General features: G+C 71.3%; 105 protein-coding genes, 1 tRNA gene, 3 rRNA genes, 2 pseudogenes and 1 riboswitch (2 of these 112 cut by a window edge). Of the genes and pseudogenes, 44 read left to right on the top strand and 67 right to left on the bottom strand.

The annotated features are described in order from the left end of the window. On the bottom strand, window positions 1–271 hold the 5' portion of the coding sequence (gene arfB / locus P3T34_RS22455) for an alternative ribosome rescue aminoacyl-tRNA hydrolase ArfB (RefSeq protein WP_280667832.1). It extends 161 nt beyond the left edge of the window; only the first 271 of its 432 coding nucleotides appear in the window; the start codon lies at window positions 269–271; the stop codon falls past the left edge of the window. 112 nt (window positions 272–383) lie between these two features. On the opposite strand from arfB, the gene P3T34_RS22450 reads away from it, so the two are divergent. Then, complete coding sequence (locus P3T34_RS22450; protein ID WP_280667831.1) at window positions 384–869, top strand: hypothetical protein; 486 nt, start codon at window positions 384–386, stop codon at window positions 867–869. 7 nt (window positions 870–876) lie between these two features. Here P3T34_RS22450 and P3T34_RS22445 read toward each other — a convergent pair whose 3' ends face one another. From P3T34_RS22445 to P3T34_RS22415, 7 genes are all read right to left on the bottom strand, one after another. Continuing rightward, window positions 877–1980 (bottom strand): hypothetical protein, encoded by a 1104-nt coding sequence (locus P3T34_RS22445; RefSeq protein ID WP_280667830.1) that lies wholly within the window; start codon window positions 1978–1980, stop codon window positions 877–879. 105 nt (window positions 1981–2085) lie between these two features. After that, complete coding sequence (locus P3T34_RS22440; RefSeq protein ID WP_280667829.1) at window positions 2086–2577, bottom strand: DUF3180 domain-containing protein; 492 nt, start codon at window positions 2575–2577, stop codon at window positions 2086–2088. 156 nt (window positions 2578–2733) lie between these two features. Then, window positions 2734–3333: a 2-amino-4-hydroxy-6-hydroxymethyldihydropteridine diphosphokinase gene (folK, locus tag P3T34_RS22435; protein ID WP_280667828.1), complete on the bottom strand. Its 600-nt coding sequence runs from the start codon at window positions 3331–3333 to the stop codon at window positions 2734–2736. Window positions 3334–3382: 49 nt separating this feature from the next. Further along, on the bottom strand, window positions 3383–3742 hold the full coding sequence (gene folB / locus P3T34_RS22430) for a dihydroneopterin aldolase (protein WP_280672291.1): 360 nt from the start codon (window positions 3740–3742) through the stop codon (window positions 3383–3385). 208 nt (window positions 3743–3950) lie between these two features. Then, window positions 3951–4403 carry a nuclear transport factor 2 family protein gene (locus tag P3T34_RS22425; RefSeq protein WP_280672289.1) on the bottom strand — a complete coding sequence of 151 codons (453 nt, stop codon included), beginning with the start codon at window positions 4401–4403 and terminating at the stop codon, window positions 3951–3953. A gap of 65 nt (window positions 4404–4468) precedes the next feature. Then, window positions 4469–5323, bottom strand: coding sequence for a dihydropteroate synthase (gene folP, locus P3T34_RS22420; RefSeq protein ID WP_280667827.1), 855 nt, complete (start codon window positions 5321–5323; stop codon window positions 4469–4471). A gap of 59 nt (window positions 5324–5382) precedes the next feature. Further along, a complete protein-coding gene (locus P3T34_RS22415) occupies window positions 5383–7224 on the bottom strand; it encodes a phosphatidylglycerol lysyltransferase domain-containing protein (protein WP_280667826.1) in 1842 nt (613 codons plus the stop codon). 361 nt (window positions 7225–7585) lie between these two features. On the opposite strand from P3T34_RS22415, the gene P3T34_RS22410 reads away from it, so the two are divergent. After that, entirely contained in the window at window positions 7586–8773 is a 1188-nt protein-coding gene (locus tag P3T34_RS22410; protein WP_280667825.1) for an alpha/beta hydrolase-fold protein, read from the top strand. A 5-nt stretch (window positions 8774–8778) separates the two neighbouring features. Here P3T34_RS22410 and folE read toward each other — a convergent pair whose 3' ends face one another. The 6 genes from folE to dacB form a co-directional block, all read right to left on the bottom strand. Next, window positions 8779–9384 (bottom strand): GTP cyclohydrolase I FolE, encoded by a 606-nt coding sequence (folE, locus tag P3T34_RS22405; protein ID WP_280667824.1) that lies wholly within the window; start codon window positions 9382–9384, stop codon window positions 8779–8781. A gap of 100 nt (window positions 9385–9484) precedes the next feature. Then, window positions 9485–11533 carry an ATP-dependent zinc metalloprotease FtsH gene (gene ftsH, locus P3T34_RS22400; protein ID WP_280667823.1) on the bottom strand — a complete coding sequence of 683 codons (2049 nt, stop codon included), beginning with the start codon at window positions 11531–11533 and terminating at the stop codon, window positions 9485–9487. A gap of 264 nt (window positions 11534–11797) precedes the next feature. After that, on the bottom strand, window positions 11798–12352 hold the full coding sequence (gene hpt / locus P3T34_RS22395) for a hypoxanthine phosphoribosyltransferase (RefSeq protein ID WP_035798821.1): 555 nt from the start codon (window positions 12350–12352) through the stop codon (window positions 11798–11800). A gap of 43 nt (window positions 12353–12395) precedes the next feature. Then, on the bottom strand, window positions 12396–13538 hold the full coding sequence (gene tilS / locus P3T34_RS22390; protein ID WP_280667822.1) for a tRNA lysidine(34) synthetase TilS: 1143 nt from the start codon (window positions 13536–13538) through the stop codon (window positions 12396–12398). 196 nt (window positions 13539–13734) lie between these two features. Then, on the bottom strand, window positions 13735–14898 hold the full coding sequence (locus P3T34_RS22385; protein WP_280667821.1) for a zinc-dependent metalloprotease: 1164 nt from the start codon (window positions 14896–14898) through the stop codon (window positions 13735–13737). A 54-nt stretch (window positions 14899–14952) separates the two neighbouring features. After that, window positions 14953–16317, bottom strand: coding sequence for a D-alanyl-D-alanine carboxypeptidase/D-alanyl-D-alanine-endopeptidase (gene dacB / locus P3T34_RS22380; RefSeq protein WP_280667820.1), 1365 nt, complete (start codon window positions 16315–16317; stop codon window positions 14953–14955). 115 nt (window positions 16318–16432) lie between these two features. Between dacB and P3T34_RS22375 the strand changes: the two genes are divergently transcribed. After that, on the top strand, window positions 16433–16924 hold the full coding sequence (locus P3T34_RS22375; RefSeq protein ID WP_280672287.1) for an inorganic diphosphatase: 492 nt from the start codon (window positions 16433–16435) through the stop codon (window positions 16922–16924). Window positions 16925–17033: 109 nt separating this feature from the next. Here P3T34_RS22375 and P3T34_RS22370 read toward each other — a convergent pair whose 3' ends face one another. Together P3T34_RS22370 and P3T34_RS22365 are read right to left on the bottom strand one after the other, a co-directional pair. Next, window positions 17034–17990, bottom strand: coding sequence for an asparaginase (locus P3T34_RS22370; RefSeq protein ID WP_280667819.1), 957 nt, complete (start codon window positions 17988–17990; stop codon window positions 17034–17036). Window positions 17991–18049: 59 nt separating this feature from the next. After that, on the bottom strand, window positions 18050–18601 hold the full coding sequence (locus tag P3T34_RS22365; protein WP_280667818.1) for an ABC transporter substrate-binding protein: 552 nt from the start codon (window positions 18599–18601) through the stop codon (window positions 18050–18052). A 371-nt stretch (window positions 18602–18972) separates the two neighbouring features. Here P3T34_RS22365 and dtd point away from each other — a divergent pair, with 371 nt between their 5' ends. Next, on the top strand, window positions 18973–19407 hold the full coding sequence (gene dtd / locus P3T34_RS22360) for a D-aminoacyl-tRNA deacylase (RefSeq protein WP_280667817.1): 435 nt from the start codon (window positions 18973–18975) through the stop codon (window positions 19405–19407). Between the two features lie 31 nt (window positions 19408–19438). On the opposite strand, the gene P3T34_RS22355 is transcribed toward dtd, so the two are convergent. The 3 genes from P3T34_RS22355 to P3T34_RS22345 all read right to left on the bottom strand — a co-directional run bounded on the left by P3T34_RS22355 (window position 19439) and on the right by P3T34_RS22345 (window position 21541). Beyond that, the gene (locus tag P3T34_RS22355) at window positions 19439–20404 is read right to left on the bottom strand and encodes a glycine cleavage T C-terminal barrel domain-containing protein (protein ID WP_280667816.1); all 966 of its coding nucleotides are present in this window, start codon (window positions 20402–20404) and stop codon (window positions 19439–19441) included. 16 nt (window positions 20405–20420) lie between these two features. Next, window positions 20421–20870 carry a transcriptional repressor gene (locus tag P3T34_RS22350; RefSeq protein ID WP_280667815.1) on the bottom strand — a complete coding sequence of 150 codons (450 nt, stop codon included), beginning with the start codon at window positions 20868–20870 and terminating at the stop codon, window positions 20421–20423. A gap of 68 nt (window positions 20871–20938) precedes the next feature. Next, a complete protein-coding gene (locus P3T34_RS22345) occupies window positions 20939–21541 on the bottom strand; it encodes an FABP family protein (RefSeq protein WP_280667814.1) in 603 nt (200 codons plus the stop codon). A 311-nt stretch (window positions 21542–21852) separates the two neighbouring features. On the opposite strand from P3T34_RS22345, the gene P3T34_RS22340 reads away from it, so the two are divergent. Continuing rightward, a complete protein-coding gene (locus P3T34_RS22340) occupies window positions 21853–22215 on the top strand; it encodes a DsrE family protein (protein ID WP_280667813.1) in 363 nt (120 codons plus the stop codon). Between the two features lie 9 nt (window positions 22216–22224). Here P3T34_RS22340 and P3T34_RS22335 read toward each other — a convergent pair whose 3' ends face one another. The 5 genes from P3T34_RS22335 to P3T34_RS22315 all read right to left on the bottom strand — a co-directional run bounded on the left by P3T34_RS22335 (window position 22225) and on the right by P3T34_RS22315 (window position 25336). After that, the gene (locus P3T34_RS22335) at window positions 22225–22485 is read right to left on the bottom strand and encodes a DUF3099 domain-containing protein (protein WP_280667812.1); all 261 of its coding nucleotides are present in this window, start codon (window positions 22483–22485) and stop codon (window positions 22225–22227) included. Between the two features lie 83 nt (window positions 22486–22568). Next, window positions 22569–22859 carry a DUF1416 domain-containing protein gene (locus P3T34_RS22330; RefSeq protein WP_280667811.1) on the bottom strand — a complete coding sequence of 97 codons (291 nt, stop codon included), beginning with the start codon at window positions 22857–22859 and terminating at the stop codon, window positions 22569–22571. Between the two features lie 35 nt (window positions 22860–22894). Further along, window positions 22895–23737, bottom strand: a complete 843-nt coding sequence (locus P3T34_RS22325; RefSeq protein ID WP_280667810.1) for a sulfurtransferase — start codon at window positions 23735–23737, stop codon at window positions 22895–22897. Window positions 23738–24287: 550 nt separating this feature from the next. Next, complete coding sequence (locus P3T34_RS22320) at window positions 24288–24977, bottom strand: DUF2993 domain-containing protein (RefSeq protein WP_280667809.1); 690 nt, start codon at window positions 24975–24977, stop codon at window positions 24288–24290. A 71-nt stretch (window positions 24978–25048) separates the two neighbouring features. Continuing rightward, window positions 25049–25336: a MoaD/ThiS family protein gene (locus P3T34_RS22315; protein WP_280667808.1), complete on the bottom strand. Its 288-nt coding sequence runs from the start codon at window positions 25334–25336 to the stop codon at window positions 25049–25051. 424 nt (window positions 25337–25760) lie between these two features. On the opposite strand from P3T34_RS22315, the gene P3T34_RS22310 reads away from it, so the two are divergent. The 5 genes from P3T34_RS22310 to P3T34_RS22290 all read left to right on the top strand — a co-directional run bounded on the left by P3T34_RS22310 (window position 25761) and on the right by P3T34_RS22290 (window position 31245). Beyond that, window positions 25761–26495: a response regulator transcription factor gene (locus P3T34_RS22310; RefSeq protein WP_280667807.1), complete on the top strand. Its 735-nt coding sequence runs from the start codon at window positions 25761–25763 to the stop codon at window positions 26493–26495. A gap of 73 nt (window positions 26496–26568) precedes the next feature. Next, entirely contained in the window at window positions 26569–27612 is a 1044-nt protein-coding gene (locus tag P3T34_RS22305; RefSeq protein ID WP_280667806.1) for a LacI family DNA-binding transcriptional regulator, read from the top strand. Between the two features lie 88 nt (window positions 27613–27700). Then, window positions 27701–28843, top strand: a complete 1143-nt coding sequence (locus P3T34_RS22300) for a trypsin-like peptidase domain-containing protein (protein WP_280667805.1) — start codon at window positions 27701–27703, stop codon at window positions 28841–28843. 73 nt (window positions 28844–28916) lie between these two features. Next, window positions 28917–29690 carry a response regulator transcription factor gene (locus P3T34_RS22295; RefSeq protein ID WP_035798860.1) on the top strand — a complete coding sequence of 258 codons (774 nt, stop codon included), beginning with the start codon at window positions 28917–28919 and terminating at the stop codon, window positions 29688–29690. Between the two features lie 4 nt (window positions 29691–29694). Beyond that, window positions 29695–31245, top strand: a complete 1551-nt coding sequence (locus tag P3T34_RS22290; protein WP_280667804.1) for a HAMP domain-containing sensor histidine kinase — start codon at window positions 29695–29697, stop codon at window positions 31243–31245. A 23-nt stretch (window positions 31246–31268) separates the two neighbouring features. Here the strand turns inward: P3T34_RS22290 and P3T34_RS22285 are convergent, their stop codons facing one another. From P3T34_RS22285 to P3T34_RS22265, 5 genes are all read right to left on the bottom strand, one after another. Beyond that, entirely contained in the window at window positions 31269–32624 is a 1356-nt protein-coding gene (locus P3T34_RS22285) for an ATP-binding protein (RefSeq protein WP_280667803.1), read from the bottom strand. Window positions 32625–32638: 14 nt separating this feature from the next. Beyond that, window positions 32639–34213: an SCO6880 family protein gene (locus P3T34_RS22280; RefSeq protein ID WP_280667802.1), complete on the bottom strand. Its 1575-nt coding sequence runs from the start codon at window positions 34211–34213 to the stop codon at window positions 32639–32641. A gap of 6 nt (window positions 34214–34219) precedes the next feature. Then, window positions 34220–35503 (bottom strand): hypothetical protein, encoded by a 1284-nt coding sequence (locus tag P3T34_RS22275; RefSeq protein ID WP_280667801.1) that lies wholly within the window; start codon window positions 35501–35503, stop codon window positions 34220–34222. After that, the gene (locus tag P3T34_RS22270; RefSeq protein WP_280667800.1) at window positions 35493–36326 is read right to left on the bottom strand and encodes a hypothetical protein; all 834 of its coding nucleotides are present in this window, start codon (window positions 36324–36326) and stop codon (window positions 35493–35495) included. The genes P3T34_RS22275 and P3T34_RS22270 overlap by 11 nt, the downstream gene beginning before the upstream one ends. A gap of 145 nt (window positions 36327–36471) precedes the next feature. Continuing rightward, the gene (locus P3T34_RS22265) at window positions 36472–36810 is read right to left on the bottom strand and encodes a hypothetical protein (protein WP_280672285.1); all 339 of its coding nucleotides are present in this window, start codon (window positions 36808–36810) and stop codon (window positions 36472–36474) included. 371 nt (window positions 36811–37181) lie between these two features. Here P3T34_RS22265 and P3T34_RS22260 point away from each other — a divergent pair, with 371 nt between their 5' ends. Further along, window positions 37182–38228 (top strand): bifunctional lytic transglycosylase/C40 family peptidase, encoded by a 1047-nt coding sequence (locus tag P3T34_RS22260; RefSeq protein ID WP_280667799.1) that lies wholly within the window; start codon window positions 37182–37184, stop codon window positions 38226–38228. A gap of 170 nt (window positions 38229–38398) precedes the next feature. Continuing rightward, window positions 38399–39109 (top strand): phosphatase PAP2 family protein, encoded by a 711-nt coding sequence (locus P3T34_RS22255; RefSeq protein ID WP_280667798.1) that lies wholly within the window; start codon window positions 38399–38401, stop codon window positions 39107–39109. 14 nt (window positions 39110–39123) lie between these two features. Here P3T34_RS22255 and P3T34_RS22250 read toward each other — a convergent pair whose 3' ends face one another. After that, window positions 39124–39312: a hypothetical protein gene (locus P3T34_RS22250; RefSeq protein ID WP_280672677.1), complete on the bottom strand. Its 189-nt coding sequence runs from the start codon at window positions 39310–39312 to the stop codon at window positions 39124–39126. 159 nt (window positions 39313–39471) lie between these two features. On the opposite strand from P3T34_RS22250, the gene P3T34_RS22245 reads away from it, so the two are divergent. Together P3T34_RS22245 and P3T34_RS22240 are read left to right on the top strand one after the other, a co-directional pair. Then, a complete protein-coding gene (locus P3T34_RS22245; protein ID WP_280667797.1) occupies window positions 39472–40356 on the top strand; it encodes a hypothetical protein in 885 nt (294 codons plus the stop codon). A gap of 183 nt (window positions 40357–40539) precedes the next feature. After that, window positions 40540–40725 (top strand): hypothetical protein, encoded by a 186-nt coding sequence (locus P3T34_RS22240; protein WP_280667796.1) that lies wholly within the window; start codon window positions 40540–40542, stop codon window positions 40723–40725. Between the two features lie 48 nt (window positions 40726–40773). On the opposite strand, the gene P3T34_RS22235 is transcribed toward P3T34_RS22240, so the two are convergent. Next, entirely contained in the window at window positions 40774–41124 is a 351-nt protein-coding gene (locus tag P3T34_RS22235; protein WP_280667795.1) for a metal-sensitive transcriptional regulator, read from the bottom strand. Between the two features lie 264 nt (window positions 41125–41388). Between P3T34_RS22235 and P3T34_RS22230 the strand changes: the two genes are divergently transcribed. Together P3T34_RS22230 and P3T34_RS22225 are read left to right on the top strand one after the other, a co-directional pair. After that, a complete protein-coding gene (locus tag P3T34_RS22230) occupies window positions 41389–42009 on the top strand; it encodes a DUF47 family protein (RefSeq protein WP_280667794.1) in 621 nt (206 codons plus the stop codon). A gap of 4 nt (window positions 42010–42013) precedes the next feature. Next, a complete protein-coding gene (locus P3T34_RS22225) occupies window positions 42014–43009 on the top strand; it encodes an inorganic phosphate transporter (protein ID WP_280667793.1) in 996 nt (331 codons plus the stop codon). A 171-nt stretch (window positions 43010–43180) separates the two neighbouring features. On the opposite strand, the gene pstB is transcribed toward P3T34_RS22225, so the two are convergent. From pstB to P3T34_RS22160, 13 genes and pseudogenes are all read right to left on the bottom strand, one after another. Further along, window positions 43181–43957: a phosphate ABC transporter ATP-binding protein PstB gene (gene pstB, locus P3T34_RS22220; RefSeq protein WP_280667792.1), complete on the bottom strand. Its 777-nt coding sequence runs from the start codon at window positions 43955–43957 to the stop codon at window positions 43181–43183. 42 nt (window positions 43958–43999) lie between these two features. Next, window positions 44000–45079: a phosphate ABC transporter permease PstA gene (gene pstA, locus P3T34_RS22215; protein WP_280667791.1), complete on the bottom strand. Its 1080-nt coding sequence runs from the start codon at window positions 45077–45079 to the stop codon at window positions 44000–44002. Continuing rightward, window positions 45076–46077 (bottom strand): phosphate ABC transporter permease subunit PstC, encoded by a 1002-nt coding sequence (gene pstC / locus P3T34_RS22210; protein ID WP_280667790.1) that lies wholly within the window; start codon window positions 46075–46077, stop codon window positions 45076–45078. The genes pstA and pstC overlap by 4 nt, the downstream gene beginning before the upstream one ends. A 144-nt stretch (window positions 46078–46221) precedes the next feature. Then, complete coding sequence (gene pstS, locus P3T34_RS22205; protein WP_280667789.1) at window positions 46222–47364, bottom strand: phosphate ABC transporter substrate-binding protein PstS; 1143 nt, start codon at window positions 47362–47364, stop codon at window positions 46222–46224. Window positions 47365–47640: 276 nt separating this feature from the next. Beyond that, window positions 47641–48048 (bottom strand): NUDIX hydrolase, encoded by a 408-nt coding sequence (locus P3T34_RS22200; protein WP_280672283.1) that lies wholly within the window; start codon window positions 48046–48048, stop codon window positions 47641–47643. A gap of 311 nt (window positions 48049–48359) precedes the next feature. Beyond that, window positions 48360–49454, bottom strand: coding sequence for a CHAD domain-containing protein (locus P3T34_RS22195; protein ID WP_280667788.1), 1095 nt, complete (start codon window positions 49452–49454; stop codon window positions 48360–48362). Between the two features lie 43 nt (window positions 49455–49497). After that, complete coding sequence (locus P3T34_RS22190; RefSeq protein WP_280667787.1) at window positions 49498–51741, bottom strand: RNA degradosome polyphosphate kinase; 2244 nt, start codon at window positions 51739–51741, stop codon at window positions 49498–49500. Between the two features lie 263 nt (window positions 51742–52004). Beyond that, window positions 52005–52976, bottom strand: a complete 972-nt coding sequence (gene mshD, locus P3T34_RS22185) for a mycothiol synthase (protein ID WP_280667786.1) — start codon at window positions 52974–52976, stop codon at window positions 52005–52007. Between the two features lie 99 nt (window positions 52977–53075). Next, a 5S ribosomal RNA gene (gene rrf / locus P3T34_RS22180) occupies window positions 53076–53192 on the bottom strand. Between the two features lie 84 nt (window positions 53193–53276). After that, window positions 53277–56397, bottom strand: a 23S ribosomal RNA gene (locus P3T34_RS22175). 285 nt (window positions 56398–56682) lie between these two features. Continuing rightward, window positions 56683–58204: ribosomal RNA gene (locus P3T34_RS22170) — 16S ribosomal RNA — on the bottom strand. The 16S, 23S and 5S rRNA genes sit together here, the layout of an rRNA operon. A 680-nt stretch (window positions 58205–58884) precedes the next feature. Next, a pseudogene (locus tag P3T34_RS22165) lies at window positions 58885–60162 on the bottom strand (PP2C family protein-serine/threonine phosphatase); the annotation flags it as partial. 162 nt (window positions 60163–60324) lie between these two features. After that, window positions 60325–61683, bottom strand: coding sequence for an FAD-dependent oxidoreductase (locus P3T34_RS22160; RefSeq protein WP_280667785.1), 1359 nt, complete (start codon window positions 61681–61683; stop codon window positions 60325–60327). Window positions 61684–62120: 437 nt separating this feature from the next. Here P3T34_RS22160 and P3T34_RS22155 point away from each other — a divergent pair, with 437 nt between their 5' ends. After that, complete coding sequence (locus P3T34_RS22155) at window positions 62121–62960, top strand: helix-turn-helix domain-containing protein (protein ID WP_280667784.1); 840 nt, start codon at window positions 62121–62123, stop codon at window positions 62958–62960. A 317-nt stretch (window positions 62961–63277) separates the two neighbouring features. Then, complete coding sequence (locus tag P3T34_RS22150) at window positions 63278–65353, top strand: sigma-70 family RNA polymerase sigma factor (RefSeq protein WP_280667783.1); 2076 nt, start codon at window positions 63278–63280, stop codon at window positions 65351–65353. Between the two features lie 34 nt (window positions 65354–65387). On the opposite strand, the gene P3T34_RS22145 is transcribed toward P3T34_RS22150, so the two are convergent. The 3 genes from P3T34_RS22145 to P3T34_RS22135 form a co-directional block, all read right to left on the bottom strand. After that, entirely contained in the window at window positions 65388–66107 is a 720-nt protein-coding gene (locus tag P3T34_RS22145) for a DsbA family oxidoreductase (protein WP_280667782.1), read from the bottom strand. A gap of 116 nt (window positions 66108–66223) precedes the next feature. Further along, window positions 66224–66757 (bottom strand): universal stress protein, encoded by a 534-nt coding sequence (locus P3T34_RS22140; RefSeq protein ID WP_280667781.1) that lies wholly within the window; start codon window positions 66755–66757, stop codon window positions 66224–66226. 103 nt (window positions 66758–66860) lie between these two features. Beyond that, window positions 66861–69188: an asparagine synthase-related protein gene (locus tag P3T34_RS22135; protein WP_280667780.1), complete on the bottom strand. Its 2328-nt coding sequence runs from the start codon at window positions 69186–69188 to the stop codon at window positions 66861–66863. 843 nt (window positions 69189–70031) lie between these two features. On the opposite strand from P3T34_RS22135, the gene P3T34_RS22130 reads away from it, so the two are divergent. From P3T34_RS22130 to P3T34_RS22100, 7 genes are all read left to right on the top strand, one after another. Then, the gene (locus P3T34_RS22130) at window positions 70032–71579 is read left to right on the top strand and encodes an MFS transporter (RefSeq protein ID WP_280667779.1); all 1548 of its coding nucleotides are present in this window, start codon (window positions 70032–70034) and stop codon (window positions 71577–71579) included. 85 nt (window positions 71580–71664) lie between these two features. Then, entirely contained in the window at window positions 71665–72903 is a 1239-nt protein-coding gene (gene lhgO / locus P3T34_RS22125; protein ID WP_280672281.1) for an L-2-hydroxyglutarate oxidase, read from the top strand. A 48-nt stretch (window positions 72904–72951) separates the two neighbouring features. Continuing rightward, the gene (gene trmB / locus P3T34_RS22120; protein ID WP_280667778.1) at window positions 72952–73812 is read left to right on the top strand and encodes a tRNA (guanosine(46)-N7)-methyltransferase TrmB; all 861 of its coding nucleotides are present in this window, start codon (window positions 72952–72954) and stop codon (window positions 73810–73812) included. A 209-nt stretch (window positions 73813–74021) separates the two neighbouring features. Continuing rightward, window positions 74022–75257 carry a transposase gene (locus P3T34_RS22115; protein WP_280667777.1) on the top strand — a complete coding sequence of 412 codons (1236 nt, stop codon included), beginning with the start codon at window positions 74022–74024 and terminating at the stop codon, window positions 75255–75257. Window positions 75258–75327: 70 nt separating this feature from the next. Next, the gene (locus P3T34_RS22110) at window positions 75328–76290 is read left to right on the top strand and encodes a PrsW family intramembrane metalloprotease (RefSeq protein WP_280667776.1); all 963 of its coding nucleotides are present in this window, start codon (window positions 75328–75330) and stop codon (window positions 76288–76290) included. 46 nt (window positions 76291–76336) lie between these two features. Beyond that, window positions 76337–76410: transfer RNA gene (locus tag P3T34_RS22105), tRNA-Met, on the top strand. 363 nt (window positions 76411–76773) lie between these two features. Further along, window positions 76774–77913, top strand: coding sequence for a hypothetical protein (locus P3T34_RS22100; protein WP_280667775.1), 1140 nt, complete (start codon window positions 76774–76776; stop codon window positions 77911–77913). A 169-nt stretch (window positions 77914–78082) separates the two neighbouring features. Here the strand turns inward: P3T34_RS22100 and P3T34_RS22095 are convergent, their stop codons facing one another. The 5 genes from P3T34_RS22095 to P3T34_RS22075 form a co-directional block, all read right to left on the bottom strand. Then, complete coding sequence (locus P3T34_RS22095; protein ID WP_280667774.1) at window positions 78083–78724, bottom strand: TNT domain-containing protein; 642 nt, start codon at window positions 78722–78724, stop codon at window positions 78083–78085. A 28-nt stretch (window positions 78725–78752) separates the two neighbouring features. Further along, complete coding sequence (locus P3T34_RS22090; protein ID WP_280667773.1) at window positions 78753–79454, bottom strand: tyrosine-protein phosphatase; 702 nt, start codon at window positions 79452–79454, stop codon at window positions 78753–78755. After that, a complete protein-coding gene (locus P3T34_RS22085; RefSeq protein WP_280667772.1) occupies window positions 79439–80146 on the bottom strand; it encodes a class I SAM-dependent methyltransferase in 708 nt (235 codons plus the stop codon). Before P3T34_RS22085 ends, P3T34_RS22090 begins: the two co-directional genes overlap by 16 nt. Window positions 80147–80202: 56 nt before the next feature. Further along, the gene (locus P3T34_RS22080; protein ID WP_280667771.1) at window positions 80203–80847 is read right to left on the bottom strand and encodes a sensor domain-containing protein; all 645 of its coding nucleotides are present in this window, start codon (window positions 80845–80847) and stop codon (window positions 80203–80205) included. Between the two features lie 65 nt (window positions 80848–80912). Continuing rightward, on the bottom strand, window positions 80913–81482 hold the full coding sequence (locus P3T34_RS22075; protein WP_280667770.1) for a GNAT family protein: 570 nt from the start codon (window positions 81480–81482) through the stop codon (window positions 80913–80915). 53 nt (window positions 81483–81535) lie between these two features. On the opposite strand from P3T34_RS22075, the gene P3T34_RS22070 reads away from it, so the two are divergent. Then, the gene (locus P3T34_RS22070) at window positions 81536–82435 is read left to right on the top strand and encodes a hypothetical protein (protein WP_280667769.1); all 900 of its coding nucleotides are present in this window, start codon (window positions 81536–81538) and stop codon (window positions 82433–82435) included. Here P3T34_RS22070 and P3T34_RS22065 read toward each other — a convergent pair. After that, window positions 82425–83354: a M23 family metallopeptidase gene (locus tag P3T34_RS22065; protein WP_280667768.1), complete on the bottom strand. Its 930-nt coding sequence runs from the start codon at window positions 83352–83354 to the stop codon at window positions 82425–82427. The genes P3T34_RS22070 and P3T34_RS22065 overlap by 11 nt on opposite strands. 11 nt (window positions 83355–83365) lie before the next feature. After that, window positions 83366–83529, bottom strand: a riboswitch (cyclic di-AMP (ydaO/yuaA leader). A gap of 335 nt (window positions 83530–83864) precedes the next feature. Between P3T34_RS22065 and P3T34_RS22060 the strand changes: the two genes are divergently transcribed. The 6 genes from P3T34_RS22060 to P3T34_RS22035 all read left to right on the top strand — a co-directional run bounded on the left by P3T34_RS22060 (window position 83865) and on the right by P3T34_RS22035 (window position 89381). Further along, window positions 83865–84689, top strand: coding sequence for an alpha/beta hydrolase (locus P3T34_RS22060; protein ID WP_280667767.1), 825 nt, complete (start codon window positions 83865–83867; stop codon window positions 84687–84689). Next, on the top strand, window positions 84689–85261 hold the full coding sequence (locus tag P3T34_RS22055; RefSeq protein WP_280667766.1) for a TetR-like C-terminal domain-containing protein: 573 nt from the start codon (window positions 84689–84691) through the stop codon (window positions 85259–85261). The genes P3T34_RS22060 and P3T34_RS22055 overlap by 1 nt, the downstream gene beginning before the upstream one ends. Window positions 85262–85390: 129 nt before the next feature. Beyond that, window positions 85391–86077, top strand: coding sequence for a hypothetical protein (locus tag P3T34_RS22050; protein ID WP_280667765.1), 687 nt, complete (start codon window positions 85391–85393; stop codon window positions 86075–86077). A gap of 61 nt (window positions 86078–86138) precedes the next feature. After that, window positions 86139–86330, top strand: coding sequence for a hypothetical protein (locus P3T34_RS22045; protein ID WP_280667764.1), 192 nt, complete (start codon window positions 86139–86141; stop codon window positions 86328–86330). A 391-nt stretch (window positions 86331–86721) separates the two neighbouring features. Beyond that, window positions 86722–86937 (top strand): hypothetical protein, encoded by a 216-nt coding sequence (locus tag P3T34_RS22040; protein ID WP_280667763.1) that lies wholly within the window; start codon window positions 86722–86724, stop codon window positions 86935–86937. Window positions 86938–87095: 158 nt separating this feature from the next. Then, window positions 87096–89381, top strand: coding sequence for a SpoIIE family protein phosphatase (locus tag P3T34_RS22035; protein WP_280667762.1), 2286 nt, complete (start codon window positions 87096–87098; stop codon window positions 89379–89381). Between the two features lie 16 nt (window positions 89382–89397). Here P3T34_RS22035 and P3T34_RS22030 read toward each other — a convergent pair whose 3' ends face one another. Then, window positions 89398–90240, bottom strand: coding sequence for an isocitrate lyase/phosphoenolpyruvate mutase family protein (locus P3T34_RS22030; protein WP_280667761.1), 843 nt, complete (start codon window positions 90238–90240; stop codon window positions 89398–89400). Continuing rightward, a complete protein-coding gene (locus tag P3T34_RS22025; RefSeq protein WP_280667760.1) occupies window positions 90237–90722 on the bottom strand; it encodes a carboxymuconolactone decarboxylase family protein in 486 nt (161 codons plus the stop codon). The genes P3T34_RS22030 and P3T34_RS22025 overlap by 4 nt, the downstream gene beginning before the upstream one ends. A gap of 50 nt (window positions 90723–90772) precedes the next feature. Here P3T34_RS22025 and P3T34_RS22020 point away from each other — a divergent pair, with 50 nt between their 5' ends. Then, entirely contained in the window at window positions 90773–92206 is a 1434-nt protein-coding gene (locus P3T34_RS22020; protein ID WP_280667759.1) for a PLP-dependent aminotransferase family protein, read from the top strand. A gap of 25 nt (window positions 92207–92231) precedes the next feature. On the opposite strand, the gene P3T34_RS22015 is transcribed toward P3T34_RS22020, so the two are convergent. Continuing rightward, window positions 92232–92465, bottom strand: a complete 234-nt coding sequence (locus tag P3T34_RS22015) for a DUF6126 family protein (RefSeq protein WP_280667758.1) — start codon at window positions 92463–92465, stop codon at window positions 92232–92234. A 13-nt stretch (window positions 92466–92478) separates the two neighbouring features. Then, a complete protein-coding gene (locus tag P3T34_RS22010; protein WP_280667757.1) occupies window positions 92479–93165 on the bottom strand; it encodes an XRE family transcriptional regulator in 687 nt (228 codons plus the stop codon). Between the two features lie 108 nt (window positions 93166–93273). Between P3T34_RS22010 and P3T34_RS22005 the strand changes: the two genes are divergently transcribed. The 4 genes from P3T34_RS22005 (at window position 93274) to P3T34_RS21990 (ending at window position 96975) form a co-directional block, all read left to right on the top strand. Beyond that, window positions 93274–94047 (top strand): HAD family hydrolase, encoded by a 774-nt coding sequence (locus tag P3T34_RS22005; protein WP_280667756.1) that lies wholly within the window; start codon window positions 93274–93276, stop codon window positions 94045–94047. Between the two features lie 70 nt (window positions 94048–94117). After that, on the top strand, window positions 94118–96250 hold the full coding sequence (locus P3T34_RS22000) for a DEAD/DEAH box helicase (protein WP_280667755.1): 2133 nt from the start codon (window positions 94118–94120) through the stop codon (window positions 96248–96250). Window positions 96251–96379: 129 nt separating this feature from the next. Next, window positions 96380–96829, top strand: a complete 450-nt coding sequence (locus tag P3T34_RS21995; RefSeq protein WP_280667754.1) for a hypothetical protein — start codon at window positions 96380–96382, stop codon at window positions 96827–96829. After that, on the top strand, window positions 96826–96975 hold the full coding sequence (locus tag P3T34_RS21990; RefSeq protein WP_280667753.1) for a hypothetical protein: 150 nt from the start codon (window positions 96826–96828) through the stop codon (window positions 96973–96975). Before P3T34_RS21995 ends, P3T34_RS21990 begins: the two co-directional genes overlap by 4 nt. 8 nt (window positions 96976–96983) lie before the next feature. Here P3T34_RS21990 and P3T34_RS21985 read toward each other — a convergent pair whose 3' ends face one another. Beyond that, entirely contained in the window at window positions 96984–97166 is a 183-nt protein-coding gene (locus tag P3T34_RS21985) for a hypothetical protein (protein WP_280667752.1), read from the bottom strand. A gap of 114 nt (window positions 97167–97280) precedes the next feature. Beyond that, a complete protein-coding gene (locus P3T34_RS21980; protein ID WP_280667751.1) occupies window positions 97281–97541 on the bottom strand; it encodes a hypothetical protein in 261 nt (86 codons plus the stop codon). Window positions 97542–97656: 115 nt separating this feature from the next. Here P3T34_RS21980 and P3T34_RS21975 point away from each other — a divergent pair, with 115 nt between their 5' ends. Genes P3T34_RS21975 through P3T34_RS21965 form a run of 3 tightly spaced genes read left to right on the top strand, consistent with a single transcriptional unit; the run spans window position 97657 to window position 98909 of the window. Continuing rightward, window positions 97657–98493, top strand: coding sequence for a helix-turn-helix transcriptional regulator (locus P3T34_RS21975; protein ID WP_280667750.1), 837 nt, complete (start codon window positions 97657–97659; stop codon window positions 98491–98493). Further along, the gene (locus P3T34_RS21970; RefSeq protein ID WP_280667749.1) at window positions 98480–98689 is read left to right on the top strand and encodes a DUF397 domain-containing protein; all 210 of its coding nucleotides are present in this window, start codon (window positions 98480–98482) and stop codon (window positions 98687–98689) included. Before P3T34_RS21975 ends, P3T34_RS21970 begins: the two co-directional genes overlap by 14 nt. Window positions 98690–98711: 22 nt before the next feature. Continuing rightward, window positions 98712–98909 carry a DUF397 domain-containing protein gene (locus tag P3T34_RS21965; RefSeq protein ID WP_280667748.1) on the top strand — a complete coding sequence of 66 codons (198 nt, stop codon included), beginning with the start codon at window positions 98712–98714 and terminating at the stop codon, window positions 98907–98909. A 77-nt stretch (window positions 98910–98986) separates the two neighbouring features. Here the strand turns inward: P3T34_RS21965 and P3T34_RS21960 are convergent, their stop codons facing one another. Further along, window positions 98987–99448: a prevent-host-death family protein gene (locus P3T34_RS21960; protein WP_280667747.1), complete on the bottom strand. Its 462-nt coding sequence runs from the start codon at window positions 99446–99448 to the stop codon at window positions 98987–98989. A 131-nt stretch (window positions 99449–99579) separates the two neighbouring features. Between P3T34_RS21960 and P3T34_RS21955 the strand changes: the two are divergent. After that, window positions 99580–99738 (top strand): annotated as a pseudogene (locus P3T34_RS21955) (prevent-host-death family protein); the annotation flags it as partial. A gap of 91 nt (window positions 99739–99829) precedes the next feature. On the opposite strand, the gene P3T34_RS21950 reads toward P3T34_RS21955, so the two are convergent. The 4 genes from P3T34_RS21950 to P3T34_RS21935 form a co-directional block, all read right to left on the bottom strand. Next, window positions 99830–101077, bottom strand: a complete 1248-nt coding sequence (locus P3T34_RS21950) for a S53 family peptidase (protein ID WP_280667746.1) — start codon at window positions 101075–101077, stop codon at window positions 99830–99832. Between the two features lie 467 nt (window positions 101078–101544). Further along, on the bottom strand, window positions 101545–102795 hold the full coding sequence (locus P3T34_RS21945; protein ID WP_280667745.1) for a S53 family peptidase: 1251 nt from the start codon (window positions 102793–102795) through the stop codon (window positions 101545–101547). A gap of 334 nt (window positions 102796–103129) precedes the next feature. Beyond that, complete coding sequence (locus tag P3T34_RS21940) at window positions 103130–105538, bottom strand: glycosyl hydrolase family 65 protein (protein ID WP_280667744.1); 2409 nt, start codon at window positions 105536–105538, stop codon at window positions 103130–103132. After that, a complete protein-coding gene (locus tag P3T34_RS21935) occupies window positions 105535–106284 on the bottom strand; it encodes a beta-phosphoglucomutase family hydrolase (RefSeq protein ID WP_280667743.1) in 750 nt (249 codons plus the stop codon). The genes P3T34_RS21940 and P3T34_RS21935 overlap by 4 nt, the downstream gene beginning before the upstream one ends. 162 nt (window positions 106285–106446) lie before the next feature. On the opposite strand from P3T34_RS21935, the gene P3T34_RS21930 reads away from it, so the two are divergent. Further along, on the top strand, window positions 106447–107493 hold the full coding sequence (locus tag P3T34_RS21930) for an enoyl-CoA hydratase/isomerase family protein (protein WP_280667742.1): 1047 nt from the start codon (window positions 106447–106449) through the stop codon (window positions 107491–107493). Window positions 107494–107537: 44 nt separating this feature from the next. On the opposite strand, the gene P3T34_RS21925 is transcribed toward P3T34_RS21930, so the two are convergent. Beyond that, window positions 107538–107975: a helix-turn-helix domain-containing protein gene (locus P3T34_RS21925; protein WP_280667741.1), complete on the bottom strand. Its 438-nt coding sequence runs from the start codon at window positions 107973–107975 to the stop codon at window positions 107538–107540. A 476-nt stretch (window positions 107976–108451) separates the two neighbouring features. Between P3T34_RS21925 and P3T34_RS21920 the strand changes: the two genes are divergently transcribed. Beyond that, window positions 108452–109177, top strand: a complete 726-nt coding sequence (locus tag P3T34_RS21920; RefSeq protein ID WP_280667740.1) for a ScbR family autoregulator-binding transcription factor — start codon at window positions 108452–108454, stop codon at window positions 109175–109177. A 27-nt stretch (window positions 109178–109204) separates the two neighbouring features. Here the strand turns inward: P3T34_RS21920 and P3T34_RS21915 are convergent, their stop codons facing one another. Then, window positions 109205–109708, bottom strand: coding sequence for a flavin reductase family protein (locus P3T34_RS21915; RefSeq protein WP_280667739.1), 504 nt, complete (start codon window positions 109706–109708; stop codon window positions 109205–109207). 120 nt (window positions 109709–109828) lie between these two features. Further along, window positions 109829–110509 (bottom strand): ScbR family autoregulator-binding transcription factor, encoded by a 681-nt coding sequence (locus tag P3T34_RS21910; protein ID WP_280667738.1) that lies wholly within the window; start codon window positions 110507–110509, stop codon window positions 109829–109831. Window positions 110510–110620: 111 nt separating this feature from the next. Here P3T34_RS21910 and P3T34_RS21905 point away from each other — a divergent pair, with 111 nt between their 5' ends. Beyond that, a protein-coding gene (locus P3T34_RS21905; protein ID WP_280667737.1) for a ScbA/BarX family gamma-butyrolactone biosynthesis protein crosses the window boundary here: on the top strand, window positions 110621–111113 show its 5' portion. The gene runs 428 nt beyond the window's last position; the window shows 493 of its 921 coding nt (coding positions 1–493); it begins with the start codon at window positions 110621–110623; its stop codon lies beyond the right edge, outside the window.

The raw sequence follows: 111113 nt of genomic DNA, 5'->3' as shown, positions 1-111113 counted from the left end.
CCACCTCGCGGTTGCGCCACTGCGAGCGGTGCTCGGAGGCCTTGACCACCAGCACCCTGCCGTCCACCAGCCGGGAGGCCAACCGCTCCAGGGCGCGCGCCTTCCACACCTCGGGCAGCGCCTCGGAGGCGGCCAGGTCGTAGCGCAGCTCGACCTGGGTGTCGGAGGTGTTGACGTGCTGGCCACCGGGGCCGGACGATCGCGAGAAGCGCCAGAGGAGCTCGGCGTCGGGGACGACCACCGAACCCCGGACGCGGATGGGCTCAGGCATGGGCCCATCATCCCCGCCCGCCGGCCGTGCCGTCACCCGGTTATGCAGCATCGTCCCCCGGCTGTCGCGGCACCCGGTCATCGGCGGCCGCGGCGTGCCGGACAATGAGCCCGTGATCGAGCTCGGCTACTCCCTCTCCCCCCGCTTCCCCGACCCCCCACAGACCGACTACCGCTCGGCGGCCGTCCGCTCGCTGCGGTACGACCTCTTCTGCGGCGACGTCTTCCTCGAGGCGGACGGGTTGGACATGTCCACGGCCTGGGGATGGGTGCCGGTGCTGGACTTCGCCTGGGCGCTGTGCGACATCGTCGAGCAGCTGGACGAGGATCCGCGCGGCAGCCGGGCCGCCAACGTGCAGACCGCCGACCTGGACTTCACCCAGTCCACCGAGCTGCTGCGGTTCGCCCGCCGGTTCGGTCTGGTGGAGATCTCCGCCACCTGGCTGGACCAGCCGCCGGCCGTGGTCCGCCACCAGGACCTGCGCCGGGAGGCCCGGGACTTCCTCCAGGACGTCCTGGCCGACCTCGCCGACCTGCACCCCGAGCTCGCCGACAACCCGAACATCTGGACCGTCCAGGGCCGCTTCCCCCGGGTCTGAGCCGACCTCAGCGGGTGGCGCGCAGCTCCTTGAGGTCCAGCAGCTCGGTGTCGTCCTCGGGGGTCAGGTCCACCACGGCGGGGCGGGCGGCGGCCTGCTCCTCGGCCACCTCGTCGCCCAGCACGTCGGCCAGGTCCGGACCGACCGTCACCTCCAGCTGGTGCTCGGCCGGCTGCTGGTCCGGCAGCTCGCTGACGCTGCCCACCGACGGCGCCGGGGCGGCCGCCCGCAGGGCCGCCGCGCCCGCGGCCCCACCGCGGCCGAAGAAGCTGAAGTTGCCGGGGCGGCTCTGCCCGGCCGGCTGCGGGCGCGGACGCTGGCGCTCGACCGGGACGACCGCCGTGGCCGGCGCACCGGCCTGCTGCTCCGCCGGCGCCGTCAGCACGGGACGCACCGGGGAGGCCGCCACCGCCGCACGGACCGGCTGCTCGCCGGGCCGCTCGACCGGCTCCAGCCGGCCGATCCGGGCCGTCGAGCCGTGCACCGAGCCGTCCACTGCGGCGGGCTCGCGGCGCTGCGCCGCACGCAGCGCCCGGGCCTCGCGCTGCGCCTCGGCCTCGCGCCGGCTCTCGGCCGCCCGGGCCCGCCGCTCCAGGCCCCGCAGCGCGGACCCCGCCCGCAGGTAGGCCACCGTCGTGACCGGGTTCTTGGGCCGGGCCGCCTCGATCGCCCGCTGGGTCGCCTCGGCCTCCTTGAGCGCCTGCTCGGCGGCCTGCACCGCGCGCTCGCGCAGCAGCCGGGCGATCTCCGTCTCGGCCTTCGCCAGCCGCGACTTCTCCGCCGTCAGCCGCCGGCCGAGCCGGGTGGCCCGCTCCTCGGCGACCTCGGCGGCGTACTCGGCCTCGGCCAGCTGCTCCTCGAAGCGCTCCTCGTCGCGCATCCGGCGCACGGCCGCGAGATCGGCGGCGGCCCGTGCTCCACGGTCGCGCTGACGCAGCACCAGCCCGAGGCCGAGCACCGCGAGCACCGCGGCGAAGCCCACCGAGCGGACCACCTCGGTGTCCCCGCTGGCGACCAGCGCGGCCAGTGCGGCCACCGTGAGGACGACGGCGGCGGCCGGCGGCAGGGCACGGCTCAGAAGGGAGGAATGACGGTGGCGTCCGCGTGGCATGAGCAAGAAACTAGCGTGCGAATAAGGCTGCTGTCAGCCTCGGGTCCAATTCAGGCCTTGACAGGCAGCCGCCGCCACCGAGCGGAGTCGATCACTCACCAAACGCTACCGGGGGCTGGGCGCCGTGCCCTTGCCGCCGCTGCCGTTGTCCTCGGGCAGCTTGCAGACGTGCTGCAGCCAGAGCGCGGCGGCGATCACCCCGAAACCGGCCAGCACCGCGAGCCCGGCGGTGATCGTCGAGCCCTGGTGGGCGCTGAAGTCCGGCAGCGTCCCGAGGAAGATCCCCAGGCCCGCGTAGACGCCCGTCACCACCGCCGAGACCAGCGCGCTGGCCTGCGCCAGCACCACCGCCCGGGCGGCGCCCAGCGGGTCGACGCCCTTGGCCCCGGGCACCCGGTCGCGGGCCGCCTTGAGCCTGGAGCGCAGCGAGAAGGCCGTCGCCAGCAGCACCACCGCGACCGCCGCCAGCACCACCGGCGCCGCGGCCGGCACTCCCGGCAGCGAGTCCAGCGCGTTCCAGAGCTTGGCACCTGCCCAGGCCAGTGCCGTCGAGACCACGACGATGACCAGCAGCAGACGCAGGCGGAGCAGCTTCACTCGGACAGGGTCCTTCCCAGATACGGTCGCGCGGAGCGGCGCCAGGCCACCGTACCGGCCGAGCGGACGCCCCTCTTTCGTACGGCCGGGGAGCCCCCCGGAGTTCCCCGGCCCGGCCACTCGCTGCGGCAACCCTGCGGCAACCGCTGCGGCCGGCTACTCCGGCAGGCGCAGCTGGATGTCCTCGCGCCGGACCACGCCCTGCGCGCCCTCGCCGCCCAGCTCCTTGAGCAGCTCGGATACCAGGCCAAGGCCCGGCAGCTCGCCGGCCGGGTCCGCGTCGGCCCACGGCGCGAGCACGAAGGCCCGCTCCTGGGCGCGCGGGTGCGGCAGCAGCAGCACCGGGTCGTCGCTGGTGACGCCCTCGTAGCTGAGGATGTCGACGTCCAGCGTGCGGGCACCCCAGCGGACCGTGCGGACCCGCCCGAAGGCGTCCTCGATCGCGTTGGCCCGCTCCAGCAGCGAGCGCGGCGGCAGCGTGGTGCGCAGCACGACCACGGCGTTGTAGAAGTTGGGCTGCTCGCCCGGGCCACCCAGGGCAGGCGTCTCGTAGACCGCGGAGACCGCCTTGATCTTCAGCCCGGGGGTGTCGGCCAGGGTGTCGACCGCGCCCTGCAGGGTCTCCAGCCGGTTTCCCAGGTTGCTGCCCAGGGCCACCACGGCGTAGCGCGGGTTGTGCAGGGTGGTGTCGGCCGAGTCCACCCGGCGCTCCAGGTCGAACGTGGTCGGCGAGGCGGTCGGGTCGCTGGTGCTCATCGGATTCCCTCTGCGGCTGAAGCGATCGGACACGGACGCACCGGGGACGTCATGCGCGGCCCCGGTGGATGGTGATGGTCACATCGTCGAACGGCACGGTGATCGGCGCGTCCGGCTTGTGCACGGTGACCTCGACCTCCTCGACCGCCGCGTGCTTGAGGCACTGGTCGGCGATCCGCTGGGCCAAGGTCTCGATCAGGTCCACCGGCTCGCCGGCGATGATCGCGGTGACCTCCTCCGCGACGATCCCGTAGTGGGCCGTACGGGTGAGGTCGTCACCGGACGCGGCCGGACGGGTGTCGAGGTAGAGCACGAGGTCGACCACGAAGGTCTGCCCGTCGAGCCGCTCCCGCTCGAAGACGCCGTGGTGGCCGCGGGCACGCAGGCCCCGCAGGGTGACGCGGTCCAGCAACTGAATCACTGCTCCTGATCTTGGAACGGCAGGCTTCGTCGCCCGCCGTCCATGGAATCTACCCGTGGCACATGACAGCACACCGCCACGGATGGAGCGCTCCTACCCGGCCCGGGCGAGGGCCACGCGCGAGCGGGCGCCGAGCATGGTGAACATCGGGTGTCGGTCGGCCCATTCCCGCAGCCGCCGTTCGCAATCCCGCGACTCAGTCCTCGTCCTCGTCATCGCCGCTGGTCAGCACGGGTGAACCATGGTGCGACCAGAGCCGCCAGCCCGCCCCGGTACGGCGGAACAGGTTGGTCGAGACGACCTTGCCGCCGACCAGCGGGCCCAACTCGCCCTCCTCCTCGGCCTCGCCGCCGGAGAGGATGTTCTCGGTGCAGGTGACAAGGGCCACATCGCCCTGGACCTCGACCTCGACATCGGTCAGGAAGAACTGGATGTACTCCGTGTTCATCATGATCAGCATGTACGAGCGGGTCACCTGCGCCCGGCCCCGCAGCACCGGCCAGCCCGGGTGCACACAGACCACACCTTGCTTGTCGTCGGCGTCCGCGGCGGACAGCCAGACGTCCTCGATCGCCTCCAGGTCACCGTGCTCCAGCGCGTCGTAGAGCCGCTGGTTGGCCGCCAGGACGGCCTCCCGGTCCGCCTCCAGCGATCCCGCCGCCGCTCCGTTGCTCAACGCGCCGTCACCAGCCACGCCACCACCCACTCCCTCGGTCAGCTCGCCCCGGCAGCCTGCCAGGCCGCCACGACCCGAACGGCATCCGCCGTCCCCGCCACATCGTGCACCCGCACGGCCCAGGCCCCGGCACGGGCCGAGAGCACCGAGACGGCCGCCGTGGCGTCGTCGCGCTGCCGGGCCGGCCGCAGCTCCCCGGTTTCCGGGTCGGCCAGCAGCGTACCCAGGAAGCGCTTGCGCGAAGCCGCGACCAGGACCGGTCGCCCCAGCTCGTTGAGCGCGTCCAGGCCCGCCAGCAGCGCCCAGTTGTGCTCGGTGGTCTTGGCGAAACCGAGGCCCGGGTCGAGGATCAGCTGCTCCTGCTTGACCCCCTCCGCCAGCAGCACCCCGGCCCGCTCGCGCAGCTCGGCCACCACCTCGGCCACCACGTCCTGGTAGACCGCCAGCCGGTCCATCTCGGCCGACTGCCCGCGCCAGTGCATCACCACGAACGGCACTCCGGTATCGGCCACCAGCCCCGCCATCGCCGGGTCGGCCAGGCCGCCCGAGACATCGTTGACCAGCTTGGCCCCGGCCGCCACCGCCTGCTCGGCGACGGCGGCCCGCATGGTGTCCACCGAGACCACCACCCCGGCCGCCGCCAGTTCCCGCACCACCGGGACGACCCGGCGCAGCTCCTCCTGCTCGCTGACCCGCTGCGCCCCCGGGCGGGTCGACTCGCCGCCCACGTCCACCAGGTCCGCGCCGCGGGCCACCAGGCCCAGACCGTGTGCGACGGCGGCCTGCGGATCGAGCCACAGGCCGCCGTCCGAGAACGAGTCGGGGGTGACGTTGACGACGCCCATCACGGCGCAGCGGTCGAAGGTGGGAAGGCCGGGCAGCGGGTTGTCCATGGCCCCATTATCCGGCCGCGGCCCGCCCCCGGTCCGGCCGGCCCGCTCCGCCGCCCAGGTCAGGCGGCCGGAGCCACCGACTCCGCCTCCGGCTGGGTCGGCATCAGGCCCTGCCGCTGGCGCTTGCGGCCGAACTTCGGCATGCCGAGCGTGATGAAGGCCTCCGCCTGCATCGCCGCGAAGCCGATCCGCGGCAGGTCCCGGGTGCTCGGGTAGATCAGGAACCGCGGCTCCCACTCCGGCTGGAACTTGGCGTTGAACTTGTACAGCGACTCGATCTGGAACCAGCGCGAGAGGAAGACCAGCAGCCCGCGCCAGGCCCGCAGCACCGGGCCGGCCCCGATCCGCTCACCGCGGGCCAGCGCCGAGCGGAACATCGCGAAGTTCAGCGACACCCGGCGCACCCCCAGCGCGGGGACGGCCTGCAGGGCCGCGACGATCAGCAGCTCGTTCAGCCCCGGGTCGGCCGCGCGGTCGCGGCGCATCAGCTCCAGCGAGATGCCGTCCGGGCCCCAGGGCACGAAGTGCAGCACGGCCTTGAGGTCGTCACCGGTCACCTCGCCCTCCTCGGGCGCCTTGTGCGCGGTGACCACGACGCAGTCGTCGTCGCCCAGGTCGCCGAAGCGGCCCAGCGCCATCGAGAAGCCGCGCTCGGTGTCGGTACCGCGCCAGCGGGCCGCGGCGTCGGCGATCCTGAGCTTCTCCTCGCGGGTCAGCTCACCGACCCGGCGGACCTGGCAGGAGTAGCCGTTGCGCTCGATCCGCTTGACCATCTGGCGGACGTTGCGCATCGCGCGCCCGGCCATCGAGAAGGTGCTCGCGTCCACGATCGCCTCGTCGCCCAGCTCCAGCGCGTCCAGGCCCGCCTCGCGGGTCCAGACCTCGCCACCGACCTCGCTGCAGCCCATCACGGCCGGAACCCAGGCGTGCTCGCGGGCCATCGCCATGAAGACCTTGATCGCACCGGGCCAGGCCTCGACGTCGCCCACCGGGTCGCCGGAGGCCAGCATCACGCCGGAGATCACCCGGTACGAGATCGCGGCCTTGCCGGTCGGCGAGAAGAGCACGCTCTTGTCGCGGCGCAGCGCGAAGTAGCCCAGCGAGTCGCGGTCGCCGTGCCGGGCCAGCAGCGCGCGGACCTTGACCTCCTCCTCGGCGGTCAGCTCCGGCTCCGGCTTCTCGGGCCGCAGCGCCAGGTAGCCGCTGGTGAAGGCGGTCAGCAGACCGAGCGCGGCCAGCGAGTAGCCGACCAGGTCGCGGGTGCGGTCGGTCCGGTAGTCGATCGGGCCGTCCAGGCCGAACAGGCCCCAGACGGTCTCCTTGAGCCGGGCCAGCAGGTCCGGGCTGCCCATCTCGGAGTACGGGTGGGCGCTGACGATCAGCAGGCCGAGCCCCAGGCTGGCGCCGCCCATCACGACCAGGTTGAGCAGCGCGCGCCAGCGGGTGCGCGGGTCGGCCTTGGCGTAGAACTCGCCGCGGTGCACCAGGACCACCGCGAACAGGGTCAGCGAGACCACCGCCGGGCCGACCTGGTGCCAGCGCAGGATGTGCAGCGCGGCACCGACCGGCAGCAGCACGCAGACCATCCGCCAGGCGCGGCGCTTGCGGCGGCGCAGCGCGTGCGCGAGCAGCACCAGCAGGATGCCGACGATCAGCGTGCCGGCCGTGGCCAGCGTGGTGGTGCCCCCGGGCAGCTGGCCGGTCCAGGTGTGCATCCTGGTGCGCCTGAGCTTGGGGAAGATCGCGCTGGCGATGTCCACCAGGCCGATCAACAGACAGGCATACCCGGCCGCCCCTGGGAGCCAGGCTCGTGGGACGGCGGATGCCTGGGTTCGCAGCGTCTGCAGACCTCGGTGGCGGGGCTGCTCGGTCGAGGAGTCAGCGGACACGGGAACGCTCATGGAAACTCAGCGTAGAGGCTGTGGAGGAGCGTCCGGTCACCCTGAGGGATGAGCCGTGATGGACCTTCATGCGTATTCCTTACCTTGACAAAAGGACCGTCAAGAGGGGGTAATCCCTTGGCCGTGTGGTCTTCGCCATACCCGGCAGGCGGCTCGGCCGCGCCCCGCGCAGACCGCAACGCCGAAGTCTAGGCCCTTGGTTCGAGTGGGTGAAGCAACGGCGCAGGCTCCCCCCGCGCCCGTGCCGTACGCCGTTCGCGCCGCGTTGCCCCTAGACGGGACGAGCTCCGGTGGCCGTGCCCCGAGCCCGCTCCGATGATGAAGCGACGACGCCGCCACCACCGCCCGGGGAGACCTACGCATGAATTTGACCAGCAGCGGTCTGGTATATGCCTTGGTCGGATTTGCCGTCCTGGCTCTGCTGGCCACCCTCTGGCTCTGGCCGCGCCTGGCGCCGCAGCGCCCGCTGCCGATGCTGGGCCGGGTCTGCCTGCTGATGGTCACTCAGCTGGCGGTGCTCGCCGTCTGCGGACTGACGGTCAACAACACCTACGGCTTCTACTCGTCCTGGAGCGACCTGCTGCATCCGAGTGACGCCCAACTCGCACTCGGTCCCCCGGTCGGCGGTACCGGCAAGAAAAGTCCGCCGTCGAGCGACGCGCTGGTCCAGCCGACCACCGAGGGCGGCCTGGAGACCGTCACCGACCTCCCGCAGGGCTCGCCGCAGGAGGTCGGGCGGGTGGACTCGATCATGGTGCACGGAAAGGAGACCGGTCTCTCCGACCAGATGTTCATCTATCTGCCGCCTGAGTACTTCAATCCGAAATACGCCCGGGAGCGGTTCCCCGTGCTGCTCAGCCTGGCCGGCACCCCCGGCACCTCGCTGCACCTGGTGAAGGAGCTGGACGAGGCGAAGACCCTCTGGGATCTGCAGAAGAGCGGCCGGATGGCGCCGACCGTGGTGGTGATGGCCCGGCCCAACGTGGCCGCACCGCGGGACACCGAGTGCCTGGACGTCCCGGGCGGGCCGCAGACCGAGACCTGGTTCGCCAAGGACGTCCCGGCCGCGCTGCGCTCGGCCTACCGGGTCAGCCGCTCGGCCGCCTCCTGGGGCGTCCTGGGCTACTCGACCGGCGGCAGCTGCGCGCTGCGGCTGGTGATGCGCGACTCCGAGAGCTACACCTCGGCGGCCGCGCTGCACGCGGACTACCAGGTGACGCCGGACCAGTGGAGCAGCGGTGACCTGTTCGGCGGCAACCCGGGGCTGGCCCAGCAGTACGACCTGGCCTGGCGGCTGCAGAACCAGCCGATCCCCAAGGTCTCGCTGCTGGTGGTCTCCACCCGTACCGAGGACAACTTCCCCGCGACCGAGCAGTTCCTGGCCGCGGCCCAGCCGGTGGCGGCCGCCCACCCGGAGCTCACCGTGGACTCGCTGTTCCTGCCCGACGGCGGCCACAGCTTCGACACCTGGAAACGCGAGCTGCCGGCCTCGCTGGAGTGGATCAGCGACCGGCTCGCGCCGCCCACCGACCGCGAGCCGCGCAGCTGAGCTGCTCAGCGGCCGATGATCAGGCTCATCGCCTCGGCGCGGGTCGCGGGGTCGCGCAGCTGGCCCCGGACGCACGAGGTGATGGTCTTGGCGCCCGGCTTGCGGATGCCGCGCATCGACATGCACATGTGCTCGCACTCGACGACCACGATCGCGCCGCGCGGCTCCAGGATCCGCATCAGCGCGTCGGCCACCTGGCTGGTCAGCCGCTCCTGCACCTGCGGGCGGCGGGCGTAGACGTCGACCAGCCGGGCCAGCTTGGAGAGCCCAGTGATCTTGCCGCTGATCGAGGGGATGTAGCCGACGTGGGCGACCCCGCGGAACGGCACCAGGTGGTGCTCGCAGACCGAGGTCAGCTCGATGTCCTTGACCAGCACCATCTCGTCGTGGCCCAGGTCGAAGGTGGTGGTCAGGACGTCCTCGGGCTCCTGCCAGAGGCCGGAGAATATCTCCTTGTACGCCCGCGCCACCCGCGCCGGCGTCTCCATCAGTCCCTCCCGGTCCGGGTCCTCACCCACGGCCAGCAGTAGCTCGCGGATCGCGTTCTCGGCCCGCTTCTGGTCGAAGGTACCGATGGCGGACTGACCGTCGAGCGTCACCGGGTCGATCATGCGAGCCTCGCAATAGCTGTGGGATGAGTGCTGAGCAGCAGAGATGCCGCGCCTCCAGGGTACAAACCCCGGGGACGCGGCATCCATTCCGTACGGTCGGTCAGCTCTCGCCGGCACTGTCGCCGATGACCGGCGGCAGCTTGACGATGTCGACCGGGGCGCCCTCCAGGGAGGCGGCCGCGCCGTTGGTCAGCGCCAGCTCCTTGGGGGACTGCACCGGCGGCCGGGTGGACGGCGTGCGACGGGAGGAGCCCGTCCAGGCCGGCCGCGCCGGACGGCGGACGATCGACTTGAAGATCTCGGCGATCTGCTCCTTGTTGAGGGTCTCCTTCTCAAGGAGCTCCAGAACGAGGTTGTCGAGCACGTCCCGGTTCTCGACCAGGATCTCCCAGGCCTCGTTGTGGGCGTTCTCGATGAGCTTCTTGACCTCTTCGTCGACCAGCCCGGCGACCTCTTCCGAGTAGTCGCGCTGGTGGCCCATGTCGCGGCCCAGGAACGGCTCGGAGTTGTCCGAACCGAACTTGATCGCGCCGAGCCGCTCGGTCATCCCGTACTGGGTGACCATGGCCCGGGCCGTGGCGGTGGCCTTCTCGATGTCGTTCGAGGCGCCGGTGGTCGGGTCGTGGAAGACCAGCTCCTCCGCCGCGCGCCCGCCCAGCATGTACGCCAGCTGGTCGAGCATCTCGTTGCGCGTGGTCGAGTACTTGTCCTCGTCCGGCAGCACCATGGTGTAGCCGAGCGCCCGACCGCGGGACAGGATGGTGATCTTGTGCACCGGATCGCTGTTCGGAGAAGCCGCCGCGACCAGGGCGTGTCCGCCCTCGTGGTACGCGGTGATCTTCTTCTCCTTCTCCGACATGATCCGGGTCCGCTTCTGCGGGCCGGCCACGACGCGGTCGATCGCCTCGTCCAGCGTGAAGTTGTCGACCAGCTTCTTGTCGGAGCGGGCAGTCAGCAGCGCGGCCTCGTTGAGGACGTTCGCCAGGTCCGCACCGGTGAAGCCCGGGGTGCGCTTGGCGACGGCCCGCAGGTCGACGTCCGGCGCGACCGGCTTGCCCTTCTGGTGCACCTTGAGGATGTCAAGGCGGCCCTGCAGGTCGGGGCGCTCGACCGCGATCTGCCGGTCGAAGCGGCCCGGGCGCAGCAGCGCCGGGTCCAGGATGTCCGGGCGGTTGGTGGCGGCGATCAGGATCACGCCGCCCTTGACGTCGAAGCCGTCCATCTCGACCAGCAGCTGGTTGAGGGTCTGCTCACGCTCGTCGTGGCCACCGCCGAGGCCCGCACCGCGGTGCCGGCCGACGGCGTCGATCTCGTCGACGAAGACGATCGCCGGGGCGTTCGCCTTGGCCTGCTCGAAGAGGTCGCGGACCCGGCTGGCGCCGACACCCACGAACATCTCGACGAAGTCGGAGCCGGAGATCGAGTAGAACGGCACGCCGGCCTCGCCGGCCACGGCGCGGGCCAGCAGGGTCTTACCGGTTCCGGGCGGGCCGTAGAGCAGCACACCCTTGGGGATCTTGGCGCCGACGGCCTGGAACTTGGCCGGCTCCTGCAGGAACTCCTTGATCTCGTGGAGCTCCTCGACCGCCTCGTCCGCACCGGCGACATCCGCGAAGGTGGTCTTCGGGGTGTCCTTGGTGAGCAGCTTGGCCTTGGACTTGCCGAACTGCATGACCCGCGAGCCGCCACCCTGCATCTGGTTCATCAGGAAGAGGAAGACCAGCACGATGATCACGATGGGCAGCATCGAGAGCAGCAGGCTGACGAAGGTCGACTGCTTCTCCGGGCTGATCGTGTAGCCCTGCGGCAGCGTGCCCTTGTCCACCTGGCTCTGCAGCGTGGCTGCGAGGTCCTTGCCCTGGTCCCCGATGTAGGAGGCCTGGAACTTGGTGCCGGAGGGGGTCTTGCCGCCCGAGCCGGCGTTGGTGAGCGTGGCTCCGGGGTTCAGTTCGATCTTGACGGTGTTGGAATCACCGGTGGTGATCTGAGCTTGCTTGACCTGGCCCGCGTCGATCGCTGCAACGACCTGGCCGGTGTCCACCGTCTTGTAGCCGTTTGAGTCAGAAACGACGTTCATCAGCACAATGACGGCGACGACGGCCAGGAGGATCCATGCGATCGGCGCGCGGAAGTATCGCTTGACGTCCATCCATGCGGGGCGTTGCCGCCCCGTCCCTCCTGCCACTCAACGGCGCTGCACGGCTCTCGGCCGTCGGCGCATCCGGTATGTGCATTCGCACCCCGCCCCAGTCGGCTGGGAGTCGTACGAAGAGCGGGTAATTTGACCGTACAGCAGTGGTGCCCCGCCCTGTGGCAGCGCGACGTGGTACGGCCTGTGGAGTTGTCCGTTCGCCGACTCCAACGGGTGGGGTCGGCAGACTGTTCCCTGTTCTACGGTTCTACGGCTTCTGGGTCAGCCGCCGTAGACGTGTGGGGCGAGCGTACCGATGAACGGCAGGTTGCGGAGCTTCTCCGCGTAGTCCAGGCCGTATCCGACGACGAACTCGTTCGGGATGTCGAAGCCGACGTACTTGACGTCGATCTCGACCTTGGCGGCATCCGGCTTGCGCAGCAGGGTGCACACCTCCAGCGAGGCCGGCCCGCGCGAACCCAGGTTGCCGAGCAGCCAGGAGAGGGTCAGACCGGAGTCGATGATGTCCTCGACGATCAGCACGTCCCGACCGGCGATGTCGGTGTCGAGGTCCTTGAGGATCCGCACCACGCCGGAGGACTTGGTGCCCATGCCGTACGAGGAGACGGCCATCCAGTCCATCGTCACCTGGGAGTGCAGGGCCCGGGCGAGGTCCGCCATGACCATCACGGCGCCCTTGAGGACGCCGACGATCAGCAGGTCCTTCCCGGCATAGTCCCGGTCGATGCGCTCGGCCAGCTCCAGGAGCTTGGCGTCGATCTCGTCCTTGCTGATGAGCACCTTCGCCAGGTCGGCGCCCATGTCCTTGTCGTCCACCGGGAGTACGTCCTCAAGTGTTCGTGGTCCTGTTGTTTCGGCGTCAGTCGCCCTGCCGCCGAAACACCAGGTTGCCACACCTTCGGGTGACCTCGACCCCCCCGGGTAGGTGCAGCGGCCCCTGGCCGCGCCAGCCGGTGACCAGCAGATCCACCGTTTCCAGGTGCCGGGCGAAGAGATCACCGGCCGGGCAGCCCGCCCGCAGCGCGGTCCGGCGCAGCACCCGGCGCCGTACGGCGGAGGGCAGCTCGGCGAGCTTCACGGCGTCCAGCTCGCCGCCACCGTCGCGCAGATCACGTCGGGAGAGGTCCCGCTCGACCGTCGCGGCCCACTGGTCGAGGGCGTCGGCGTCGTCCCGGAACAGTCGGGCGGTGCGGGCCAGCGCCTGAACCACGCCGCCGCCCAGGTGCTTCTCCAGCACCGGCAGCACCTCGTGGCGGACCCGGGAGCGGGTGTAGGCGGGATCCATGTTGTGCGGGTCGTCCCAGACCGGGATGGACTGCGCGGCGCAGGCCTGCCGGGTGGCCGAGCGGTCGAGGTCGAGCAGCGGGCGGCGGTAGCGGCCCTTCTGCGCGGGCATACCGGCCAGCGAGCGGGCGCCGGAGCCGCGGGCCAGGCCAAGCAGTACGGTCTCGGCCTGGTCGTCGCGGGTGTGGCCGAGGAAGACGGCCAGCGCCTGGAGGCGCTCGGCGGCCTCGTCCAGCGCGGCATAGCGGGCGTCCCGGGCGGCGGCCTCGGGGCCGCCCTGGCGGCCGACCCGGACCGGCACGGCCTCCACCGGGTCCAGGCCGAGCGCGCGCAGCCGCTCCACCACCTGCTGGGCGCGGTCGGCGGAGCCGTCCTGCAGGCCGTGGTCGATGGTGACGGCGCCGACCCGCAGGCCGAGCTTGGGGGCCTCGAAGGCGGTGGCGGTGGCCAGCGCCATGGAGTCCGCGCCGCCGCTGACGGCGACCAGGACGAGCGGTGAGCCGGGGGCGGCGGGGGTGCGCGGCAGGCCGGAGGGGTGGCGCCGGGCGTTGCCGATCAGCACGGTGGCAGTGGCCGTCGCGGTGGCCGCGGCGCCGGCCGCGGCGGGCACCTGGGCGGCGGTCGGGGCGGTGAAGGCGGTGCCGGTCTCGGCCACGAGATCGACCAGGGCACGGCGGACGGCCAGGCGTATCGCCGCGACAGCGGGGTGTGGACCCACGGTAAGCAACTCCTCTGCGGGGGGCGGGCACGCGACCGGCGGCGCCGGTAGCAGCCCGTTACCAGATGCTCACAGATCGTCGCAGAAGTGCGGCCGCGGTCGGGCCACCCGCGCCACCGGTACGACCACCGTCCCACGGACGGGTGAATGAAGAAACGTATCTGCACACCGCCCGCTCACCCGTCCGGGGCTTCGACTAGGACTGGCGTCCGACCCGGGCCACCCAGGCGGACGGGTTGTGGATCTCGTCCTTGGTCGGGAGGGTGTTCGGCGAGGTCCACACCCGGTTGAAGCCGTCCATCCCGATCCGGTCCACCACGCCGCGCACGAAGACCGCGCCGTCCTGGTACTGGCGCAGCTTGGCGTCCATCCCCAGCAGGCGGCGCAGCAGCAGGTCCAGGCGGTTGGCGCCCTTGTCGCGGCGGCGCTGGAACTTCTCCCGGATCTCGCCCACGCTGGGCACCACACTCGGGCCGACGCCGTCCATCACCACATCCGCGTGGCCTTCGAGCAGCGACATCACGGCGGTCAGCCGGTTCAGGATCTCGCGCTGGGCGGGCGTCTGGACCACTTCGAGCAGGGTGTCGCGCTGCGCCCGCTCGCCGCTCGGCGCCAGCACCTCGCGCAGCCGTTCCAGCAGCGCCGTCGGCTCGATGTCGGTCTCGGCGAGGAAGGACTGCACCTCCGACTGGACGTGGTCGCGCAGCCAGGGCACCGCGGTGAACTGGGTGCGGTGGGTCTCCTCGTGCAGGCAGACCCAGAGCCGGAAGTCGTGCGGGTGGACGTCCAGCTCCCGCTCGACCTGGACGATGTTCGGGGCGACCAGCAGCAGGCGGCCGGGGCCCGGCTGGTCAGGGCCGAGCCGGGGCTGGTCGAAGAGGCCGGCCGGACTGTCGGGGGTGTGCGGGACGGCCCGCTCGGGCTCGGCGGCGGCGAAGGTCTCGTACTGGCCGAGCACCTTGCCGGACAGCAGCGCCAGCACGGCGCCGACCTCGACGCCGGTGACCTTCTCGCCCATCGCGCTGAGCAGCGCACCGCCCGGGGTGACCGCGCGACGGGCCATCAGCTTCTGCTCCAGCGGTCGGATCACCGTCCGGAAGCCCGCGATGTTGGCGCGCACCCAGCCCGGCCGGTCCACCACCAGGACCGGCGCCGCGCCATCGGCGCTCAGGCTGGTCGAGCGCATGCCGGTGTACTCGCGGACCGCGCCCTCGGCCACCCGGGCGTGCTCGCGCAGCTCGGCCACCACCGCGCGGGCCTCGTCCCTGGTCACCTGCGGCCCCGGCCGGGCCAGCCGGGTCGCCGTCGCGACCGCGAGATTCCAGTCGACCATGTCCGCACCGCCGCTCGCGCTCGTCATGCCCTCACCGTACGTGCTCCGGGTCTTCGCCCCCACCCCTTGCGGCTAGTACAGCTAGTTGCAGCCGCAGGAGGCGAGCTTGGCGACGATCCGGTCCATCGCCGCGCGGGCGGCGTCGGCCCCGGCCGGGGTCTTGGTCATCAGGGCGTACACCAGCAGCCGCCCGTCGGCGTCCACCACCGTGCCGGCCAGCGTGTTGACGCCGCTGAGGCTGCCGGTCTTGGCGTGCACGATGCCCGCGCCGTCCGCCGAGCCCTGGCTCGCGGTGAAGCGGCTGCCCAGCGTCCCGGTGAAGGCGCCGATCGGCATCCCGGTCAGCACCGGGCGCAGCTCCGGGTGGTCGGGGGAGGCGGCCAGTGCCAGCAGGTCGGCCAGCACCACCGGCGGGATGGTGTTCTGCAGGCTCAGCCCGCTGCCGTCGTTGAGCTGCACGCCGGCCATCGGGACGCCGAGCTTGGCGAGCTCCGCGGTGGTCGTGGCGGCGGTGCCCTGGTAGCTGGCCGGCTGGTGGGCGGCGAGCGCCGACTGCCGGCCGATCGCCTCGGCCAGCGTGTTGTCCGAGAGGGTCAGCGCCCGCTCGATCAGCCGGGCCAGGGTCGGCGACTGCACCTTGGCCAGCGTCGCCGCGGTCGGCGCGGCCGTGGTGGCGGCGGGCTTGCCGTCCACCTTGATGCCCTGGGCGCCGAGCAGGTCGGTGAAGCGGGCCACCGCCTGGGCCGCCGGGTCGGCGACCCGGACCGGGGCGTCGATGTCCTGGGTGGGGACGGCGCGGCCCTCGTCCACCATCAGGGCGGACATCGGGCCGATGTTGGTGCCGTCGTTGTACTTGTGCGCGGGCGGGCCGGTGAAGAGCGAGGTGTCGTAACCGAGGCGGACGGTGGTGACGCCGGCCGCCTTGAGCGCGGTCGCGGTCTGCTGCGCCAGGTCGATCAGCGAGGCCGGGGCGGAGTCGGCGTCCACCGGGCTGCCGCCGATCCGGATCTGGGCGACCGGCACGGCGCTGAGCGTCGGGTCGCCGCCACCGACCAGGGTGATGTCGGCGGGCGTCGCGCCGGCTACCACCTTGGTGGTGATCCGGGCGTCGGCCGGGAGCAGGCTGAGCGCCGCCACCGAGGTGGCCAGCTTGGTGGTGGAGGCCGGGGTGGCCGGGGTGGCCTCGCCCGAGCCGAGCAGCAGCCGGCCGGTGCCGCCGTCGCTCACCGCGAAGTTCAGCGTGCCCAGCGCCTTGTCCGCCAGCAGCGGCGCCAGCACCCGCAGCAGGCCCGCGGGGCTGGGGATGCCGACCGTACCGGCGGCGCCGACGGGCTTGAGCACCGCGGGCGCGGGCGGCGGCGACACGGCCGTCGCTCCGGTCGCCATCGTGGCCGAGGCCCCCGTACCGCCGATGACCAGCGCGGCCCCCGTGAGCGCGGCCGTCACGGCCACTCCCGCACCTCGTCGTGTTCCTGTCCCTGCCACTGCCCATCCCCTTTCAACAGCACTCCCTCCCGTAGGAGACACTTGGATTCTGTCAGTCCCTACCTTGGAGGAACCGTTGGAGTTCGACGTCACCATCGAGATCCCGAAGGGCTCCCGCAACAAGTACGAGGTCGACCATGAGTCCGGTCGCCTTCGTCTGGACCGGATGCTCTTCACCTCGACTCGCTACCCGGCCGACTACGGCTTCGTCGAGGGCACGCTCGGCGAGGACGGCGACCCGCTGGACGCCCTGGTCATCCTGGACGAGCCGACCTTCCCCGGCTGCCTCATCAAGTGCCGCGCGATCGGCATGTTCAAGATGACGGACGAGGCCGGCGGCGACGACAAGCTGCTCTGCGTCCCCGCCACCGACCCGCGCTGGGAGCACCTGCGGGACATCCACCACGTGTCGGAGTTCGACCGCCTGGAGATCCAGCACTTCTTCGAGGTCTACAAGGACCTGGAGCCCGGCAAGTCGGTCGAGGGCGCGGAGTGGGTCGGCCGCATCGAGGCCGAGGCCGAGATCGTCGCCTCGATCAAGCGCCTTGAGGAGAACGACGCCCACTGAGGCGTCCGACCGGTCGTTCTCGTTTCTTTCGAGGCTCCCTGACGGCTGTTTTCCTCTGTTTCCCCCGCAGGCCGGGGTCGGTGATCCACCGACCCCGGCCTGCGGCGTCTCAGATCGCGGCGCGGATCTCGCCGACCACCGCGCCGCCGCCGTGCAGCGGGGCCGCGCCGATCCGGTCCAGCACCTCGTGCCGCAGCCCGAGCCGGCGCAGCACCGCCGCCAGCACCGGACCGAGCGCGCGGGCGGCCCCGTCGTCGATCTTGAAGGCGAGCGCCCGCCCGTCCGGCAGCGCGACGGCCTGGACGGCCTCGGCGCCCATCTTGGAGAGTGCGCCCGGCACCGCCTGCATCAGCCAGGTGTCCGGGCGGCGGGTGCCGGCCACGTACTCGGGGTGCGCGCGCATCGCGTCGGCGACCCGGCGCGGCGCGCTGCCCGGCTCGGCGACCAGCAGCGAGCGGTAGCCGCGGGCCAGGCCGACCAGCGAGACCGCGTGCAGCGGCGCGCCGCAGCCGTCCGTCCCGAAGGCGGCTATCGACTCGCCGGAAGCCTCCTCCAGCGCCTGTTGGGCGAGCTGCTGGACGGGGTGGGCGGGGTCCAGGTAGTCCGCGGTCCCCCAGCCGTTGGCGACGCTGGCGGCCAGCCAGGCGGCGTGCTTGCCCGAGCAGTTCATCAGCAGCGGGGCCCGGGTGCCGCCGGCCGCCAGCAGGAGCTCGGCCTCGACCTGGTCGAGCGGCAGGTCGGACGGGGTCTGCAGGGCGTCGGCGGTCAGGCCCGCGCCGGACAGGATGGTCCGCACACCGTCCAGGTGAAACGATTCTCCCGAGTGACTCGCGGCCGCCAGCGCCAGCAGCTCGCCCTCGATCGGCAGGCCGGCCCGCAGCGTGGCCACCGCCTGGAAGGGCTTGTTGCAGGACCGCGGGAAGATCGGACGCTCGGGCTCGCCGAGCGCGAGGTCCACCGAGCCGTCGGCGGCGAGGACCACCAGCGAACCCCGGTGGTGGCCCTCGGTGAAACCGGAGCGCACCACCTCGGCGAGGACGGGCAGGACATCAGCAGAGTCAGGCATGGGGGTGGGAGCCTTCCGGAGCGGACGGGGGATCCGGTGGCATCGGCTCCGACCGGGTCTCAGTCGGCCGGCGAGCCTCCGGCGAGCAGGTCTTCGACCCGCGCTTCACCCTCACGGTACCGCCGGGTGATCTCAGCGCTGCAGCCGTCCGCCGTCCGCTGCAGCAGCTGGCGCCGCCCGGACACCGAGCGCTCGTGCGCGGTGAGCCGGTCCAGCGCCGCCAGCAGCTCGGCGGAGGCGTGCGCGGCCAGGTCGGCCAGCTGGACGTCGCCCATCAGGGCGTCCGCCTCCTCGCGGTACTGCTCGCCGCGCGGCGGCCCGAGCGTCATATGCCGGGAGCTGCGCACGGGTGACGGCGCATCGGCCAGGATCTGCGGCAGCCGGTGCAGCAGGGTGTCCGGGTGGACCGGGCGACTGCGGCGGTCCAGGGTGCGGCGGTCGAGCTCGGCGCGCAGGATGTCCACCCGGCCCTGCAGCAGCCGGCGCAGGTACGAGAGGTCCGCCTCCTGCTCCAGGACGTCGCGGCGCAGCGTCCGCAGCGCGTCGAGGCCGAGCTCCTCCAGCGCCGTGGGCGCCACCGCCGGTTCGCTCGGCACTCTGTTCGTGTCCATCGACCAACCACCTGCCGTTGTCCTGGTCCCGCCCTTACGGCCGCACGCACTCCCCCTGAGGCACGCCCGTCGGCCCCCGTGGGGTTCCCGACCGGCCCGGCGCCACCCACTTGAGCGAGCGCGCCCGGTACGGACGTACGAGAGCTCGAACGGCCGTCGCACTCCCGCCCGACTGGAAGCCCGGCGCCGTCCCGAATCGTGCCACTCCGGGGGAGCCCGCGGGGCGCAGATGCACCCGTACGGCCCCGTGGCGAACGGGTATGGCTGATATGACCTGGCAGGCGCCGCCAGCACACTGCCCGCCCCGGTGCAGACGGCGTACACCACCGGCGCGTACGGGCACGGCGCGCGCCCCGGGCAGAATGGCCCGCATGCGAGCAGTGGTACAGCGGGTGAGCGAGGCCGCGGTGACGGTGGCCGGGGAGCGGGTCGGGGCGATCAGCGGGCCGGGGCTCTGCGTCCTGGTCGGCGTGACCCATGACGACACCCGGGAGAAGGCGGGCCAACTGGCCCGCAAGCTGTGGACCCTACGGCTCTTCGACGGGGGTGAGGTCGAGCAGTCCTGCTCCGACCTGGGCGCGCCGCTGCTGGTGATCAGTCAGTTCACGCTCTACGGCGACGCCCGCAAGGGCCGCCGCCCCACCTGGAACGCTGCCGCCCCCGGCCCGGTCGCCGAGCCGCTGGTCGACGAGGTGGTCGCGCAGCTGCGCGCGCTCGGCGCCACGGTGGAGACCGGCCGATTCGGGGCGGACATGCGGGTGTCACTGGTGAACGAGGGGCCGTTCACCGTGCTGGTCGAGGTGTAGGGGCTGAGGTGTAGGAGCTACTGACTATCGGCTACTGCGGGACCACGACGTCCTGGGTGCCGGGCACGGTGCCGGCCAGCAGCACGGCGTCCACCGGCACATTGCGCTTGACCAGGGCCAGCGCGATCGGACCGAGCTCGTAGTGCCGGGCCGAGGAGGTCACAAAGCCCAGCGGCCGGGCCTGCGGACCGTCCGAGGCGAGCCGGATCTCGGTGCCGTGCGGGGGCAGCACCTCCTCGGTGCCGTCCAGGTGCAGGAAGACCAGTCGGCGCGGCGGCTTGCCCAGGTTGTGCACCCGGGCCACCGTCTCCTGGCCGCGGTAGCAGCCCTTCTGCAGGTGGACGGCGGAACGCAGCCAGTCCACCTCGTGCGGGATGGTGCGGTGGTCGGTCTCGAAGCCCAGCCGCGGCCGGTGCCCCTCGACGCGCAGCGCCTCGTACGCCCAGATCCCGGCCGGCGTGCCGAACTCCGGTGCCCGCTCGGCGAGTTCGGCGCGCGGCAGGAACAGGTCACGACCGTACGGGAGTTCGCGCACGGCAGCGGCGTGGTCGACCCCCACCGTGGAGCCGGCCGCCACGTGCAGCACCGCGAACTGCTCGGTGGCGTCGGCGATCTCCACCCGGTACATGAACTTCATCCGCTCCAGGTACTCGATCAGCGCCTGCTGCGTCCCCGGCTCCACGTGCGCCCAGGTGGTGGCGCCGTCGTCGACCAGGTAGAGGGCGTGCTCGACGTGCCCGTGCGGCGAGAGGATCAGCGCCTCGGTGGCCTGGTGCGGCGGCAGCTCGCTGACGTGCTGGGTCAGCAGCAGGTGCAGCCAGGAGAGGCGGTCGGGGCCGGTGAAGGTGATCACACCGCGGTGCGAGAGGTCGACGAACGACCGGCCCGCCGCCAACTCCCGCTGCTCGCGGAAGAGATCGCCGTAGTGGGCCGCGACGCCCTCGTCGGCCCCCTCGGCGGAGACGGCACCGGGCAGGGACAGCAGCGGGCTCTTCATAGCCGCCAGCTTACGACTAAGCGTGCGGGAGCTTGGCGGTGCAGTCGGCGCAGCGGCCGAAGATGGCGAAGTGCTTGAGGTCGGTGTCGAAGCCGTGCTGGGCGCGCAGGCTGTCGATCAGCGGGGCGGCGATCGCGGTGTCGGTCTCGGTGACCTGGTCGCAGTCCCGGCAGACCAGGTGCAGGTGGGTGTGCCGACCCGCCAGGTGGTAGGTCGGCGCACCGTGGCCCAGGTGGGCGTGCGAGACCAGGCCCAGCTCCTCCAGCAGCTCCAGGGTCCGGTAGACCGTGGAGATGTTGACCCCGCTGGCGGTCAGCCGGACCTGGCAGAGGATCTCGTCCGGAGTGGCGTGGTCCAGCACGTCGACCGCCTCCAGCACCAGCTGGCGCTGCGGGGTGAGCCGGTAGCCGCGCTCGCGCAGATCGGTAATCCAGTCGGACGACGCGGTCGTCCCGTTGTTCGCCACGATGCTGCCCCTGCTCGGATAGAGGTCCTGGGAACCCAGTGTAGGGATCAGCAGCGCGCGGGCGGCGGTCAGCGGAAGAAGGCGATCCCGTCGTCCGGCAGGTCGTTGATGTCCTTGATCAGCTGGGCCGGGCTGAGCACCTTCTTGAGCTGCGCGGACATGTAGGGCCGCAGCGGCACCTCGGGGGCGGCCTTCTCGCCGACCCAGAGCAGCTCGTCGTTGACGAAGCCGTACAGCCGCTTGCCGCCGCTGTACGGGGCCGAGCCCTCGATCCGGGCGACCGCGTCGGTGGCCACGTTGATCTGCGGCTTGCCGTCGGCGAGCTCGCCGTACCAGATCTCCACGGTGCCGTCGTCGCGCACGGCGGAGATCTCCACACCGCGCTCGCCGCTGGTGCCCTGGTGGTTGCTGGTGATCCGCCAGAAGGCGTGCTCGTTCTCCAGCGGGCGGATCTTCTCACCCTGCTCGTCCAGCACCCAGGTCCGCGAGCGGAACTCCAGGAACGGCCGGCCGTCGTGCCGGAACACGACCTCCTGGCCGAAGTTGCACTTCTCGGAACCAGGGCCCCCTTCAACTGGCAGAGGGGCGTAGACCCCCGCGCCCTCCCAGGTACCGAGGAGGAAGGCCAGCGAAACGACGTCCTTGTGGAGGTCAGAGGGAATCTCGATCATGATCCTGGTCGCAGTCGGGGAAAGGGGGGCGGGCCGGCTCGGCCGTACGGCTTCCACCGTACGGCAGAGGTCAGCGCTGGCCCTGGTACAGCTTCATCACGGAGAAGATGGCGAACCAGGTGATCAGGACGGCCATCAGGGCCAGCAGGCCGTCGAAGAAGAGTTCGAGACCACTCACGGTGCGCTCCCGGTACGGCGATAGCGGACAGAATATGACGGCGCGAGTCTATCCGGCGGCGATCGGTCATTCGCGGTGAGGCCCACCACACGCCCGATCGCCCTCCATTTGCCGGTCGGTCTAAGCTCGCAGGGTGTCGAAGAAGCTGGTCATCAAGGTCACTGCCGGAACCGATGCGCCCGAGCGGTGCTCGCAGGCGTTCACCGTCGCGGCCGTCGCGGTCGCCAGCGGGGTCGAGGTCTCGCTCTGGCTCACCGGGGAGGCGTCCTGGTTCGCACTGCCCGGCCGGGCGGAGGAGTTCGAGCTGCCGCACGCCGCGCCGCTGGCCGACCTGCTGGACTCGGTGCTGGCGGCCGGCACCCTCACGCTCTGCACCCAGTGCGCGGTGCGGCGCGGGATCGAGCAGGCGGACACCGTGCCCGGTGTCCGCATCGCGGGCGCCCAGGTCTTCCTCAGTGAGATCATGGCCGACGGCGTGCAGGCGCTCGTCTACTGATCCGCTGGTCTACTGATCGGGCCGGTCGCGGTCGTGCCCCGGCTCGTCCCACTTGGGGTCGTCCCAGCGCGGGTCGTTCCACCAGTCGTCCTCCGGGTCGCGCTTGTTGGCGAAGATCGCCGCCAGCGGCGGGATGACCATGGCCACCACGCACATGCCGATCGCCGCCGGGACCGAGAAGAAGCGCACCACGCCCCAGGCCAGGACGAAGAGCCCGAGGCACCCGCCCATCATCACGAAGTAGTAGACGTGTCTACGCCGGGGCTGCACACCACCACGGTACGGCCGAGAGCCCCCGCCGTGGCAGGGGCTCTCGGTGTCGGCTTGCGTCGGGTCACGCCCGGCGCGGAACGTCAGACCGCGATCGGGACCTCGGTCTGGGCGCCCTGGGAGGCGACCACCACACGGTCCACGGTCGCGCCCGGAACCAGCGCGCGCACGGTCCACTTGCCGGGAGCCGCGAAGAAGCGGAACTGCCCGGTGGCCGAGGTGGGCACCTCGGCGGTGAACTCGCCGCCCTCGTCCAGCAGCCGGACGTAGCCGTTGACCGGCTCACCGTCGCGGGTGACCGCACCCTGAATGATCGTCTCGTTCGCCACGTCTACTCCTGCCAGATCCGGGCCGCCGGCCTTCGCACCACACATGTCGGTCTCCTTGCTTACGGTGTACTGCGCGGTGCTCAGTTGGCGCCGAGCTCGATCGGCACGCCCACCAGGCTGCCGTACTCGGTCCACGAACCGTCGTAGTTCTTGACGTTCTGCTGGCCGAGCAGCTGGTGCAGCACGAACCAGGTGAGCGCGGAGCGCTCGCCGATGCGGCAGTAGGCGATGGTGTCCTGCGCCAGGTCCACGCCCTCGGCCTGGTACAGCGCGGTGAGCTCGTCATTGGACTTGAAGGTGCCGTCGTCGTTGGCGTTCTTCGACCACGGGATGTTGCGGGCGCTCGGCACGTGGCCCGGGCGCTGCGACTGCTCCTGCGGGAGGTGGGCCGGGGCGAGCAGGCGGCCGGAGAACTCGTCGGGCGAGCGGACGTCGACCAGGTTCTTGCTGCCGATCGCGGCGAGCACGTCGTCGCGGAACGCGCGCAGCGAGGTGTCCTGGGCCTGCGCCTTGTACGTGGTGGCCGCGCGGCTGGGGACCTCGGCGCCGTCGACCAGGTCGCGGGAGTCCAGCTCCCACTTCTTGCGGCCGCCGTCCAGCAGGCGGACGTCGCCGTGGCCGTACAGCTTGAAGTACCAGAAGGCGTACGAGGCGAACCAGTTGTTGTTGCCGCCGTAGAGCACCACGGTGTCGTCGTTGGCGATGCCCTTGGCGCTCAGCAGCGCCTCGAAGCCGGCCTGGTCGACGAAGTCGCGGCGGACCGGGTCCTGGAGGTCCTTCTTCCAGTCGATCCGGACGGCGTTGCGGATGTGGTTCTTGTCGTACGCGGCGGTGTCCTCGTCGACCTCGACGACGACGACCTTCGGGTCGTCCAGGTGCGCCTGGACCCAGTCGGCATCGACCAGGACGTCACTGCGGCTCATGAGATGTATCTCCATCCGGGGGCGGTTGGCGGAAGGTGGGTGCCCGGCGCGGTCTGGTCCGATCTTCCGTCCCGATTGTCCGAATAAATGTCCGGATAGTGAGACGGGGCGAAGCCAGATTGCCATCGGGCGGGAGTAGGGGGGTCGACCGAAGGCGGGAGTTGCCTGTTCAGGCCGGAGAAAGGGCGTGGCGGCGAGTCAAATACTGCCGGACCGGGCCGCCGATCAGCGCTTTCGACACAGGCAGGCGGCCACGCGGCAGAGGTCTACCGCCCGCCGCTTGGTGAGGTCCGCCTGTCGCTTCATGCTGACGATGCTAGGGACCGGAGAGTGCCTCTGTCACCAGAGTGTCGAATGCTGAGACAAATATGTCCGGGGAATGGGATTTCACCCTTGGCTCCCTTGCTGCACGGGCCGAAACTCCCCACTGAACGCCGCCGCCCACCCGTCGCCCGCCGCCACCCTTCGTTCGAGGCGCTTTGCGCCGCCCCTCCTTCGTCGCGCCGGGCGGCGCGTCTCACGGGGCGGGATGGCAGGGTCTGGCCGGCGGTCAGCCCATCAGCTGCAGCGAGGTGCCCTGGAAGGCCAGCACGAGCCCGTCCGGCTGCGGCGTGACCTGGCTCAGGCTCAAGCCGACCGGCATGTTCTGCAGGGCGAAGCTCCGGGAGCCGATCGCCGAGGAGACCATCCCGCTGACCCCCGGCACCATCCCCACGCCCGGGATGTTCCCCACGCTGTCCACCAGCACCTTGTTGCCCTCGGTGCGCAGCTTGACCGTGGTGCTGAGCTGCTGGCCCAGCACACTGACGCTGACCTTGAGCAGGCCGGGCCCGCCGTAGCCCAGGGTGGTGCGGGAGTCCAAGCCGAGCAGGTTCTCGACGTTGGCGTACGGCAGCCGCCCCGAGCCGGTGCCCGAGTCCACGGTCGCCGACTTGTAGTCGTCGCTGACCCGAACACCCTTCAGATGCGCGGCGAAGGCGTCCAGTTGGACGGTCTGACCGCCACCGGAGAGCTGCACGCTGCTGGCCGAGAGCCGAACACTGCCGAGCTTCTTGTCGACCACCTGGGTGAGGAAGGGGAAGCCGTCGATGGAGACCGACGGACGGCCGCTGATGCCCTGGCGGCCCGCCAGCTGGTCGGCGGCCTTGCTCTCCGCCATCGACAACGCGATCCGGTCGGCCCCGACGAGCAGGCCGAGCAGGACCGCGACACCGATCAGCACCTTGATCAAGGTCCGCATCGAAAACTCTCCCCGTCCATGGTGGTCATAGCCAGTCGGTACGACGATCTGACCGGGACCATGGTTCCGGATCAGCCGCCGGCGAAGGGCGGCAGCACCTCGATGGTGCCGCCCTCGGTGAGGCGCACCGCGGCGCGGTCGCGGCCGCCCACCGGCTCGCTGTCCACCAGGAAGGAGCAGATGCCCAGCACCTGGACGAACTTCGGCCGGTCCGCGTGGCGCTCGCGGGCCTGGGCCAGCGCGTCGGCGAGGGTGGCCGCGCGGTACGGCTCCTCCGCGGTGCCGGCCTCCGCCTTGGCGGCGGCCCAGTAGCGGATCGTCCCGGTCACTACGGCGGTCGGTTCGGTGGTCGCGGTCATGGCGGCCCCTATCTCGAAAGGTGTACACATACTGAGCCGGTCGGTGCCGTGACCCATGATGACCCGAAGCCCCCCGACAGCGGGAACTTCGCAGGCCAGCCCCCTCGGCACGGGGGCGCACGCCGTCCGGCGCGACCAGGATCACGCACCTCTTCCCCTTCGCGGGCGCGGCACGTTGGGCTATTCTCATGGCGTAAGGGATCCGGGCAGAGTCGCCCCCGGGTCCTTTTGTGCTTTCAGGACACCGATACGGACGTCCTTGCGAGTGGTAGCCAAGAAGAGCGGACGGTTCGCGGATGAGCAGGTCAGCAGGGGCGCAGCAGGGGCCGCGAGGCCTGTGTCGAGCGCGTCGCGCGGGCGGGCCGGCCGACTGGACCGCCGCCGTCACGCGACCGCGACGACCCGGAAAGGGGACGACCCGGGTATGAGTTCTCTCCTCCTGCTCACCAACGCACTACAGCCGTCGGCGGAGGTGCTGCCGGCCCTGGGGCTGCTGCTGCACCAGGTGCGGGTGGCCCCGGCCGAGGGCTCGGCCCTCGTCGACACCCCCAGCGCCGACGTCATACTGGTCGACGGCCGGCGCGACCTGCCGCAGATCCGCAGCCTCTGCCAGCTGCTGCGCTCCACGGGGATCAGCGCACCGCTGATCCTGGTGGTCACCGAGGGCGGCCTGGCCGCCGTCACCGCCGAGTGGGGCATCGACGACGTGCTGCTCGACACCGCCGGTCCCGCCGAGGTCGAGGCCCGGCTGCGGCTCGCGATGGGCCGCCAGCAGCAGGTGGCCAACGACGACAGCCCGATGGAGATCCGCAACGGCGACCTCTCGGTGGACGAGGCGACCTACTCCGCCAAGCTCAAGGGGCGGGTGCTCGACCTCACCTTCAAGGAGTTCGAGCTGATCAAGTACCTCGCCCAGCACCCGGGCCGGGTCTTCACCCGGGCCCAGCTGCTGCAGGAGGTCTGGGGCTACGACTACTTCGGCGGCACCCGCACGGTCGATGTGCACGTGCGGCGCCTGCGGGCCAAGCTCGGCGTCGAGCACGAGCAGCTGATCGGCACGGTACGCAACGTCGGCTACCGCTTCGTGGTGCCCTCCCAGGGCGACAAGGGCGAGCGCGGCGCGGTCGAGCAGCATGCGGCCGGTGTGCACGAGAGCTGACCTGCTCAGGGCGTGCCGGGTACGAACCGGCCCGGCCGCCCTGGGGCTGGACAGACACGCGTAGACTCCCTGCGTGGCCAAGGTGACGCGCGACGATGTAGCCCGACTGGCTGGGACCTCGACCGCGGTCGTCAGCTACGTCATCAACGACGGTCCGCGCCCGGTGGCGCCCGCGACCAAGGAGAAAGTGCTCGCCGCGATCGAGCAGCTCGGCTACCGGCCGAACAGCGTCGCGCAGGCGATGGCCTCCCGGCGGACCAACCTGATCGGCATGATCGTGCCGGACGCCCGGCAGCCGTTCTTCGCCGAGATGGCGCACGCGGTGGAGCGGGCCGCCTCGGACCGCGGCAAGCTCGTGCTGATCGGCAACTCCGACTACGTCGACGACCGCGAGCTGCACTACATCCGCGCCTTCCTCGGCATGCGGGTCTCCGGCCTGATCCTGGTCAGCCAGGGCGCCCCGCAGCGCGCCGCCAAGGAGTTCGCCGCGATGGAGGGCGCCAAGGTGGTGCTGCTGCACCGCCGGCCGGACGCGATCGACGACGTCTCGGTGGTGACCGACGACATCGGCGGCGCCGAGCTGGCCGTCCGCCACCTGCTGGAGGTGCACGGGCACCCGTACGTGGTCTGCTTCGGCGGCCCGGTGGACTCCCCCGCGCCCGGCGACCCGGTGATCGACCACGTCGAGGGCTGGCAGCGCGCGATGGACGCCCACGGCCTGCCGACCGAGCAGTACCTGATCGACGCGCCGTTCCACCGCTACGGCGCCTACGAGGTCGCGGTCAAACTGCTGCGCTCGCCCAACCGGCCGCCGGCCATCTTCTGCTCCACCGACGACCAGGCGATCGGCCTGCTGCGCGCCGCCCGCGAGGTCGGCATCCGGGTCCCCGAGGACCTCGCGGTGGCCGGCTTCGACGACGTGCCGGAGGCCGCGCTGGCCGATCCGCCGCTGACCACGGTGGCCAGCGAGCGCGAGGCGATGGCGCGGGCCGCGGTGGACCTGGTGCTGGACGACTCGCTGATGGTGCCCGGCTCGGACACCGAGCGGGTGCGGCGCTTCCCGTCCCGGCTGGTGGTGCGGCGCTCGTGCGGCTGCGGCGAGGACGGCACAGAGTAGCTTCTCTTTATGAGAAGTCAACAGGCTTCTCTGTCCGTTCTGACCCAGCTCTCATGAGATCTTCACCCAGCGGGCGGACGTTAGGTCCATGAGCGACCAGCACCGCAGTTCCGCAGATGAGTCGGGGCAGACCCTCCCGCCGAAGCCGGCCGAGGCGCCCGACGCTCACGTCAACGAGGACTTCTCCGAGCAGACCGCGTCCTACGCGTCGCCCGGTCCCTACCAGCCCTACTCCGAGTACGCCGCGCCGACGTGGGAGGGCGCCCCGACCTACGGGTCGGCCGAGCAGCCCCCCGCCAGCCACGCCAGGCGCGGCCGCAACGGCTACCTGCGCGGGCGCACGGCCCTGGTCACCGCGGTCGCGGCGATCGCCGCCGTCCTCGGCGGGCTGGCCGGCGGCGCGGTGGCCGGCTCCCAGCACACCGCCACCACCGCGAGCTCCAGCACCATCGTCAGCCCGGTCGCCGCCCAGAGCGGCGGCACTGCGAACGTCGCGGCGATCGCCGCCGCGGTCTCCCCCAGCGTCGTCCAGATCACCGTGCAGACCACCAGCGGGACCGCGACCGGCACCGGCGTGATCCTCACCGCCGGCGGCCAGATCCTGACCAACTACCACGTGATCTCGGGCGCGGTCACCGACGGCGGCACGATCACCGTCGCCTACCAGAACGGCAACAAGACCAGCGGCACCGTCACCGGCACGGACAAGTCGCTGGACGTCGCGGTGATCACCGCCAGCGGCGCCAGCGGGCTCGCCCCGGCCGTCCTCGGTGACTCCGACGCGATGGCGGTCGGCGACTCGGTGGTCGCCATCGGCAACCCCGACGGGCTCACCGGCACCGTCACCTCGGGCATCATCAGCGCCAAGAACCGCCAGGTCACGGTGCAGGTGGACGAGGGCAGCACGCAGAGCAACGGCGGTTTCGGCTTCCCCAGCTTCCCCGGCTACGGCGGGCGCGGCTCCTCCAACGGCTCCAGCTCCTCCGCCGGCGACAGCGCGACGTACCAGGCCTTCCAGACCGACGCCGCACTCAACCCCGGCAACTCCGGCGGCCCGCTGATCAACGCCAACGGCCAGGTGATCGGAATCAACTCCGCGATGTACTCCGGCAGCGGCTCCAGCTCCAGCTCCACCACCAGCCAGGCGGGCAGCGTCGGCCTCGGCTTCTCCATCCCGATCAACAGCATCAAGCAGGTGCTGCCGAAGATGCAGGCCGGCCAGACCCTCTAGCAGCCACCGCCGGCCCCGTTCAACCCGCACAATGGCTAGACCCCTTCCGGACCCAGAGAGGGCCACACCGCAGATGACTCCCCGCGCCGACGACCGCACCCCCGCCGAGCAGCCGGGCTCCCCGGCCCGACTGCTCGTGGTCGACGACGAGCCCGCTCTGCGGGACGCCCTGGAGAGCAGCCTCGCCTTCGAGGGCTACGAGGTGACCACCGCCACCGACGGCTACGAAGCACTCGACGCCGTCGAGCGCGACCGCCCCGACCTGGTGCTGCTCGACATCATGATGCCGAGGATGGACGGCCTCACGGCCGTTCGCCGGATGCGCTCGCGCGGGGACACCGCGCCGGTGCTGATGCTCACCGCCCGGGACGCCGTCGGGGACCGGGTCACCGGTCTGGACGTCGGCGCCGACGACTACCTCGCCAAGCCCTTCGAGCTCGACGAGCTGCTCGCCCGGGTCCGCGCGCTGCTGCGCCGCAACGCGCTCGCCACCGAGGCCGCGGCCCGGGCCACCGTCACCGAGGACGACTCCGAGGTGCTCGCCTTCGCCGACCTGCGGATGAACACCGCGACCCGCGAGGTCACCCGGGACGGCAAGCCGGTGGAGCTGACCCGCACCGAGTTCATGCTGCTGGAGATGTTCCTGGCCCACCCCCGGCAGGTGCTGACCCGCGAGCAGATCCTCAAGGCGGTCTGGGGCTTCGACTTCGAACCGTCCTCCAACTCGCTGGACGTCTATGTGATGTACCTGCGCCGCAAGACCGAGCAAGGCGGCATGCCCCGGCTGATCCAGACCGTCCGCGGGGTCGGCTACGCCCTGCGCGCCCCTTCGGGCACGGCGGCCTGAGGCGATGAGCACCACCGCACCACGCCGCCGGGGCCGGCTGTCCCGCTGGTACCACGGGCGCTCGCTGCGCAGCCGGCTGGCGATCCTGGCCTCCCTGGCGGTCGCGGTGGCGATCATGCTCTGCTCGGTGGCGGCCTGGTTCATCGTCCACCAGAAGCTCTACGACCTGCAGCGGCAGATCCTGTCCAACGTGCAGATCCTGCTGCCCCGGGCCGGCATCACCACCCAGGCGGCGGGCTGCGGCACCACGCCACAGGCCGCGGTCAGCGCCGTCCAGGCCAAGAACGCCGCGTACGAGGCCGCGTTCCCCGAGCGGCCACCGATCAACCAGGGCGACCGCTGGGACGTGGAGCTGCTCAACGCCGACGGCTCGCAGGTCTGCATGCTGGTCGGCACCAACCCGCGCGGCATCACCATCGGGCACGACTACCTCCAGGCGCTGGACCTGGCGCCGAACCAGGCCGTCTTCCACGTCGGCAGCTACACCAACGGCGACCCGGCGATGATCAAGCTGACCCACTACCAGGACCGTGCCCACGAGACCGACTGGGTCCTGGTCACCGCCTCCCCGCTGAACGACGTGGACCACTCGCTCCAGCAACTCGCCCTGCTGCTCCTCGGCGTGGTCGCGGTCGGCGCGATCGGCGCCGGGATCACCGGACGGGTGGTCGCCCGGACGGCTCTCAAGCCGGTCCACGAACTCACCGAGGTGGTCGAGCACATCGCCCGCACCGAGGAGGTCGGCACCACCATCCCGGTGCACGGCAACGACGAGATCGCCCGGCTCTCCAGCTCGTTCAACTCGATGAGCACCGCGCTCGCCAACTCCCGTGACCGGCAGACCCGTCTGATCGCCGACGCGGGACACGAGCTGCGCACACCGCTCACCTCGCTGCGCACCAACGTCGACCTGATGATCCGCAGCGACGACACCGGCCGCCCGCTGCCGCCGGCCACCAAGACCAAGCTGCTGGGCAGCATGAAGGCGCAGATGCAGGAGCTGACCCTGCTGATCGGCGACCTGCTGCAGCTCTCCCGGCCCGACTCCCCCAAGCCGGGGCAGAACGTGGCCACCGTGGCGTTCCACGAGATCGTCGGACGGGCCGTCGAGCGGGCCAAGTTGCGTGGCCCGGGGCTGACTTACCGGGTGGAGCTCAAGCCCTGGTACGTACGCGCCGACGCGGCCGCGCTGGAGCGGGCGGTGATGAACCTGCTGGACAACGCGGTGAAGTACAGCCCGCCCGCGGCCGCCATCGAGGTGCTGCTGGAGCACGGTCGGCTCACCGTCCGCGACCACGGTCCTGGCATCCCGACGGACGAGCTGCAGTATGTCTTCGACCGCTTCTGGCGCTCCCCGTCCTCCCGCCAACTCCCCGGATCCGGGCTGGGGTTGTCGATCGTCGCGCAGACCGTCGAGGACTCCGGCGGCCAGGTCGCGCTCGGCCCCGCCCAGGACGGCGGCCCGGGAACGCTGGCCACCGTCCGCCTGCCCGGCAGCCCACAGCCGCCGGAGCCGCCCAAGCCCGGGCCGACGAGGTTGCCCGAGCTGCCCTAGTCACCCCGGTCGCCCCAGGCCGGTCAGACCCCGGGCTCCGCCTCCAACTGCCGCTCGGCGCGGACGCGTTCGGCCACCGCGTCCTCGGTCATCGCGCGGTCGGTGTAGACCAGCGGGCGCTCCGCCTCGGTGATGATGTGCTTGACCACCTGGACGTTGCCGTTGACGTCCCAGACCGCGATGCCGGGCGACAGGGTCGGGATGATCTCCACCGCCCAGCGCGGCAGGCCGAGCACCCGGCCGGTGGCCCGGGCCTCGTCGGCCTTCTGCATGTAGATCGTGCGGGTGGAGGCCATCTTGAGGATCGCCGAGGCCTCCCGGGCCGCCGCGCCGTCCACCACGTCCGAGAGGTGGTGGACCACCGCGACGAAGGAGAGCCCGAGCCGACGGCCGAACTTCAGCAGCCGCTGGAAGAGTTGGGCGACGAAGGGGCTGTTGATGATGTGCCAGGCCTCCTCCACCAGGAAGATCCGCTTGCGGCGGTCGGGGCGGATCCAGGTGTGCTCCAGCCAGACGCCGACGATCGCCATCAGGATCGGCATCGCGATCGAGTTGCGGTCGATGTGCGAGAGGTCGAAGACGATCAGCGGGGCGTCCAGGTCGATGCCGATGCTGGTCGGCCCGTCGAACATCCCCCGCAGGTCGCCGTCGACCAGCCGGTCGAGCACCAACGCCACGTCCAGGCCCCAGGACTGGACGTCTGCGGGGGCCACCCCCAGCGACTCCACCGAGGACAGGTCGGGCTTGCGCAGGGTGTCGATGATGTCACCGAGAATCGGCTGACGGTCCGTCACCGTGGCCCGGACGTGGGCGTGCGCGGCCTTCAGCGCGAACCCGGCCCGCTCCTCCAGGCCGCGCCCCATCGCGACCTCGATGATGGTGCGCAGCAGCGAGAGCTGCCCGGTGGTGGTGATCGCCGGGTCCAGCGGGTTGAGCTTGACGCCGCCGTCCCGGGCGGCCATCGGGTCCAGCCGGATGGACTTTATGCCCAGTGCGTTGGCGATCAGGTTCCACTCGCCCACGCCGTCCTCGCCCTGCGCGTCGAGCACCACCACCTGGCGGTCGCGGAACCTCAACTGGCGGAGCACATAGGTCTTTTCGAGCGCCGACTTGCCGTTGCCGGACTCGCCGAGGACCAGCCAGTGCGGGGCCGGCAGCTGCTGCCCGTACAGCTGGAAAGGGTCGTAGACATACCCCTTGCCGCTGTAGACCTCGCGGCCGATGATCACCCCGGAGTCGCCCAACCCCGGTGCGGCGGTGGGCAGGTAGACCGCCTGGGCCTGCCCGGTCGAGGTGCGCACCGGCAGCCGGGAGGTCTCCACCTTGCCGAACATCAGGCTGGTGAAGGAGTCGGTGAGGGAGTTGAGCGGAGAGGGCATCGGGACCCCTGAGGTCAGCGGCGGATGCCGGTGGCGAACGGGAGGGTGTTGACGAACGCCCGGTGGTGCTCGCGGTCGCACCACTCCAGCTTGAGGTAACTCTTGCCCGCCGAGGCGCGGATGGTCCGCTTGTCGCGGGCCAGCGCCTCGGGATTGCGCGAGGAGACCGTGATGTAGCCGACCAGGTTCACCCCGGCGGCGCCGGAGGCGAGGTCGTCACCGCGCTGGTCGACCCGGCCGGTGTGGGCCAGGTCGCGCGGGTCGACCGTGCGGTTCATCTTGGCGGCGCGGCTGGCCTCCGCCTCGTCATTGGTCTTCTCGGTGAGCATCCGCTCGATGGCGACGTCGGTGGGCTCCAGGTCCATCGTCACGGCCACCGTGCGGATCACGTCCGGGGTGTGCACCAGCAGCGGGGCAAGGAAGTTGACGCCCACCGGGGTGAGCGGCCACTCCTTGACCCAGGCGGTGGCGTGGCACCAGGGCTCGCGGGTCTGCGACTCGCGGGTCTTGGCCTGCAGGTACTGCGGGTGGGTGGCGTCCAGCTCGGCCGGCCACGCGTTGCGCCGGGACATCGCCTGGAGGTGGTCGATCGGGTGGTCCGGGTCGTACATCGAGTGCAGCAGCGAGGAGAGCCTGGCCTGCCCGAGCGGCTGCCGGACCCGGATGTCCGCCTCGGCCAACCGGGCGCAGATGTCGGTCAGTTCGCGGGCCATCACGGCGGCCAGACCGTCGTCGTCACGAGCCCGCTGGCCAGTGGCGGTACGACCCATCGCGTGCGCCTCGGCGGCCAGCTCGCGGTTGTACTGCATGCAGGCGACCAGGTAGGCGCGGTGCTGCTCGGAGGAGGTGGAGACCATCGACTGCAACTGGTCGTAGGAGTCCTGCAGCCAGCGCGGGGCGTCGTGGTCGCCGCGCCGCTCGACATCCTTGGCGTGCGCGTCCGGGTCGGCGGGCAGCGTACGGGCCAGGATCTGCAGCCGGGTCACGAAGCCGTCACCGTTGGCGACATGCTTGAGCAGCGTGCCGAACCGGTCGACCAGCGCCTCCTGGTCCTCCGAATCGCGCAGACCCACGCCCGGGCCCTCGATCTCGATCGCGGCGGTGACGGTGCGGCGCTCCAGGTGCATCAGCACGGCGACCTCGTCCGGGCCGAAGGGCGCGCTCAGCCAGCGCAGCCGGCCGACGCCGGGCGGCGGGCCGACCTCGATCTCCTGACCGTCGAAGCGGGTGCCGGAGTCCATCGCGGCGGACTGCCAGACCGCACGACCGCTGCGCACCGTCCGCCGGTAGGTGCGGTTGATCTCCACCCACTTGTAGAAGGTCCGGCGGCGGTAGGGGATGTAGACGGCCGCGATCGCCAGCAGCGGCAGGCCGACCAGGCCCACGATCCGCAGCGACAGGATCGGGATCAGCAGGCCCCAGAGCATCCCCAGGAAGGCGCCGAAGATGATCAGCACGATCTCCCCGGACTCCCGGTTGCGCCCGATCGGCGCGTTGGGGCGGGCCTTGCCGATCAGATAGGTGCGGCGCTGATGGACGTAACTCTGGGCGTACTGCCCCCCGTACTGTCCCAGCGGTTCGCTGCTCATGGTGCGTCACCCTCCCTTCGCTGGGTTCTGTGCCGCGGGCGCGGCCGGGCTCGCGGGCGGAGCCGGGGTACGGGAGGCGTGGGCCGCGATGCCGGCGGCGGCCGAGCCGCCACCCGCGCCGCCCCCGCCACCGCCGCTGGCGCCGTCCGGGCCACCGCGCGAACCGTGCGCGGAGATGCCCTGCTTGACCAGGTTCGCCGGGCCGTTGATCATCGCCGAGCCCGCGGAGACCGCGCTGGCCCGGGCCTGGCGCATGTGCAGCATCTCGTCGCCGAAACCGGGGACGAAGCGGTAGATCGCGCCGCTGGCGAAGATCGAGAGGAAGAGGATGGCAAGGCCGGAGAGCACCTTGGAGAAGTCGTCCGAGGCGCCGGCCCCGGAGGCCACCGCGCCGGCCAGCCCAAGGATGATCACGATCACCGGTTTGGCGAGGTCGACCGCGGCCATCAGGCCGGCCCAGCGGCGCACGTGCTTCCACAGCTGCTTGTCCACCAGGCCGGCGTAGACCGCCGTACCGAGCAGCGCGCCGACGTAGAGCATCGCGGCGCGGATCAGCAGCTCGATCCAGAGCACGGCGGCGGCCAGCACCGCCACCAGCGAGACGATGATCAGGATCAGCGGACCGCCACCGAGCGAGCCGTTCTGCAGGGTGTCGGCGAAACCACCCAGGTAGGTGCCCGTATCGGACTTGGTACCCGCCGCGATCGCGGTGGTCAGACCGTCGGTGGCGCTGACCACGGTGTAGAGGATCAGCGGCGTGAAGGCGGAGGCCACCACGGTCAGCCACAGGAAGCCGATCGCCTCGGAGATCGCCTGGGTCAGCGGCGCGCCGCGCACGGCGCGCTTGGTGACGGCGAGCAGCCAGAGGACCAGGGTGACCACGGTGGAGCCGGCGAAGACGACGGCGTACTGCTGCAGGAAGGCGGAGTTGGTGAAGTCCACCTGGGTGGTGCCGTCGATGGCGCTGGACAGCTTGCGCACCAGCCACGCGGCGGCCTGCGCGCAGCCCTTGGCGAGCGAGCCCAAGGGATCGGTGACGGAGTTGGTGGAGCCGGGGAGGATGGTGCCGCCAGTAGGTGATCCGCAGACAGTTCCCGCGCCGGGGAGCGGGAAGTCACAGGTATTGGAGGACCCGGAGGGGCTTGCGCTCGGTGCCGGGCTCGGACCGGTGGCGAAGGCGGCTTGGGCGGTCAGGAGGGCGGCCAGTTGCACCATCGACATCGCCCACGCCAGCGTGCCGGCGGAGCGCAGGAACGGGCGGGCGTTGCGCCCCTCGCCGTCAGCGGGCATAGCGGAAGCCTCCGAATTGCTGGACGGCGCCGGTGATCTCCTCGGCGTTGGCCGCCTGCTGGTCGGCAGGGACCGGGGCGGGGCCGGACTGGCGGTTGAAGTCGGTGAGCTTCCAGTCGTTGCCCGTCCAGTGCAGGGTGAGCGTGACGGTGTACCAGTTCGCGGTGACCGGCTTGGTGGAGGACGTCCCGGCCAGGCCGCCCAGGCCCACGCACCAGACCATCGCCTGGGTGGAGTCCGCGGTGTAGCCGGACGTCTTGGTGCCCACCGGGGTGGCCCGGCTGACGAAGGTCAGCCCGCTGGGGGCCCGGCCCTGCGGGTCGAGGCCGTAGCCGGCCAGGGCGTCGGGGGTGAGGGCTTGGTCGAGGCGGCTCTGCAGGGTGGCGACGGCGGACGGGTCGGCGATGGCGGCCAGTATCGCGTGTCGGCCGTCGGCGCGGAACATGTCCGCTCCGCCCAGCGCGACGGCGTAGTTGGCGGCGGCGGACTGGGCGCCCTGCTCGGTGTGCGGGTAGCCGACACCGATCCCGTTGCTGGTGGCGGTGACGGGTTGGTCGCCGCTGGGCGCAGTGGGCGGCGCTGCGCCGGGCCGACCGCCGGAGCCGCCCTGCGCGGAGCTGTCGCCCGAGGTGCCCGTACCGGCGCCCGGGACAGTCTTGCCCCGGTTGGCGATGGAGATGGCCAGCACCAGCAGGGCGACCACCACCAGGACCGTCAGCAGGGTGCGCAGCGGCCTGGTCTGACGGCTGGGCGGCTGAGGGGAGGACTGTTCGCCGACCGGCAGCCGCGTACGGGTGTGCGGCTGGTCGTCGGGCAACGGCACGGCGGCCCTCCTGGGACAGGGAGCCGCTGGAGGGCTCCGGGATTGCGTTCCGGCGTGAGGTGTCCGGAGACGGGTTCCGGGGTGGGGGGTCCGGGACGCCCCGGTGGCGGCCGACCCGGCAGCTGCCGGGTTGACTGTCCGATCGTCAGATGGCCATGCCGTAAACAATGGTGAACAGGGTGCCCAGTGATCCGATGATGAACACGCCGGTCAGCCCGGCGACGATCAGCCCCTTGCCCTGTTCGGCGCTGAAGGTGTCACGCATCGCGGTGGCGCCGATCCGCTGCTTGGCGGCCCCCCAGACCGCGATGGCCAGACAGGCCAGGATGGCGACCGCCATGATGACCTCGACCATGACCCGGGCCTCCGACCCGAGGGTGGAGAAAGGCCCCCAATCCGGCGCGATCCCACCGATAATGGTGTTGATATTGCCCTTGGCGGGCGGGGTATCGGCCAGGTAGCCGTTGGCATGGCCGCTCAGCATGCTGCTCACACTGCTCGCTACGTTGCTCAAGTGCATTCCTGTCTCACCGCCCGATCAGGCAAATTCAAGGCCCCCCACCGGGGTCACGCGAAGGGCTGGGACCCATTCTTGGCCAGATCTGATGTCGACTTGGCTACTTCTCGTGGATTGGTCGTGAAGCATCGGCCCCGTACACCAGGATGTCCACCGTACGAAGGATAGCTCTGACTCTTTGTATCTCCGATGATTGCGCTGGGCAACGCCTTCCAGCAGACTGGTGGGGGTGTCGGCCGATCGATCCGGCGCATGCGGGGGGCATATGCGTACCCCGGCGTGCCGGGGGCCGTGCCCTTGGGGCACAGGGTCTCTGACACTGCATCGGGATGGTGCTGATGGTACTCCGGAAAGGCCTGACGGCGGCGGCTGCTGCGGGGGCGGTTGCATTCGCCCTCGTCGGCCTGATCGGCGTCGGCACGTACGCCGCGAGCGGCGCCGTCCAGAGCGGCGGCACGGGAGTCGCGCTCGCCCCCGGCACTGTTCCGGCTGCCTACCAGGGCCTGATTCAGCAGTGGGGCACGCTGTGCCCGCAGATCTCCCCTCCGATGCTCGCCGCACAGCTCTATCAGGAGAGCGGTTTCGATCCGTCAGCCCGCAGCCCTGTCGGCGCGCTGGGGATCGCCCAGTTCATGCCGGCCACCTGGGCGACGTACGGGGTGGACGGCAACGGCGACGGCAAGAAGGACATCTGGGACCCGGCCGACGCGATCCCCTCCGCCGCGACCTACGACTGCGCCCTCGCCCGGGACACCGCGGGCGTCCCCGGCGACCCGCAGGCCAACCTGCTGGCCGCCTACAACGCCGGTCCGTACGCGGTGATCAGCGCCCAGGGCGTGCCCGCGTACCAGGAGACCCAGGGCTACGTCCGCTCGATCACCTCACTGACCCAGAGCTTCGCCGCGCCCGTCAGCGCGGTCGCCGTCTCGGCGCAGGCCTCCGGCGCGATCTACTTCGCCCAGACCAAGTTGGGCACCCCCTACCTGTGGGGCGGCGAGGGACTGGCCTCGCAGGGCGGCCAGTTCGACTGCTCGGGCCTGACCCAGGCGGCATACGCCTCGGTGGGCATCACCCTCCCCCGGGTCGCCAACGACCAGTGGTACGCCGGGCAGCACCCCTCGCGCGACCAACTGCGCCCGGGCGACCTGGTCTTCTTCGCCACCAACCTCAACGATCCGCGCACCATCCACCACGTGGGCATCTACGTCGGCGGCGGCTACATGATCAACGCGCCGCACACCGGCGCGGTGATCCGCTACGACAAGATCGACCAGCCGGACTACATCGGAGCCACCCGGGTCACCCAGGACGGCGCCGCGGCACTGCCGGTGCGGGGCAGCAACGGATCGATCACCGGCGGCTCGGTTCCCGGCAGCCAGTCCTGACGGCGTGACAGATTTGTGCGCACCCAGTCAAGTTTCCATAACAGCCGGTTCTCGTGGAACGCTGTGCCTCGCCTGTGACGTTCTGACCTGCGGCAGCCCCTCCGGTCTGCCCCGCGGACCACATGGCGGACGAACGAGCTGATCAGACGGCAGATCCCAGGAGGTACGGCGTGTCGACGCTGTTGGCCGACACCGGTAACCCCGACCTCGACCTGCTCTACACCGTCAACGGCTGGGCCAGAGAGGCCCCGCCCCAGCTGGACTCGCTGGTCTCCTGGATCGGCGAGTACGGCATCCTGCTCGGCCTGCTGGCGCTCTGCGTGCTCGGCTGGCTGATCGCCCGCCGCCGGCCGAACGCCCCGGTGGCGGTGGCCGGCGTCCTCTGGGCCCCGATCTCGGTCGCCCTCGCCGAGCTCGCCAACCTCCCGATCGCCTCGATCGTGGACCGGCCGCGCCCCTTCGTGAACCACCCGGGCCTGGACGTCCTGGTGTCCGGCAAGGCCGGTACGCACTCCTTCGTCAGCGACCACGCGACGATGTCGATGGGCTTCGCGGTGGCGCTCTTCCTGGTCAACCGCCGGCTCGGCTGGGCCGCCGGGTGCCTGGCCCTGCTGCAGGGCTTCTGCCGGCTGTTCATGGGCGTGCACTACCCGACCGACGTGATCGGCGGCTACGCGCTGGCGACGGCGGTGGTGCTGCTGCTCGCGCCGATCGCGATGGCGGTGCTGGTCCCGCTCTGCCACGCGCTGACCCGTACGGCGGTGGCGCCGCTGATCATTGCCGACCGCAGTGGCTCCGACCGGCCCAGCGGACGGCGTCGGCGCGGCGCGACCGCCGAGCCGGCGGCGGAGCGAACGCCCGACTCCGATCTGGCCGCCTGAACCGAAGCGGCCGGCTAGCGGCCCGGGTCCGCCACGTGCCCGGCCGCGTCCCGCCGGGCCATGTCACGCGAGCGCCGGGCCGGCGCGTACCAGCCGCACCCGCACACGGCGCTGGCGAAGGACCCGCGTTCGGTGACCTCCACCTGATGCGCGGGCTGTCGTTCGGCAGGGGGATCGGGCAAGGACTTCAGCTCCGAGGTCACGTGGCTCACGGTAACGCGCGCGACCCCCGGCGCGCGAAGCCCGTCGTGCGCCGGGCTGCTCGTAACCCCCGGGCCCAGCGCTCGTTCTCGAAGTGACGGCTGCGCCCAGCGGGGGCGACGGCTGGCCGGGCAGCCGGCCCGAGGGGGTTTGAGATCACCATGATTCAGTCGCAGCATCGCCGCGCACGTTTCCTCGGCTCAGCGGCCGCAACCGCGCTGCTGGCCGCCTCACTGGCCGCCTGCTCGGGCGGTTCCGGCAGCTCCGCCGATGGCTCCGGGGCGCAGAGCGCCGCCGCCGACAAGCTGTCCGACGACCCGCTGACTGCGGTGCGCAACGCCGCCGACATCACCGGCCGCACCGGTTCGGCGACCGCCGCCACCGAGCTGACCACCGAGTCCGGCGACAAGAAGGCGTCCTTCACCGGCAGCGGCGCGTACGACTACGGCAAGCGCCTGGGCAAGCTGGAGGTCGCCGTGCCACCCGGCGCCGCGACCACCGGCAAGGTCGTCGAGGTGCTCGAACCGGGCATCGTCTACCTGCAGAACAGCGGCGCCAAGGTGCCCGCCGGCAAGTGGGTGCGCCTCGACGTCCGCCAGCTGGCCGACGGCAACCTGATCAGCAACGGCGCCACCGACCCGGCGAGCGCCGCCGGCGCGCTGCGCGGCGCGCAGCAGGCGCAGCTGGTGGGCGCCGAGACGCTGGACGGCGTGGCCGTCAAGCACTACCGGGGCACCCTGGACCTGGCCAAGGCCGCGGACGCCACCGGCGGCGAGAGCGCGTACGGGCTGCGGATGGCCGCCAGCACCTTCACGGTCAAGGACGTCCCGTTCGACGTGTGGCTGGACGCGCAGGGTCGGCTGAACAAGGTGACCGAGGTCTTCACCTTCGCCGGGGTGGCCGGCTCCAAGGAGGCCAAGGACCAGGTCAAGGTCACCTCAACGGTGACGCTGAACGCCTTCGGCAAGCCGGTGGAGGTGGCCGAGCCGGCCGCCGCCGACGTCTACCAGATGCAGGACTCCGGCAGTCCCAGTCCGCTGAAGTGACGCCCCGGAAGATGACGCCCGATCGACCGAACGGTCGATCGGGCGGCGGGCGGCGGTTGTCCAGCCACCCGTTTCGGTGCCAGAGATGGCCCGTCCGTGCCATGTGGCCGGGCTCGGCAGTCCCTAGGCTGGGAAACGGGTAACTGCCGCCCCGGTGTGCAGGCGCTGAAGGGGTGGTGCAGGGTGTCGTCCTCCAGGGACCGAACGGTCGGCCACGACAGCGCCGCCCTCGACGAGATCGACCTGGCCGGTGAGCTGATGATCGCCGCCACCGCCAGCGCCGACGAGCGGCTGCCGACCGCCCGGATCGACGAGGTGCTGCTCAGCGGCCAGGAGCCGGACGACGAGGCCACCAGCGCGGTGGCCTGACGTCAGCACGAGGCCGCTGACGGCAGACCGGGGTCGGCTCGCCGCGCGTCAGGTCCGCAGCAGCCGGCTGATCGCCGCCATCGCCTCCGCGACCTTCTCGTCCATCGTCGGCCCGCCCTCCTCGACGGCGGCCGCCACGCAGTGCTTGATGTGCTCCTCCAGCAGCGCCAGCGCGAAGGACTGCAGCGCCTTGGTGCCCGCCGAGACCTGGGTGAGGATGTCGATGCAGTAGACGTCCTCCTCGACCATCCGCTGCAGGCCGCGGACCTGGCCCTCGATCCGCCGCAACCGCTTGAGGTGGTCGGCCTTGTGCGAGCTGTAACCGTGCGGCCCGTGCTGCGCCGCGGCCTCGACGCCGCCCGCCGCCGCCCCGGCGCTGTCGGTGGTCTCGGTGGTCATCGGCCTGCCCCGTTCTCGTCCTCGTCGCGCGGCCGACCGCCGCTGGTCGCTCCGGTCCCGCGGGTCAAGTGTCGCGCACCGGACGCCGCCGCGCTGTTACCCCGTCTGAGCGGCTCGCAGGGAGTACCGGGTGCACAACCGGGGTATTCCGCCCGAGGTTCCGTCAGACTGGGCTGCACTCCCCGCTCCCGGACCCCGTTTGCGTCATCCTGACGCCGAGCACCTAGCATCGTTCAGTCCGTACCCCGCACATCGGAGATTTCCGTGCGTTTTAGCCTGACCCCGAAGGAGACGAGCTTCTACGACATGTTCGCCGCCGCGGCGGAGAACCTGGTCGTCGGATCGAAGCTCCTGCTGGAACTGCTGGGCTCAGACGTGTCAGCCAGAGCGGAGATCGTCGAGCGCATGCGCGCCGCCGAACACGCGGGCGATGACACCACCCATGCGGTCTTCCACCAGCTCAACTCCTCCTTCATCACGCCGTTCGACCGTGAGGACATCTACAACCTGGCCTCGTCGCTGGACGACATCATGGACTTCATGGAGGAGGCCGTCGACCTGGTCGTCCTCTACGACATCCAGACCCTGCCCAAGGGCGTCGAGCAGCAGATCGAGGTGCTGGCCCGGGCCGCGGAGCTGACCGCCGAGGCGATGCCCAACCTGCGCAGCATGTCGGGCCTGAACGAGTACTGGATCGAGATCAACCGGCTGGAGAACCAGGCCGACCAGATCCACCGCAAGCTGCTCGCCCACCTGTTCAGCGGTCAGTACGAGGCGATCGAGGTGCTGAAGCTGAAGCAGGTGGTGGACGTCCTCGAAGAGGCGGCCGACGCGTTCGAGCATGTCGCCAACACGGTGGAGACCATCGCCGTCAAGGAGTCCTGACCGCGTGGACACGGCAGCACTCATCGTCGTCCTCGGCGTGGCCTTCTTCTTCACGTACACCAACGGGTTCCACGACTCGGCGAACGCCATCGCCACCTCGGTCTCCACCCGGGCGCTGACCCCCAAGGCCGCGCTGGCGATGGCGGCCGTGATGAACCTGGCTGGCGCCTTCCTCGGCAGCGGCGTGGCCAACACCGTCTCCAAGGGGATCATCGACACACCGACCGGCAGCCAGGGGATGGCCATCCTCTTCGGCGCCCTGGTCGGCGCGATCGCCTGGAACCTGACGACCTGGTACTTCGGCCTGCCCTCCTCCTCCTCGCACGCGCTCTTCGGCGGCATGGTCGGGGCGGCGCTGGCCGGTGGCACCGGGGTGATCTGGAGCGGCGTCCTCGACAAGATCATCATCCCGATGATCGTCTCGCCGATCGTCGGCCTGGTGGCCGGCTACCTGGTGATGCTGGCGATCCTGTGGATCTTCCGGCGGGCCAACCCGCACAAGGCCAAGCGCAACTTCCGGGTCGCGCAGACCGCTTCGGCCGCCGCCATGGCGCTGGCCCACGGCCTGCAGGACGCCCAGAAGACCATGGGCGTCGTGGTGCTGGCGCTCACCATCGCGGGGCACCAGAGCGGCAACGCGATCCCGATCTGGGTCAAGATCTCCTGCGCCACGATGCTCTCGCTGGGCACCTACGCGGGCGGCTGGCGGATCATGCGGACCCTGGGCCGCAAGATCATCGAGCTGGACCCGCCGCAGGGCTTCGCCGCCGAGAGCACCGCGGCGACGATCATGTACATCACGTCGTACGTCTTCAAGGCGCCGATCTCCACCACCCATGTGATCACCTCGGCGATCATGGGTGTGGGGGCCACCAAGCGGGTCCGCGCGGTGCGCTGGGGAGTGGCCAAGAACATCGTGCTCGGCTGGTTCATCACCATGCCGGCCGCGGCACTGGTGGCCGCGCTGGTCTACTGGATCACTGATCTGATCTTCCTCTGAGTCCGGTGGCGGCAGGCAGACCCGCCGCACGCAGAAGGGCCCGCCCCCACGTCCCGGGGGCGGGCCCTTCTTCACACTCCGCGGCGGCACCGCCATGCAGCGCCGCAGAGCAGTTCGTGCTCCGCACAGCCTCCGATCGGAGGCGGGCCCGGTGGCCGGGCCCGTCCGGGTCTAGCCGAAGCGGCCGGAGATGTAGTCCTCGGTCGCCTGGACCGACGGGTTGGAGAAGATCCGCTGGGTGTCGTCCAGCTCGACCAGCTTGCCGGGCTGGCCGACGCCGGCCAGGTTGAAGAAGGCCGTCCGGTCGCTGACGCGGGCCGCCTGCTGCATGTTGTGGGTCACGATGACGATCGTGAACCGCTCCTTGAGCTCGCCGATCAGGTCCTCGATGGCCAGCGTGGAGATCGGGTCGAGGGCCGAGCAGGGCTCGTCCATCAGCAGCACCTGCGGCTCGACCGCGATGGCGCGGGCGATGCAGAGCCGCTGCTGCTGGCCGCCGGAGAGGCCGGCGCCCGGCTTGCTCAGGCGGTCCTTGACCTCGTTCCAGAGGTTGGCGCCCTTGAGCGAGCTCTCCACCACACCGTCCAGGACGGACTTCTTGCGGACACCCGCGAGCTTGAGTCCGGCCGCGACATTGTCGTAGATCGACATGGTCGGGAACGGATTGGGTCGCTGGAAGACCATTCCGACCGTGCGGCGGACCGCGACCGGGTCGACGTCCCGGCCGTACAGGTTCTCGTCGTCCAGCAGGACCTTGCCCTCGACCCGGGCGCCGGGGATCACCTCGTGCATCCGGTTGAGGGTGCGCAGGAAGGTGGACTTACCGCAGCCGGAGGGGCCGATGAAGGCCGTCACCGAGCGGGGCTCGACGGTCATCGAGATGTCCTCGATGGCCTTGGTGGCGCCGTAGTAGGCCGACAGTCCGCTGACGTCGATGCGCTTCGCCATGATCTTTCGTCTCTCTCGTCTTTACGTACGTCAGTCGGCCGGTCAGTGCCCGGACTTGGGCGAGCGCCAGCGGGCGATGCCCCGCGCGATGAGGTTGAGGCCCATCACGAAGGCGATCAGCACCAGGGCCGCACCCCAGGCGCGCGCGTAGCCATAGCTGTTGTTGACCTGCGAGTACTGCTGCCAGATGTAGATCGGCAGCGACTCCTGCGGTCCCGAGAACGGGTTGCTGTTGATGGAGTCCGTGATGAACACCAGCATCAGCACCGGAGCGGTCTCACCGGTGATGCGGGCCACTGCCAGCATGACACCCGTGGCGATGCCGCCGATCGCGGTGGGGATGACGATCCGCAGGATCGTCTTCCACTTGGGCACACCGAGCGCGTACGAGGCTTCGCGCAGCTCGTTCGGGACGAGCTTGAGCATCTCCTCGGTGGAGCGCACCACCACCGGCAACATCAGGATGGCCAGGGCGAGGCTGCCGGCGAAGCCCGAGTACTGGAAGCCCAGCGCCAGGAGCCACACCGAGAAGATGAACAGACCGGCGACGATGGACGGGACACCCGTCATGACGTCGACGAAGAAGGTGACCACCTTGGCGAGCCGGCCACGGCCGTACTCCACCAGGTAGACCGCCGTGAGCAGACCGACCGGCGCGGCCATCAGCGTGGCCAGGCCGACCTGCTGGATGGTGCCGAGCAGCGCGTGGTAGATGCCACCGCCCGGACCGGACTGGTAGACGCCCTTCATGGAGTGCGTCAGGAAGTTGCCGTCGACGACGGCGGCACCCTGCTGGATCGTGTAGGTGATCAGCGAGAGCAGCGGGATGACGGCCAGGATGAAGGCCACCCAGACCATCGAGGTCGCCAGGCGGTCCTTGGCCTGCCGGGTGCCCTCGATCTTGGCCGAGACGCCGTAGCTGATGACGACGAAGAGCAGGGCGGAGATCAGCCCCCACTGGAGGTGGCTCTGCAGCCCGGCGCCGGCGCCGATGCCGCAGCCGAGCGCGATGGCCAGCGCCGTGATGGCGGCCGGGGTCCATCGGGGCAGTCGGGCCGCGGTCAGCGGGCGGCTCAGCTGGGGGCCGGGGACCTGGTCGGCCACTGAGGTTGCGGTCGTCATGCGTTGGCCCCCGAGTACTCCTTGCGGCGGGCGATGATCAACCGGGCGCCGCCGTTCACGAGCAGAGTGATCACGAACAGCACCAGGCCGGAGGCCATCAGCGCGTCCTTGCCGTTCGAACCGGCCTCGGCGTACTTCAGCGCGATGTTCTGCGCGAAGGTACCGCCGCCCGCGTCCAGGATGTGCAGCGACAGGACGCTGCTGGAGGAGAGCACCAGGGCGACCGCCATGGTCTCGCCGAGCGCGCGGCCCAGACCCAGCATCGAAGCCGAGATGATGCCGGGGCGCCCGAACGGGATCACCGCGGTGCGGATCATCTCCCAGCGGGTCGCGCCGAGCGCGAGCGCCGCCTCCTCGTGCATCCGCGGCACCTGCCGGAAGACCTCGCGGGTGACCGCGGTGATGATCGGCAGGATCATGATGGCCAGCAGGATGCCGGTGCTGAAGAGGTTGCGCGCCGGGGCACCGGTGTGGGTCGTCCGGAAGATGTACGTCCAGCCCAGGTAGGTGTTCAGCCAGCTGGTCAGCCCGGCCAGGTGCGGCACCAGGTAGAGGGCGCCCCACAGGCCGTAGACGATGCTGGGGACGGCGGCCAGCAGGTCCACCAGGTAGGCGAACGGCTGGGCGATCCTGCGTGGCGCGTAGTGCGAGATGAAGAGCGCGATCGCGATCGCCAGCGGCACGGCGAGCACCATCGCGATGGCCCCGCTGACGATGGTGCCGAAGGCCAGCACCGCGATGCCGAAGCTGGGCTTCAGGATGTTGTCGGGGTCCCACTCGAAGGTGGTGAAGAAGTTGGTCTTGTCGTGGCTCAGCGCGATCCCGCTGCGGTAGAGCAGGAAGCCCGCGATGGCGGCCATGATGACCAGCAGCAGGATCCCGGAACCGGCGGAGAGGCCGAAGAACAGACGATCGCCCCGGCGGCTGTTCCCTTGCAGGGAACCCTTCCGAGACGCGGTGGTCCTGCCCCTGGAGGAGTCAGGGGTTGGTGAGGTCATGAGGATTTACTCCGGTCTGGCGGCGCCGCCCCGCGAGGGCGGCACCATGGCGGCGGTGCCCCGGACGAGTGGTGAGCTGGGTGGTGCTCCGGTCGGCGGTCCCGTCCCCCTGCGCGGGACCGCCGACCGGATGGAGCAGGTGGATCAGGCGAGGGTCGGGATCAGGGCCTTGACCTTGTCCGTGACCGACGACGGGAGCGGGACGTAGCCCTTGTCGCCGATGGCCTTCTGGCCGGCGTCGCTGATCGTGTAGGTCAGGAAGGACTTGAGGGTGTCCAGCGTGGCGGGGGCGTTGCCCTTGTCGCAGGCGATCTCGTAGGTGACCAGGACGATCGGGTAGGCACCCTCGGTCTTGGTCGCGTAGTCGAGGTTCAGCGCCAGGTCGCTGCCGGTGCCGACGACCTGAGCGGTGCCGATGGTGGTGGCGGCGTTGGCGGCGGTGGCCGCGACCGGCTTGGTGGCACCCGTGTTGATCGAGGCACTGTTCAGGTTGTTGCTCTGCGCGTAGGACAGCTCGGCGTAGCCGATCGAGTTCGGAACGGTCTTGACCTGCGAGGAGACGCCCGCGCTGCCGTTGGCCGACTGGCCGCCCTTGCCGGCCCAGGTCTTGCTGGACGGGTAGGACCAGGCACCGGCGGACGTCTTCGCCAGGTAGGCGGTCAGGTTCTGCGTGGTGCCCGAGTCGTCCGAGCGGTGGAAGGCCTGGATGTCGGCGGCCGGCAGGGTCACGCCCGGGTTCAGCTTGGCGATGGCCGGGTCGTTCCACTTGGTGATCTGCGCGTCGAAGATCTTCGCGATCGTCGGGCCGTCGAGCACCAGGTTGTTGACACCCTGCACGTTGTAGATGATCGAGACGAGGCCGCCGACCATGGGGATGTCGACACCCTGGCCGCCGCCCGCGCAGACCGCCTTGGTGGCGGTGATGTCCGTGGCCTTCAGGGCGGAGTCGGAGCCCGCGAAGGCGACCTTGCCCTGCTCGAACTGCTGGACGCCCGCGCCCGAGCCGACCGGGTTGTAGCTCAGGGTGCTGCCGGAGCAGGCGGCGCCGAAGACGTTCTTCCACACGTCGATGGCGTTGCTCTGCGCGGTCGAGCCGGCGCCGAGGAACGCGGCCTGCTTGGCGGCGCAGGTGATCGCGGCGGCGGAGGGCGCACCGCTGGCGGAGGAGCCGCTGGAGGCGGTGGTGTTGTTGTCGGAGCCGCAGGCAGCGAGCGACAGCGAGCTGACGAGCGCCACGGCACCGATAGCGAGGGCCTTGGTGCTGCGGCCGTTCCGCTGGAGCTTCACAGGGTGTCCCTTTCTTTGGCACAGTCCGCGATCATCGCCCGACCACGCGGTCGGGCGGAGCGGACCTTGCTGTGGTCCGGGGCCTCTCCGGCCCTCCGGTAGGACCGAAGTTAGGCCGGGGAAGTGACACGTCAGCCGGTCATAAATGAACGGAAAGTGAACCTCGAAAGGATGCCAGGAAACACCGACCAGTAGTCACGGTTGCATTACAGCAAGGGTTCGGCCAAGACACGCCGCCAACCGGCCCGTTCGTTCATCAGAACGGATGGTCCCGTTCTATCCGCCGCCGACCTGGGGCGGGCCGTCGCCGGTCTCGGCCAGCTGCAGCAGCAGGGCGTCGATCAGCTCGCGGTCGCGGTCGTGGGTGAGCTTGGCCCTGGCCTTGCCGGGCTTGAGCCACTTCATCCGGTCCACCTCCCGATTGGGCCGGAACTCACCGCTGACCGGCACCGCCGCCCAGTACCGGACCTCCTTGGGCCGCCCGTTCGCCAGGTAGTACTGGGCGGGCAGCGGCGCGATCAGCCGGCAGCGCAGCCCGGTCTCCTCCTCCACCTCGCGCAGCGCCGCCCGCCAAGGGGACTCGCCCGGGAGCAGCTTGCCCTTGGGCAGGCTCCAGTCGTCGTACTTCGGGCGGTGGATCAGGGCGATCCGCGGCTTGCGCGGGCCGGTGCCGTCCTGCCGCATCCCGCCCGGGACCCAGAGCACCGCGCCGGCCGCCAGGACGGTGGGGCTGTGGGCGCTCTTCTTCGCACCGCTCGGGTGGTGGGCCGCGGACTGCTTGCCGACGACCCGGCCCGGGCCCGTCCACGGGCCCTGCTTCTTCGCCTCACGCAGCTTCTTGCGCTCCGTACGGTCGCTGCGTTCGCTGCGTTCGCTGCGTTCCGTGTGCTCGGACGGCCCGGACCGCCCGGGCGGCTGGGCCGACTGCGGCTCGGCGCCGGTACGGCTGGACGCCGCCATCCGGGGGCCGGGGCGGTTCTGCTGCTGCTCTGCGGTTAGGCGCTCGCCCATTCATGCCATCCGTGGTGCGGGAGGTTCGGCCACTGGCGGCCGAAGGCGTGCCGGGCCGCCTCCACCTCCAGTCGCTGATCAGCATGCACCACCCCCAGGACGTAGGCGGTCGCCGGGGTGATCCGCGGGGTGCGCGCCGCGGTGGCCGCCGTGGTCGCCGCGTCCGAGGCGTCCTGGTGGCGGTCGAGCACCTGGTCCAGCGCGTCCAGCTCCACCGCGGAGCGACCGCACACCTCCAACGCGTACCGGGACCGCTTGAGCAGGATCCGGGTCCGCCGCCAGGGCTCGTCGTCCGCGGCGAGCGCCGAGTCCGCGTCGCCGACCGCGGGGGCGGCCCGCTGCACCGGGACGCCCCCGGTCGGCGTCACTCCCAGCCGGTGCAGCGCATCACCGTGGTAGGCACCCGCGACCCGCTGCAGCGGCAGCCCCTGGACGGCCGCCACCAACGCGCCGAACGCCCCCGACGCCTGCGCCAGCAGCGCCCCGGCGGCCTGCCCCGCGGCCGGCTGGACCAGCGGCGCCTCGCCCACCAGCAGCGTCATCCGGTCCGCCAGCGCGTGCAGCCGCGACGAGCGCAGCTCCTGCAGCAGCGTGCTGTGCGCCCTGGTCCGGGACAGCGTCAGCTGCCGGTCGAGCAGTGCCCGGGCCTTGGGCGCGCCCTGGTGCCCGGCCAGCATGCCCGGGCCGGAGCTCTCGCCCACCGGGGCCGTCGAGCTGAGCGAGTCCAGCGCGGCCAGCAGCCGCACCGAGCGCCGCACGTACGCGGGCTCCTGCGCGAGCAGGTTGAGCAGCCAGCGCAGCTCGGCCCGCGACTCCTGCGCCCAGGTGCTGTCGAACACCGAGTGGAAGGTGTGCAGCGCCCCGCCGATCCGGCGCACGGCGCGCAGCAGCTCCCCCGTCCCGGCCGTCCCGCTGGTCGAGTTGAGTGAGGGGGCAGCGCCGGGTCTGGCGCCCGCCTCACCGACGGTCTGCGGCAGGGCGCGCAGGAAGGCGCCGGCCTGGTGGGTCAGATATCCGGAGAGGACCTCCCCGGCGGTCGCCGTGGAAGCCGCCGGAGTCGTCATGGGCGCGTCAGTCATGTCTCGGGTACTCCCCGTTTCCCCAGGGCAGGTGACGGATGGGTCAGAGCGCGGTGGAGGAACTCCGACGGCGCTGGCGCGAGTCGATGAGCAGTTCCTGGACGTCACGGAGGCGGTGCCCGTCAGTGTCCTGGCTGTGTCTGGTCCATGCCCCGTCCGAGCCCAGGTGCCAGGAGGCGGTGTCCTCCGACATGCCGAGGTCGATCAGCCCGGACAGCTCGGCCCGGTGCCCCGGGTCGACCAGCCGGACCAGCGCCTCGATCCGCCGGTCCAGGTTGCGGTGCATCATGTCGGCGCTCCCGAACCAGACCTCGGGATCACCGCCGTTGCCGAAGATGAAGATCCGGGAGTGCTCCAGGAACCGGCCCAGGATGCTGCGCACCCGGATGTTCTCGCTCAGCCCGGCCACGCCCGGCCGGACGGCGCAGATGCCGCGCACCCAGACGTCCACCGGCACGCCCGCGCGCGAGGCGCGGTAGAGCGCGTCGATCACGGCCTCGTCGACGATCGAGTTGACCTTGATCCGGACCGAGGCCGGCCGACCCGCGCGCTGGTGCTCGATCTCCCGGTTGATCCGGGAGATCAGCCCGTCCCGCAGGCTGCGCGGGGCGGTCAGCAGGCGGCGGTACGACTCGTGGCGCGAGTAGCCGGAGAGCCGGTTGAAGAGGTCGGAGAGGTCCGCGCCGACCTGCGGGTCCGCAGTGAGCAGCCCGAGGTCCTCGTACATCCGCGCGGTCTTGGGGTGGTAGTTGCCGGTGCCGACATGCGCGTAGCGACGCAGCAGGTCGCCCTCCTGGCGGACCACCAGGGACAGCTTGCTGTGGGTCTTCAGGCCGATCAGCCCGTAGACCACGTGGCAGCCGGACTCCTCCAGCTTGCGGGCCCACTTGATGTTGGCCTGCTCGTCGAAGCGCGCCTTGATCTCGACCAGCACCAGCACCTGCTTGCCGGACTCGGCGGCGTCGATCAGCGCGTCCACGATCGGCGAGTCGCCCGAGGTGCGGTAGAGCGTCTGCTTGATCGCCAGCACGTTCGGGTCGGCGGCGGCCTGCTCCAGGAAGGCCAGCACCGAGGTGGAGAAGCTGTCGTACGGGTGGTGCAGCAGCACCTCGCGCTCGCGCATGGCGGCGAAGATGTCCGGCTGGGAGGCCGACTCGACGTCGGTCAGCCCGCGCGCGGTGCCGGCCACGAACTTGGTGTACTTCAGCTCCGGCCGGTCCAGGTCGGCGATGCCGAACAGCCCGGTCAGGTCGAGCGGACCCGCCAGCGGGAAGACCTCGGCCTCGGTGATGTTCAGTTCGCGGATCAGCAGGTCGAGAATGTACGGGTCGATCGACTCCTCGACCTCCAGCCGGACCGGCGGACCGAAGCGCCGGCGCATCAGCTCCTTCTCCAGCGCCTTGAGGATGTTCTCGGTGTCGTCCTCCTCCACCTCCAGATCCTCGTTGCGAGTGACCCGGAACGCGTGGTGGGCGAGCACCTCCATCCCCGGGAAGAGCTCCTCCAGGTGCGCGCCCATCACGTCCTCCAACGGGACGTAGCGCTGGGCGGAGGCCTCCAGGAAGCGGGAGAGCGACTGGGGCACCTTCACGCGGGCGAAGTGCTTGTGCCCCGAGACCGGATTGCGCACCACCACGGCCAGGTTGAGGCTCAGTCCCGATATGTACGGGAAGGGGTGCGCGGGGTCGACGGCCAGCGGGGTCAGCACCGGGAAGATGTGCGCGCGGAACAGGGTGTGCAGCCGGGCCTTCTCCTTGTCCGACAGCTCGGCCCAGCGGACCAGCCCGATGCCCTCGGCGGCGAGGTCCGGCAGCACCTCCTGCTGGAAGGCGGCCGCGTGCCGGGCCATCAGCTCGCGGGACTTGGTCCAGATGAGATCAAGCACCTCGCGCGGCTGCAGGCCGGACGCGCTGCGCTGGGCGACCCCGGTCGCGATCCGGCGCTTGAGGCCGGCCACCCGGACCATGAAGAACTCGTCCAGGTTGCTGGCGAAGATCGCCAGGAACTTGGTGCGCTCCAGCAGCGGGATCTGCGGGTCCTCGGCGAGCTCGAGCACCCGCTCGTTGAACGCCAGCCAGCTGCGCTCACGGTCGAGGAAGCGGCCCTGCGGGAGCTCCTCGTCGTCCTGGTCGGCAAAGGCGGCGAGCTGGTCGAGCGGGAGTCCCAGCGCACCGCTGAAGCGCGCGGCGGACGAGCCGCCGACCGCGTCGAGCGGACTGCCGGCGGCGGGCGCGCCGGGTTCGTCGCCGGCTGCTGCTCCGGCCGTGACCGGACGGGGGATGCTCATGGGTTCCAGCTCCTCCAGAGAGATGAGGTCCGAGTGCTCGGTGCGCACGCTCTGCTCCGAGTCCGTCGCCGCCTGCGGGTGGCCCAAGCCGCCCTGCGCGGTCGATATCCGACCGGGCCTGGCCGCGGGGCCGGAGCTGCGGGAGCGAGACACTACGGACGTCATCCTGTGATCTTCGCCGCGGTAATTGAATCCACGGTAAACACCGCATGGCCAGGAGGAAAGCTGAGGCGGTCGGCCCTGCGGCCGCCGGCCGAACGCCGTTATCCGGCCGTAGCGCCCGACTGCACCCGATACACCAGGTCTACCTCATGAATGGCGAAACCGAGACGCTCGTAGACGCGGACGGCCGCCGGATTGTCCGCGTCCACATAGAGCAGCACGGTGGACAGGCCCCGGTCGCGGGCCAGGTGGCGCAGGCCGGCCGCGGTGAGCGCACGGCCCAGGCCGTTCCCCTGCTCCGCCGGGTCCACGCCGACCACGTAGACCTCGCCGAGGGCCGGCTCCGCCTCGGTGGCCGGGTGCACCTTGGTCCAGTGGAAGCCGACCAGCTGCTCGCCGCGGTAGGCGAGGAAGAAGCCGGCGGGGTCGAACCACGGCTCGGCGATCCGGTCGGCCAGATCCTGCGCGGTCCAGGAGCCCTGCTCGGGGTGGTGGGCGAAGGCGAGCGCGTTGAGCCGCAGCCACTGCTCGTCGTCCACGCCCGGACGGAAGGTGCGGAGCGTGACACCGGCCGGGAACGGCACGTCGTCGGTGCTCGGCCCGCCGCTCGGTTCGCCGCTTGGTTCGCTGCGACGCATCTGCCGGAGCTCGCGGACCAGCTCGGCGCCGTAGCGGTCGGCGAGGTGGCGGGCCCCCGGGTGACCGCCGTGGGCCCAGAAGTCGACCGGGCCGACGACCTGGGCCAGCACCGCGTCGAGCAGCCGACGGCCGTGCCCGCGCTGGCGCTGCTGTGGGGTGACCACCAGCTCCGCGGTCGGCACTGCGGCGTCGGCCGGTGCCTCCAGCTGCGCATAACCCACGTCCGGCTGCACCAGATGGGTGATCCCCGGCCGCGCGGTCCCGGACGAGCGCAGCCGGATCCGCCCCTGCTCGGAGACTGCCTCCCGGCCGTCCACCTCGACGGCGGCAGCCAGGATCCGCAGCGCGCCGTCCCGCAGCTCCGACGGCAACTCCGGCTGCGCGATGACCGCGCTCTGCTGCTCTTCGGGGCTCGCCCCCGTGGTCGCGTCCATGGTCTGACCCTACGTCACGCCACCGGGCGGGAAATGTCCGCAAACGCAGATAACCCCCATCCGAGGAATCGGATGGGGGTTATCTGGTATTCAAAGATTGTTCGGCGGCGTCCTACTCTCCCACAGGGTCCCCCCTGCAGTACCATCGGCGCTGTGAGGCTTAGCTTCCGGGTTCGGAATGTAACCGGGCGTTTCCCTCACGCTATGACCACCGAAACACTATGAAACTGTCAACCGCACCGCCCCATGGCCATGGGACGGGGTCGTTGTTTCAGAACAACACAGTGGACGCGAGCAACTGAGGACAAGCCCTCGGCCTATTAGTACCGGTCAGCTCCACCCATTACTGGGCTTCCACATCCGGCCTATCAACCCAGTCGTCTACTGGGAGCCTTACCCTCTCAAGGAGGTGGGAATACTCATCTCGAAGCAGGCTTCCCGCTTAGATGCTTTCAGCGGTTATCCCTCCCGAACGTAGCCAACCAGCCATGCCCTTGGCAGGACAACTGGCACACCAGAGGTTCGTCCGTCCCGGTCCTCTCGTACTAGGGACAGCCCTTCTCAATATTCCTACGCGCACAGCGGATAGGGACCGAACTGTCTCACGACGTTCTAAACCCAGCTCGCGTACCGCTTTAATGGGCGAACAGCCCAACCCTTGGGACCTACTCCAGCCCCAGGATGCGACGAGCCGACATCGAGGTGCCAAACCATCCCGTCGATATGGACTCTTGGGGAAGATCAGCCTGTTATCCCCGGGGTACCTTTTATCCGTTGAGCGACGGCGCTTCCACAAGCCACCGCCGGATCACTAGTCCCTGCTTTCGCACCTGCTCGACCCGTCGGTCTCACAGTCAAGCTCCCTTGTGCACTTACACTCAACACCTGATTGCCAACCAGGCTGAGGGAACCTTTGGGCGCCTCCGTTACTCTTTAGGAGGCAACCGCCCCAGTTAAACTACCCACCAGACACTGTCCCTGATCCGGATCACGGACCCAGGTTAGACATCCAGCACGACCAGAGTGGTATTTCAACGTCGACTCCACGACAACTGGCGTTGCCGCTTCAAAGTCTCCCACCTATCCTACACAAGCCGAACCGAACACCAATATCAAGCTATAGTAAAGGTCCCGGGGTCTTTCCGTCCTGCTGCGCGAAACGAGCATCTTTACTCGTAATGCAATTTCACCGGGCCTATGGTTGAGACAGTCGAGAAGTCGTTACGCCATTCGTGCAGGTCGGAACTTACCCGACAAGGAATTTCGCTACCTTAGGATGGTTATAGTTACCACCGCCGTTTACTGGCGCTTAAGTTCTCAGCTTCGCCCGACCGAAGTCGGACTAACCGGTCCCCTTAACGTTCCAGCACCGGGCAGGCGTCAGTCCGTATACATCGCCTTACGGCTTCGCACGGACCTGTGTTTTTAGTAAACAGTCGCTTCTCGCTGGTCTCTGCGGCCACCCCCAGCTCAGAGTGCAAGACTCATCACCAGGAATGGCCCCCCTTCTCCCGAAGTTACGGGGGCATTTTGCCGAGTTCCTTAACCATAGTTCACCCGAACGCCTCGGTATTCTCTACCTGACCACCTGAGTCGGTTTGGGGTACGGGCCGCCATGAAACTCGCTAGAGGCTTTTCTCGACAGCATAGGATCATCCACTTCACCACAATCGGCTCGGCATCAGGTCTCAGCCTTAATGAGTGACGGATTTGCCTATCACTCGGCCTACACCCTTACCCCGGGACAACCACCGCCCGGGCTGGACTACCTTCCTGCGTCACCCCATCGCTCACCTACTACAGACTTGGGTCACCGGCTCCACCACGTCCCTTTGTCCGAAGACTCCAGGCCGGCTTCGCGGGCTTAGCATCATCTGGTTCGACGTTGGCGCTTCAAAGCGGGTACGGGAATATCAACCCGTTGTCCATCGACTACGCCTGTCGGCCTCGCCTTAGGTCCCGACTTACCCTGGGCAGATCAGCTTGACCCAGGAACCCTTGGTCAATCGGCGCAAGAGTTTCCCACTCTTGTATCGCTACTCATGCCTGCATTCTCACTCGTGAACCGTCCACAACTGGATTCCTCCGCTGCTTCACCCGGCACACGACGCTCCCCTACCCATCACAGCAGGCGTTGGCCCTATTGCTGCAATGACACGACTTCGGTGGTGTGCTTGAGCCCCGCTACATTGTCGGCGCGGAATCACTTGACCAGTGAGCTATTACGCACTCTTTCAAGGATGGCTGCTTCTAAGCCAACCTCCTGGTTGTCTGTGCGACTCCACATCCTTTCCCACTTAGCACACGCTTAGGGACCTTAGTCGGTGTTCTGGGCTGTTTCCCTCTCGACCATGGAGCTTATCCCCCACAGTCTCACTGCCACGCTCTCACTTACCGGCATTCGGAGTTTGGCTAAGGTCAGTAACCCGGTGAGGCCCATCGCCTATCCAGTGCTCTACCTCCGGCAAGAAACACGTGACGCTGCACCTAAATGCATTTCGGGGAGAACCAGCTATCACGGAGTTTGATTGGCCTTTCACCCCTAACCACAGGTCATCCCCCAGGTTTTCAACCCTGGTGGGTTCGGTCCTCCACGAAGTCTTACCTCCGCTTCAACCTGCCCATGGCTAGATCACTCCGCTTCGGGTCTTGGGCGTGCAACTCAATCGCCCTATTCGGACTCGCTTTCGCTACGGCTACCCCACACGGGTTAACCTCGCTACACACCGCAAACTCGCAGGCTCATTCTTCAAAAGGCACGCAGTCACGAGACACACAGCAAGCTGGTGTCCGACGCTCCCACGGCTTGTAGGCACACGGTTTCAGGTACTATTTCACTCCGCTCCCGCGGTACTTTTCACCATTCCCTCACGGTACTATCCGCTATCGGTCACTAGGGAATATTTAGGCTTAGCGGGTGGTCCCGCCAGATTCACACGGAATTTCTCGGGCTCCGTGCTACTTGGGAGAAGCTCAAGTGAGCCGCACAGATTTCGTCTACGGGGGTCTTACCCTCTACGCCGGACCTTTCGCATGTCCTTCGACTATCCATACGGTTTCTGACTCACCCAGCCGCCGGCAGACGACTGAAGAACTTTCCCACGACCCCGCATTGGCAACCCCTGCCGGGTATCACACCAATACGGTTTAGCCTCATCCGGTTTCGCTCGCCACTACTCCCGGAATCACGGTTGTTTTCTCTTCCTGAGGGTACTGAGATGTTTCACTTCCCCTCGTTCCCTCCACATACCCTATATATTCAGGTACGGGTGACAGCCCATGACGACTGCCGGGTTTCCCCATTCGGAAACCCCCGGATCAAAGCCTGGTTGACGGCTCCCCGGGGACTATCGTGGCCTCCCACGTCCTTCATCGGTTCCTAGTGCCAAGGCATCCACCGTGCGCCCTTAAAAACTTGGCCACAGATGCTCGCGTCCACTGTGCAGTTCTCAAACAACGACCAGACACCCACCTACAAAACCCCTTGACAGGGCAGTGTCCGTGGGACCGGCACTGAAGCAACGACCATAACCGGCCGCTCCCTCAGGACCCAACAACGTGCCCGACACACCCGACCGCAACCATGCTTTCCACGCGCCGAAACGCAGTACTCGCAAAGAGCAACCGTGTGTGCCGAATAGTCAACGTTCCACCCATGAGCTGACCGTGCGAGACATTTGCTCACAATCGGCCGTGTGCTCCTTAGAAAGGAGGTGATCCAGCCGCACCTTCCGGTACGGCTACCTTGTTACGACTTCGTCCCAATCGCTGGTCCCACCTTCGACGGCTCCTCCCCTTACGGGTTAGGCCACCGGCTTCGGGTGTTACCGACTTTCGTGACGTGACGGGCGGTGTGTACAAGGCCCGGGAACGTATTCACCGCAGCATGCTGATCTGCGATTACTAGCAACTCCAACTTCATGGGGTCGAGTTGCAGACCCCAATCCGAACTGAGGCCGGCTTTTTGGGATTCGCTCCGCCTCGCGGCATCGCAGCCCTTTGTACCGACCATTGTAGCACGTGTGCAGCCCAAGACATAAGGGGCATGATGATTTGACGTCGTCCCCACCTTCCTCCGAGTTGACCCCGGCAGTCTCCTGTGAGTCCCCATCACCCCGAAAGGCATGCTGGCAACACAGAACAAGGGTTGCGCTCGTTGCGGGACTTAACCCAACATCTCACGACACGAGCTGACGACAACCATGCACCACCTGTATACCGACCACAAGGGGGCGACCATCTCTGGCCGTTTCCGGCATATGTCAAGCCTTGGTAAGGTTCTTCGCGTTGCGTCGAATTAAGCCACATGCTCCGCTGCTTGTGCGGGCCCCCGTCAATTCCTTTGAGTTTTAGCCTTGCGGCCGTACTCCCCAGGCGGGGAACTTAATGCGTTAGCTGCGGCACCGACGACGTGGAATGTCGCCAACACCTAGTTCCCACCGTTTACGGCGTGGACTACCAGGGTATCTAATCCTGTTCGCTCCCCACGCTTTCGCTCCTCAGCGTCAGTAATGGCCCAGAGATCCGCCTTCGCCACCGGTGTTCCTCCTGATATCTGCGCATTTCACCGCTACACCAGGAATTCCGATCTCCCCTACCACACTCTAGCCTGCCCGTATCGAATGCAGACCCGGGGTTAAGCCCCGGGCTTTCACATCCGACGCGACAAGCCGCCTACGAGCTCTTTACGCCCAATAATTCCGGACAACGCTCGCACCCTACGTATTACCGCGGCTGCTGGCACGTAGTTAGCCGGTGCTTCTTCTGCAGGTACCGTCACTTGCGCTTCTTCCCTGCTGAAAGAGGTTTACGACCCGAAGGCCTTCATCCCTCACGCGGCGTCGCTGCATCAGGCTTTCGCCCATTGTGCAATATTCCCCACTGCTGCCTCCCGTAGGAGTCTGGGCCGTGTCTCAGTCCCAGTGTGGCCGGTCGCCCTCTCAGGCCGGCTACCCGTCGTCGCCTTGGTAGGCCATTACCCCACCAACAAGCTGATAGGCCGCGGGATCATCCTGCACCGCCGGAGCTTTCCACCCATCCCCATGCGAGGACAGGTCATATCCGGTATTAGACCTCGTTTCCAAGGCTTGTCCCAGAGTGCAGGGCAGATTTCCCACGTGTTACTCACCCGTTCGCCACTAATCCACCCGAAGGCTTCATCGTTCGACTTGCATGTGTTAAGCACGCCGCCAGCGTTCGTCCTGAGCCAGGATCAAACTCTCCGTGAATGTATACCCGTAATCGGGTGACACCCGCGTTGAGCGGCACGACAACCACCGGAATAGGGTGGCAACGTGCACTGCGTCCTCGCTGTGTATTACTTCAAAAGGAATCTCCAACCCCGATCCGAAGATCAAGGCCGGGGATGTCAACATATTTGGCGTTGACTTTTGGCACGCTGTTGAGTTCTCAAGGAACGGACACTTCCTTCGAACTGCCTTCGCAGTATCTCCGGGCGCTTCGTTCAGTACTTCGTTTCGTTCTTCACTCAGCTTATCAGACCCGCCGTTCGGCGTTTCTCACTCGCTTTCCTGCTTCGCGGTTTCCCGCCGCAGTGCATCCGACCTTACCAGGTCTTCCGCACTGCCTCGGCCCTCAAGTGGCCTTCGTCGTAACCGACCTGACGGCCTGTCCGACGCCTCAAACTCTAGCCCGGCTCCGCCCCGAAAAGCGAATCCGACCCCACTCACCGAAATACCGGCACAGCAAAACAAAGCCCCCTGCGACAGCGCGCAGGAATGGCAGGAGCATTACTGAGAAAGGTGTTTCAGAGGAGTGGCTGCGCTCAGGACCCGTCCGTGCAGAGCGCGCGTCCGGTGCTCCCTGACAGGCAGCTCGGAGAACACTAGACCTCCCCCGGGGTGGAGTCAACCCCAGGCTGGGCCGTCCCGGTCGGGAGCTGGAAGGCCAGCACCGCGACGTCGTCGTCGTGGTCGGCGCTCACGCCCATGGCCCGGAGCAGGCGGGAGCAGACCACGTCCGGCGAGCCGACCGCGCCGGCCAGGGTGTGGGCGAGCAGGTCGAGGCCCTGGTCGATGTCCTGGTCCCGGCGCTCGACCAGGCCGTCGGTGTAGAGGACACCCGTGGTCCCCGGCAGCAGGCGCAGGATGTGTGAGGTGTGGCTGCCTCCGCCGGTGCCCAGCGGCGGGCCGTTCTGCTGCTCCCCCTGGAGGACGGTGCCGTCCGGCGAGCGCAGCATCAGCGGAAGGTGCCCGGCCGAGGCATAGGTGAGGGTGCCGGCAGGGGGGTACCCCCGGACGGAGTCTGGGGGAGGGTCGTAGACGGCGTAGACACAGGTGGCGATCTGGTTGGCGTCGATCTCCATGGCGATGCCGTCGAGCAGGCCGAGTACCTGGTGCGGGGGCAGGTCGAGACGGGCGTACGCGCGCACGGCCGTCCGCAGCTGTCCCATCACGGCCGCCGCCCGCAGGCCGCGACCCATCACGTCACCGATCACCAGCGCTGTGCGGCCGCCGCGCAGGCTGATCACGTCGTACCAGTCGCCGCCGACCGCGGCCTCGGCTCCGCCGGGCTGATAGGTCGCGGCGACGCTGAGGTCGGCCGGCTGTTCGAGCTCCTGCGGCAGCAGGCTGCGCTGCAGGGTGACCGCGGCCTCGCGCTGGCGGCGCTCCGCGTCACGCAGCCGGACGGCGGCCTGTACCTGGTCGGTCACCTCGGCGGCGGAGATCAGCACCCCGACCGGAGCCGGGGCCCGGCCCTCGCGGGCGGCGACCGCGCCGTTCGGCTGGCTGAGCTCGCTCGCGTGCAGCGGCACGCAGGAGACGTTGAAGTACCGGGAGGGCCCGCCGGGCGCGAGGGCCTGGATGCAGCGCGCCTTGACGCTGCGGGCCCGGCCGCTGCGCAGCACCTGGTCGAGCAGCGGCAGCAGGCCCAGATCTGCCAGCTCGGGCATCGCCTCGTCCGCCGGGAGGCCGGGTGTGCGGGTGCCGAACAGCTCCCGGTAGGCCCGATTGGCGTAACCCAGGCGGTGCCGGGCGCCGTAGGTGACGGCGACCGGCGCGGGCAGCCGCCCCAGGACGTCCCGCAGGTCGAACAGCTCATGGAGGTCGAGCGGTGGCACGGCCGACTGCCCGGAGGGGTCGCGCGGTCCGGGCACGGCGACCGGGTCGTCCGGTGGAGGAGCGACGCGCCACGGGGCTCCGGTGAGCCGCGCACTCCAGCGCATGAGGTTCAACCGATTGTCGCTTCCTCGAATCAAAGGGATCGTCACGTTTCGTACAGGCGTTTGTACAGCCGGTGACAGTCTGTCAGGCAGATCCTGACAGGTGCAGGAGCGATTCCGGAAGTCGTACGTGTGTTGGTCGTGTTGTACGGCCCGGCCGGCGGCTCAGGCTTCCGAGGAGTCGACTGCGGCCTCGAATTCGGCTCGCGGATGTTCCAGTGATCCCAGTGATACGACCTCTCGGGTGAATAGGCCGGCCAGGATCCAGTCCGCGAGGATCCGCACCCGGCGGTCGGGGCTCGGCATCCTGCGCAGCGTCCGCGCCCGGTGCAGCAGCCAGGCCCGGCGGCCGGTGCGGCTGCCCCGGCGGGTGTGGGCGACCCCGCGGCGCAGGCCCAGCGAGGTGGAGGCGCACGGACGCTCGGGCCGATAGTCGCCCTCCGGGCCGGAGGCGAGCGAGGCGATCAGATTGTCAGCCAGCAACTCGGCCTGGCTCGCCGCATGCTGGGCGTTCGGCGGGCACGAAGCGCCGTCGGCGTCCGGATCCGGCACGGCTGCGCAGTCGCCCGCGGCCCAGGCGTCGGCCAGCGGACCGGCGTCCGGCCCGGCCACCCGGAGGGTGGGCAGGCAGCGCACTCGTCCTTCGGCGTCCAGCGGGAGATCGGTGGCGCCGAGCAGCGGGGCGGGCCGGACCCCGGCCGTCCAGACCAGCGTGCGGGCGGCGAACCGGCTGCCGTCCGAGAGCACGGTCACCCGGCCCTGCGCGGACTCCAGCGTGGTGGAGAGCCGGACGTCCACGCCGCGCTCGCGCAGTTGGACCAGGGTGTGCGCGGCCAGCGCGGGGTCCGCCTCCGCGAGGATTCCGGGGCCCGCCTCGACCAGCACCCAGCGCAGGTCGTCGGGCTGGATGTTGTGGTAGCCGCGCAACGCGTAGCGGGCCATGTCCTCCAGCTCGGCGAGTGCGCCGACCCCCGCGTAGCCGCCGCCGACGAAGACGAACGTCAGCGCGGACTGGCGCAGTTCGGGGTCGCGGGTGGAGGAGGCGATGTCGAGCTGCTCCAGGATGTGGTTGCGCAGGCCGACCGCCTGGCCGACCGACCCGAAGCCGAGGCCGTGCTCCGCCAGCCCGGGGATCGGCGGCCGTCGGGAGACCGAACCAGCCGTCAGCACCAGTCTGTCGTACGGGAGTTCGATCTCAGGTCCGGTCTCGGGGATGATCCAGGCGAGTCGGCGGGCATGGTCGATCCGGGCGATCCGCGCCGTGAGCACCCGGCACTCGGGCAGCGCCCGGCGCAGTGGCACCACCACATGCCGAGGGTCGATCGATCCCGCCGCGACCTCGGCCAGCAGCGGCCGGTAGGTGAGGTAGGGATCGTTCTCGACGACGGTGATCTCCACTGTGCCGCCGCGCAGTTCGGCCCGCAGGCCCTGCTGCAGCCGGGCCGCTGCGGTCAGCCCGGCGCAGCCGCCGCCCACGATCAGGATCCGGATGGCGGCACTCCCTGTCGATGTGACCTGGTTCACGCAACCATGACGCACCCCCGGAGTGCCTCTTGTCCACAGTGCGTACGGGATCCGGCGGGCTGATTTTCTCCCGCTGGACGGGGGCGCCAGGCCGCCATCCAGGTCATTCACGGGCAACTTTGGGCATCAGGGGGCATCAAATCGTCACCCCGGGTGGTGAATCCATTACGGCCTGATTTACCGTTGGCCGACCGGGTCGACTGGCGCAGGCTGAAACGGGGAAGGGTAGTCCGCAGGCGATCCTCGCCCGGGCGGGCCGATCCCCGATCGCCGGACGGCCCGGGAGCCTGGCTGTGCACCGGGGCCCGGCCCCATGCGTACCGCCCGGTTTCCACAGGGGGGTCGGAGTGGTGGGGCCGGACCGCGACGCGCCACGGCCGGGCTGCTGCGACTACGCACAGGAGTCCTCAACAGGGCTCCTCCGGGGGAGGGTTGGGATGATGGAACAGGAGCATTTTCTGCTGGGCGAACCGGCGGTGCCACAACTCGGCGCGAGTACGGTGCCGGAACAGCGCAATCCGCTGTCCGTCCCGTACCGGAACGCGCCCGAACGCGAACTGCCGAGCCCCGCGACCGGCGAGCGGCGGCCGAGCGGGGGCAGGCTGCGGGTGGACGCGCGGCGCAATCTGGAGAGCGTGCTGCGGGCCGCGCGCGAGGTGTTCGGTGAACTCGGCTACGACGCACCGATGGAGGAGGTCGCGCGGCGGGCCGGCGTCGGCGTCGGCACCGTGTACCGGCGCTTCCCGAGCAAGGAGGTGCTGGTCCAGCGGATCGCCGCCGAGGAGGTCGCCTGGCTGACCGCCCGGGCCAAGGAGGCGCTGTACGGCACGGCCGGTCCCTGGGAGGCGCTCGCCGCCTACCTGGCCACCGCCGTGGCCAGCGGGGCCGGGCGGCTGCTGCCGCCGGAGGCGTTCGGGTACGCGGAGGAGCTGGCCCGGGTGCCGGAGCAGCAGCCGTCCTGGGACTGGGACGGCGGGCCGACCGATGTCGAACTCAGCCCGGCCGAGCCCAGGAGTGCGGACGTCGGCGACCAGGTGTCGCAGGATGCGAGCGTGGCACCGGACGCCGATCCGCGGCTGCTGCTGCGGCTGCTGGCGGCGCTGGTCAGCCGGGCGGCGGCGGCCGGCGAGCTGCGGGCCGGGGTGACGGTGTCGGAGATCGTCCTGGTGCTGACCGCCGCCGTCCCGCCCTCGATCGGGCGCGGCGCCGCGCTGAACGCGGCGGAGCCCGCCGAACGGCTGCTGCGCATCCTGCTGGACGGCCTGCGGGTGGGCTGAACCGGCAGCGGAAGGGGAACAGCGACTGGGACGGCGTCAACTGGCGTGGACGGGAAAGCCACACCGGGCGTCGATGGTCCTCCCCGGAAGAGTGGGTCGGAGTACGTCCGGCTACCGGAGCACTCTCCGCTATGCCATTCTTTGGCCGTGGTTGGAGCCAATGTCCCAGTGCGCGCCCTTCGCGGTGGCGCGGTCGGTGCCAGGGCCTGTCGCGCACCCTCGCGGCGAGTCCGCTCGCGGCGCGCACCGCAGTCGTGCGCGGCGTCGGCCCGTGCCAAGGGCGTCAACACGCCTGCGGTGAACGGCGAGGTGGGCTCGTGAGCGCCGAGGAGCAGAACGAGCACGACTACGACTTCGACTTCGGTGCGGTCGCCGAACCATCGGCCGGCCAGGTCCCCGGGCAGGGCGGCGCACCGCCGCGCGAGTCGCTCGCGGACTCGCCGCACGGCGTCGGCGCGGTGAGCGCGCGGGTGCCCGGGCAGGCCAACGCGGGCCAGGGCGGCGTGACCCCCGAGGCCTTCGTCAACGCCCGTGCCGGGAGCGGCGAGGAGATCTCGGCGGTCGCCAAGGTGCCCCCGCCGGCCGACCCGGTGGACGGCGACCGGCCGCCCTCCGACGCCGAGTTGACGGCGCTGGTGCGCGCGGGCGACGACACCGCGTACGAGGAGATCTACCGCCGGCACGCGGTCTCGGTGCGGCGCTACGCCCGGACCTGCTGCCGCGACAGCTTCACCGCCGAGGACCTGGCGGGCGAGGTCTTCGCCCGCACCCTGCAGGCCCTGCGGGCGGGCAAGGGACCGGAGTTCGCGGTCCGGGCCTATCTACTGACCTCCGTCCGCAATGTCGCCGCGGCCTGGGCCCGCAGCGAGCGGCGGGAGCAACTGGTCGACGACTTCAGCGTCTTCGCGCAGTCCGCAACCGCCTCCGCGGTGGAGTACGACCTCGCCGACCCGGGCGCGGACGCCTGGGCGATCGCGGAGGCCGACCAGCGGATGGTGATGCGGGCCTTCGTCGAACTGCCCGAGGACGACCGGGTGCTGCTCTGGCACACCGAGGTCGAGCAGGAGTCCCCGAAGACCGTCGCCGTGCTGCTCGGCAAGACCGCCAACGCCACCGCCGTCCAGGCGCACCGGGCCAGGTCCCGGCTGGCGGCCGGGTTCCTGCAGGCGCACGTGTCGGGGACTCAGCAGCAGGGGTGCGAGGAGTACGCCAACCGGCTGGGCCTGTACGCCCGCGGGGCGCTGCGCAAGCGGGCGTCCGGCGAGGTCGGGCGGCACCTGCAGGAGTGCGACCGGTGCACGACCGCGTATCTGGAGCTGGCCGACATCAACCACGGCCTGCGGGTGGTGCTGCCGACCGGCGCGCTGCTCTGGGTCGGATCGGGGGCCTTCTCGGCTGCTGCGGCCGCCCTCGGCGCGGGTGCGCTGGCCGGCGGCGCGGCGGCGGGCGGGGCCGCGGCAACGGCAGGCGCGACGAGCGGTGCAGGCGCCGCGGCCGGTGCGGGTGCGGGTGCGGGCGCCGGTTCGAGCGGTGGCGGCGCGGCCGCAGCCGCCGGCGAGGGGCTCGGCACCGTGGGCAAGGCCGCGATCGCCGCCACCGTGGCGGTGGCCGCCGCCGCGGCGGTCGCGTACGCGCTGACCGGCGCCGCCGCTCCCCGCCCCCCGGTCGCCGCACCCCCCGTCAGCAGCGCGCCGGCCAGCCCGGCGCCGGCCGCACCGCTCCCGGCGCCCGAGCCCACCCCGACGCCGACCCCCACTCCCGCCCCGCCGCCACCGCCGGCTCCCCGGCCGAAGCCGTCGCCGCCGAAGCACACCCCCGTGCCTGCCCCGCCGCCGAAGCCCGTCCCGACCCCGCCGGTGATCCCGACGCCGCCGGTGCCGACCCCGCCCGCCGTCCCCACGCCGGTGCCGCCGCCGCCCGTGCCGACTCCGTCCGTCCCCGCGCTGACCAGCTACTGGCTGGACAGCCTGCCGTTCAGCACGGGCTCGCAGCGGGTCCCGCCGTCCGGGCCGAGCATCGACACCGCCGCGAGCGACTGGCTCTGGCAGCGCCAGGGGCTGTCGCTCGGCGGCAACTCCTACCGGCGGGGCATCACGATGGCCGCCCCCTCGACGGTGACGCTCGACCTCAACCGGCCGTGCTCGACCTACCAGGCGGTCGCGGGCGTGGACGACCTCACGCTGCCCGGCGGCTCGGCGGTGTTCTCGGTGACGGGGGACGACGACCGGACGCTGTGGACGTCACCTCCGCTGCGGGTCGGGCAGCCACCGGTGCCGGTGCTGGTACCGGTGACCGGGCAGCACTCGATCCGGCTGGTGGTGACCCCCGCGGACGACCTGTGGTGGTCGCCCGGGAGCCTCGCGGACTGGGCCTCGGCCCGCTTCACCTGCTGACATCCGGCTGAGACGGCGGCGTCAGACGGAGGCGTCAGACGGCGCAGACCCCGTCGGCACAGGCGTCGCCGTCGGGCGCCGCCTGCTCGACCGCCGCCTGCTCGGCCGCTGCCTCGGCGGCCGACATGTCGGCGGTCACCTGCTCCAGGACCTTGACGAAGGTCTCCACCTCCTGCCCGCCCTGGACCGCCCACCGACCCTCGAAGACGAAGGTCGGCACGGCGCTGATCCCCAGCTCACGGGCCTCGTCGAGCTGGCGCTGCACCTCGTCGGCGCCCTCGTCCCCGGCCAGGTAGTCGGCCACCCGCTGCCGGTCGAGCCCGGCCGCCACCGCGATCCCGGTGAGCGCGGCGCGGTCCCCGACGTCGACGCCGTCGGTGAAGTGGGCCTTGAGCAGGGCCTCCTTGAGGACGCCCTGGACGCTCGCGCCGTACTCGGTCTCGGCGAGGTGGAGCAGCCGGTGGCCGAGGAAGGTGTTGGCGTGCTGGGCGGCGTCGAAGTCGTAGCTGAGGCCCTCCGCGCGGCCGAGTTCGGTCACCCGGTCGTCCATCGCGCGGGACTGCGGCCCGTAGCGCTCGGCGAGCCAGGCGCGGTGCGGGCTCGGGGTCTGCGGGGCGTCCGGCACCAGCTGGTACGGCCGGTAGATCACCTCGACGTCGTCCCGCCCGGCGAAACGCTCCAGGGCCTGGTCGAACCGGCGCTTGCCGATCCAGCACCAGGGGCAGGCGATGTCGGAGTAGATCTCGACCTTCATGGGGGCTGGCTCCTGTCAACGGGGTGGGGTCGGCGTACGCCGGAAGAGTGAACCGAAATGTCCGACTCCGCATTCCCGGCCCCATGCCCCCGCTCAGTCCCCGGCGGGCGGTCCGTTCAGCCGTGCGCGGGCGGCGCCGGGACCACCAGGACCGGGCAGGCCGCGTGGTGCACGGCGGCGCTGCTCACCGAGCCGAGCAGCAGCCGGCTGAACCCGCCGTTGCCCCGGGTCCCGACCACCAGGGTGTGCTGGCCGACCGAGCCGACCAGCAGCACCTCGACCGCCCGGCCGAGCACCACGTGCAGGGACATCCGCCCGCCGAACGGCCGGCTGCGGGCCCGCTCGACCGCCGCGACGGACCGCCGCAGGCCGTCGGACATGCTGGCGGTGAGCCGCTCCACGCTCTCCTGCACCAGCTCGACCATCCCCGGCGGGTAGCCACTGGGCGCCGGGTTGACGACGGCGAGCACATAGAGCGGCAGCCCGAACAGCTCGGCCTCGGTCATCGCGCGGTCCAGTGCCCAGAGCGAGCCGTCCGACCCGTCGCAGCCCGCCAGGATGCCGGGCGGCAGGGGTGGGCCGGGCAGTTCCGCGGAGATCGGGGCGGCCTCGGTCGGCGGGGTGGCGGGTGTCGGATCGGTGCTGGTCACCGCTGCCTCCGGTGGGTGGGTCCGCGACGGGGCGCGACGTTCGGGAGCCGCCGGGGCTGCTGGTACGCACCCTCGCCAAGGCCATGATCCATCGGGGGACGGCTCACGGGAAGCGGGCGGCGGCCACGGCGCGGCGTTCGGGGAGCGGCAGCCCGGTCCAGCAGGACCCGTGCCGGCGGGCCTGCAGCCGACGCAGCCACAGCTCGGTGGAGACCAGGTCGGCCAGCCCGTCCAGGGTGCCCGGCGACAGCTCGGCGTGCGGGTCGGCGGCCCTGGCCAGCGCGTGCCGGACGGCCGGCAGGTCGATCAGACCGGCCTCGGCGAGCAGCGGCTGCTGGAAGAGCTCGGCCAGCGGGTCGGCCGCCAGCCGCAGACCGGCGCGGGCCGCACCGGCGCGGTCCGGGCGGGCGGCGCGTCCCCAGTCGGCGGGCAGGTCGGCCCGCCCGGCGCCCGCCAGGACGGCGCGCAGCAACGCGTGCCGGGCACCGGGCTGCAGCCGAACATCGATCGGGAGCAACCGGGCGGCCCGGATCACCCGGTTGTCCAGGAACGGCGCGTGCAGGCGCTGGCCGTGCTGCTCGGCGGCCTGGAGCAGCGTGCGGTAGCCGGCCGCGTGGTGGTGCAGTGCCAGGCGCGCCCGGCGCACGCCGGGGTCGTGTTCCGGCTCGGGGCCACGGGCGGCGAGCCGCAGGCGCAGCGCGACGGCGGAGAGCGCGTCGTCGGAGAGCCAGCGCGCGGCCGGGCCGGGGACGCACCAGGCGAGGTCCGCGGCCGAGTACGCCCCCGCCGTGAGCCGTACGCCGGCGCGTACGCCACCGCGCGCGCCCGGCCGATCGGCACCGCGCCGGGCGGAGAGCTGGACGGCGACGTCGTCCAGCGCCTCGGCGTAGCCCGCCCGGGCCAGCCGTCGGGCGGCCCGCAGCACCGTGACGGGGGTCCGCACCGCGCCGGTCAGGGTGCCCGCAAGGGCTCGGTCCGCACCGGCCAACGCGGCCACCGGCGGCAGGAGTTCGCGCGGCCGGCCGGCCCGGATCAGGTCGGCGAGCCGGGCCGGGTGGCCGTCCAGGACCTGCCGGGCGCCGTAGCCCGTGAGGTGGTCGCCGCCGCCCGCGGCGAGCCGGGCGGCGATCGCGGCGGCGGCGACCAGCGCGCGGCCGGGCTCGTCGGTGAGCGGACCGGCCAGCGGGTCCTCCAGGTCGGCGTAGGGCAGCGTTCGGGGCGTGGCCGCCAGCACGGTGTGCCGCAGGCGCGGGGTCCGGGCGGCGACCGCGCCGGGCACCGCCGCCGGGACCGCCGCGGGCTCGGCGGGATCCGGCCCTGCGGGCGGAGCTTCATGGAAGGTGACGGCGGTGAGCAGCTCGGGCTCGGGGGCCGGCTCGGCGTCCGCTGCGGCGGGCCGGGCCCAGGAGCCCTTCACCGCGCCGTTGCGCGGCGCGGGCAGGCCGCCGCTGGGAGCTGCGACGGCAGCGGCGGCGAGGCCCGGGGTGCGGCCGATCGGGACGGCGGCGGCGAGCAGCGCCAGCGTGGTCGAGGCCGTTCCGTACGAGAGGTCCGCGCCGATCCGCGGGCGGGCCGACCCGGGGCCGGGAGCGGTCGGCGAGCTGCGCACCCGGGAGCGCACCGCTTCCAGCAGGCTGCGCGTCAACTCCCGTACCGCCGGCGCCTCTCCGCCCGCCCCGGGTCCGGTGCCGGGGGCGCCCTCGTCGTCGTACCCGTTGACGTGCGGGCGCCCGCCGCGGACGGCCAGCGTGTGGCCCGGCGGCACCCGCTGGATCCCGGTGTACGGCGTGCCGGTGCCGATCGCCTCCGGCGACTCGGGGCAGGCCAGCCGGGCGGCCAGGTAGCCGGTGTCGACCGGCGCGCCGACCAGGTCGGCGAGCGGGAGCCCGGCGGTGGCGTAGGCGGTGCCGCCGCACCAGGGGGTGTGGAAGAGCGGCTGCGCGCCGGCCAGGTCGGCGAGCAGCAGCGTGCTGCGGGTGCCGATCCGCAGCAGCACGGTGTAGCTGCCGGGCCAGCTCGTCAGGTGGCGTACCGCGCCGCCCCGGGCGGCGGCCAGGCCGGCGGCGAGCTCGGCGTCGCCGGCGCCGCAGTGGCCGAGCACGGCCAGCCGCAGCACGGCCTCGCCGTCGGCGCGCAGGTCGGTGCTGGTCGGGCCGGTGGTGATCTCGGCCGGGGCACCGGGGCGGAGCACGGCCTGCCGGATCTCCTCCGGGCGCCAGTCGCCGACGGCCCAGAGCGGGTCGGGGCCCTCCCAGAGCTGGGTGGCGGCCAGCGGACGGACGGCGGCGAGGGCGGCCAGCGCGTCGTGCACGGTCGGCCCGCCCAGCGGCGCACCGGGTGAGCGGGGGGCGCGCGGAGCGTTGGCGTACCCCCGGCGCGTCAGGTTCCGGGAGCCGGCCACGCCACCGCTCCAGCCCGTCAGCCAGCGCATCGTGCCTCCAACGCCGGGGAGGCGACTGCCTGTCAGGCCTCACCCGTACCAGGGGACATCGTGCCACCGGTCGCGCTGCGGGCGCCCATGCGCGGGGTCGGGTGATTCCGGGTACGGTCGGGTGATTTCGTGCGGTCCCTGCCGATTTCGGACACATCGGGGAGCGGGACGGCGGTGGGGGCGCGGGCCGGGCCTCCCCCTCCGTGGCCCGGGCCGCGCGGCATGGTCGGCCGGTCCGCGCCCCAGCGGCGGCGGTCGACGCGCACCGGGCCACCCGGGCGGGCGCGCCGCGCGTCCGATTCACGGCGCACCCCGCCCGGGCCCAGCGGCGGCCCGGTGTGTCCGCCGCGACCGACTCCCGGGGATCGTCATGGCCATGCCCATATGGCCAAAAAGCGGCGCAAAGACCGGGAGGGCATCCGCATGCCCTCCCGGACTTCGGCCACCACCCGCGGGGAACAGCGGCAGCGGCATCCCCCGGCCCGCCGGGTCCTCGACGGCGGGCCGACCCACAGCCCATAGCGAACTGCTGACCTGCCGACGGAACCAGGGGGCACAGGTGGGCGCACGTCAACACAGGACCGGAGCACGGCCCTCCAGCCGCTCGTCCACTCCGGCGCAGCGCCGCTCGAAGCACACGCCACCCGGTCGGCGCGGCCCGATCCGGGCCGGTTTCCACCCCACCGGAGCGCCCGCGCGGGCCCGGCGGGTGCGCGCGATCCCGCCAACCGGAATGCCGACCCTTAACCCTGGGAACCCGGACGACTACGCTAGGTGCCAACAGCAGGACGCAGCACCGCGGGAACACCGCGCAGAACACCGCCAGGGGGTGCCGCCGCCGCCATGAGCATCAGCCCACGAGGACCGAACGAACGGCTCGGTGCCTTGCTGTTGTTGGCCCAGATCAGCAACGCCGGTCTGGCCCGCCGGGTCAACGACCTCGGCACCCAGCGCGGCCTGACGCTGCGCTACGACAAGACCTCGGTGGCCCGCTGGGTCAGCAAGGGCATGGTGCCGCAGGGACCGGTGCCGCATCTGATCGCGACGGCGATCGGCGGCAAGCTGGGCCGACCCGTCCCGTTGGACGAGATCGGGCTCGGCGACACCGACCCCACACCGGAGTTGGGGCTGGCCTTCCCCCGCGAGGTGGCCGCCGCGGTGCGCTCGGCGACCGACCTGTGGCGGGTCGATCTGGAGCTGCGCCGCTCGCCGGGCGGCGGGCGCTGGAGCGACAGCCTGTCCGGGACGTTCTCGGTGGCCGCGTACGCGACGCCGGTCTCGCGCTGGCTGATCAGCCCGGCGGACGGCTCGGTGGCGCGCGGCGACTGCGAACAGCCGCCCGCCGAAACCGCGGTGGAGCCGAGCCCAGCGCCGAATCCCCCGCTGCCGAGCCCGTCGCCGAGCCCGTCGCCGGGCCGGCCACCGGCCGCCGCGCGCACGGCTGTTGCCCGCACGGCCGGCGAGCGGTCGTCGTACCGGGTCGGCCAGTCGGACGCCACCAAGCTCCGCGAGGCCGCCCAGGAGGCCCGCCGCTGGGACTCCAAGTACGGCGGCGGGGACTGGCGTTCGTCGATGGTCCCGGAGTGCCTGCGGGTCGAGGCGGCGCCGCTGCTGCTCGCCTCGTACAGCGACACGGTGGGCCGCGCGCTCTTCGGCGCCACCGCCGAACTGACCAGGCTGGCCGGGTGGATGGCCTTCGACACCGGTCAGCACGAGGCGGCCCAGCGCTACTACATCCAGGCACTGCGCCTGGCCCGCGCCGCGGCCGACCTGCCGCTCGGCGGCTATGTGCTGGCCTCGATGAGCCTGCAGGCCTGCTACCGCGGCTTCGCCGAGGAGGCGGTCGACCTCGCGCAGGCCGCCCTGGAGCGCAACCGCGGCCTGGCGACGGCGCGCACGATGAGCTTCTTCCACCTCGTGGAGGCGCGGGCGCAGGCCCGCGCGGGCAACCCGGCCGCCACCTCGACCGCGCTCACCGCCGCCGAGAACGCGCTGGAGCGCTCGCGCTCCGGCGACCCGGACCCGGCCTGGATCGACTTCTACGCCTACGACCGGCTGGCCGCCGACGCCGCCGAGTGCTTCCGCGACCTCGGCATGCCCGCCAAGGTCCGCCAGTTCACCCGGGAGGCGCTGGCCCGGCCCACCGAGGGCTTCGTCCGCTCGCACGGCCTGCGGCTGGTGGTCTCCGCGATGGCCGAGGCGGAGGCCGGCAATCTGGACGCCGCCGTCGAGGCCGGCTCCCGCGCGGTGGAGGTGGCCGGCCGGATCTCCTCGCAGCGCAGCCGCGAGTACGTGCTGGAGATGCTCCGCCAACTGGAGCCGTTCCAGGGCGAGCGCCGGGTCCGTGAACTGACCGAGCGCGCCCGGGTGGTGCTGACCGCCCCGGCGTGAGCGCCGGCGGATTCGAGGGGCTGACGCGCGCCCTCGGCGCGTGACACCATCGCGGGACAGCGGGGGGCCGGCTGATCAGGAGGCTCTGGTGGCGTACGACTACGACGTCCTGGTGGTGGGCGGCGGGATCATCGGCCTCTCCAGCGCCTACGCACTCACCTGGAACCGGCCCGGCCTGCGGGTCGGCGTGCTGGAGAAGGAGAGCGCGCCGGCCACCCACCAGACCGGTCGCAACAGCGGCGTGGTGCACAGCGGCGTCTACTACCGGCCGGGCTCCCTCAAGGCCAGGTACGCCACCGAAGGAGCAGCCTCGATGGCGGCGTTCTGCCGCGAGCACGGGCTGCCGTACGAGGCGACCGGCAAGCTGATCGTCGCCACCCGGCGCGCGGAGCTGACCCGGCTGGCGGACCTGGCCGAGCGCGGGCGCCGCAACAACATCCCGGTCGAGGAGCTGTCGGCCGCCCGGATCGCCGAGTACGAGCCCGAGGTGGCCGGGATCGCCGCCCTGCGGGTCGCCACCACCGGGATCTGCGACTACCCGGAGGTGGCCCGCGCCTACGCCCGACTCGCCCAGGAGAGGGGCGCGGCGCTGTACACCGGCTGCGAGGTGCGGGCCGTCGACCGGCGCTCCGACGGCGTGACCGTGCAGACCGCGGCCGGCGAGCTGCGCTGCTCGGTGCTGGTCAACTGCGCGGGCCTGTACAGCGATCGGCTGGCCCGGCTGGCGGGCGACGACCCGGGCCTGCGGATCGTGCCGTTCCGCGGGGAGTACTACGAACTCGTCGAGTCCAGGCGGCACCTGGTCCGCGGCCTGGTCTACCCGGTGCCGGACCCGGCCTTCCCGTTCCTCGGCGTGCACCTGACCCGGGGCATCCACGGTGACGTCCATGTCGGCCCCAACGCCGTGCCCGCGCTGGCCCGCGAGGGCTACGACTGGCGCACGGTGCGCCCGCGCGACCTCGCCGAGACGCTGCTCTTCCCCGGCAGCTGGCAACTCGCCCGCCGGCACTGGCGCTACGAGTGCGGGGAGCTGCACCGCTCGCTCTCCAAACGGGCGTTCACCACCGCCGTGCAGCGGCTGCTGCCCGCCGTCGGCGCCGACGACCTGGTCCCGGCCGGCGCGGGGGTGCGGGCCCAGGCGGTGACCCGGGGAGGCGCAGTGCTGGACGACTTCGCCTTCGCGGGCTTCGACCCCGCCGACCCCGCCTCCACCCGCCGCCTGGTGCACGTGCTGAACGCGCCCTCCCCCGCCGCGACGGCCTCGCTGCCGATCGGCCGGGAGGTGGCCCGCCGGGCGCTGGCCGCCCTGGCCGCGGGCGGCTGAACCGGCCCGGCCGCATGCAGCCAGGGTCCGTTTAGACTCGACGGCATTGTGACATCGACGACTGCCGCCTCCGCTGAGGCCCCCGAAGCCCCCCGGCCCCGCCGTACCTCCGACTCGCCCTCCGCGCGGCTGTCCGCCGCACCAGCCGGCTACCCGGCGCCGATGTACCCGCACCGGGCCACCGAGGAACAGCACAACGAGCGCCGGATCCGCAGCTTCCAGCCGCGCCGGGGCCGGATGACCCCCGCCCAGGCCGGTGCGCTGGACCGCAACTGGGAGCGCTGGGGACTGGCGATCGACGGCACCCCGCTCTCGCTGCCCGAGCTCTTCGGCGAGCTGCCGGTCACCCTGGAGATCGGCTTCGGGATGGGCGAGACCACCGCCGCGATGGCCGAGGCCGACCCGGCCACCGGCATCCTCGCGGTGGACGTGCACACCCCCGGCCACGGCAACCTGCTGAGCATGCTGGAGCGCAGCGGCGCCCAGAACGTGCGGCTGGCGGCCGGCGACGCGGTGATCCTGCTGCGCGACATGCTGCCGGACTCCTGCCTGGCCGGTCTGCGGGTCTACTTCGCCGACCCGTGGCCCAAGCCCAAGCACCACAAGCGCCGGCTCGTCCAGCCCTCCTTCCTCGACCTGGTGCTGCCGCGGCTCGCGCCCGGCGCCCTGGTGCACTGCGCGACCGACTGGGAGCCGTACGCCGAGCAGATGGCGGACGTCCTGTCGGCCCGCCCCGAGCTGGTCAACCTGCACCCCGAGGGCGACGGCAGCCAGTGGACGGACGGCCGCGAGGACGGCACCGTGCCCGGCTACGCGCCGCGGCCCGAGTGGCGGCCGGTGACCAAGTTCGAGCGCGCCGGGATCGCCAAGGGGCACGTGGTGCACGACCTGCTGTTCCGCAAGCTCTGACAGGCCTGACAGGTCTACCGGGTCACCGAGCAACCGGAGGATGCCCCGGCCTTTGGGCCGGGGAGGAATCCGGCTTCCCGCTGTGGGGGTACCCCCGGCCGAAGGCTGGGGAGGGTCAAGGATTAGCCGTTTCGCCGCCAGGCAGACCGGTGTTGCTGCCCGCTTACGGTGAAGTGCCGTGTGTCAGTGCGTCAGGTTATGTTCCTGGCATGACGGTCGCAGCGCAGGGGACCAGGGGGGATGCCGGGCTCGCCCGGTACACCCACCGGCTGCGCGTTTCGTCGGCCGCTCTCGCCGGGCTCGATGCCGAGTGGGGGCGGTGCCGATGGGTGTGGAACGAGTGCGTGGCCGTGTCCCGCAAGGTCCACTTGGCCAACCGCAACCGCCCCCAGGGGGCGGACCAGGTGACCTGCGGTCCGGCGCGGCTGGACAGGATGCTGACCGAGGCCCGTACTGCGATGGCGTGGCTGCGTGGTGGGGCCAGCGTTCCCCAGCAGCAGGTCATTAGGGACTTCGCCAAGTCCCGCGCGAAGGCGCTCAAGGACATCAAGGCGAAACTGCCGATGCGGCGGCGCGCCGGGATGCCGCGCCCGAAGAAGAAGCGCGAGGCGGAGCCGTCGCTGAACTACACGACGCGCGGTTTCCGGATCAAGGACGGGCGCCTGCACCTGGCGGGCGGCATCGTGCTGACGGTGGTGTGGTCCCGTGCCCTTCCGGCCGCGCCCAGCTCGGTGCGGGTGTACCGGGACAGCCTCGGTCACTGGTACTGCTCATTCGTGGTGGCGGTCGCCACCGAACCGCTGCCGGCGACGGGTCGGGTGATCGGCATCGACTGGGGCGTGAAGGAGATCGCGACCACCACCAGCGACCCGCACGACCTGCCCCACCCCGAGTACGGCAGGAAGGCCCAGGACAGGCTGACCCGCTACGACCGGATGATGGCCCGCCGCCGACCTGCCAAGGGCCGGCCCGGATCGAAGGGCTACCAGCGCGCGAAGAAGCTGCGCGCGAAGCTGTACAAGAAGGTCGCCCGGCAGCGCGAGGACACCGGCCGCAAGTGGGCCAAGACCGTCGTCCGCGACCACGACCAGATCGCGGTGGAGGACTTCAAGCCGAAGTTCCTCAGCCGTTCCACCAAGGCCAGGAAGGCCGCCGACGCCGCCATCGGCGCCACCAAGCGGGCCCTGATCGAGATGGGCCGCAAGCACGACAGGACCGTGCACCTGGTCCACCCCGCGCACACCACGATGGACTGCGCGCACTGCGATGCGAGAGCCAAGCACGCACTGCCGCTGGGACTGCGCACCTACACCTGCACCACATGCGGAGCCGTGTCCCCCAGGGACAAGAACTCCGCCCGCGTGATGCTCATCCGGGCAGGTCTGAACCCGGCTGACGCTGAGAGTGGAAGACCTCCCGGACCGCCGGTCCGGAAGGCGGCTTGAGTCAGAAATCCACGCGACAGAAGCCGGAAACCCGGCCTCAGCCGATGGAGCAGTCAACTAGTCTTTTCGGGTGAGCAGTCCGCCCAGCCACGGGCCGCCCGCACCCGGCACCCCGGGTGCGGAGCAGACCGCGCGCCACCCGCTCGCCGGTTCGGCCGCCGCGGTCCTGCTGCTGACCGGCTGCGGAGTGCTGGTCCTGCGCCAGGTGCAGCAGCAGACCGGCACCACCGGGCTGCTGGTCGGACTGGGGCTCGCCGTGCTGCCGATGCCGTTCCTGCTGGGCGCGCTGCTCTGGCTCAACCAGAGCGCCCAGGTGCCCAACCGCCGGCTCGCGCTCTGCCTGGCCTGGGGCTCCTGCGCGGCCACCGCGGTCGCCGTGCTGGCGAACGGCTGGGCCGGCGAGTACCTCACCGCCCTGCAGGGCAGCGCCCGCGGCGCGACGCTCGGCTCGGAGTTCGCCACCCCGCTGATCGAGGAGTCCGCCAAGGGCGTCGTGCTGCTGGCCACCATGCTGCCGCTGCGCCACCGGCTGCGCGCCGACCCGCCCCTGCGCGCGCGCTCACGCCACCAGGTCGTCGCCACCGGCATCGTGCTGTCCGCGATGACAGCCGGCGGCTTCGCCTTCACCGAGAACGTCCTCTACCTGGGCCGCGCCTTCACCGACGACCAGCAGCAGCGGCTCGACTCTATCGGCCTGGGCGACGCCCCCAGCCTGCGCGACTACGACGGCACGGTGCACGCCTTCGTGCTGCGCGCGCTGCTCTCGCCGTTCGCCCACCCGCTCTTCACCGCGATGACCGGGCTCGGCCTGGCCGTCGCGCTGACCACCGCCCGGCGCTGGCTGGCACGGGCCGCCGCACCGGCCGGGCTGCTGCTGGCGATGGCCCTGCACGGCGGCTGGAACACGGCCGCGGGCCTGGGCACGCACAGGTTCCTGCTGGTCTACGCGCTGCTGATGGTGCCCTGCTTCGCCGCCCTCGTCGCGCTGGCCGTCTGGGCCCGCCACGGCCGGCCCCGGCACCGGCTGCGCTAACCGATTTCCCTTAGCGGTGGCCGTCACGTAGTGTTGGGTTTACCGACGCGGGGTGGAGCAGCTCGGTAGCTCGCTGGGCTCATAACCCAGAGGTCGCAGGTTCAAATCCTGTCCCCGCTACTCAGTAGCACAGAAGGCCCGGCAGAGACTCTCTGCCGGGCCTTCTGCTTTCCCGCATTAAATCCGTTGCCTCCTCCCCGGTGGCCTGCCTATCGTGGCAGCACACTGAAAGGAGGTGATCCTGGTTGAGTACCGTCAGGATGTGTGAGGTGGCTGCTCGCTAGAGCCGCCCCAGCCGAGGCCGGATGCCGGCTCAGGCGAAATTCCAAGCAGTCACCCGGTCCGTGGGCCCGCCGGAACATCCCCGGCGCCTCGGCGGTTCGCCCGCCGCGGAGAACGCCCACGGGCCGTCTGCATGTCCGGGCTCGGCTCTGGGCATCGGACAGCTACGGGAAATGGTCGGGCCAGACGGTGGGGGCAACAGTGGCGCGTGAAAGCAGGCACTCCGCGGAGGCCCGACGGTGGCAGGCCACCGGGGTCGGCTCACTGCTCGGGCTCGGACTGCTCGGGCTGCTGCTCTACACCGGCGCGGGCCCGCACCCGATGAGCGCGCTCGGCGCCGGTCTGATGATCTCCTGCGCGACCGCGGTCTCCGGCGGCGTCCTGGGCTTCCTGTTCGGCATCCCGCACGCGAGCGGCAGCGGCGGTTCCGGTGCCACGGGATCCGGCACGACGGCGTCCGGCGCGACGGGAGCCGATCCGACGACCGCGGCGGCCGACACCACCCCGAACACCAATCTGGAGCAGGTCTCCGACTGGCTGACCAAGATCCTGCTCGGGGTCGGCCTCACCCAGCTCAGCAGCATCTGGGCGCACCTGCGCCAGCTGGCCCGCGCGCTGGCCCCCGCGCTCGGCGGGCGCTCGGACAGCGCGCCGTTCGCGGCCGCGCTGGTGGTCTACTTCGTCCTGCTCGGCTTCCTCGGCGGCTGGCTGCTCACCCGGCTGATGCTGGCCGGCGCGCTGAGCCGGGCGGACGGGAACGCGCTGCGGCTGTTCGCCCAGGCGCAGCAGCAGCAGCGCGAGGGCAACACGGTCGGGGCGGAGGACTCCCGGGTCCAGGCCATGGGCCACCTCGGCCAGTTCAGCTCGCAGGCGGCACCGGCCGCCAGCGGCCAACCGGCCGCGATGGCGAGCCAGGTCGCCGAGGTCCGGGCCGCCGCCAAGACCTCCCCGGCCACCGCCGAGGAGGTCCGCGGCCTCTTCGCCTCGGACGATCCGGGTCTGCGGATGCAGGCGCTCGCGCTGACCGAGGGCAACGCCCTGCTGGGCGACTTCGAGAGCGTCCTCGACTACGTCGAGCACCCGCGCTCGGCCTTCGAGCACTACCACGCGCTGCTCGCGGCCCGCGGGCTGATCCCCACCCTGGGCCGCGAGCAACTCGTGCGGCTGCGCGCCGCGGTGGTATCCCAACTCCTCGCCCCGGACGGCCTCCCGGACGCCTCGGACCGCCGCTGGGTCGGCGAGCGGATCCTGGCCGTCCTGGACTCGCTCGGCCAGCCGCCCGCCCAGCCGCCGACCAACCCGCCGACCCAGCTGCCGGCCCCGCGGCCTTCCGGCGGCTAAGACCGCCCGGCAAATGGAGGGTGGGAGAAGGAGCGGGTCGAGGGCCGAGTCCAGGCGGTGCCGACGAAGGAGCCATGGCGGAGCCCTGGCGACTGAGGAGAAGCCGTCTGGGCGAGAGCCATCGGCCCGCGACGCCGCCCTCCATTTGCCGGTCGGTCTAAGTTCAAGGTCAGACCAGGCGCTGCAGGTACCCGTTGGTGACCAGCCAGCCGACGTTGATGGTCGCCGGCGCGCCCGACACCAGGGTCGCGTCGAGCTGGTACTGCCAGCCGAGGCCGACCTGCGCGAACCACGGCGCGATCGGGCCGGCGTGCACCGTGAACGGCTTCAGCACGCGGTAGTCGTGGTAGTTGCAGCCGGCCGCCGGGTTGCCGTCCAGGCTCTGCGGCGGGATCGAGCGACTGGCGTACGGCAGGCCCTCGGGGGCGAGGAAGGAGCCGTACTCGCTGCCGAAGCGGTCGATGTCCTGGCCGGGGGTGAGCGTCTGGTTCAGCTCGATGGGCTGACCGTCGAAGCCGATCAGATAGCCGTTGGAGGGCGGGTAGATCCAGGACTTGGCGGTGGAGTCGTAGTAGGTGGCCAGGAACTTCTGCTCGGATTCGAAGCCGGTGCGCTGGTAGCCGAACAGCTCGCGGCCGACCTGGCCGGTGCTGGGCAGCTGCTCGGGGCCGAGCCGCGCGTCGCCCTGGTAGAACGCGGCCGAGCACTGGTCGGACGGGATACCGGCCGGGGCGGCGGCCTGCGCCGCCGGCGCCACCCCCAGCAGCGCGGCGCCCGAGATCAGCGCGACCAGGATCCGACGAACCTTCATATGTCCTCCATGTTCCGGTGACTGACGATCAGTCACGAAGCATAGAGCGCAGCTCGGCCAGCTCCGAGGGCTTCAGCCCATGATCAGCCAGATAGCCCGCCACGCCGCCGTGCCGTTCGCGCAGACGGGCCAACAGGTCGGTGATCAGCTCGGCTGTGACCGGGTACGAGAGCCGGACCGCGCCGTTGACGTCGACGTACTCGCGCGGGCCGTCGAGCAGGCCCAACCCCTCGTTGGAGAGCAGGTAGTCGGCGACGATCTGCTCCTGCGGCACCTCAAGGAGGTCGAGCAGCAGGGCGATCACGATGCCCGTCCGGTCCCGGCCGACGGCGCAGTGCACCAGGGCGGGCAGCGCGCCCGGCTCCAGCAGCCGTCGCAGCACACCCACCAGCAGCGGCCCGGCGGTGTCGATGATCAGCGGGTAGACCTCGTCCAGTGGCCTGACGCCGTGGTCGGTGCCGTCCTGGGGCAGGAGCGGGAAGTTGGCCTGATCGACTTCCCAGTCATAGGTGCGATTGGGAAAGCCGTCCAGTTCGCGCGGATCGCGCAGATCCACCACTGTGCGCACGCCGAGCTCGGCCAGCTGCCGGGCCCCCTCGGGCTTCAACTCGGCCAGCCGGGCCGAGCGGTAGAGCAGGCCGGCGCGCAGCGGTCCGACCCCGCCGACATCGCGGGCGTTGCGCAGGCCGGGTATCGGCAGCAGTCGACTGTCCGTCAGGGATTCGTCCATGGGACCGCACCGTACCGGGGATGCCGGGACAGGGCGAGGACGTAGCGGCGGCGGCCGTCGCCCGGGCGGCGCAGGGTGCGCAGCTCGCTGGAGATCCGGCGGGTGCCGAGGGCGAAGCGCAGCTCGTCCAGGTGCGGGCAGCGCACGCTGCGGCTGTCGTGCACCGGGTGCACCAGGACCTCGCCGCCCGGCGCGGTGACCCGGGTCAGCTCCAGCAGCGCGGCGAGCTGGTCGCGCGGGGTGAAGTGGTCGGGGTAGGCGAAGAGCAGGTAGGAGCTGAGGGTGAGCGAGAAGGTGGCATCCGCGAACGGCAGCCGGGGCAGCGCGGCGGCCACATAGCAGCCCGGGTGGGCGACGGTGTCGGCGGCGAACAGCGCGCGGGCCCGGTCCCAGCTGCGCAGGTACTTGTCGTACGGGCGGTAGCGCGGGGCGAGGTAGCGGTTCGGGGAGGCGGGCATCGCGGTGGCCATCCGGCGCCGGGCGGCCTCGGCGCGGGCCAGCAGGGCGGGCAGCGGGAGTGCGTACACCGGGTCGGTGGCGACCACCCGGCAGCCCAGCTCGCGCGCCTCGGCGACCAGGCCCGCAGCGCCGCCCGGGCAGTCCAGCACCGGCCCGGGGGTGGCGCGCAGCGCGGCCCGGGTCAGCCCGAACAGCTGGCAGTACTCGTCCAGCGGGCGCGAGGTGATCAGCATGTCCGCATCGGAACACGCCTTCGGCGAGCCCGCATCCGGGGAGCGGGAGCAGCCGCTCAGCGGCCGAGCAGCCCCCGGGCGGCGCCGCGCGAGACGCCGGTCAGGCCGCGCACCAGCAGCGGCGTCAGGAAGACCAGCGCGATGCCGATCAGCGAGGTGGCCGCGATCTGCCAGAGCGAGGACAGCTCGTAGACGTGGTGCACCCCGTCGGCGCCGGTGTACTCGAAGAGCCGGTAGCCGCGCCAGCCCACGTACCGCGGGAAGACCCACGCGTAGCAGGGGTAGAGCGCGCACACCCAGCCGACCAGCCCGAACACCACCGTCAGGACGAAGCTCAGGATCGACCAGGGGAACATCACCACCAGGTAGAGCGCCGCCTTCCAGCCCGCCGGGTCGGCCAGCCGTGCGGTGACCGCCCCCCAGACCCCCGGCTGCCGCTGGACGACCGGGTCGGGCCCGGGCAGGTCGTCGCCGAGCAGCCGGCGCACCCGGCCCCGCTCCACGGCGCCGAACCCGCGGGCGCCGACCAGCAGCAGCGCCAGCACCGGCAGGCCGAGCACGGTGACCACGGTGCCCGCGCCGAAGGACAGCAGCGTGACGGTCCACACGAAGCCGGCTATCGCCAGCGGGAGCGAGCTCAGCGCGTAGCCGTACTGGCGGAGGGTCGCCCGGGAGAGCGGGGCGAGGTGGTCGGTGGTCATGGGATTCATCGTCCTGGACGGCGGCCGGGCGCCGGTATCCGGCCACCCGGCGAACCGGGGTGGGGTTATCCCCCGGCTCGCCGCGCGCGCCATTCGTCCTCAAGGAGCGAGTACTGCAGCGCGTCGTACCAGGTGTCGCGCAGGAAGAGGTCGTGCCGGATCCGCCCCTCCAGCTGGAAGCCGAGCTTGCGCAGCACCCGCGCGGAGGCCAGGTTCTCCGGGTCGAGGCGGGCGGCCAGCCGGTGCAGCCCCAGGGTGTCGAAGCCGAAGTCGCAGAGCAGCCGGGTGATCTCGGTGGCGTAGCCCAGGCCCCAGACGTCCTTGCGCAGCGCGTACCCGACGAAGGCGGCGAGCTGGCCCTCGGTGCCGAGCACGGCGTTGCCGATCGGCACGGCGTCCTCGCCCTCGGCGGTCAGCGTCACCGCCAGGCGGTAGACGGTGCGCGGATCCTTCTCCGCCTCGTCCACGTACAACGCGATCTGGTCGGCGCAGTCCTCCCGGTCGCGCGGCTCGAACGGCAGGAACCGGGCGGTCTCGGCATCGCCGAAGATCGCGTGCAACGCGTCGATGTCACGCGGCACATGGTGGAACTCGCGGATGGTGACCCGCGGTCCGGTGAGCTGTACGGGATTCATGGTGCGTACCGTAGCGCCGGGCCGAGCCGCGCAACCGGGTTACCGTACGAGGCATGAACGACGACGACCTGCAGCTCGCCCCGCACCCGCGCACCGCCGACCTGCTGAACTGGGCAGCGGAGCAGGGCCTGGAGCCGGTGGAGGAGGGCCCGCTGGAGGCGGTGCTGACCCTGCTGGAACTGGGCGACGGTCAGCTCCACGACGGTTTTCCCGAGCTCACCTCCGCCGTGCTCCAGCAGCTGCTGTACGAGCGGATCCACCTCTATGTGCAGCCCCGCCCCGACGAGTCGCCGCTCGCCTACGGCGCTGCGGTGCGGCTGCTGATCGATCATCAGCGGGCGGCCAAACGGCTGAACGCCAAGCGCTGGCAGCGCCTGCACGAGGAGGCCGAGTGGCAGGGCGAGCTGCTCACCGGACTGCTGCGCCAGCCGCACCTGGTGACCTGGCCGCGGCTGTACACCCTGCTGCTGCGCGCCGACGGCGTGGACACCGATGACCTGGAGGCCGTCCGGCACTGGCTGGACGGGTTCCGCGAGCTGGACCAGGAGCAGCGGATCGCGGCCTTCGCGGCGCTGGAGGAGCTGGACCAGCCGGAGGGCGTGGACGGCTGGGGGCCCGGGGTGCTGCTCTCGGTCGGGATGGCGACGGACGGCGCGCGGCTGCTGCTGGAGAACCGGCTGATGCAGCGCAGCTACCGCAACCTTGCCGGGCTGAACGCGCTGGGTCTGCCGATGCCGCAGGAACTCGCCGGGGACTTCCCCGCCTTCGAGGCCGCCGTGGAGGCGGAGGCCCTGCGGCTGTACGGCGAGTGGACCGTCCCCGGCCTGCCGGCCCTGCTGCTGGCCGAGTACCGGGACCTGGCCCCGGAACCCGGTTCGAGCGAGATCGACAGCTACCTGATCGAGCAGGGCTACACCGAGCAGGACTTCACGGAGCAGGGCTTCACGGAGTGACGCCGCGCTCCTGAAGCCAGGCCCGCGGGTCGACCGGGGCGCCGCCGCCGGGCCGGATCTCCAGGTGCAGGTGCGGGCCGCTCACACCGGCCGTGTTGCCGGTGGCCCCGACCTTGCCGAGCACCTCGCCCGGGGCCACCGGGCCGGCGGCGACGGCGATCGAGGAGAGGTGGCAGTACCAGACCTCGGTGCCGTCCGGCAGGCTCTGGATCACCCGGTAGCCGTACGAGCCCGACCAGCCGGCCGAGGTGACGGTGCCGGCGCCGAGCGCGGTCACCGGGGTGCCGGTGGCGGCGGCGAAGTCGAGGCCGGTCTGCAGGTGCGCCCAGTGCGAGCCGGCCTGGCCGGACTGCGCGCCGAGCGTGTACTTGCCGATGGGGAGGGTCAACTCGCCCTGGCCGACCGGCTGGACGGCGGTCACGGGCTGCACGGGCTGCACGGCGGCGACTGGCTGGACGGCTGCGGCCCGCTGCTCGGCGGCGGCGCGCTCCTCGGCGGCGGCCTGTTCGGCCGCCGCGCGGGCGGCGGCCTCGGCCTGCGCGGCACGCTTGGCGGCGGCCTCCTGCGCGGCCTCCAGACGGGCGCTCTCCTCGGCGGCGGTCCGGCGGCTGTCGGCCTGGTGCTGGATCCGGGCGGCGAGCGCGAGGCCCGGGTCGGCCGCGCTGTCGCCGGCCGTGGCGAAAGCGCTGTCCGCAGCATCGTCGGCGGAGACGGACGGCGCCGGGGCGGGCGGCGCGGCTGCGGCGGCCGCGGTGGCGGAGAGGCCGGTGGCGCCGAGCGCGGCCGCCATCGCGGTGACCCCGAGGACGGGCCCACCAGCCCTGGACTGCTTGGGGATCCGGTGCCGGGCCGCCTCGTCGGGAAGGCCGGCGGGGTCGAGCAGCTGGGTACGGCTCTGCTGGGAGTGCGACGACGCCACGGGGGCGCGCTCCTTTCCTTCCTTCTCGCCTACCGGGTTAGCTGACGGGTTCGGAGCAGGAAGGTCTCCTACGGTCCGGCCGGGGCCGGTCCGATTCACCCCAAGGAACGATTGGTTCCCCGGCTCCCGGACGTCGCCCGAGGGCTCGGTCCTGAGGATTTGGCGACGGCGCACGGTGCCGATCGGATACGGCGTTGCCGACCGCGCTGCGTTATCAAACGTTAATCCTAGGAGGCTCTGATTCCAAGCTGCTTGGCCGGAATTGTCACACGCATCCAAGACCAAACGGTTGGTTTGTCGCGCATATCCGATTCGCCGCTACGCTGCGTGACAAAAACGCGTACTTAGGTGCAGCACAACAGAGTTGGCGATCCTTCAGCTATGACCACCTCGATTCAGCCACGGACGACCCTCTTGACGGCTAAGGCTATTAGCCTTAGCTTTGTGGTTGTCGGCAGCGCCCCTCGGCGCCCAACCAACCAGCCGGCCGCAGCCCGCAGGAGGACCGCCATGAACAGCACCTTCGCACCGCAGACCCAGTACCTCGACCTCCCCGGCGGCCGGATCGCCTTCGACGACTCCCTCGGCGAAGGCGTCCCGGTCGTCCTCATCCCCGGGATGCTCGAACCGCGGACCGCCTACCGGCGCCTGCGCCCGCTGCTCACCGCCGCCGGCCACCGGGTGATCACCATGGACCTGCGCGGCTTCGGCGAGTCCTCGATCACCTGGGACGACTACTCCCCCACCGCGATCGCCGGCGACGCCCTGGCACTGCTCGACCACCTGGGCATCGAGCGCGCGGTACTGGCCGGCAACTCCTACACCGGCGCCAGCGTGGTCAAGTTGGCCGGCACCGCCCCCGAGCGGGTGGCCGGCATCGTCCTGCTGGACGCCTTCGTGGAGAACCTCCCGACGAACGGCGTGCAGCGCGCCATGCTGAAGGCCCTCGGCGCGCTGATGGTGCACGTCCCCGCCTTCTGGGGGCTCTACCTGAAGAAGATGGCCTACCCCACCGCCAAGCCCGCCGACTTCGACGCCTACGTCGCCGAGTCCGTCGCCGCGCTGCGCACCCCCGGCCGCAAGACCGCCACCCGTGGCCAGGTCGGCGGCGACTCCGCGCCGATCGGCTGGACCGAGCACGTCCGGTGCCCGGCCCTGGTCGTGATGGGCACCAAGGACCCCGACTTCCCGAAGCCGGAGCTGGTGGCGGACCGTCAGGCCGCCGCGCTGAAGGCCCGCAAGGTGATGATCGACGGCGCCGGGCACTACCCGATGGCGGACCACCCGCAGGCCACCGCCGACGCCCTGCTCCCGTTCCTCGCCGAGGTGGCCTGATGCCCAGGGCCGGACTCAGCCCCGACGCCGTCGTCGACCACGCCCTCGCGCTGATCGACGACGAGGGCCCCGACGCCCTCACCCTGGCCGGCGTGGCGGCGCGCGCGGGCGTGGCCACCCCGTCCCTGTACAAGCACGTGCCGGGCGGCCTGGGCTCGCTGCGCCGGCTGATCGCGATCCGGGTGACCGAGGATCTCGCCGACCGCCTGGACCGGGAGACCGCCGGCCTCGGCGGCGACGAGGCCGTCACCGCACTGCTGCGGGCGTACCACGGCTACGCCACCGAGCACCCGCGCCGCTACGCCGCCCTGCCGCAGGCGCCGGCCACCGCAGACGACGAGTTGGTGCGGGCGGGCTCCCGGCTGGTCGAGACGATCATCGGGGTGCTGCGCGACTACGGCATCGAGGACTCCGAGGCGATCCACGCCGCCCGGACCGTCCGCGCCCTCTCGCACGGCTTCGCCTCGCTGACCATCGCCGGCGCCTTCCAGCTGCGCGAGGACCTCGCGGTCACCCAGGACCGGCTGATCGCGGTGCTGACCAGCGGGCTGCGCGGCTGGCCGAACAGCTGAGCTTTCGTCACAGGACGCCCACGTTCGTCACAGGCGTGAAACACGGGTGACCGAAGCGGCGGGCGGCCACGTGTTGCTGGATGACGGTGGCCGCAAGGGCGGCCGCTTCGACCCCAGGGGGACACCACCATGCGCAACCGCCGACTTCTCACCAGCTTCGCTCTGCTCACCACCGCGCTGACCCTCTCGCTCACCGCCTGCGGCCCCGACAGCACGTCCGGCGGCGCCGGCACCAGCGCGGGCTCCGCCGCCGCGAGCGCCCCGGGCGCGCACCCGAGCGCGAACCCGAGCCTGAACGCCGACCCGATCGGCGTGACGTCCACGCAGCCCTCGGCCGGGCAGCCCTCGGCCGCCAAGCCGTCTGCCGCGAAGCCGACCGCCGCGACCCCGTCCGGCAAGCCCACCGCGAAGCCGTCGGCCGCCAAGCCCACCCCGAGCGCCGACTGCACGGCCAACGCGAAGAAGCCGGGCCACACGGTGATCAACGCGACGGTGGCCTGGGGCAACCCGGACCGGATCGGCGCGAACGCGACGAAGTTCATCTGCGGCCCGGACGTCCCGAACGACGGCTACTACGAGGCCGTCGCTCCGAACAGCGGCTACAACTTCGCCCCCGGTGCCAAGGCCACGCTGGTCGGGAACTACGTGTCGGACGGCACCAAGGCCGTCTCGGTCACCGACCTGCTGACGCACATCGACCACTGCACCCAGAACCCCAGCGGGCAGGACCCGTACAGCTGCTACGGCAACATGTACGACATCACCGTCAACGGCTCCGGCCTGATCACCAGCATCGCCGAGCTCTACCACCCCTGAGTGGAGCACCGTTGAAGCCGACCCGACCGTGACTCCCGGCCGGGTCGGCCGTTGAGCGGGTATGAAGAAACGAAGCATGCTCGCGTTCGCCTCGCTCGCCACCGGTGTGGTGCTGTCGCTGGCCTCCCCGCAGACCCACGCGGCCGCCCCTGACGGCGGCCCGGGCGACACCCACGCGGTCGACCACACCGGCACGGTGAACGGTCAGCACCCGGTCGTGGAGGAGCCGAGCGCCGACACCACCCAGCACTGAGGCTTGGACCGACCGCCGAGCATCACCCGCGGGGCGTACCAGTCCCGCATCCGCTTCTCCTTCTGCTTCTCCTTCTCCGCCGCCCCGTCGCACGGCCCGGGCCCTTCGGGGCCGTGGGCACTGCCGGTCACCCGTGTCACCTCCGGGTCCACCCGCAGCGTGCGACGGGCGTCGGCGTCTCCCGCCAGGTCTCCGGCCAGACTTCAGCCGGTCTCAGGGTTTTCTCACCGCGCTCACTGGCCATGCTCTAGCCAGGCGTTGGGTTCATCGGATAGGAATTCAGTCCATCTGGTATCGATTCGGGTGGGTACCGAGACCGATTCGTCTCCGGACTCCGGTCAGACTGACCGGAGTGGGTCCAGGCCCAGGTAGTAGCAGAGGACGAAGGCCCATGACGCAGCCGACCAGCACCAGCGCCCCGACCGCCGCCGGCGTGATCCCCGCGCAGCGCCGCATCGCTCGGTCGGCGACCGCCCCGACCGGCGGCGCGCCGCTCGGCTGGGCCGGCGAGGCCCGCCGCGCCTTCGCGATCGTCCGCGGCCTGCGCTCGATGCGCACCGTCCCCGCCCGGCCGCAGGCCTCGTACGGCGAGAGCGACGGCCAGTAGCACCTGCCAGTAGCAGCTGCCAGTACCCGCCAGTACCCGCTCGCTCGCGAGCTGAACGTCCGGCGAATACCCGCCGAACGCGGCGGGAGCAAATAGGATATTCACCGACATGTGCGTCAGCGGCGCCGCCCGCCTGTGGACCAGCAGAGGGGCCTCGGATGGATCTGACCTCGCCTTGGCCGCCCCCGTCACCCGGCCCCGGTGACCCGGGCACCAGCGGCGACCGCACCTCCGCCCACTCCTCCACCCGCTCGTCCGGACACTCCTCCACCCGTTCCTCGGCCCGCTCCACCGTGAGCTGCGCACGGATCCTGCTGCGCTGCACCAGCGCCGCCGAGATGCTCGGCACGCTGCTCGCCGAGGGCCCGGGCTGGATCACCGGCGAGGGCTCCGCGATCTACCTGCTGGACGCCGCCGGCATGCTGCGGCTGACCGTCTCCAACGGGCTCCCCGAATGGGCGCACGAGCGATACGGGACCATCGACCCGGCCGGCGACCTGCCCGCCGCCGTCGCCCTGCGCCGCCGCGAGCCGGTGCTGCTCAGCCCCGAGCGGTCCAGCGTGCACTTCCCGAACCCGGTGGCCGGCTTCGGCACCGGCCTGGTCGCCGTCGCCGCCCTGCCACTGCTGGTGGACGACCGCGAGCTCGGCGTGCTTGCCCTCTCGCTGGCCCACCGCGGCACCGTGCCGCGCCGCGACCTGGACGCGCTGGCCCTGCTCGCGGAGTCCTGCGCCCACCGGCTGGCCCATCTGATCGACCACGGACCCGCCGTCGACGGCGCCCCGCGGGGCGTGCGGACACACGCCGAGCAGCCCGACGGCTACCTGGCGCAGCCGCTGCTCGCCGACGCGCTCCGGGCGGCCGGGGCGGGCGCCTTCGAACGGGACCTGGTCACCGGCGAGACCGCCTGGGACGCCAGCGCCTACCGGGTGGTCGGCCGGGTGGCGCCCACCGACGGCGGGCCGCTCCCCGCTCCCGACCTCGGCAGCCTGGTGCACCCCGAGGACCTGGCCGACGTGCAGGCCGCCCTGGTGGACGCGCTGGCGAGCGCCGGCCCGTACCGGCTCGGCTACCGGGTGATCCGCCCGGACGGCGGGACCAGCACGGTCGACGAACACGGCGAGGTGCTGCTCGACGTGCACGGCCGGCCGGTGCGGATCGCCGGTCTGCTGGTGGAGCGCGACCGCGGCCAGTCGCCGGAGCCCGCCGCCGAGCCGGCCGCCGCCCCGGTGGCCGAGGCCCGATCCGCGCTGCTGCTTGCCCTGACCCGGGCGCTCTCGCGAGCCGTCACGGTCCGCGACGTCACCGAGGCGATGACCGACATCGCCCGTCCGGCCCTGGGCGCCGCCGACCTGGTCCTCGACCTGGTGGACGAGGGACGGCTGCTGCCGGTCTCGCCCTCGGTCTACGGCGGCTCGCGCCGCGGCGAGTTGAACCGGCTGCACGAGCTGTCCAGCAGCGCGATGGAGCAGTCGCTGGCCCGGTCCGTCCCGCTCTTCAGCGAACCGGGAGCGGGCACCAATCCGGCGGCCTGGGCGGTGCTGCCGCTGGTCGCCTCCGGGCGGCAGGTCGGCTCCTGCCTGATCACCTTCGCCACCGACCGGGCCTTCAGCCGCGAGGACCGCACGCTCTACTCGGCCTTCGCCGGCATCCTCGCCCAGTCGCTGGAGCGGGCCCGCCTCTACGACACCCACCACCACCGGGCCACCGAGCTGCAGCGCGCGATGCTGCCGCGCAGCCTGCCCACGCTGCCCGGGCTGACCGCGGCGGCCCGCTACCTGCCGAGCACCGAGGGCATGCAGATCGGCGGCGACTGGTACGACCTGTTCCGGCTGTCCGCCGGCAAGGTCGGCATGGTGATCGGCGACGTCCAGGGGCACAACGCCGAGGCGACCGCCGTGATGGGCCAACTGCGCAGCGGCCTGCGGGCGTACGCGACGGACGGCCACGATCCGGCCGCCACGCTGGCCCGCACCAGCCGGCTGCTCGCCGAGCTGGACACCGAACTCTTCGCCACCTGCCTCTACTTGACGCTGGACCTCGCCGACGGCGTGGTGTGCGGCGCCCGGGCCGGGCACCCCGCGCCGGTGCGGATCTCGGACGGCAGGGCCGTCGAGCTGGAGCTGCCCGGCGGCCCGCCGCTCGGCGTGGACCCGACTGCCGCCTACCCGCTGGCCGTTGAGCGGCTCGGCCTGGGCGAGACGCTGCTCAGCTACACCGACGGGCTGGTCGAGGACCGCGCCGAGGACTACGACGAGTCGGTGCAACGGATGCTCGGCGGGCTGGAGTTGTGGAGCCGGCAGGCCGGCCCCGGCCGGGTCGGCCCGGCAGCCGCGCTCGAGCGGCTGGCCGACCTGCTGACCCTGAACGTGACGGAACGCAACTCCCGCCCCGACGACGTCGCCCTGCTCCTGCTGCACCGCACCTCGCCCGCCGCCGGCTAATCCGCCAGCAGCACGTTCAGCTCAGCAGCGCGTTCAACTCCGGGTAGCTCAGGTCACCGGCGAGCGCGTCGTACGTCCCGTCGGCGAACAGCTCGGCCGCCGCCCGGCGGACCAAGCCCAACGCCGCCAGCGCGAGGCCCGCGCCGACGCTCACCCGGGCCACTCCCAGCTCGGCCAGCTCCGGCACCGAGAGCGAGCCGGGGTGGACCATCACGTTCAGCGGCAGCGGCAGGGCGGCCGTCAGCGCGGCGATCTCCTTGGCCTCCGCCACCCCCGGGACGAAGACGCCGTCCGCGCCGGCCTCGGCGTAGGCCCGGGCGCGGGCCAGCGTCTCGTCCAGCCGGCCGACCCGGTCGCCGACCTGGCGCAGATAGGTGTCGATCCGCGCGTTGACGAAGAGCGGGATGCCCTCGGCCTCGGCGGCCGCCCGCACCGCCGCGATCCGGGCGGCCTGGTCGGCGCCGGTGCGCAGCGGCGCGCCGGGCGGATAGCCGGGGTCGGCGCCGTGCAGGCCGTCCTCCAGGTTGATCCCGATCGCGCCGGCCGCCAGCACCAGGCGGACGGTCTGCGCCACCTCCTCGGGCGTGGCGCCGTAGCCGCCCTCCAGGTCCGCCGTCACCGGCAGGTCGACGGCGGCGGCCACCCTGGCGGTCAGCTCGACGGTCTGCTCCCGCCCGAGCGCCTCGCCGTCCGGCACCCCGAGCCCCCACGACACCCCCGCGCTCGTGGTGGCCAGGGCAGCTGCGCCGGCCGCCGCGACCACCCGCGCGGTGCCCGGGTCCCAGACGTTGGCGAGTACCAACGGGCGCCCAGGCACGTGCAGTTGGCCGAAGGCGACGGCCTTGTCGCGCCGGCTCATGCGCGGGCCTTCGGCGCCGGGCTCATCCGGGTGGCGACCGCGAAGCGGTTCCAGGCGTTGATCACGGTGATCATCGCGAGCAGCTTGGCGAGCTCCTCCTGCTCGAAGTGCCGGGCCGCCTCGTCGTAGACCGCGTCCGGCACATGGCCCTCGGTCAGCAGGGTGACCGCCTCGGTCAGGGCCAGCGCGGCGCGCTCCTTGGCGGTGAAGAACGGCGTCTCGCGCCAGGCGGGGAGAACGAAGATCCGGTGCTGGGACTCGCCGCCCTGGAGCGCCTCCGTGGTGTGCATGTCGATGCAGTAGGCACAGCCGTTGATGATCGAGGCGCGGATCTTCACCAGCTCGGCGAGCATCGGGTCGAGCCCGACCGCGGCGGCCTTGTTGAGCGCGACCATGGCGCCGTAGACATCCGGGGCCTGCTGGAAGAGGGCCATCCGCTGAGCAGGAGCGGGAGCGGGTTCAAGATCCTGAGAAGTCGTCATGCGTTCCACCCTAGGGAGTAAGTGGACCGCGCTTGTGGTTCATTCCCAGTATGAATTCTTGGGCCAATTGGGCCACTTGGGGCCGCGACCTGCACCTCGACCTCTCCGACCGGCGGGCCCGGGGCCTGGGCCTGCGGGCCGCGCTGGAGGACGCGCTGCGCGAGGCGGCAGCCGGCGCGAGCCTGGCGCCGGGCACCCGGCTGCCGTCCTCCCGGGCGCTCGCCGCCGACCTCGGGATCGCCCGCAACACCGTCGCCGAGGCCTACGCCCAGCTCGCGGCGGAGGGCTGGCTGACCTCCCGGCAGGGCTCCGGGACGACCGTGGCGGACCGCGCCGTACGACGCGCCGCCGCGCCGCCGGCGGACCGGCCGGGACCGCCCGCCGTCCGCTACGACTTCCACGCCGGCCGCCCCGACCTGGACCTCTTCCCGCGCACCGAGTGGCTGGCCGCCACCCGCCGGGCCCTGGCGGCGGCGCCGCGCGACGCGCTCGGCTACTCCGACCCGCGCGGGCGGATCGAGCTGCGCCAGGCGCTCGCCGAGTACCTGGGCCGGGTCCGCGGGGTGCGCACCGACCCCGAGCGGCTGCTGCTCTGCACGGGCTATGTGCAGGGCCTCAGCCTGCTCAGCGCCGAGCTGCGCGCTCGCGGCACCCGCACCCTGGCCGTCGAGGCGCACGGTCTCGACCGGCACCGCGCGGCGGTCACCACCGCCGGGCCGGCCACCGTGCCGCTGCCGGTGGACGAGGACGGCGCCCGGACTGACCTGCTCGGCGAGAGCGGCGCCGGGGCCGTCCTGCTCACCCCCGCCCACCAGTTCCCCACCGGCAACCTGCTGCACCCGCGGCGCCGGGCGGCCGCCGTCGACTGGGCCCGGCGGACCGGCGGGGTGGTGATCGAGGACGACTACGACGGGGAGTTCCGCTACGACCGCCAGGCGGTGGGCGCGATGCAGGCGCTCGACCCGGAGCGGGTGGTCTACGCGGGCACCGCCAGCAAGAGCCTGGCCCCCGGCCTGCGGCTGGGCTGGCTGGCCCTGCCGCAGGCACTGGTGGAGCCGATGATCGCCCGGAAGTCCGCTGCGGACGGGCAGTCGGGGGTGATCGAGCAGCTGACGCTGGCGGAGCTGATCCGCTCCGGCGGGTACGACCGGCAGGTGCGGCGCGCCCGGCTGCACTACCGGCGCCGCCGCGACCGGGTGGCCGCGCTGCTGGCCGACCGTGCGCCCGAGGTCCGGGTGACCGGGATCGCCGCCGGGCTGCACGCCGTGCTGCGCCTGGCGCCGGGCGACCGGCGGAGCGAGCGGGAGGTGGTCGAGCAGGCCCGGCTGCGTGGGCTGGGCCTGCAGGGCCTGGACTCCTTCCGCCACCCGCTGGCCCCGGCGGGCGACCTGCCGCCGTCCTTGGTGATCGGCTTCGGCACGCCCGCGGACCGGGCGTTCGGTCACGGCCTCGAGGTGCTGGGCGGGCTGCTGGCGGAGGGCTGAGCCGGTTCGCCCGGCCGTACGGCCCTCAGTGGCCGGTGTGCGCGCCCAGGTAGAAGAGCAGGAAGAGGAAGCCGCCGAAGAAGTGCGCGGCGGCCATGTAGATGCAGACCCGGATCGCCACCCGGTGGTCGGTGCGCTTGCCCGCGTCGGTGGTGGGCGCGTACTGGCGGGGATGCCCGGGCCGGACGGGGTGAAGCGGCTGAAGCGGCTGGGTCGTCGGCTGGATCGGCTGGACTGGCTGGACTGGCTGGACCGTCATGGCAGGAGTCCCTTCAGTGGGTGCGCGGAGCGTCCCCGAGGCAGAGGTTGCTGCCCGGGCTCTGCAACAGGGTGTGCACGAAGATCAGTTCGACGCCGGCGGAGGAGTCGGCGGCGATGCAGTGCGGGGTGAGCGAGTCGAACTGCGCGCTGTCGCCCGGGTCGAGCAGGTGGACGGTGTCGCCCAGGGTGAGCCGCAACCGTCCCTGGGTGACGTGCAGCCACTCCTCGCCGGGGTGCACCCGGACCACCTCGTCCTGCAGCCCCGGCGGCACCTGGACGCGCAGCGCCTGCATCGCCCGGCCCGGCACGCCCGCCCGGCGGTAGCCCCAACCGCCCGCGCGGCCCGGCTCGATGGCGCCGCCGCGGACCACCGGGTCGGGCTCGCCCGGCTGTTCGCCGAGCAGTCCGGCGACGGTGCCGCCGTACGCCCGGGCGAGGCCGAGCAGCACCGGCAGCGAGGGCTGCCGCCTGCCGGTCTCCAGCCGGGAGAGATAGGCTGGGGAGAGCCCGACCCGAGCAGCGGCGGCTTCAAGAGTGAGTCGGTTTGCCTGCCGCTGCTCGCGCAGTCGAGCACCGAGCCCGGGCACCTCGTCGGCGTCCTGGCCGCCTGTGCCGTGGCCGTCTGCGCCATGGCCGTCCGTGCGCTGGCCGTCCGTGTCGCGCGGGTCCCGATCCGGGCCCGGGGGGCTGGTGTTCATGAATCCAGTGGACACCCGCGTTGCCCCCGTGGCAAGAATTGTGCCTCAGAGGCAAACCCGCTGAGAGACGGCTGCGAGACGGCTGAGACAGGCTTGAGAGAGGCCCCGATGCGAATCCGCGCTGTGCTCTTCGACGTGGACGACACCCTGTTCGACTACACCGGAGCCGAACGAGCGGCGATCACGGCCCAGCTGGCGACGGAGGGCCTGCAGGACGCGTTCCCCTCGGCCGACGACGCGGTGAAGCTCTGGCACGAGCTCATGACGGCCCAGTACCAGCGCTTTCTGGACGGCGAGTTGACCTTCCCCGAGCAGCAACTGGCCCGCGCCCGGGCCTTCCTGGCGACCGCGCGGGAGGGTTCGGTCGCCATGGACGACGCGACGGCGCGGGAGTGGTTCACCCGCTACCAGCAGCACTACCGCACGGCCTGGCGCGCGTTCCCGGATGCCGCGCCGGCACTCGGCGCGCTGGCAGCGGCCGGGCTGCGGCTCGGCATCGTCTCCAACGCCAGCCTGGCCAGCCAGCGGCCCAAGCTGCGGGAAGTCGGGCTGGGCGGATTCTTCGACGGCGCACCCGTGGTCTGTTCGGACCAGCACGGGGCGCCCAAGCCGGCCGCGTCGATCTTCCACGCCGCCTGCGCGGAGCTGGAGTTGGCGCCCGAGCAGGTGGCGTACGTGGGCGACCGGCACGATGTCGACGGACAGGGCTCGCGGGACGCGGGCCTGCGGGCCTTCTGGCTCAACCGCACCACCGCCACCGCCACCGCCGCCACCACCGCCACCGCTGCCTCCGCCGACGCATCGCCCGAGGCGACCCACGGCGTCACCGAGATCGCCTCGCTGGCCGAACTGGTCCCCCTGCTCTGCGCAGCCCTTGGCTGAGAAGCGGCCAGGGAGCTGTTGCCGCCGCAGGTGCTCCCGTATCGTCGAACTCCTCACTTCGGGGGCGGAGATGGCGCGGAGAAGCAGTCGCATACTGGCCCACAGCCGTGCGGTGGCGGCAGCGGCGAACGAACTGGAGTTCGCCCTCCGATCGCGCTCCGAACAGGAGTTGCGGGCCATGACCGACGTGCTGCGCCGCCGCCTGTCGTCCGGAGCCGAGTGGGAGCAGGGGCTCGCGGAGGCGGCCGCCCTGGTGCGGGAGACCGTGCGCCGCGTACTGGGCCTGCGGCTGGACGACGCGCAGCTCATCGGCGGGATCGCGCTGCACCACGGCTCGCTGGTGGAGATGCGGACCGGCGAGGGGAAGACGCTCACGATCGCACTGCCCGCGTACCTCGGCGCGCTGACCGGCGGCGCGGTGCACGTGATGACGGCCAACGACTATCTCGCCGACCGGGATGCCACCCAACTAAAGCCGATCTACGGTGAGTTGGGGATGAGCTGCGGCCTGGTGACCGAGCTGGGCGGAGGCGGTGCCGGGTGGGAGCAGCGCCGCGCCGCGTACGGCATGGGCATCACCTACGGCACGCCCGGCGCGTTCGCCTGCGACTACCTGCGTGACAGCCGCGCGCTCGACCAGGGCCGGGTCATGCAACGCGGTCGGCGGCTGGCGATCGTCGACGAGGCTGACCTGACCCTGCTCGACCGGGCGCGCGAACAGGCGACGCTCAGGGAACGCGAGCGCTGCTCCGATCCTGCCTGCTCTGATCCCGTCTACGGCAGGCTGACCGCGCTCGTCCGACGGCTGAGACCCGACCTGCAGGCCCCGGGGCGCAGCCGCACGCTCGCCGCGATCAGCCTGCGCCAGTACCTCCTCGGGTACGCGAAGCTCACCGCGATCACCGCCGTCGCCACCGAGGCCGAGGTCTACGAGCAGATCTACGGGCTGGACACAGTTCCAGTAGCAACAACCTTTCCCATCAGGCGAATCGACCAGCCGGTGCGGTTCTTCCCGGACGACGGTTCGCGTATCGATGCGGCCGTTCGTGAGACGGCCAGGCGCCAGGCGGCGGGCCAGCCGGTGCTGCTGGCGACGGCGTCGATCGCGCAGACCGAGCAGCTGTCCGCCGCACTCAGGGCAGCCGACATCCCACACCGGGCGCTGAGCACGAAGAACCACTGCACCGACAGCCACGGCACGAACAACCACAGCACGAACCACCACGCCGAACAGGCGCCGATCATCACCCGGGCGGGCCGGTCGGGCGCGGTCACGGTGGTGACCCGGCTGGCGGGGCGCGGGGTGGACATCCCCCTCGGCGGGGACCGACCGGACGAGCGGGCGCCGGTCGCCCGCAGCGGCGGGCTGTACGTCCTGGCCGTGGACGTGTTCGAAAGCCGGCGCTTCGCGCTGCAGGTGCGCGGCCGGGCCGGGCGGCGGGGCGATCCGGGCGAGTCGGCGGTCTTCGCGGCGCTGACCGACACCTCGCTGATCAGCCTGCTCGGGACGCGGAACATCCAGCTGCTGGCGGCGGCCGCAGCCGACCCGGAGAACCGGTCGAAGCTGGCCAACTGGGCGCTGGAGAGAGCCCTCAACACGCGGACCGAGCAGGCGACGCAGCGGCTGTGCGGCGCGGTGCGCTACGACGAGGTCGTCGGCGCGCAGCTGGACCGGATCCAACGGCAGCGGCGGGCGCTCTTCGAGGGCGGACCCGAGCTGGCGCGGTGGGTGCGCAGCGCGATCGGCAGCGTGGTGGAGCGGCAGGTCAGGGCGGTGCCGCCGGAGCGGCTGCACGCGGCCCTCGCCGGGCTGTATCCGGTCGGACTCACAGCAGCACAGGTGCTGGATGCCCTGCCGGCCGGGGAGTTGGCGGCGCGGCTGCGTGCCGACGCACAGCGGGCGTACGACGGGCGGGAGGCCGAGCTCTCGCCCGCCGTCCTGCGGCGGATCGAGCGCTACCTGGTGCTCACGGTGATCAACCTGGCCTGGCCCGAGCACCACGAGGCGCTGTCGGACCTGTACGGCGACACCAACCTGTACTCGCTCGCCGGCGGCGACTACCTGGCGCGCTTCCAGCAGGAGGCGGCACGGCTGTTCACCGCGCTCCGCGAGCAGATCGAACGGGAGACCGTGGCCTTGCTGTTCAAGCTGTCGCCCCAGGACGTTGCGGACCTCGACTTCGAGGAGGGAGTCGAAGAATGACACGCAGTCGGCTGTCGCAGCTGGCCGTCGCCGTGCCGGGGCTGGCGGCGGCGCTGTACGGGTTTCGAGCTGCACCGCCGGATCGCCTGGCGGTGCAGCGTCTCGCTCGGGCTCGGCGGACTGCTCGCGGTGGCCGCCGGCCGCTGGTCCGGGTGGCACGGCGACCCGTCGGCCGCGCACTCGGCCTCAGCGCTGGGCGTCGTGCTGCTGTGCTGCGCGCCCATGCCCCGGCTGGTTGAGCCGCAGGTCTGGCTCTTCTGGCCCACCCCACTGCTCCAGGCGGCACGCCGCGCCGAGACGGGCCTGGACGTGCGGACGGCAATGGCGCGCGCCGGACGGCCCGTGCTGTTCGACGAGCAGCGCGGAGCCAACGGGCTGCCCGCGCCGCACTACCAGCAACCGGCAGGGGTGCCCGCGACCGAGGCTGTCAGCACCCCGCTGATAGGTGCGACGGATCAGGGCGGGTCGCGCCAGAGGTGGCCTGGATCCTGCTACCACCGCTCGGCGGCTAGGTCAGCAACGGAGAACTGCTGGTCCTGGACGCGACCGGGCACTGCGTCCTGCTGGTGGCGCGGATGAAGTGCACGACGGCCTCCGTCGCCCTGGTCGCCAAGGCAGCCGGACTCCCCTTCTCGGCCTACGACTTGGGAGCAGGGCGGATGCGTCGCAAACTCAGCGAGGAGCTGTTCCCACGCACCCAGGACTACACCGCGTCGGCCCGTTGACCTGCGGGTCAGCGGCCACTCGGCGCTTCGGCGCAGCAGTCGGGCAAGTTGGCGCAGCGGGGGCAGGTGCAGCGCGCCCAGGCGAGCGGGGAGGCCAGGCGGTACTTCTGCTCGACCTCCTCGGGCGCGGTCACGTCGACTCGCTGCCCGTCGTCGGTGATCCGGTAGACCCGGATCGTCATCCGACTCATCGGATCAACACCCTTCGCACCAGGGACAGTTCGGCCAGCCAAGCGGACACCGGCGCGGGACGCGGGCGGCAGTGAGGAGTCGGCGCCAGAGAGACCGCGCGGTGATGGGCGCGGTCAGTGGTCGTGCTGCTGAACACATTCCACCCCCCGGCGGATCAGCACGGTGATGGCCCTGACCACATCCGGACGACAACCCCCGAGGTCGATGACGACGGTGCCCGTGCAACGCGAACGGTCGTCAACGGCGAGCGAGGGAAGGAGGAGCCCGGGGTCGGCGAGGTGGAGGACGGCGGTCAACTCCTCGACGGCATCGTCGGCTTCCTGCCGGCGGGCAGCCATGTGTCGGGCGAGGGGAGAGGGCATGGTGGTGTCCATATCTACTGGGAACCGGAAGGATGTTCACTGATTGTGCTCCAAGCGTGACGTTCCGGAGTTACGCTGACCAGAGGGAAGACCCCAGCAGACCGACCGCTCAATTGGAGGCCCCCCGATGGCCCGAAGGAACGAGCTGAACCCGGGCAAGTCCCCCCGAGCCTTCTACGGCTCGGAGTTGCGCCGATTGCGGGAGGCAGCAGGGCTGTCGCAGGAGAAGCTCGGTGAGCTGGTCTTCTGCTCGGGTGCGTACCTGGGCCAGATCGAGAACGCCTCGCGCAAGCCGCAGTTGGAGCTCTCTAGGCAGCTGGACGTGGTGTTGAAAACAGGCAAGCAGTTGGAAAGGCTGCACGAGATCCTGCGGCCGTCTGCGTTCGCGACCTACTTCGAGGAGGCCGTCGAACAGGAAGCCCTGGCAAAAACCATCAGCGAGTACGCCGCACAGCTCGTGCCAGGGGTGATGCAGACGCCGGAGTACGCCGCAGCGATCTTCCTGAGCGGCCATCCACTGCTGACCGAAGGGGAGTTGGCAGACCGCGTAGCTGCACGAATGACTCGGAGCAGCCTCCTGGACGGCCCAACAAAGAAGGTGTTTTGGTACGTCCTGGACGAGACCGTGCTCCGTCGAGAAGTCGGCAGCCCCGCGGTCATGGCCGGACAGCTCCAGCACATCACGGATCTCATCAGAAACCGTCGCGTGATCGTCCAGGTCGTCCCGTTCGGCAACGGCGCTCACTCCCTCATGGAGGGGATGATGTCGCTGATGACCTTCGACGACGCGCCACCCCTCGCCTACATCGAAGCACCGCTGACGGGAGGGCTGTTGGATGATCCGTTGCTGGTTGCCCAGGCCAACGGGTACTACGATTTGCTGCGGGCCGTCGCGCTGTCGCCGGAGGCGTCCCTAGCCCTGATCCAGTCGGTGGCGGAGGAATACGCACATGATCAGCAGTGAACACCCCCGGCCGGCGCAGTGGCGCAAGAGCAGCCACAGCGGCACCAGCAACGGTTCATGCGTAGAAGTCGACGACGCCAACCCCGGCCGCGTCCGCGACAGCAAAGACCCCCACGGCCCCACCCTCACCTTCACCCCCACCGCCTGGCAGACCTTCATCACCGGCATCCGCAGCAGCGACTTCGGCTCCCTCTAACCGCCTGCACCGAGGAGTTGCCATGAACGCCAACGCACCGCAGTGGCGCAAGAGCAGCTACAGCGGCGGCAGCAACGGTTCATGCGTCGAGGTCGACGACGCTAACCCCGGTCGCGTCCGCGACAGCAAGGACCCCCACGGCCCCACCCTCACCTTCACCCCCACCGCCTGGCAGACCTTCATCACCAGCGTCCGCACAGGCGACTTCAGCTCCCTCTAACCGCCACCGGCTCCGGATGTAATGGGTCCTCAGGCACGCAACCCGAGCCCAACGGGGGACCGCTCAGGCTGTTGAGCTCATGGTGCAAGCACCTCGCCGTGGTCCACACCCTGCAAAGGCTCGGTGAGCTGAGCGGTCAGCGCGGGATCAGCCAGGATTCTGGCGGTCGCGCGCCACTCGACGATGACGCGGTGCAGATTGGCATGCACGTCCAGTTCCACTACGTCGCGCGTGGCATCCACGAGCTGGACGACGAGCTCGCGCACCTCCTCGGCCGACAGGTGTCGGGTCCACGGAAAGACCATGGGTAGCGCGAGGAGGATGGCCCGGGCGCCCTCGTCACTGCCGAGCAGAGCAGCGAACAGACTGGCAGTGACGTCTGCGGTCATCTCACGCTGGCGGTCGTAGCTCTCGGTCGTGAGATAGAGGTCCTCCCCATCTCGCCGCGTGACGTGGATGCGCTGGACGCGCTCAACGGCGTCGGCGACCCGCTTGGAGTTCTTTGACAGCTCAGAGAACGACACGGTGAGAGTGGACATGCTGGAGAGGCTATTTCGGAATGTGTTCCGAATTCCAGGTGAGCCTCGCTACGGTGGGCCGACCGGCGCCAAGTCCCCCGCATAGATGTACTTCTGGAACACCACCACCCGGCACTGCAAGCGGAGACACGGTGATCGACATCCACGAATACCAGCGCCTGGGTCGGCTGGCGGAGCAGGCCGAGGAGGCCTGGCTCAACCGGTTGGCTGACGAGGCTGAATCCGAGGGCGCTGAAGGATCCGTCTCCCTCGAAGAGATGTTCGCCCTGCTCCGCAGCCACCACGCCTGATCCCCACCCATCACGTCACACCCCCCGGCAACACCGCTGCCCTCCCCCGCGCCGATGCGTGGGGGAGGGCAGCGGTTTCGAGCTTCGCGGGTCAGCCGGTGAAGGCTGCGAGGCCGTTCGGGGTGCCCAGGCCGGTGGGGCCGTCGTAGCCGGGCTCGGCGGTGCAGAGGTAGGCCGGGGAGCAGCTGGTCGTGGAGCCGGAGGTGACGTCGTTCAGCGCGCTGGGGTGGGCGTAGGCGTCGGCCGCCGGGATGGCCGCCGACGGGGTGCCCGCGTCGGCGTAGACCGCCGCGATGAGCGGGGAGGCCACGCTGGTGCCGCCGTAGACGTTCCAGCCCGAGCCGCCGTAGGTCTGGTAGACCGCGACACCGGTGGCCGGGTCGGCGACGGCCGAGACGTCCGCGACAGTGCGCTTGGAGCAGCCGGTGTCCTTCTGCCAGGTGGGCTTGGCGTCGTACGCCGAGCAGCCCGAGCCGGCGCCCTCGCTGCTGCTGGTCGACCACACCGACTCGGTCCAACCACGGGTGCTGGAGGCCTTCTTGAGCGCGGTGCCGCCGACGGCGGTGACGTAGCGGGAGGCCGCCGGGTACTCGACGCCGTAACCGCCGTCTCCGGAGCTGACGGTGATCGCCACACCCGGGTGGTTGAAGTACTTGGTGTCGTAGCTCGGGTCCGAGGAGGACTCGCTGCCGCCGTAGCTGTTGGAGACGTACTTGGCGCCCAGCTTGACGGCCTCGTTCACCGATATACCCAGGTTGGCCGTGCTCGCGGTCTTCGCCTCGACCAGGATGATGTGCGCGTTCGGGGCGATCGCCGAGACCATGTCGAGGTCGAGCGACTCCTCGCCCGCCCAGCCCTGGTTGTTGGCCGGCAGGGTGCTGGTGCCGGTCTGGCTGACCTGCTTGAAGCAGCCGTTGGCGACGGTGCAGGCCGGCAGGCCGTACTGGGCGCGGTAGACGGCCATGTCGGCTGCTGCCTTGGGGTCGTTGTACGCGTCGATGATGGCCACCGTCTGGCCCGCGCCGCCGTTCGCCGGGAGGTTGTACGCGCTGCGCAGGTCGCTCGGGCCGAAGCCGGACGGCGTCGCGTTCGGCGTGGTGCCCAGGGCGTTGACGTGCTCGGCGACACTGGTGACCCGCAGCGCGTTACAGGCCATCAGACCGGACGTCGGGGCGGCGCACGAGCGCACCCAGGAGGTCCCGTCGTGGCTGAACGTCTGCGGCGCGGCGGCCGCGCCGGCCGGGGCGGCCACGGCGAGCGCGGAGAGCGCCAGCGAGGCCGAGCCCACCAGGGCGACGGCGATCCGGCGGGTGGCAGGGGAGAACGGAGTGACGCGCAACGGACTGCTCCCTTTGGTCTGGGGTGAACCATGGGTGGAAAAGGGTGTGAGGGACCGCCACCTGGACGTGCGTGGTCCGGGTGCCGGGGGCGTGCGGTTGCGTGTGCCAGGTCCACCCAGGATCGGGTTCGAACCGGCTTGCGATGAGGCTAGACGGGCATGACCCCGTCAACAAGGGCTCGGCCGGAACTCCATCTGCCCGTTACCTGAAGGGGGTTGCCAACGCACGGGCAACCGACGGACCGTCACTTCGCGGTCACCCGGACGCAACAACGGCGTGCCCAAACTTGCCCGATCGGGCAAGTCGGGCAAGTCGGGCACGCCGCGGGGCATGCGGTGCCAGCGTGCTACTCCGCCGCGAGTCGGCGGCGGAGGAGCACTCCCCATGAGTGACGTCCCCCCGGCAACACCGCTGCCCTCCCCCGCGCCAATGTGCGGGGGAGGGCAGCGGTTTCGAGCTTCGCGGGTCAGCCGGTGAACGCCGCGAGGCCGTTCGGGGTGCCCAGGCCGGTGGGGCCGTCGTAGCCGACCTCGGCGGTGCAGAGGTAGGCCGGGGAGCAGCTGGTCGTGGAGCCGGAGGTGACGTCGTTCAGCGCGCTGGGGTGGGCGTAGGCGTCGGCCGCCGGGATGGCCGCCGACGGGGCGCCCGCGTCGGCGTAGACCGCCGCGATGATCGGCGAGGCCACGCTGGTGCCGCCGTAGACGTTCCAGCCCGAGCCGCCGTAGGTCTGGTAGACCGCGACACCGGTGGCCGGGTCGGCGACGGCCGAAACGTCCGCGACGGTGCGCTTGGAGCAGCCGGTGTCCTTCTGCCAGGTGGGCTTGGCGTCGTACACCGAGCAGCCCGAGCCGGCACCCTCGGTGCTGCTGGTCGACCACACCGACTCGCTCCAACCACGGGTCGTGGAGGACCTGGTGAGCGCGGTGCCGCCGACGGCCGTGACGTACTTCGAGGCCGCCGGGTACTCGACGCCGTAGCCGCCGTCTCCGGAGCTGGCGGTGATCGCCACGCCCGGGTGGTTGTAGTACGAGGTGTCGTAGCTCGGGTCCGAGGAGGACTCGCTGCCGCCGTAGCTGTTGGAGACGAACTTGGCACCCAGCTTCACGGCCTCGTTGACCGCGGTGCCCAGGTTGGCGGTGGTCGCGGTCTTCGCCTCGACCAGGATGATGTGCGCGTTCGGGGCGATCGCCGAGACCATGTCGACGTCGAGCGATATCTCGCCCGCCCAGCCGGAGTTGTTGCTCGGCAGGCTGCTGGTGCTGCCGGTCTGGCTGACCTTCTTGAAGCAGCCGTTGGCGGTGGTGCAGGCCGGCAGGCCGTACTGGGCGCGGTAGACGGCCAGGTCGGACTCGGCGTTGGGGTCGTTGTACGCGTCCACGATGGCCACGGTCTGGCCCGCGCCGCCGTTCGCCGGGAGGTTGTACGCGCTGAGCAGGTCGCTCGGGCCGAAGCCGGAAGGCGTCGCGTTCGGCGTGATGCCCATCGCGTTGATGTGCTCGGCGACGCTGGTCACCCGCAGCGCGTTGCAGGCCATCAGACCGGCGGTCGGGGTGGCGCACGAGCGCACCCAGGACGTCCCGTCGTGGCTGAACGTCTGCGGCGCGGCGACCGCGCCGGCCGGGGCGGCCACGGCGAGCGCGGAGAGGGCCAGCGAGGCCGAGCCCACCAGGGCGACGGCGATCCGGCGGGACGTGGGGGTGAACGGTGAGACGCGCAACGAACTGCTCCCTTTGGCTGGGGTGAACCGGGGGCGGAAACGGGTGTGGGGGACCGCCACATGGACATGCGTGGTCCACGTGCCGGGGCGTGCGATTGCCGTGAGCCAGGCCTTCCCTGGGTCGGGTTCGACCGGCTTGCGATGAGGCTAGTGAGGCATGCCCTGGTCAACAAGGGCTCGAGTGGATCTCCATCTGGCCGTTACCTGGAGGGGGTTGTAAACCGACTTACCGTCACTTCGCGGTCACCCGCACGCAACAACGGCGTGCCCAAACTTGCCTGACCAGGCAAGTCGGGCACGCCGCGGGGCGTGCAGTGTCAGTGGGCTACTCCGCCTACTCCGCCGCGAGATGGTCCGGCGCGCCGCCGATCACCGATCCGGTGGCCGGGCCCGCCTGCGACTGACGGCGTGCCGGCTCGCGTCCGAGCGGCTGGGTGGGGCGCTCGCCCGCCTTGGGGGTGGCGGTCGGCCGCTGCACCGGCTTGTTGACCGCGACCGTCAAGTCCTCGCCGTCGTGCGACAGTCGCAGCCGGGAGCCCTCGCGCAGGCTGTAGGTGGTCGACTCGTGGGTGATCTCGACCCGCAGCAGGTGCTGGCGGACCTTCATCGAGAAGCTCAACCGGACCAGCCCGGCCGGCAGCCGGGGTTGGAAGGCGAGCACGTCACCGTGGTCGCGCAGACCGCCGAAGCCGCTCACCAGGGCGAGGCACGAGCCGGCCAGCGAGGCCATGTGCAGGCCGTCGCGGGTGTTGCCGCCCAGGTCGTGCAGGTCCATCATGGCGGCCTCGGCGGTGTAGTCGTAGGCGAGGTCCAACTGCCCCACCTCGGCTGCGATCACCGCCTGGCTGCAGGCCGAGAGCGAGGAGTCCCGCACCGTCAACCGCTCGTAGTAGGCGAAGTTGCGGACCTTCTGCTCCGGGCTGAAGGCGTCCCCGCGCATCTGCATCGCCAGCACCAGGTCCGCCTGCTTGACCACCTGCTTGCGGTACAGGTCGAAGTACGGGTAGTGCAGCAGCAGCGGGTACTTCTCGGGCGGCGTGCCCTCGAAGTCCCACTGCTGGTGGTCGGTGAAGCCGTCCGCCTGCGGGTGCACGCCGAGCTTGGCGTCGTACGGGATGTACATCGCGGCGGCCGCGTCGCGCCAGGCCGCGGTCTCCTCGGTGTCCACGCCCAGGGCCGCCGCCTGGAGTTGGTGGCGGGTGGCGGCCTCGGCGGCGGCTCGCAGGTTCGTCTGGGCCATCAGGTTGGTGTAGACGTTGTTGTCCGCCACAGCGCTGTACTCGTCCGGGCCGGTGACGCCCTCGATCCGGAACCGGCCGGCCGAGTCGTGGTGTCCCAGCGAGCGCCACATCCGCGCAGTCTCCACCAACAGCTCGACGCCGTAGGAGCGTTCGAACTCGACGTCGCCGGTGGCACGCACGTAGCGGGCCACCGCCATCGCGATGTCGGCGCCGATGTGGAAGGCCGCGGTGCCGGCCGGCCAGTACCCTGAGCACTCCTCGCCGCGGATCGTCCGCCAGGGGAACACCGCTCCCGCCAGGCCGAGTTGGGCCGCCCGCTCGCGGGCCAGCGGCAACGTGGTGTGCCGCCAGCGCAGCGCCTGGCCGACCGCACTCGGCAGGGCGTAGGTGAGCACCGGAAGCACAAAGGCCTCGGTGTCCCAGAAGCTGTGCCCGTCATAGCCAGGACCGGTCAACCCCTTGGCGGGGATGGCGCGTTCCTCGCTGCGAGCGGCGGACTGCAGGACGTGGAACTGCGCGAAGCGGACGGCCTGCTGGAGCTCGACATCGCCGTCGATCTCGATGTCGCTGGTGTTCCAGAAGGCGTCCAGGTACTCCTTCTGCTCGGCCACCAGGCCCTCCCAGCCGGAGTACCGGGCGGCGGTCAGCGCGGCCTCCACCTGGTCCCGGACGGCGGGCAGCGAACGGGTCGCCGACCAGCCGTAGGAGATGAACTTGACCAGCCGCAGCCGCTCGCCGGGCTTGAGCACGGTGGTCACACTGATCCGGGCCTGGTCGTCGCGGCTCTCGGCGGTGACGCTGACGCCCTTGGGACCCTCGATCACATGGTCCATGCCGGCCGCCACCCGCAACTCGCTGTAGCGGGTGCGGTGCACGAGCGAGGCGGTGGTCCCGGCGGCGTGGTGCCCCTCCGCGACCAGTGGCGCCTCCAGCACCGCCGAGGCGCGTGGATCGCCGTCGGCGCCCGGCAGTTGCTCGTTGGCGACCAGCTCGGACTGGAGCACGATCCGGACCGTGTCGTCGACCGCCTCGACCTCGTACTCGATCGCGGCGATCGCCCGCTGGGTGAGCGAGACCAGGCGCTTGGAGCGGACGATGACCGTCCGGCCGGCCGGCGAGGTCCACTTGGCCTCGCGGCGCAGCACGCCCTCGCGGAAGTCCAGCCAGCGCCGGTGGTCGAGCGCGTCGCCGTAGCGCAGGTCGAAGGGCTCGTCGTCCACCAGCAGGCGGATGATCTTGCCGTTGGTGACGTTGATGACGCTCTGGCCGGACTCCGGGAAGCCGTAGCCACCCTCCGGATAGGGCAGCGGGCGCAGCTCGAAGACGCCGTTCAGATACGTCCCCGGCAGGCCGTGCGGCTCCCCCTCGTCGAGGTTGGCGCGCAGGCCGATATGGCCGTTGGAGAGCGCGAAGAGCGACTCCGCGCGGGCCAGGCCGACCAGGTCGACGCGGTGCTCGGTCAACCCCCAGGGGTCGACGGCGAATCCCTCCTGGCTGGTCATCGGCGCTCCCCCTCGAACAAGTCGGACAGGTCGTCCACCACCAGGTCGGCGCCGTTGGCGCGCAGCGCGTCGGCCTGGCCGGTGCGGTTCACCCCGACCACTACGCCGAAGCCGCCGGCCCGGCCGGAGGCCACCCCCGCCAGGGCGTCCTCGAAGACGGCCGCGTGCTGCGGCTCGGTCTTCAGGGCCCTGGCGGCGGCCAGATAGGTGTCCGGCGCCGGTTTGCCCGGCAGTCCGTCCCGGCGGGCCGTCTCGCCGTCGATCACCACGTCGAACAGCCCGTCGATGCCGGCCGCCCGCAGCACGTCACGGCAGTTGGCGCTGGAGGAGACCACGGCGCGGGGCAGGCCGAGCACCCGCAGCCGGTGCAGGTACTCCACCGAGCCGGCGTACGGCTGGACGCCCTGCTCGCGGATCAGCCGCAGCACGGTGTCGTTCTTCGCCGTGCTCAGCCCGTAAACGGAGCGGGTGCCGGGCAGGTCGGCGGCGCTGCCCTCGGGCAGCCGGATGTCGCGCGACGCGAGGAAGGAACGGGTGCCGTCCAGGCGCGGTTTGCCGTCCACGTACCGGTCGTAGTCCTCGACCGGGTCGAAGGGGACGAACTCCTCGTCGGTGCGGCGGGCCTCCTCGCGCAGGAAGCCGTCGAACATCGACTTCCAGGCGGCGGCGTGGACTTTGGCGGTCTGCGTCAGCACACCGTCGAGGTCGAAGAGGAAGGCGTGAATGTGGTCCGGTAGCCCCAGCATGCCTGTCAGTCTCGCCCAGAACCGGCCTGCCGAACCCGATTCGGCTCGGCGCGTCGCTCGCGCCGTCCAGGACCGCCCGGTGCCGGCGAGGTCTCCGTTCGGCTTGTTCCGGCCACCCGCTACCGTGGCAGCGGCACGGCCCGACCCGCGAGGAGCACCCCGATGAGCACGCAGTCCGACGACTCCGTCCTGGCGCGCAAGGACGGGCGGGTGGGGCGGCTCACCCTCAACCGGCCGCGGGCGATCAACGCCCTCGACCACGCCATGGTCCGCCGGCTGCACGCCGTCCTCGCCGACTGGGAGCAGGACGAGCAGGTGCTCGCCGTGGTGGTCACCGGCGCGGGCGAGCGAGGGCTGTGCGCGGGCGGGGACATCCGCTTCTTCCATGACGACGCCAAGCTCGGTGGGGCCGGTGCGCGCGCCTTCTTCCACGACGAGTACCTGCTCAACCACCGGATCGCGGGCTACCCGAAGCCGTATGTCGCGGTGATGGACGGGCTGGTGCTGGGCGGCGGGGTCGGCGTCTCGGCGCACGGCTCGGTCCGGGTGGTCACCGAGCGCAGCTCGCTGGGCATGCCGGAGACGGCCATCGGCTTTGTGCCGGACGTCGGCGGCACCCGGCTGCTCGCGCTGGCGCCCGGCGAGCTGGGCACCCACCTTGCGCTGACCGCCGGGCGGCTCAGCGGCGCGGACGCGGTGTACTGCGGCTTCGCCGACCACCACGTGCCGTCGCAGCGGCTGGCGGCCTTCACCGAGGCCCTGGCCGGCGTCGAACCGGCTGCCGCGGTGGCCGAGTTCAGCGCCCCGGCCGGGCCGTCCGAGCTCGCCGCCGAGCGCGAGTGGATCGACCACTGCTACGCGGCCGACAGTGTCGAGGAGATCCTGGAGAGGCTGGCGGACAGCGGGCTGCCGCAGGCCAAGGAGGCGGCCGAGCAGATCCTCGCCAAGTCGCCGACCGCGCTGAAGGTGACGCTGGCGGCGCTGCGCCGGGCCCGTCGGCTGGTCTCGCTGGGCGCGGTGCTCGACCAGGAGTACCGGGTGTCCTGCGCGGGCCTCGCCTCGCCGGACCTGATCGAGGGCGTCCGGGCGCAGGTCATCGACAAGGACCGCAACCCGCGCTGGTCGCCGGCCACCCTGGCCGAGGTCTCCCCGGCCGAGGTCGAACGGCACTTCGCGCCGCTCGGCGAGGCCGAACTCGGCCTCGCCTGACGGGCTTCCGGGGCTTTCGCGCGAAAGCCGCTAGCCGCTAGCCCCTAGCCGCGGCGGTTCTTGGCCGCCTCGCGGGAGGCCTCGCGGCGGGCGATCGCGTCGATCAGGTCGCTCACCGTGTCCAGCCCCTCGGGGGAGAGGTTGACCGCGCGCAGGGCCATGCTGCGCACCCCCGCGTCACGCAGCGCGCCCAGCAGGGCGATCTCCTTGGCGATTTCGCCGCCCTGCTCCTCGTCGAAGAAGTAGGCGGGCGGGACCTGGAAGAACTGGGCCAGCGCCTCAAGGTGCCGCTTGGTCGGGTTGTTGCGACGGCCGGTGCGCAACTGCCAGAGGTAGGTGGCGGAGAAGCTCTCACCGGTGACCTCGCGACAGGCCTTCGCCACCTCTTCGTGGCTGTACTGCTCGCGGTTGGGACGGCGGACGGTCCGGAACAGCGCGTCGATCTTCTCCGAGAGTGCCGTCGCTTCGGCCGAATCGGTCATCCCGTCGCTCCTCCGGTCGCCAGATCGCAGCAGCTCACACAGATGCTCTTTGCTGCGGACCCCATACTAGTTGCAGCCCATGCGCCCTTTGAATACCACTGGTTGAAGACCGTCGGCGGGTGCCACTCAATCACCGGCCGTCCACCCGCCCTGCGCCGAGTGGACGGCCCGCGCCTGGCCTCGTCGGCCCAGTGAGCTGCCTCGGATCGGCATCGGGCAAAACATACCATCCGTGCTGTTCCTCGCGGATCCCCTGAGTCCCATGGGTCACTCACGCCACACTCCAGCAGAGCGTACTGGCCTGCCAAAGCCACCCAAGACGGGCGCAGGGCAATGGACTTGGCGCTTCCACCGACCCTGGCAAGGGCGATGGCACCGCAGGCAGGCGCCGTCGCTGTCGATGCGTCGAATCCAAGACAAAACATCGCGGTTGGTTTTATAGTGACGCCCATGCATCCCACCAGAGGCGGTTCCCGGTGACGAAACAGGAACGTTCGGCCCGCACCCGCCGCGAGCTGATCCGCTCGGCGGCCGAGGCCTTCGACCAGTACGGCTACATCCAGGCGAGGATGGCCGGCATCAGCTCCGAGGCCGGGGTGAGCTCGGGCGCGCTGCACTTCCACTTCGAGAACAAGGCCGCGCTGGCCGCCGCCGTCGAGGCCGAGGCCGCCCTCGCGCTGCGCGGCGCGGCCCGCAGCGCGAGCCTGACCGGCCGCAACGCGCTGCAGGTGCTGACCGACACCTCACACGAACTCGCGGACCTGCTCCGCTCGGACGTCACGGCGCGGGCCGGGTTCCAGCTGAGCTGCGACGGCGCGAAGGGCCCCGGGCTCAGCCTTCGCCAGGAGTGGCAGAGCTGCGTGCAGCAGCTGCTCTCGCAGGCGGCGCTCGAGGGCGTGCTCGCCCCGGGCGCCTCCCAGCAGAGCCTGGCCGCCGCGATCGTGGCCGCCACCACCGGGTTCGAGGTGCTCGGCCGGACGAACCGGGAGTGGCTCTCGCGCAGCGCCCTGACCGGATTCTGGCAACTGCTGCACCCCGTCCTGGCGACGCCCGAGGCGCTGGCCGGACTGAATCCGGCCGGCACCCCGGACCTCTCGGTGGACTTCGCCGCGAACGCCCCGGCGGACATTCCCCACCAGAGCGCGGTCACCAGCCGACCCGCCGTCCGAACCGCCGTCCGACCGGTCGGCGCACTCGTCTGACGGCGGGCGGGCGGCGACCGCTCCCACTCAGTGGGCGGCGGCCAACTCCTGGTTCCAGACGCTGTAGTGGCGCTTGAAGTAGAGCAGCGCCTCACGGGCCGCCACCTCCGCGCCCTCCACCCGGGCGATGAAGATCCAGTGGTCACCCCCCTCGACGGTGTCGACCACCCGGCACTCGGCGTAGGCCAGCGCGACGTCCGCGAGGATCGGCGCACCGTCGGCCAGCGCCGAGGGCCGCCAGTCGACGGCGGTGAACTTGTCCGTCTCCTTGCCCGCGAAGAGCCGCGAGACCTCCTCTCCGGAGGACGCCAGCACATTGACCACGAACGCCCCGGAGGCGGCGATCGCAGGCAGCGTCTGCGAGTTCTTGTCGACGCAGATCAGCAGCAGGGGTGGCGCGGCGGACACCGCGCAGACGGCATTGCAGGTGAATCCGCGGGGTTGGCCCTGGTCGTCCAGCGCCGTGATCACCGAGACGGATGTCGGAAAGGAACCGAAGACCTCACGGAAACGCTCGGGGCTTATCGCCATGTCGACTTCACCGTCATTCTCGTGCGGGGGCGGATACGTGGACCAGGAGGGTCACCGAACCGCCTGGATTCACACTGGAATCGCAGCCCCGGCGCCGACCCCGCGCACCCGCCACCAGCGCTACGACCCCGCTGTTTCCGCTGCCAGCGCCGCCTGCGCCACCTGCGCCGACTCCCGGGCCTGGGCGACGAGTCGGGTGCCCCGGTCCGCCGCGGTGTCCAGCCGGGCCAGCACGGCCGGCACCGCGATTCCCGGCAGCAGGTGGTCGAAGAGCTGGGCGATCTCGCTCTCCAGGCTGTACTCCTCCGGCAGCCCCTCCGCCACCAGCTCCACGCCCGTCCACGCACCCACCACCAGCCGGGCGGTGTCGGTCGGGACCACGTGCGCCAGCACCTCCCCGTTCTCCTTCGCCTGCTGGATCAGCCCGGCCAGCAGCGAGATCCAGTCGGGCCACCGGGTCCCGAACATCGCCCGCGCCTTCTTGTCCACCGACAACCGGATCGAGGCGCTCAACAGCGGTTCCCTGGGCAGTCGGTAGGCCAGTGCCATCGCGGTGTCCACCAACTCCTGGAGCCGGTAGGTCTGCGACAGCACGCCGTCGGTCGTCACCGCCTCGTCGAGCACGCCGCGCGCCAGCTCCTCCTTGGACGAGAAGTGGAAGTACAGGGCGCCCTTGGTCAGGTGAGCGCGGGCGAGGATCTCCGCGATGGTCGCGGCCTCGTAGCCGAACTCGTCGAAGACCGAGGCCGCTGCCTCGAGGATCACCCGACGGGTCCGGATCCCACGCTCCTGCTGTGCCATGGCGCTGCTCACCTTCACAATCAGTGGCTTGAAAAACAAACCAGTCAGTCTGTATGTTACAGAAAGGCGATTCGAACGCCCGGGTGAACACCATGCTCTCAAGGGGACACGTTGCACCAGACGCTTCTCGCTCCCCCGGCAGCCGCGGGGATAGCCAGAGAGCTCGTCCACCTCACGACGGACGAGTCGGTACTCCTGACCGGCTGGACCCGGCACACCCCGAACCGCTTCTCGCTCACGGCCCGCTGGCCCGCCGCAACCTCCGGCGCCAGCAGCACCGGCAGCAGACGGCCTGACCCGCTGCTCGTCCCGCAAACGGTCAGACAGAGCGGACTCCTCATCGCGCACGCCGAGTTCGACGTCCCGCTCGGCTACCAGACGCTGCTGGAGCAGCTGGACCTGACGCTCGCCGCAGACCCGCGGCTGCCCGTCGACAGACCGGCCCTGCTGGACGTCGAACTCGTCTGCACCGAAGCCGGACGGCACGGCCGAAGACTCACCGGCCTCGACCTGGACATCGCCATCCGCCACGACGGCCGCCTCGTCGCGCGGTCGGCCACCCGGTTCTCGTGGATCTCCCCCGCGGTCTACCGCCGACTGCGCG

Origin of the sequence: Kitasatospora sp. MAP12-44 (genome assembly GCF_029892095.1) — a bacterium.
Lineage (GTDB): Bacteria > Actinomycetota > Actinomycetes > Streptomycetales > Streptomycetaceae > Kitasatospora.
The sequence above is the reverse complement of the archived record's forward strand: the minus strand, read 5'-3'. Positions and strand labels throughout refer to the sequence as shown.

Excerpts from the sequence above, each read along its gene's own strand:
- P3T34_RS21965 (WP_280667748.1), top strand. The coding sequence starts at position 98,712 with ATGAACGCCAACGCACCGCAGTGGCGCAAGAGCAGCTACAGCGGCGGC.
- P3T34_RS22355 (WP_280667816.1), bottom strand. The coding sequence starts at position 20,404 with ATGAAGAGCCCGCTGCTGTCCCTGCCCGGTGCCGTCTCCGCCGAGGGG.
- P3T34_RS22025 (WP_280667760.1), bottom strand. The coding sequence starts at position 90,722 with ATGACGACTTCTCAGGATCTTGAACCCGCTCCCGCTCCTGCTCAGCGG.
- P3T34_RS22445 (WP_280667830.1), bottom strand. The coding sequence starts at position 1,980 with ATGCCACGCGGACGCCACCGTCATTCCTCCCTTCTGAGCCGTGCCCTG.
- folK (WP_280667828.1), bottom strand. The coding sequence starts at position 3,333 with ATGAGCACCAGCGACCCGACCGCCTCGCCGACCACGTTCGACCTGGAG.
- P3T34_RS21980 (WP_280667751.1), bottom strand. The coding sequence starts at position 97,541 with ATGGACACCACCATGCCCTCTCCCCTCGCCCGACACATGGCTGCCCGC.
- P3T34_RS22080 (WP_280667771.1), bottom strand. The coding sequence starts at position 80,847 with ATGACCACCGACCACCTCGCCCCGCTCTCCCGGGCGACCCTCCGCCAG.
- P3T34_RS22050 (WP_280667765.1), top strand. The coding sequence starts at position 85,391 with ATGCGCAACCGCCGACTTCTCACCAGCTTCGCTCTGCTCACCACCGCG.
- P3T34_RS22280 (WP_280667802.1), bottom strand. The coding sequence starts at position 34,213 with ATGAGCAGCGAACCGCTGGGACAGTACGGGGGGCAGTACGCCCAGAGT.
- P3T34_RS22020 (WP_280667759.1), top strand. The coding sequence starts at position 90,773 with ATGAATTCTTGGGCCAATTGGGCCACTTGGGGCCGCGACCTGCACCTC.
- P3T34_RS22325 (WP_280667810.1), bottom strand. The coding sequence starts at position 23,737 with ATGAGCCGCAGTGACGTCCTGGTCGATGCCGACTGGGTCCAGGCGCAC.
- P3T34_RS22135 (WP_280667780.1), bottom strand. The coding sequence starts at position 69,188 with ATGCGCTGGCTGACGGGCTGGAGCGGTGGCGTGGCCGGCTCCCGGAAC.
- P3T34_RS22090 (WP_280667773.1), bottom strand. The coding sequence starts at position 79,454 with ATGGACGAATCCCTGACGGACAGTCGACTGCTGCCGATACCCGGCCTG.
- P3T34_RS22005 (WP_280667756.1), top strand. The coding sequence starts at position 93,274 with ATGCGAATCCGCGCTGTGCTCTTCGACGTGGACGACACCCTGTTCGAC.
- P3T34_RS22035 (WP_280667762.1), top strand. The coding sequence starts at position 87,096 with ATGGATCTGACCTCGCCTTGGCCGCCCCCGTCACCCGGCCCCGGTGAC.
- P3T34_RS22300 (WP_280667805.1), top strand. The coding sequence starts at position 27,701 with ATGAGCGACCAGCACCGCAGTTCCGCAGATGAGTCGGGGCAGACCCTC.
- P3T34_RS22290 (WP_280667804.1), top strand. The coding sequence starts at position 29,695 with ATGAGCACCACCGCACCACGCCGCCGGGGCCGGCTGTCCCGCTGGTAC.
- P3T34_RS22130 (WP_280667779.1), top strand. The coding sequence starts at position 70,032 with ATGAGCATCAGCCCACGAGGACCGAACGAACGGCTCGGTGCCTTGCTG.
- P3T34_RS22410 (WP_280667825.1), top strand. The coding sequence starts at position 7,586 with ATGAATTTGACCAGCAGCGGTCTGGTATATGCCTTGGTCGGATTTGCC.
- P3T34_RS22320 (WP_280667809.1), bottom strand. The coding sequence starts at position 24,977 with ATGCGGACCTTGATCAAGGTGCTGATCGGTGTCGCGGTCCTGCTCGGC.
- P3T34_RS22070 (WP_280667769.1), top strand. The coding sequence starts at position 81,536 with ATGAACGACGACGACCTGCAGCTCGCCCCGCACCCGCGCACCGCCGAC.
- P3T34_RS22145 (WP_280667782.1), bottom strand. The coding sequence starts at position 66,107 with ATGAAGGTCGAGATCTACTCCGACATCGCCTGCCCCTGGTGCTGGATC.
- P3T34_RS21960 (WP_280667747.1), bottom strand. The coding sequence starts at position 99,448 with ATGTCCACTCTCACCGTGTCGTTCTCTGAGCTGTCAAAGAACTCCAAG.
- P3T34_RS22045 (WP_280667764.1), top strand. The coding sequence starts at position 86,139 with ATGAAGAAACGAAGCATGCTCGCGTTCGCCTCGCTCGCCACCGGTGTG.
- P3T34_RS22370 (WP_280667819.1), bottom strand. The coding sequence starts at position 17,990 with ATGCCTGACTCTGCTGATGTCCTGCCCGTCCTCGCCGAGGTGGTGCGC.
- P3T34_RS22310 (WP_280667807.1), top strand. The coding sequence starts at position 25,761 with ATGAGTTCTCTCCTCCTGCTCACCAACGCACTACAGCCGTCGGCGGAG.
- P3T34_RS22040 (WP_280667763.1), top strand. The coding sequence starts at position 86,722 with ATGACGCAGCCGACCAGCACCAGCGCCCCGACCGCCGCCGGCGTGATC.
- P3T34_RS21940 (WP_280667744.1), bottom strand. The coding sequence starts at position 105,538 with ATGACCAGCCAGGAGGGATTCGCCGTCGACCCCTGGGGGTTGACCGAG.
- P3T34_RS22200 (WP_280672283.1), bottom strand. The coding sequence starts at position 48,048 with ATGCGGCAGGACGGCACCGGCCCGCGCAAGCCGCGGATCGCCCTGATC.
- ftsH (WP_280667823.1), bottom strand. The coding sequence starts at position 11,533 with ATGGACGTCAAGCGATACTTCCGCGCGCCGATCGCATGGATCCTCCTG.
- P3T34_RS22030 (WP_280667761.1), bottom strand. The coding sequence starts at position 90,240 with ATGAGCCGGCGCGACAAGGCCGTCGCCTTCGGCCAACTGCACGTGCCT.
- P3T34_RS22345 (WP_280667814.1), bottom strand. The coding sequence starts at position 21,541 with ATGATCGAGATTCCCTCTGACCTCCACAAGGACGTCGTTTCGCTGGCC.
- folE (WP_280667824.1), bottom strand. The coding sequence starts at position 9,384 with ATGATCGACCCGGTGACGCTCGACGGTCAGTCCGCCATCGGTACCTTC.
- P3T34_RS21925 (WP_280667741.1), bottom strand. The coding sequence starts at position 107,975 with ATGACCGATTCGGCCGAAGCGACGGCACTCTCGGAGAAGATCGACGCG.
- P3T34_RS22315 (WP_280667808.1), bottom strand. The coding sequence starts at position 25,336 with ATGACCGCGACCACCGAACCGACCGCCGTAGTGACCGGGACGATCCGC.
- P3T34_RS22275 (WP_280667801.1), bottom strand. The coding sequence starts at position 35,503 with ATGCCCGCTGACGGCGAGGGGCGCAACGCCCGCCCGTTCCTGCGCTCC.
- P3T34_RS22365 (WP_280667818.1), bottom strand. The coding sequence starts at position 18,601 with ATGGACACGAACAGAGTGCCGAGCGAACCGGCGGTGGCGCCCACGGCG.
- P3T34_RS22285 (WP_280667803.1), bottom strand. The coding sequence starts at position 32,624 with ATGCCCTCTCCGCTCAACTCCCTCACCGACTCCTTCACCAGCCTGATG.
- P3T34_RS22190 (WP_280667787.1), bottom strand. The coding sequence starts at position 51,741 with ATGAGCATCCCCCGTCCGGTCACGGCCGGAGCAGCAGCCGGCGACGAA.
- P3T34_RS22385 (WP_280667821.1), bottom strand. The coding sequence starts at position 14,898 with ATGACGAGCGCGAGCGGCGGTGCGGACATGGTCGACTGGAATCTCGCG.
- P3T34_RS22085 (WP_280667772.1), bottom strand. The coding sequence starts at position 80,146 with ATGCTGATCACCTCGCGCCCGCTGGACGAGTACTGCCAGCTGTTCGGG.
- P3T34_RS22010 (WP_280667757.1), bottom strand. The coding sequence starts at position 93,165 with ATGAACACCAGCCCCCCGGGCCCGGATCGGGACCCGCGCGACACGGAC.
- P3T34_RS22260 (WP_280667799.1), top strand. The coding sequence starts at position 37,182 with ATGGTACTCCGGAAAGGCCTGACGGCGGCGGCTGCTGCGGGGGCGGTT.
- pstB (WP_280667792.1), bottom strand. The coding sequence starts at position 43,957 with ATGGCGAAGCGCATCGACGTCAGCGGACTGTCGGCCTACTACGGCGCC.
- P3T34_RS22195 (WP_280667788.1), bottom strand. The coding sequence starts at position 49,454 with ATGACTGACGCGCCCATGACGACTCCGGCGGCTTCCACGGCGACCGCC.
- P3T34_RS22265 (WP_280672285.1), bottom strand. The coding sequence starts at position 36,810 with ATGCTGAGCGGCCATGCCAACGGCTACCTGGCCGATACCCCGCCCGCC.
- P3T34_RS22235 (WP_280667795.1), bottom strand. The coding sequence starts at position 41,124 with ATGACCACCGAGACCACCGACAGCGCCGGGGCGGCGGCGGGCGGCGTC.
- P3T34_RS22155 (WP_280667784.1), top strand. The coding sequence starts at position 62,121 with ATGATGGAACAGGAGCATTTTCTGCTGGGCGAACCGGCGGTGCCACAA.
- P3T34_RS22415 (WP_280667826.1), bottom strand. The coding sequence starts at position 7,224 with ATGAGCGTTCCCGTGTCCGCTGACTCCTCGACCGAGCAGCCCCGCCAC.
- P3T34_RS22295 (WP_035798860.1), top strand. The coding sequence starts at position 28,917 with ATGACTCCCCGCGCCGACGACCGCACCCCCGCCGAGCAGCCGGGCTCC.
- P3T34_RS21975 (WP_280667750.1), top strand. The coding sequence starts at position 97,657 with ATGGCCCGAAGGAACGAGCTGAACCCGGGCAAGTCCCCCCGAGCCTTC.
- P3T34_RS21910 (WP_280667738.1), bottom strand. The coding sequence starts at position 110,509 with ATGGCACAGCAGGAGCGTGGGATCCGGACCCGTCGGGTGATCCTCGAG.
- P3T34_RS21985 (WP_280667752.1), bottom strand. The coding sequence starts at position 97,166 with ATGAGTCGGATGACGATCCGGGTCTACCGGATCACCGACGACGGGCAG.
- P3T34_RS21970 (WP_280667749.1), top strand. The coding sequence starts at position 98,480 with ATGATCAGCAGTGAACACCCCCGGCCGGCGCAGTGGCGCAAGAGCAGC.
- mshD (WP_280667786.1), bottom strand. The coding sequence starts at position 52,976 with ATGGACGCGACCACGGGGGCGAGCCCCGAAGAGCAGCAGAGCGCGGTC.
- P3T34_RS21990 (WP_280667753.1), top strand. The coding sequence starts at position 96,826 with ATGAAGTGCACGACGGCCTCCGTCGCCCTGGTCGCCAAGGCAGCCGGA.
- P3T34_RS21935 (WP_280667743.1), bottom strand. The coding sequence starts at position 106,284 with ATGCTGGGGCTACCGGACCACATTCACGCCTTCCTCTTCGACCTCGAC.
- pstC (WP_280667790.1), bottom strand. The coding sequence starts at position 46,077 with ATGACCTCACCAACCCCTGACTCCTCCAGGGGCAGGACCACCGCGTCT.
- P3T34_RS22000 (WP_280667755.1), top strand. The coding sequence starts at position 94,118 with ATGGCGCGGAGAAGCAGTCGCATACTGGCCCACAGCCGTGCGGTGGCG.
- P3T34_RS22075 (WP_280667770.1), bottom strand. The coding sequence starts at position 81,482 with ATGAATCCCGTACAGCTCACCGGACCGCGGGTCACCATCCGCGAGTTC.
- P3T34_RS22330 (WP_280667811.1), bottom strand. The coding sequence starts at position 22,859 with ATGTGTGGTGCGAAGGCCGGCGGCCCGGATCTGGCAGGAGTAGACGTG.
- P3T34_RS22015 (WP_280667758.1), bottom strand. The coding sequence starts at position 92,465 with ATGACGGTCCAGCCAGTCCAGCCAGTCCAGCCGATCCAGCCGACGACC.
- P3T34_RS22055 (WP_280667766.1), top strand. The coding sequence starts at position 84,689 with ATGCCCAGGGCCGGACTCAGCCCCGACGCCGTCGTCGACCACGCCCTC.
- pstA (WP_280667791.1), bottom strand. The coding sequence starts at position 45,079 with ATGACGACCGCAACCTCAGTGGCCGACCAGGTCCCCGGCCCCCAGCTG.
- P3T34_RS21915 (WP_280667739.1), bottom strand. The coding sequence starts at position 109,708 with ATGGCGATAAGCCCCGAGCGTTTCCGTGAGGTCTTCGGTTCCTTTCCG.
- P3T34_RS21930 (WP_280667742.1), top strand. The coding sequence starts at position 106,447 with ATGAGCACGCAGTCCGACGACTCCGTCCTGGCGCGCAAGGACGGGCGG.
- P3T34_RS22060 (WP_280667767.1), top strand. The coding sequence starts at position 83,865 with ATGAACAGCACCTTCGCACCGCAGACCCAGTACCTCGACCTCCCCGGC.
- P3T34_RS22115 (WP_280667777.1), top strand. The coding sequence starts at position 74,022 with ATGACGGTCGCAGCGCAGGGGACCAGGGGGGATGCCGGGCTCGCCCGG.
- folP (WP_280667827.1), bottom strand. The coding sequence starts at position 5,323 with ATGGACAACCCGCTGCCCGGCCTTCCCACCTTCGACCGCTGCGCCGTG.
- dtd (WP_280667817.1), top strand. The coding sequence starts at position 18,973 with ATGCGAGCAGTGGTACAGCGGGTGAGCGAGGCCGCGGTGACGGTGGCC.
- P3T34_RS22245 (WP_280667797.1), top strand. The coding sequence starts at position 39,472 with ATGATTCAGTCGCAGCATCGCCGCGCACGTTTCCTCGGCTCAGCGGCC.
- P3T34_RS22095 (WP_280667774.1), bottom strand. The coding sequence starts at position 78,724 with ATGAAGGTTCGTCGGATCCTGGTCGCGCTGATCTCGGGCGCCGCGCTG.